At 66.0% G+C, this 113,063-nt stretch carries 106 protein-coding genes and 1 tRNA gene; 34 read left to right on the forward strand and 73 right to left on the reverse strand.

Going from position 1 to position 113,063, the window contains the following annotated elements; all coding sequences use genetic code 11:
* Positions 1–194: 194 nt before the first annotated feature.
* The 5 genes from C5689_RS07025 to gmd form a co-directional block, all read right to left on the reverse strand.
* Entirely contained in the window at positions 195–1,043 is an 849-nt protein-coding gene (locus C5689_RS07025) for an outer membrane protein (RefSeq protein WP_108916565.1), read from the reverse strand.
* 131 nt (positions 1,044–1,174) lie between these two features.
* Complete coding sequence (locus tag C5689_RS07030) at positions 1,175–1,723, reverse strand: hypothetical protein (RefSeq protein WP_108916566.1); 549 nt, start codon at positions 1,721–1,723, stop codon at positions 1,175–1,177.
* A gap of 175 nt (positions 1,724–1,898) precedes the next feature.
* Positions 1,899–3,311, reverse strand: coding sequence for a glycosyltransferase family 4 protein (locus tag C5689_RS07035; RefSeq protein ID WP_167398692.1), 1,413 nt, complete (start codon positions 3,309–3,311; stop codon positions 1,899–1,901).
* Positions 3,308–4,303 (reverse strand): NAD-dependent epimerase/dehydratase family protein, encoded by a 996-nt coding sequence (locus C5689_RS07040; protein ID WP_108916568.1) that lies wholly within the window; start codon positions 4,301–4,303, stop codon positions 3,308–3,310. The genes C5689_RS07035 and C5689_RS07040 overlap by 4 nt, the downstream gene beginning before the upstream one ends.
* A complete protein-coding gene (gene gmd / locus C5689_RS07045; RefSeq protein ID WP_108916569.1) occupies positions 4,300–5,289 on the reverse strand; it encodes a GDP-mannose 4,6-dehydratase in 990 nt (329 codons plus the stop codon). The genes C5689_RS07040 and gmd overlap by 4 nt, the downstream gene beginning before the upstream one ends.
* Before the next feature lie 251 nt (positions 5,290–5,540).
* On the opposite strand from gmd, the gene C5689_RS07050 reads away from it, so the two are divergent.
* Both C5689_RS07050 and C5689_RS07055 read left to right on the forward strand, forming a co-directional pair.
* Positions 5,541–6,833 (forward strand): glutamate-5-semialdehyde dehydrogenase, encoded by a 1,293-nt coding sequence (locus C5689_RS07050; protein WP_108916570.1) that lies wholly within the window; start codon positions 5,541–5,543, stop codon positions 6,831–6,833.
* A gap of 217 nt (positions 6,834–7,050) precedes the next feature.
* Entirely contained in the window at positions 7,051–7,686 is a 636-nt protein-coding gene (locus tag C5689_RS07055; RefSeq protein ID WP_108916571.1) for a nicotinate-nucleotide adenylyltransferase, read from the forward strand.
* Here the strand turns inward: C5689_RS07055 and C5689_RS07060 are convergent.
* Together C5689_RS07060 and rimO are read right to left on the reverse strand one after the other, a co-directional pair.
* The gene (locus C5689_RS07060; RefSeq protein ID WP_108916572.1) at positions 7,639–7,902 is read right to left on the reverse strand and encodes a hypothetical protein; all 264 of its coding nucleotides are present in this window, start codon (positions 7,900–7,902) and stop codon (positions 7,639–7,641) included. The two genes, C5689_RS07055 and C5689_RS07060, sit on opposite strands and share 48 nt — an antisense overlap.
* Before the next feature lie 101 nt (positions 7,903–8,003).
* A complete protein-coding gene (gene rimO / locus C5689_RS07065; protein ID WP_108916679.1) occupies positions 8,004–9,362 on the reverse strand; it encodes a 30S ribosomal protein S12 methylthiotransferase RimO in 1,359 nt (452 codons plus the stop codon).
* A 232-nt stretch (positions 9,363–9,594) separates the two neighbouring features.
* Between rimO and C5689_RS07070 the strand changes: the two genes are divergently transcribed.
* Positions 9,595–10,572 carry a beta-ketoacyl-ACP synthase III gene (locus C5689_RS07070; protein WP_108916573.1) on the forward strand — a complete coding sequence of 326 codons (978 nt, stop codon included), beginning with the start codon at positions 9,595–9,597 and terminating at the stop codon, positions 10,570–10,572.
* 7 nt (positions 10,573–10,579) lie between these two features.
* On the opposite strand, the gene C5689_RS07075 is transcribed toward C5689_RS07070, so the two are convergent.
* From C5689_RS07075 to C5689_RS07135, 13 genes are all read right to left on the reverse strand, one after another.
* Positions 10,580–11,236, reverse strand: coding sequence for a methyltransferase family protein (locus C5689_RS07075; protein ID WP_108916574.1), 657 nt, complete (start codon positions 11,234–11,236; stop codon positions 10,580–10,582).
* The gene (locus C5689_RS07080; RefSeq protein WP_108916575.1) at positions 11,233–13,008 is read right to left on the reverse strand and encodes an FAD-dependent oxidoreductase; all 1,776 of its coding nucleotides are present in this window, start codon (positions 13,006–13,008) and stop codon (positions 11,233–11,235) included. Before C5689_RS07080 ends, C5689_RS07075 begins: the two co-directional genes overlap by 4 nt.
* Before the next feature lie 32 nt (positions 13,009–13,040).
* Complete coding sequence (locus C5689_RS07085; RefSeq protein ID WP_146188352.1) at positions 13,041–13,328, reverse strand: hypothetical protein; 288 nt, start codon at positions 13,326–13,328, stop codon at positions 13,041–13,043.
* A gap of 2 nt (positions 13,329–13,330) precedes the next feature.
* Positions 13,331–15,754 (reverse strand): phenylalanine--tRNA ligase subunit beta, encoded by a 2,424-nt coding sequence (gene pheT, locus C5689_RS07090; protein WP_108916577.1) that lies wholly within the window; start codon positions 15,752–15,754, stop codon positions 13,331–13,333.
* Entirely contained in the window at positions 15,751–16,374 is a 624-nt protein-coding gene (locus tag C5689_RS07095) for a 3'-5' exonuclease family protein (protein ID WP_108916578.1), read from the reverse strand. The genes pheT and C5689_RS07095 overlap by 4 nt, the downstream gene beginning before the upstream one ends.
* Positions 16,371–16,694, reverse strand: a complete 324-nt coding sequence (locus tag C5689_RS07100) for a hypothetical protein (RefSeq protein ID WP_108916579.1) — start codon at positions 16,692–16,694, stop codon at positions 16,371–16,373. The genes C5689_RS07095 and C5689_RS07100 overlap by 4 nt, the downstream gene beginning before the upstream one ends.
* Positions 16,695–16,715: 21 nt before the next feature.
* Positions 16,716–17,798, reverse strand: a complete 1,083-nt coding sequence (gene pheS, locus C5689_RS07105; RefSeq protein ID WP_108916580.1) for a phenylalanine--tRNA ligase subunit alpha — start codon at positions 17,796–17,798, stop codon at positions 16,716–16,718.
* Between the two features lie 162 nt (positions 17,799–17,960).
* Complete coding sequence (locus tag C5689_RS07110) at positions 17,961–19,094, reverse strand: alpha-amylase (protein WP_108916581.1); 1,134 nt, start codon at positions 19,092–19,094, stop codon at positions 17,961–17,963.
* A gap of 326 nt (positions 19,095–19,420) precedes the next feature.
* Positions 19,421–20,608, reverse strand: a complete 1,188-nt coding sequence (locus C5689_RS07115; protein WP_167398694.1) for an acetate/propionate family kinase — start codon at positions 20,606–20,608, stop codon at positions 19,421–19,423.
* Positions 20,605–21,561, reverse strand: coding sequence for a bifunctional enoyl-CoA hydratase/phosphate acetyltransferase (locus tag C5689_RS07120; RefSeq protein WP_108916583.1), 957 nt, complete (start codon positions 21,559–21,561; stop codon positions 20,605–20,607). The genes C5689_RS07115 and C5689_RS07120 overlap by 4 nt, the downstream gene beginning before the upstream one ends.
* Before the next feature lie 42 nt (positions 21,562–21,603).
* Positions 21,604–22,050 (reverse strand): ArsC/Spx/MgsR family protein, encoded by a 447-nt coding sequence (locus C5689_RS07125; protein ID WP_108916584.1) that lies wholly within the window; start codon positions 22,048–22,050, stop codon positions 21,604–21,606.
* A gap of 214 nt (positions 22,051–22,264) precedes the next feature.
* A complete protein-coding gene (locus C5689_RS07130; protein WP_108916585.1) occupies positions 22,265–23,041 on the reverse strand; it encodes a M48 family metallopeptidase in 777 nt (258 codons plus the stop codon).
* A gap of 112 nt (positions 23,042–23,153) precedes the next feature.
* Complete coding sequence (locus C5689_RS07135; RefSeq protein ID WP_108916586.1) at positions 23,154–23,792, reverse strand: SCO family protein; 639 nt, start codon at positions 23,790–23,792, stop codon at positions 23,154–23,156.
* 341 nt (positions 23,793–24,133) lie between these two features.
* Between C5689_RS07135 and C5689_RS07140 the strand changes: the two genes are divergently transcribed.
* Positions 24,134–25,693, forward strand: a complete 1,560-nt coding sequence (locus tag C5689_RS07140; protein ID WP_174800237.1) for a helicase HerA-like domain-containing protein — start codon at positions 24,134–24,136, stop codon at positions 25,691–25,693.
* A 12-nt stretch (positions 25,694–25,705) separates the two neighbouring features.
* Here the strand turns inward: C5689_RS07140 and C5689_RS07145 are convergent, their stop codons facing one another.
* The 3 genes from C5689_RS07145 to C5689_RS07155 are packed head-to-tail and all read right to left on the reverse strand — an operon-like array spanning position 25,706 to position 27,266.
* A complete protein-coding gene (locus C5689_RS07145) occupies positions 25,706–26,203 on the reverse strand; it encodes a hypothetical protein (protein WP_142861442.1) in 498 nt (165 codons plus the stop codon).
* A gap of 22 nt (positions 26,204–26,225) precedes the next feature.
* Entirely contained in the window at positions 26,226–26,684 is a 459-nt protein-coding gene (locus C5689_RS07150; protein WP_108916588.1) for a hypothetical protein, read from the reverse strand.
* 9 nt (positions 26,685–26,693) lie between these two features.
* Positions 26,694–27,266 carry an HNH endonuclease gene (locus C5689_RS07155; RefSeq protein WP_174800236.1) on the reverse strand — a complete coding sequence of 191 codons (573 nt, stop codon included), beginning with the start codon at positions 27,264–27,266 and terminating at the stop codon, positions 26,694–26,696.
* A gap of 327 nt (positions 27,267–27,593) precedes the next feature.
* Between C5689_RS07155 and C5689_RS07160 the strand changes: the two genes are divergently transcribed.
* Positions 27,594–29,093 (forward strand): exopolysaccharide biosynthesis polyprenyl glycosylphosphotransferase, encoded by a 1,500-nt coding sequence (locus C5689_RS07160; RefSeq protein WP_108916589.1) that lies wholly within the window; start codon positions 27,594–27,596, stop codon positions 29,091–29,093.
* A gap of 135 nt (positions 29,094–29,228) precedes the next feature.
* Here the strand turns inward: C5689_RS07160 and C5689_RS07165 are convergent, their stop codons facing one another.
* From C5689_RS07165 to C5689_RS07185, 5 genes are all read right to left on the reverse strand, one after another.
* Positions 29,229–29,513 carry a hypothetical protein gene (locus C5689_RS07165; RefSeq protein ID WP_108916590.1) on the reverse strand — a complete coding sequence of 95 codons (285 nt, stop codon included), beginning with the start codon at positions 29,511–29,513 and terminating at the stop codon, positions 29,229–29,231.
* A 64-nt stretch (positions 29,514–29,577) separates the two neighbouring features.
* Positions 29,578–33,351 (reverse strand): AAA family ATPase, encoded by a 3,774-nt coding sequence (locus tag C5689_RS07170; RefSeq protein ID WP_244594616.1) that lies wholly within the window; start codon positions 33,349–33,351, stop codon positions 29,578–29,580.
* The gene (locus C5689_RS07175) at positions 33,351–34,574 is read right to left on the reverse strand and encodes a metallophosphoesterase family protein (RefSeq protein WP_108916592.1); all 1,224 of its coding nucleotides are present in this window, start codon (positions 34,572–34,574) and stop codon (positions 33,351–33,353) included. The genes C5689_RS07170 and C5689_RS07175 overlap by 1 nt, the downstream gene beginning before the upstream one ends.
* Before the next feature lie 63 nt (positions 34,575–34,637).
* The gene (locus tag C5689_RS07180) at positions 34,638–35,084 is read right to left on the reverse strand and encodes a cupin domain-containing protein (RefSeq protein WP_108916593.1); all 447 of its coding nucleotides are present in this window, start codon (positions 35,082–35,084) and stop codon (positions 34,638–34,640) included.
* Positions 35,085–35,094: 10 nt separating this feature from the next.
* Entirely contained in the window at positions 35,095–36,810 is a 1,716-nt protein-coding gene (locus C5689_RS07185) for an OFA family MFS transporter (protein ID WP_108916682.1), read from the reverse strand.
* Between the two features lie 39 nt (positions 36,811–36,849).
* Between C5689_RS07185 and C5689_RS18170 the strand changes: the two genes are divergently transcribed.
* Together C5689_RS18170 and C5689_RS07190 are read left to right on the forward strand one after the other, a co-directional pair.
* A complete protein-coding gene (locus C5689_RS18170; RefSeq protein WP_146188353.1) occupies positions 36,850–37,119 on the forward strand; it encodes a hypothetical protein in 270 nt (89 codons plus the stop codon).
* 69 nt (positions 37,120–37,188) lie between these two features.
* Positions 37,189–38,187 carry an LLM class flavin-dependent oxidoreductase gene (locus C5689_RS07190; RefSeq protein ID WP_108916594.1) on the forward strand — a complete coding sequence of 333 codons (999 nt, stop codon included), beginning with the start codon at positions 37,189–37,191 and terminating at the stop codon, positions 38,185–38,187.
* Positions 38,188–38,214: 27 nt separating this feature from the next.
* On the opposite strand, the gene C5689_RS18175 is transcribed toward C5689_RS07190, so the two are convergent.
* Positions 38,215–38,859 (reverse strand): hypothetical protein, encoded by a 645-nt coding sequence (locus C5689_RS18175; protein ID WP_146188354.1) that lies wholly within the window; start codon positions 38,857–38,859, stop codon positions 38,215–38,217.
* A 199-nt stretch (positions 38,860–39,058) separates the two neighbouring features.
* Between C5689_RS18175 and lexA the strand changes: the two genes are divergently transcribed.
* Both lexA and C5689_RS07200 read left to right on the forward strand, forming a co-directional pair.
* Positions 39,059–39,763, forward strand: coding sequence for a transcriptional repressor LexA (gene lexA / locus C5689_RS07195; RefSeq protein WP_024878951.1), 705 nt, complete (start codon positions 39,059–39,061; stop codon positions 39,761–39,763).
* A 198-nt stretch (positions 39,764–39,961) separates the two neighbouring features.
* Positions 39,962–41,869, forward strand: a complete 1,908-nt coding sequence (locus tag C5689_RS07200) for an AsmA family protein (protein ID WP_108916683.1) — start codon at positions 39,962–39,964, stop codon at positions 41,867–41,869.
* 9 nt (positions 41,870–41,878) lie between these two features.
* Here C5689_RS07200 and C5689_RS07205 read toward each other — a convergent pair whose 3' ends face one another.
* Genes C5689_RS07205 through xth form a run of 8 tightly spaced genes read right to left on the reverse strand, consistent with a single transcriptional unit; the run spans position 41,879 to position 47,529 of the window.
* The gene (locus tag C5689_RS07205; RefSeq protein ID WP_108916595.1) at positions 41,879–42,406 is read right to left on the reverse strand and encodes a GNAT family N-acetyltransferase; all 528 of its coding nucleotides are present in this window, start codon (positions 42,404–42,406) and stop codon (positions 41,879–41,881) included.
* Positions 42,399–42,689: a type II toxin-antitoxin system TacA family antitoxin gene (locus C5689_RS07210; RefSeq protein ID WP_108916596.1), complete on the reverse strand. Its 291-nt coding sequence runs from the start codon at positions 42,687–42,689 to the stop codon at positions 42,399–42,401. The genes C5689_RS07205 and C5689_RS07210 overlap by 8 nt, the downstream gene beginning before the upstream one ends.
* Positions 42,690–42,737: 48 nt before the next feature.
* Entirely contained in the window at positions 42,738–43,532 is a 795-nt protein-coding gene (locus C5689_RS07215) for an ABC transporter permease subunit (RefSeq protein ID WP_108916597.1), read from the reverse strand.
* Positions 43,529–44,446, reverse strand: a complete 918-nt coding sequence (locus C5689_RS07220) for an ABC transporter permease subunit (protein WP_108916598.1) — start codon at positions 44,444–44,446, stop codon at positions 43,529–43,531. The genes C5689_RS07215 and C5689_RS07220 overlap by 4 nt, the downstream gene beginning before the upstream one ends.
* A complete protein-coding gene (locus C5689_RS07225; protein ID WP_108916599.1) occupies positions 44,443–45,501 on the reverse strand; it encodes an ABC transporter ATP-binding protein in 1,059 nt (352 codons plus the stop codon). Before C5689_RS07225 ends, C5689_RS07220 begins: the two co-directional genes overlap by 4 nt.
* A gap of 54 nt (positions 45,502–45,555) precedes the next feature.
* A complete protein-coding gene (locus C5689_RS07230) occupies positions 45,556–46,266 on the reverse strand; it encodes a class I SAM-dependent methyltransferase (RefSeq protein ID WP_108916600.1) in 711 nt (236 codons plus the stop codon).
* On the reverse strand, positions 46,248–46,715 hold the full coding sequence (locus C5689_RS07235) for a DNA polymerase III subunit chi (RefSeq protein WP_108916684.1): 468 nt from the start codon (positions 46,713–46,715) through the stop codon (positions 46,248–46,250). Before C5689_RS07235 ends, C5689_RS07230 begins: the two co-directional genes overlap by 19 nt.
* A gap of 37 nt (positions 46,716–46,752) precedes the next feature.
* On the reverse strand, positions 46,753–47,529 hold the full coding sequence (gene xth, locus C5689_RS07240; RefSeq protein WP_108916601.1) for an exodeoxyribonuclease III: 777 nt from the start codon (positions 47,527–47,529) through the stop codon (positions 46,753–46,755).
* A gap of 122 nt (positions 47,530–47,651) precedes the next feature.
* On the opposite strand from xth, the gene C5689_RS07245 reads away from it, so the two are divergent.
* Positions 47,652–48,269, forward strand: coding sequence for an HAD family hydrolase (locus C5689_RS07245; protein WP_108916602.1), 618 nt, complete (start codon positions 47,652–47,654; stop codon positions 48,267–48,269).
* Between the two features lie 9 nt (positions 48,270–48,278).
* Here C5689_RS07245 and pyrF read toward each other — a convergent pair whose 3' ends face one another.
* The 4 genes from pyrF to dnaK form a co-directional block, all read right to left on the reverse strand.
* Positions 48,279–48,995, reverse strand: coding sequence for an orotidine-5'-phosphate decarboxylase (gene pyrF, locus C5689_RS07250; protein ID WP_108916603.1), 717 nt, complete (start codon positions 48,993–48,995; stop codon positions 48,279–48,281).
* Between the two features lies 1 nt (position 48,996).
* Entirely contained in the window at positions 48,997–49,602 is a 606-nt protein-coding gene (locus C5689_RS07255) for a class I SAM-dependent methyltransferase (RefSeq protein WP_108916604.1), read from the reverse strand.
* A gap of 76 nt (positions 49,603–49,678) precedes the next feature.
* Complete coding sequence (gene dnaJ, locus C5689_RS07260; RefSeq protein WP_108916605.1) at positions 49,679–50,800, reverse strand: molecular chaperone DnaJ; 1,122 nt, start codon at positions 50,798–50,800, stop codon at positions 49,679–49,681.
* 404 nt (positions 50,801–51,204) lie between these two features.
* Positions 51,205–53,106, reverse strand: a complete 1,902-nt coding sequence (dnaK, locus tag C5689_RS07265) for a molecular chaperone DnaK (RefSeq protein ID WP_108916606.1) — start codon at positions 53,104–53,106, stop codon at positions 51,205–51,207.
* Between the two features lie 372 nt (positions 53,107–53,478).
* Between dnaK and C5689_RS07275 the strand changes: the two genes are divergently transcribed.
* The 3 genes from C5689_RS07275 to C5689_RS07285 all read left to right on the forward strand — a co-directional run bounded on the left by C5689_RS07275 (position 53,479) and on the right by C5689_RS07285 (position 58,450).
* Positions 53,479–54,069: a phosphatase PAP2 family protein gene (locus tag C5689_RS07275; RefSeq protein WP_108916608.1), complete on the forward strand. Its 591-nt coding sequence runs from the start codon at positions 53,479–53,481 to the stop codon at positions 54,067–54,069.
* Positions 54,070–54,226: 157 nt separating this feature from the next.
* Positions 54,227–55,318, forward strand: a complete 1,092-nt coding sequence (locus C5689_RS07280; RefSeq protein WP_108916609.1) for an efflux RND transporter periplasmic adaptor subunit — start codon at positions 54,227–54,229, stop codon at positions 55,316–55,318.
* 12 nt (positions 55,319–55,330) lie between these two features.
* Positions 55,331–58,450, forward strand: coding sequence for an efflux RND transporter permease subunit (locus C5689_RS07285; RefSeq protein ID WP_108916610.1), 3,120 nt, complete (start codon positions 55,331–55,333; stop codon positions 58,448–58,450).
* Between the two features lie 121 nt (positions 58,451–58,571).
* Here C5689_RS07285 and C5689_RS07290 read toward each other — a convergent pair whose 3' ends face one another.
* From C5689_RS07290 to C5689_RS18180, 6 genes are all read right to left on the reverse strand, one after another.
* The gene (locus C5689_RS07290; RefSeq protein WP_108916611.1) at positions 58,572–60,401 is read right to left on the reverse strand and encodes a tetratricopeptide repeat protein; all 1,830 of its coding nucleotides are present in this window, start codon (positions 60,399–60,401) and stop codon (positions 58,572–58,574) included.
* A 161-nt stretch (positions 60,402–60,562) separates the two neighbouring features.
* Positions 60,563–61,762 carry an ADP-forming succinate--CoA ligase subunit beta gene (gene sucC / locus C5689_RS07295; RefSeq protein ID WP_108916612.1) on the reverse strand — a complete coding sequence of 400 codons (1,200 nt, stop codon included), beginning with the start codon at positions 61,760–61,762 and terminating at the stop codon, positions 60,563–60,565.
* A 78-nt stretch (positions 61,763–61,840) separates the two neighbouring features.
* A complete protein-coding gene (mdh, locus tag C5689_RS07300; RefSeq protein WP_108916613.1) occupies positions 61,841–62,803 on the reverse strand; it encodes a malate dehydrogenase in 963 nt (320 codons plus the stop codon).
* 145 nt (positions 62,804–62,948) lie between these two features.
* Complete coding sequence (locus C5689_RS07305) at positions 62,949–63,386, reverse strand: EVE domain-containing protein (protein WP_108916614.1); 438 nt, start codon at positions 63,384–63,386, stop codon at positions 62,949–62,951.
* Complete coding sequence (locus C5689_RS07310) at positions 63,386–63,673, reverse strand: YciI family protein (RefSeq protein WP_108916615.1); 288 nt, start codon at positions 63,671–63,673, stop codon at positions 63,386–63,388. Before C5689_RS07310 ends, C5689_RS07305 begins: the two co-directional genes overlap by 1 nt.
* Before the next feature lie 168 nt (positions 63,674–63,841).
* Complete coding sequence (locus C5689_RS18180) at positions 63,842–64,282, reverse strand: hypothetical protein (protein ID WP_142861413.1); 441 nt, start codon at positions 64,280–64,282, stop codon at positions 63,842–63,844.
* Positions 64,283–64,639: 357 nt separating this feature from the next.
* Here C5689_RS18180 and C5689_RS07315 point away from each other — a divergent pair, with 357 nt between their 5' ends.
* Entirely contained in the window at positions 64,640–65,698 is a 1,059-nt protein-coding gene (locus C5689_RS07315) for a 30S ribosomal protein S2 (protein ID WP_108916616.1), read from the forward strand.
* A gap of 189 nt (positions 65,699–65,887) precedes the next feature.
* Positions 65,888–66,811 (forward strand): translation elongation factor Ts, encoded by a 924-nt coding sequence (tsf, locus tag C5689_RS07320; RefSeq protein ID WP_108916617.1) that lies wholly within the window; start codon positions 65,888–65,890, stop codon positions 66,809–66,811.
* Between the two features lie 178 nt (positions 66,812–66,989).
* Here tsf and C5689_RS07325 read toward each other — a convergent pair whose 3' ends face one another.
* On the reverse strand, positions 66,990–67,616 hold the full coding sequence (locus C5689_RS07325; protein WP_108916618.1) for an outer membrane protein: 627 nt from the start codon (positions 67,614–67,616) through the stop codon (positions 66,990–66,992).
* Positions 67,617–67,950: 334 nt separating this feature from the next.
* On the opposite strand from C5689_RS07325, the gene C5689_RS07330 reads away from it, so the two are divergent.
* Positions 67,951–68,541, forward strand: a complete 591-nt coding sequence (locus C5689_RS07330) for a TetR/AcrR family transcriptional regulator (protein ID WP_244594617.1) — start codon at positions 67,951–67,953, stop codon at positions 68,539–68,541.
* Here the strand turns inward: C5689_RS07330 and C5689_RS07335 are convergent.
* From C5689_RS07335 to C5689_RS07350, 4 genes are all read right to left on the reverse strand, one after another.
* Entirely contained in the window at positions 68,517–70,451 is a 1,935-nt protein-coding gene (locus tag C5689_RS07335) for a methyl-accepting chemotaxis protein (RefSeq protein ID WP_108916620.1), read from the reverse strand. The two genes, C5689_RS07330 and C5689_RS07335, sit on opposite strands and share 25 nt — an antisense overlap.
* A 98-nt stretch (positions 70,452–70,549) precedes the next feature.
* Positions 70,550–72,043, reverse strand: coding sequence for a class I SAM-dependent methyltransferase (locus C5689_RS07340; protein WP_146188356.1), 1,494 nt, complete (start codon positions 72,041–72,043; stop codon positions 70,550–70,552).
* 37 nt (positions 72,044–72,080) lie between these two features.
* Positions 72,081–72,761 (reverse strand): class I SAM-dependent methyltransferase, encoded by a 681-nt coding sequence (locus tag C5689_RS07345; protein ID WP_108916622.1) that lies wholly within the window; start codon positions 72,759–72,761, stop codon positions 72,081–72,083.
* Positions 72,762–72,927: 166 nt separating this feature from the next.
* On the reverse strand, positions 72,928–75,105 hold the full coding sequence (locus C5689_RS07350; RefSeq protein ID WP_244594618.1) for a glycosyltransferase family 2 protein: 2,178 nt from the start codon (positions 75,103–75,105) through the stop codon (positions 72,928–72,930).
* A gap of 259 nt (positions 75,106–75,364) precedes the next feature.
* Between C5689_RS07350 and C5689_RS07355 the strand changes: the two genes are divergently transcribed.
* Both C5689_RS07355 and C5689_RS07360 read left to right on the forward strand, forming a co-directional pair.
* Positions 75,365–76,018: an ABC transporter ATP-binding protein gene (locus C5689_RS07355; protein WP_108916624.1), complete on the forward strand. Its 654-nt coding sequence runs from the start codon at positions 75,365–75,367 to the stop codon at positions 76,016–76,018.
* Between the two features lie 7 nt (positions 76,019–76,025).
* Complete coding sequence (locus tag C5689_RS07360; protein ID WP_108916625.1) at positions 76,026–77,300, forward strand: KpsE/RkpR family capsule polysaccharide export protein; 1,275 nt, start codon at positions 76,026–76,028, stop codon at positions 77,298–77,300.
* A 40-nt stretch (positions 77,301–77,340) separates the two neighbouring features.
* Here the strand turns inward: C5689_RS07360 and rfbA are convergent, their stop codons facing one another.
* Genes rfbA through rfbB form a run of 4 tightly spaced genes read right to left on the reverse strand, consistent with a single transcriptional unit; the run spans position 77,341 to position 80,753 of the window.
* Positions 77,341–78,210, reverse strand: a complete 870-nt coding sequence (gene rfbA / locus C5689_RS07365; RefSeq protein WP_108916626.1) for a glucose-1-phosphate thymidylyltransferase RfbA — start codon at positions 78,208–78,210, stop codon at positions 77,341–77,343.
* A gap of 2 nt (positions 78,211–78,212) precedes the next feature.
* Entirely contained in the window at positions 78,213–79,109 is an 897-nt protein-coding gene (gene rfbD / locus C5689_RS07370; RefSeq protein WP_108916627.1) for a dTDP-4-dehydrorhamnose reductase, read from the reverse strand.
* An 8-nt stretch (positions 79,110–79,117) separates the two neighbouring features.
* Positions 79,118–79,675, reverse strand: a complete 558-nt coding sequence (gene rfbC, locus C5689_RS07375) for a dTDP-4-dehydrorhamnose 3,5-epimerase (RefSeq protein ID WP_108916628.1) — start codon at positions 79,673–79,675, stop codon at positions 79,118–79,120.
* Between the two features lie 28 nt (positions 79,676–79,703).
* On the reverse strand, positions 79,704–80,753 hold the full coding sequence (gene rfbB / locus C5689_RS07380; protein ID WP_108916685.1) for a dTDP-glucose 4,6-dehydratase: 1,050 nt from the start codon (positions 80,751–80,753) through the stop codon (positions 79,704–79,706).
* A gap of 410 nt (positions 80,754–81,163) precedes the next feature.
* Between rfbB and C5689_RS07385 the strand changes: the two genes are divergently transcribed.
* Both C5689_RS07385 and C5689_RS07390 read left to right on the forward strand, forming a co-directional pair.
* Entirely contained in the window at positions 81,164–82,390 is a 1,227-nt protein-coding gene (locus tag C5689_RS07385) for a TCR/Tet family MFS transporter (protein ID WP_108916629.1), read from the forward strand.
* A 93-nt stretch (positions 82,391–82,483) separates the two neighbouring features.
* Positions 82,484–83,722 carry a M48 family metallopeptidase gene (locus tag C5689_RS07390; protein ID WP_108916686.1) on the forward strand — a complete coding sequence of 413 codons (1,239 nt, stop codon included), beginning with the start codon at positions 82,484–82,486 and terminating at the stop codon, positions 83,720–83,722.
* A gap of 3 nt (positions 83,723–83,725) precedes the next feature.
* Here the strand turns inward: C5689_RS07390 and phhA are convergent, their stop codons facing one another.
* A complete protein-coding gene (phhA, locus tag C5689_RS07395) occupies positions 83,726–84,592 on the reverse strand; it encodes a phenylalanine 4-monooxygenase (RefSeq protein WP_108916630.1) in 867 nt (288 codons plus the stop codon).
* A gap of 70 nt (positions 84,593–84,662) precedes the next feature.
* Positions 84,663–86,030, reverse strand: a complete 1,368-nt coding sequence (locus C5689_RS07400) for a tryptophanase (protein ID WP_108916631.1) — start codon at positions 86,028–86,030, stop codon at positions 84,663–84,665.
* Between the two features lie 104 nt (positions 86,031–86,134).
* On the opposite strand from C5689_RS07400, the gene C5689_RS07405 reads away from it, so the two are divergent.
* Both C5689_RS07405 and C5689_RS07410 read left to right on the forward strand, forming a co-directional pair.
* On the forward strand, positions 86,135–86,866 hold the full coding sequence (locus C5689_RS07405) for a cytochrome c biogenesis CcdA family protein (protein WP_108916632.1): 732 nt from the start codon (positions 86,135–86,137) through the stop codon (positions 86,864–86,866).
* A 5-nt stretch (positions 86,867–86,871) separates the two neighbouring features.
* Positions 86,872–87,597, forward strand: coding sequence for a class I SAM-dependent methyltransferase (locus C5689_RS07410; RefSeq protein ID WP_108916633.1), 726 nt, complete (start codon positions 86,872–86,874; stop codon positions 87,595–87,597).
* Positions 87,598–87,863: 266 nt separating this feature from the next.
* Here the strand turns inward: C5689_RS07410 and C5689_RS07415 are convergent.
* The 6 genes from C5689_RS07415 to C5689_RS07440 form a co-directional block, all read right to left on the reverse strand.
* Positions 87,864–87,939: transfer RNA gene (locus C5689_RS07415), tRNA-Lys, on the reverse strand.
* 120 nt (positions 87,940–88,059) lie between these two features.
* A complete protein-coding gene (gene obgE / locus C5689_RS07420; RefSeq protein WP_108916634.1) occupies positions 88,060–89,127 on the reverse strand; it encodes a GTPase ObgE in 1,068 nt (355 codons plus the stop codon).
* A gap of 13 nt (positions 89,128–89,140) precedes the next feature.
* On the reverse strand, positions 89,141–89,743 hold the full coding sequence (locus tag C5689_RS07425; RefSeq protein WP_108916635.1) for a GNAT family N-acetyltransferase: 603 nt from the start codon (positions 89,741–89,743) through the stop codon (positions 89,141–89,143).
* A gap of 198 nt (positions 89,744–89,941) precedes the next feature.
* Positions 89,942–90,211, reverse strand: a complete 270-nt coding sequence (gene rpmA / locus C5689_RS07430) for a 50S ribosomal protein L27 (RefSeq protein WP_108916636.1) — start codon at positions 90,209–90,211, stop codon at positions 89,942–89,944.
* 145 nt (positions 90,212–90,356) lie between these two features.
* Entirely contained in the window at positions 90,357–90,674 is a 318-nt protein-coding gene (gene rplU, locus C5689_RS07435) for a 50S ribosomal protein L21 (RefSeq protein ID WP_108916637.1), read from the reverse strand.
* Positions 90,675–90,819: 145 nt separating this feature from the next.
* Positions 90,820–91,209 carry an ArsR/SmtB family transcription factor gene (locus C5689_RS07440; protein ID WP_108916638.1) on the reverse strand — a complete coding sequence of 130 codons (390 nt, stop codon included), beginning with the start codon at positions 91,207–91,209 and terminating at the stop codon, positions 90,820–90,822.
* 81 nt (positions 91,210–91,290) lie between these two features.
* Between C5689_RS07440 and C5689_RS07445 the strand changes: the two genes are divergently transcribed.
* Positions 91,291–92,040, forward strand: coding sequence for a glucose 1-dehydrogenase (locus C5689_RS07445; RefSeq protein WP_108916639.1), 750 nt, complete (start codon positions 91,291–91,293; stop codon positions 92,038–92,040).
* 58 nt (positions 92,041–92,098) lie between these two features.
* Here the strand turns inward: C5689_RS07445 and C5689_RS07450 are convergent, their stop codons facing one another.
* The 4 genes from C5689_RS07450 to rfbF all read right to left on the reverse strand — a co-directional run bounded on the left by C5689_RS07450 (position 92,099) and on the right by rfbF (position 96,647).
* Positions 92,099–92,596 carry an RNA polymerase sigma factor gene (locus tag C5689_RS07450; RefSeq protein ID WP_108916640.1) on the reverse strand — a complete coding sequence of 166 codons (498 nt, stop codon included), beginning with the start codon at positions 92,594–92,596 and terminating at the stop codon, positions 92,099–92,101.
* Positions 92,597–93,391: 795 nt separating this feature from the next.
* Positions 93,392–94,768, reverse strand: a complete 1,377-nt coding sequence (gene rfbH / locus C5689_RS07465; protein ID WP_108916643.1) for a lipopolysaccharide biosynthesis protein RfbH — start codon at positions 94,766–94,768, stop codon at positions 93,392–93,394.
* The gene (gene rfbG / locus C5689_RS07470; protein ID WP_425293395.1) at positions 94,765–95,892 is read right to left on the reverse strand and encodes a CDP-glucose 4,6-dehydratase; all 1,128 of its coding nucleotides are present in this window, start codon (positions 95,890–95,892) and stop codon (positions 94,765–94,767) included. The genes rfbH and rfbG overlap by 4 nt, the downstream gene beginning before the upstream one ends.
* Positions 95,874–96,647: a glucose-1-phosphate cytidylyltransferase gene (gene rfbF / locus C5689_RS07475; RefSeq protein ID WP_108916644.1), complete on the reverse strand. Its 774-nt coding sequence runs from the start codon at positions 96,645–96,647 to the stop codon at positions 95,874–95,876. Before rfbF ends, rfbG begins: the two co-directional genes overlap by 19 nt.
* Before the next feature lie 236 nt (positions 96,648–96,883).
* Between rfbF and C5689_RS07480 the strand changes: the two genes are divergently transcribed.
* Together C5689_RS07480 and C5689_RS07485 are read left to right on the forward strand one after the other, a co-directional pair.
* Positions 96,884–99,412, forward strand: a complete 2,529-nt coding sequence (locus tag C5689_RS07480) for an FtsK/SpoIIIE family DNA translocase (protein WP_108916645.1) — start codon at positions 96,884–96,886, stop codon at positions 99,410–99,412.
* Between the two features lie 385 nt (positions 99,413–99,797).
* Positions 99,798–100,688: a LolA family protein gene (locus tag C5689_RS07485; RefSeq protein WP_108916646.1), complete on the forward strand. Its 891-nt coding sequence runs from the start codon at positions 99,798–99,800 to the stop codon at positions 100,686–100,688.
* Positions 100,689–100,722: 34 nt separating this feature from the next.
* On the opposite strand, the gene C5689_RS07490 is transcribed toward C5689_RS07485, so the two are convergent.
* Positions 100,723–101,778: an NAD(P)-dependent alcohol dehydrogenase gene (locus C5689_RS07490; protein WP_108916647.1), complete on the reverse strand. Its 1,056-nt coding sequence runs from the start codon at positions 101,776–101,778 to the stop codon at positions 100,723–100,725.
* A 92-nt stretch (positions 101,779–101,870) separates the two neighbouring features.
* On the opposite strand from C5689_RS07490, the gene C5689_RS07495 reads away from it, so the two are divergent.
* Positions 101,871–102,095 (forward strand): HigA family addiction module antitoxin, encoded by a 225-nt coding sequence (locus C5689_RS07495; RefSeq protein WP_244594619.1) that lies wholly within the window; start codon positions 101,871–101,873, stop codon positions 102,093–102,095.
* A gap of 16 nt (positions 102,096–102,111) precedes the next feature.
* Here C5689_RS07495 and dgcA read toward each other — a convergent pair whose 3' ends face one another.
* Complete coding sequence (dgcA, locus tag C5689_RS07500; protein ID WP_108916649.1) at positions 102,112–103,095, reverse strand: N-acetyl-D-Glu racemase DgcA; 984 nt, start codon at positions 103,093–103,095, stop codon at positions 102,112–102,114.
* A 136-nt stretch (positions 103,096–103,231) separates the two neighbouring features.
* Between dgcA and C5689_RS07505 the strand changes: the two genes are divergently transcribed.
* From C5689_RS07505 to C5689_RS07535, 7 genes are all read left to right on the forward strand, one after another.
* Entirely contained in the window at positions 103,232–104,377 is a 1,146-nt protein-coding gene (locus C5689_RS07505; protein WP_108916650.1) for an MlaE family ABC transporter permease, read from the forward strand.
* A gap of 4 nt (positions 104,378–104,381) precedes the next feature.
* Positions 104,382–105,221 carry an ABC transporter ATP-binding protein gene (locus tag C5689_RS07510; protein WP_108916651.1) on the forward strand — a complete coding sequence of 280 codons (840 nt, stop codon included), beginning with the start codon at positions 104,382–104,384 and terminating at the stop codon, positions 105,219–105,221.
* A 5-nt stretch (positions 105,222–105,226) separates the two neighbouring features.
* On the forward strand, positions 105,227–106,111 hold the full coding sequence (locus C5689_RS07515; protein ID WP_108916652.1) for an MlaD family protein: 885 nt from the start codon (positions 105,227–105,229) through the stop codon (positions 106,109–106,111).
* 271 nt (positions 106,112–106,382) lie between these two features.
* Positions 106,383–106,967, forward strand: coding sequence for an ABC-type transport auxiliary lipoprotein family protein (locus C5689_RS07520; RefSeq protein ID WP_108916688.1), 585 nt, complete (start codon positions 106,383–106,385; stop codon positions 106,965–106,967).
* A gap of 188 nt (positions 106,968–107,155) precedes the next feature.
* Entirely contained in the window at positions 107,156–107,545 is a 390-nt protein-coding gene (locus C5689_RS07525; RefSeq protein WP_207783319.1) for a 2Fe-2S iron-sulfur cluster-binding protein, read from the forward strand.
* A 279-nt stretch (positions 107,546–107,824) separates the two neighbouring features.
* A complete protein-coding gene (locus C5689_RS07530) occupies positions 107,825–108,859 on the forward strand; it encodes an NAD(P)/FAD-dependent oxidoreductase (RefSeq protein WP_108916690.1) in 1,035 nt (344 codons plus the stop codon).
* Between the two features lie 45 nt (positions 108,860–108,904).
* Positions 108,905–109,576 carry an O-methyltransferase gene (locus tag C5689_RS07535; protein ID WP_108916653.1) on the forward strand — a complete coding sequence of 224 codons (672 nt, stop codon included), beginning with the start codon at positions 108,905–108,907 and terminating at the stop codon, positions 109,574–109,576.
* Here the strand turns inward: C5689_RS07535 and C5689_RS07540 are convergent.
* The 3 genes from C5689_RS07540 to C5689_RS07550 all read right to left on the reverse strand — a co-directional run bounded on the left by C5689_RS07540 (position 109,519) and on the right by C5689_RS07550 (position 112,128).
* A complete protein-coding gene (locus tag C5689_RS07540) occupies positions 109,519–110,973 on the reverse strand; it encodes a Hint domain-containing protein (protein WP_108916654.1) in 1,455 nt (484 codons plus the stop codon). The two genes, C5689_RS07535 and C5689_RS07540, sit on opposite strands and share 58 nt — an antisense overlap.
* A gap of 214 nt (positions 110,974–111,187) precedes the next feature.
* A complete protein-coding gene (locus C5689_RS07545; protein ID WP_244594620.1) occupies positions 111,188–111,496 on the reverse strand; it encodes a hypothetical protein in 309 nt (102 codons plus the stop codon).
* A gap of 236 nt (positions 111,497–111,732) precedes the next feature.
* Positions 111,733–112,128 carry a DUF2946 family protein gene (locus C5689_RS07550; RefSeq protein ID WP_108916691.1) on the reverse strand — a complete coding sequence of 132 codons (396 nt, stop codon included), beginning with the start codon at positions 112,126–112,128 and terminating at the stop codon, positions 111,733–111,735.
* A gap of 202 nt (positions 112,129–112,330) precedes the next feature.
* Here C5689_RS07550 and C5689_RS07555 point away from each other — a divergent pair, with 202 nt between their 5' ends.
* Positions 112,331–112,972 (forward strand): S24 family peptidase, encoded by a 642-nt coding sequence (locus C5689_RS07555; protein ID WP_108916656.1) that lies wholly within the window; start codon positions 112,331–112,333, stop codon positions 112,970–112,972.
* Positions 112,973–113,063: the final 91 nt, after the last annotated feature.

Genomic DNA, 113,063 nt, shown 5'->3' on the forward strand with positions numbered 1-113,063 from the left:
TTCGTGCTGCCTCCCCGGGGCATGGATTTTCGGAGCCTGCGCTACGCGCAACACGTCTTCGCGTCAAGTCGGGCGCGAGCTGGGGCGGGGCGGTCGCGTTCCGGGGCGCGGCGGCGGGGGCGCTTCTCGCGAGGGGACAGGGCCGCCGACTCGCGGGCCGGCTGCGGTTCCAGGCGCGGCGGCGAAGGCGAAACTCAGTCGATCAGATAGCGGAAACCGAGCCGCACCTGCTGAATGTCGAGCTTGCGCGAATGGCTGACGCCGAGCGCGTCCTTGCCGGAGATCGTGCCCAGATTGAGATAGCGATAGCCGATGTCGACCGACCAATGGTCGGTGATGTCATAGGCGAAGCCGCCCATGAAGGCATAGGCGAATTTCAGATAGGTGTTGGAGTAGCTGCGGTCCCAATTGGCCATATAGGTGCCGAGCGTGAAGGGGTCGGTCCAGGTCGTTCCGGCATAGGGAACGAGATTGCCCATGTACCATTGCACCTGGGCCTTCTGGAACAGCACGTCGACGCCAGCGCCGGCGCCGATATAGGGCGTGAGTCCGCCCCATGTGCCGAGATCGACATAGACATTCCCGAGGAAGACCGAGGCGGTTCCGCGGCTCTGCGAATAAGGGAAGCAGTCGGTGTAGACGCCGACGGAGTTGGTGTAGGGTCCGCCGGCCGGCGTGCCCACCGCGCCGGTCTGGCAGGGCGTCGAGACATAGGACGCCCCGGACCGGCTGTAGAGCGGCTGATAATCGGCGGTGAGATCGGTGCGCAGCCAGCTATTGTAGCGATAGCCGAAGCCGACGCCGGCCGACCAGTTGTTGACGAAATTATTCGCAGTCACGGCGCCGTCGATGTTCAGAACCGGCGAGCGAACCGCGGCGATGTCGCCGCGAAGATACCAGCCGGTCCCGAGCTCGACGGGCTCGTATTCCTGCTCGGGCGGCGCAAAGAAAGGCATGTCCGCCGCGATGGCCGGGCCAAAGGTCGAAAGGCCCAGGACCGCATAAAAAAGCCTCGCCCCGGCGCAGGAACCGGAAAATCTCATTGGTTCATCCTCGCTTCGCGCCGGACGGCCTCGAGCGGGCCGCGACGCGGGTGATGACCAATGCGTAAGTGATTATGCTTAATGCTTGCTTAATGGGCCCCGCCGCGGCTCGGCGGCGGGGCGCAGGGCCGTCAGAGCAGGTTGAAGACGCGGACCAGCAGCGGCGACAGGATCAGCAGCATGAAGCCGATGTAGATCGCCCCTAGCGCGAAGGCAGGGATGAAGCGCATTCCGGCGTGACGGTATATCCACAGGAACACGGTGAACTTCCACAGCACCAGCGGAAACAGCACGAAGCCGACGAGCTTCATGGCGGGCATCGGCGGCGGAAATATCTGCGCGACCATCAATGACAGAACCATCGAGACGAAGCCGATGACCGCGCCCGTGGAGGCGAGGGAGATCAGCGTCTGCTGCAAGCGCTCGCGGGTTCCCGTCAGGACCAGCGCTCCGAAGGTCAGCGCGGCCAGCAGAGCGGCGCTCGCCACGCCGTAGGAGATGGAGGGAAGAATGTCGGCGCTCACCAATTGGCCGCCCGCCTCGGTGAGAAAATAGGCGGCGAGGCTGATCCACAGCGCCTGCCGGCTATCGGGCATAGAGGCCGGGCCGGCCTCGAGCTTGATGAGGTCGAGGAGCGCCTTGGGCGTCGGCGGCAGGCTTATGGACGACGAGAACGACATATGACGGCCTATGGGGTTCGAGCCTTTTGTCGCGGAAGTCGCGACTTGCGCTCCCGCTGCGAACAAAAGCGGCGAAGCCTGCGGTTCGAGTGAGCCGCAGGCGCCGCCGCCGCAATTCGTTCTCTATCATGCTTTCGGGCGTGGCGGAACAATGGCCCCAAATCCGCTTCGCCGCTCACGGCAGCTCGGCGTTCCAATCCTCGGTCGCGATGACCTGCGCGACGCGATGCGCGGCCTCGGCCCAGGAGACGCGGCTGACGGCGGACGGATCGGCCTCGGCGCGCCCGTCCAGAAACGCGCCGATGCGTTCGGCGAGCGCGGCCGGGTCGTTGACGTGGAAATAGAGGGCGCCGGCGCCGCCGACCTCGCGGAACACGGGAATGTCGCTGCAGATCACCGGGCGGCCGCGGCGCGCCGCCTCGGCGATCGGCAGGCCGAACCCTTCCGCATAGGAGGGGACGAGCGCCGCCGCGCTGCTGTCGTAGAGAAAGGCGAGCTCGGCGTCGCCGATATCGTCGAACCAGAAGAGCCGCCGCCCGAATTCTCCATGGCCGCGGATTTCGGTGCTGAGCGCCTCCTCGAACCAGCCCCGCCGCCCGACGAAAACGAGCCGAATGTCGCGGCCCTCGCGCCAGAGCGCCTCGAAAGCCGCCAGCGCGACGCGATGCCCCTTGCGCGGCTCCACAGTGCCGACGCAAAGAAACATGGCGCCGCCCGCTGCGGCGGCGGCGATCTGCGGCCGCGGCGCGGCCGGCGCGCCATCGGCGATGTCCGAGCCGCAATGGAACCAGCCGATCGAAAGATTTGGGCGATGCGGCAGGCCCGTTTCTTTCACGAAATCCGCGAGCTCTTCGGCGACCGTGCGCGAAATGGCGAGAAAGGCGTCGCTCTCGACGAGCGCGCGGCGCAGCCAGGCCGCATAGCGCGGCGGCGTCACCTCATGGCAGGCGTGCGGATAGAGCACGGGGATGAGATCGAAAATGCAGGTGACGATCGCGCCGCCGCCGTCGCGAATAGTCGCGAAGACCGGCTGAAACTCCTCGAAGGCGTTCCAGCTGTCCGAGAGCATGAAGAAGCGATCGCCGGGCTCTATCTCTATTTCTCGATCCGCTCCCGCCGTCCCTCCGACGAGCGCGGCGACGAAGGCCTCGCAGGTGAAGAGCCGTCCGCCCTCGCAGCGCACGGCGATCACCGGAATGGGAAGCTCGCTGTCGCGATAGAGCGCCTGCGTGATCTTCTTGACGACGCGCTGAATGCCGGTGCCGGCGTCGCGCCGCGCTGTGGCCGTCACATCGACGAGCAGGCGTTTCGGCTTGCGCGTCTCTCGCGTCGCGGGCGGCTCGACGAGGCCGGCCTCGATCGCCGGAGCGGCGCGCTCGCGCGAGACGCGCCGCAGCAGCGGCGTGACGGCGTCGACCAACGCCGCCTCCAAGCGGCGAAGCGGGCGGAAGATCAGCCATGCGGCCGAATAGACGTTTTTTTCGCGCTCATGGACGAGATGGAGAAGCTCGGCCCTCAGAAAGTCGAGCTGATATTCGAGCAGGCGATTGCGCTCCTCGAGACGTCGCTCGCGCTCGCTTTTCGTCATTTCGCCGCTTCTGCGGCCGCGCGCCAATAGTCGAGCAGATCGACGAGCGTCTCGTCGGTCGTGCGGGTCGGGCTCCAGCCGGTCGCCGCGCGCAGCTTGGCGGCGACGCAATGGGCGACCGGAATGTCGGCCGGCCGCAGTCTTTCGGGATCGACCACGATCTCGAAATCGCGCCGCGCGAGCCTGCGCATCGCCTCGACCAGAGAGGCGAGCGGGCGCGTCGTCCCCGAGGCGATGTCGAATATGTCGCGTGCGGGAAGATCGGGCGCGATGGCGATGAGCCGCAGATAGGCGTCGACGACGTCGCGCACGTCGAGGAAATCGCGCTGCACCGAGAGATCGCCGACGCAAAGGCGTGGCTCGGCGCGTCCGCTCTCGATCTCGACGATCTGCGCCGCGAAGGAGGAGACGGCGAAGCGCTTGTCCTGCCCGGGGCCGATATGGCTGAACGGCCGCGCCACGACGAGCCGCGCCGTCTGCGGGAGAACATCCGCGAGCATGGTCTCCGCCGCCAGCTTGGAGCGGGCGTAGGCGTTGAGCGGACGCGGGATCATCGCCTCATGCGCCGCGTCTTCTCCGAGGCTCGCGCCATAGACGTCGGCTGTGGAGGCGAAAATCACGACGGCCTCGGCCGCATGTCGCGCGAGCGCCGAGCCGAGATTGAGGGAGCCGACAAAATTGACGCGCCAGGTCTCCTCCGCCGCGACGAAGGATTTCGCCGCCGAGGCTTGGGCCGCGAGATGGACGACGAGATCGGGCCGGGCCTCGCGCATCGTCGCTTCGACATCCGCGGGATCGAGCAGATCGAAAGCGATCGGGCTCCAGTCGGCGGCGGGCGCGGGCTCGCCCGGCCGCGCGAGCGACATGCGATGCGCGGCGGGATAGGCGCGCGCCAGCCCCTCGAGCATATAGCGTCCGACGAAGCCGGAGCCGCCGGTCACCAATATGCGTTCGAATCGGGCCGCGGAGGGGAAGGCCGCTGCGGCGCTCATCGCGTCCCCGATTCCCGCGTCAGTCGCTCGAGATCGGCGTCGACCATTTCGCGGATGAGCTGATCGAGCGACGTCTCGGGCGCCCAGCCCAGCGCCGCGCGCGCCTTGCTCGAGTCGCCGAGCAGAATGTCGACCTCCGCCGGGCGGTAGAATTTCGGGTCGATCACGATATGCGCCTCCATGTCGAGGCCGGCATGGGCGAAAGCGATGCGGCACATGTCGCGCACAGTGGTGGTGACGCCCGTCGCCACCACATAATCGTCCGGCGTCTCCTGCTGCAGCATCAGCCACATGGCCCGCACATAATCGCGCGCATGGCCCCAGTCGCGCTTGGCGTCTATATTGCCGAGGCGCAGCTCTTTGGCGAGGCCGAGCTTTATGCGCGCCACGCCGTCGGTCACCTTGCGGGTGACGAATTCTATGCCGCGCAGCGGGCTCTCGTGATTGAAGAGAATGCCCGAGGAGGCGTGCAGGCCGAAGCTCTCGCGGTAATTGACCGTGATCCAATGGCCGTAGAGCTTGGCGACGGCGTAAGGCGAGCGCGGATAGAAGGGCGTCTTCTCGCTCTGCATGGGCTCCTGAATGAGGCCGTACATTTCGGAGGAGGAGGCCTGATAGAAGCGCGCGCCGGGGGCGCCGATGCGCATCGCCTCGAGCATGTTGGCGACGGCGACGGCGGTGATATTGGCGGTGAGAATGGGCTGCCGCCAGGAGGAGGCGACGAAGGATTGCGCGGCGAGATTGTAGATTTCGTCGGGCTTCACTTCCTGCACGATGCGCAGCAGGCTGGAGAGATCGCCGAGGTCGCCGTCGAGCAGCTGCACGTCATTTGCGACGCCGAGCCAGCGCAGCCGATGATCCTCGACGCCGCGATGCGAGGAGCGGCGGATCACGCCATAGACTTCATAGCCTTTGCCGAGCAGAAGCTGTGCGAGATAGGCTCCGTCCTGTCCGGTAATGCCCGTCAACAGCGCGCGTTTGGTCATCCGAAGAACCTCGTTTCGGTGTGCTCCGCGCATTCGCAGGGTCCGTTTCGCCTGCGCTCGGATACCCAGTCGGGCGTCGCCGACGAGTCGTTCGTCTCGGCCTCTCGGCGCCGAGGCCCGCGAGCCGTGGCGTATTACAAAAGGCTCCGCCCGAAGGCAAGTCCGCTCGGAATCGCCTGCTCGAAACCGCCGGCTTTCAGCGGCGGGGCGATTCGTGCTAGCGGATCGCGAGCAGTCGAAAGGCGAAGAAAATGGCGCAGACGGAAGCAATCGTGACGAGCGAGCGGGCGATCGGCGAGCTGATGTCCACGCTCGGCGCCGGCGCACGGCGGGCGGCGCGGTCGGTCGCGCTGGCGTCGGCCGAGACCAAAAACGCCGCTCTGCGCGCTGCTGCGGCGGAGCTGCGCCGGCGCATGGGCGAGTTGCTCGCCGCCAATGCGCTGGATGTCGCGGAGGCGAAAGCGCGCGGAACCGCCGCCGCTTTTCTCGATCGGCTGACGCTCGATCCCGTGCGCGTCGAGGCGATGGCGCGCGGCCTCGAGGAGATCGCCGAGCTCGCCGATCCGGTCGGCCGTCTACTGGCCTCCTTCGAGCGGCCCAACGGCCTTCTCATCGAGCGGGTGGCGACGCCGCTCGGCGTTATCGGGGTCATTTACGAGAGCCGGCCCAATGTCACCGCCGACGCCGGCGGCCTCTGCCTCAAGGCCGGCAACGCCGCAATATTGCGCGGCGGCTCGGAGAGCCTGCGCTCCTCGCGCGCGATCCACGCCTGTCTCGTCGCCGGCCTCGTCGCCGCCGGCCTGCCGGAGGCGGCGATCTCGCTGGTCCCCGTCGCCGATCGCGCCGCTGTCGGCGCCATGCTGGCGGGACTGGACGGAAACATCGACGTCATCGTGCCGCGCGGCGGCAAGAGCCTCGTCGCGCGCGTCCAGCATGAGGCGCGCGTGCCGGTTTTCGCCCATCTCGAGGGCATTGTTCATGTCTTCATCCATGCGCAAGCCGATCTCGACATGGCGAAACGAATCTTGCTCAACGCCAAAATGCGTCGCACCGGAATTTGCGGCGCCGCCGAGACGCTGCTGGTCGATCGCGCCTGCGCGGCCACGCATCTCGAGCCGCTGGTGAAGATGCTGCTCGACGCCGGCTGCGAGGTGCGCGGCGACGACGCGACGCAGGATGTCGATGCGCGCGTTCTGCCGGCGAGCGAAGAGGATTGGCGCGCCGAATATCTCGACGCCATTATCGCCGTCCGCGTCGTCGATGGGCTGGAGGCGGCGATCGCGCATATAGAGACTTACGGCTCGCATCACACAGATTGCATCATCACGCAGAATGAGGATGTGGCGCGGCGCTTCATGGCGGAGGTGGATTCGGCGATCGTGCTGCACAACGCCTCGACGCAATTCGCCGATGGCGGCGAGTTCGGCTTCGGCGCCGAGATCGGCATAGCGACGGGCCGCATGCATGCGCGCGGCCCGGTGGGGGTGGAGCAGCTCACCTCGTTCAAATATCGCGTCCACGGCGCGGGGCAGGTCAGAGGATGAGCGCGCGGAATCGTCGTGCGCGCTCCCTTCTCCCGCTTATGGGAGAAGGTGGCCCGACGCAGTCGGGTCGGATGAGGGTCGCCGAGGTTTTCCGCATGCGAGCCGAGTTGGTCCCAAAGAATGCTGTGGCCGCGAGGACCCTCATCCGACCTCGCTTCGCGAGGCCACCTTCTCCCACAAGTGGGAGAAGGAAGCGCGAACTTTCGAAGATCGCGCGATGATCCGCCTGCCGCCACACGCGCCGGGGATGCGCATCGGCCTCTTCGGCGGCTCTTTCGATCCGCCGCATGAAGGCCACGCCCATGTCTCGCAGGTGGCGTTGCAGAGGCTGGCGCTCGATCGCCTCTGGTGGCTGGTGACGCCCGGCAATCCGCTGAAGGAGACCGCCGGCCTGCCGTCTCTGGCGCAGCGCATCGCCGCGGCGCAGAAAATCGCCCGCGATCCGCGCATAGTCGTCACGGGGCTCGAGGCGGAGATCGGCGCGCGCTATACGGCGGACACGCTGCGTTTTCTGCATCGGCGTTGTCCGGGCGCGCGCTTCGTCTGGATCATGGGCGCGGATAATCTGCTGCAATTCCATCGCTGGCGCGATTGGCAGGAGATCGCGCACACGACGCCGATCGCCATCGTCGATCGGCCCGGAGCGACATTTCGCGCCGCGTCGGCCAAAGCGGCGCAACGCTTTGCGTCCGCGCGCCTGCCGGAGAGCGCGGCGGCGCTGCTCGCCGACATGCCGCCGCCTGCTTTCGTCTATCTCCATGCGCCGCGCGTCGCGCAGTCTTCGACAGCGCTGCGCAGCGCACGATTATTTGCCGGCGCTGCGGCGCTGCCACCAGAGCAGGGCGGCCCCTAGGCCGATCATCGGCACGACGACCAGCACATAGGTCCAGATCGTGCCTTCGTCATAAGGGTGATTGTCGTAATAGCCGAACTCGACCGCCTGCCGATACGGGTTGCGGAAGAAGAAGGTGACGAACACCCACAATGCGAGAATGACCGCCGTGAAGAACATCAGCTGGCGGCTGGCCAGCAGACGCGGAATGCGGTCCTTCGGGGGTTCTTCGGACATAGGCGGCGCTCCTCGGTTATTATTGTTCGGCATTCGTCGTGCGCGCACCTTCTCCCACGAGTGGGAGAAGGAACGCAGCGGCGAGACCACGCCCTCTTATATCACACCGCCGCGCCATAGAGATCATAGGCGTCGGCGCGGTCGATCTTCACCGTCACAATGTCGCCGGCGCGCAGCGGGCGGCGCGAGGAGATGTGCACCGTTCCGTCGATCTGCGGGGCGTCCGTCTTGCTGCGTCCACGCGCGAGGCCGGTCGCGCCGCCGCCCGGCTCGTCCACCAGAACTTGCAGGCGCTTGCCGATCTTGCGCTTCAGCAGGCGGGCGCTCACCTTCTGCTGGCGCTCCATGAAGCGCTTCCAGCGCTGGTCCTTCACCTCGGGCGGGATGGCGTCGAGCGGCAGATCATTGGCCGGGGCGCCGGCCACGGGCTCGTAGCGGAAGGCGCCGGCGCGGTCGATCTCCGCCTCCTCCAGCCAATCGAGCAGATAGGCGAAATCCTCCTCCGTCTCGCCGGGGAAGCCGACGATGAAAGTGGAGCGCAGCGCGAGATCGGGGCAGATGCGCCGCCACGCCTTTATCCGCTCCAGCGTCTTCTCCTCATTGGCGGGACGCTTCATCGCCTTCAGCACGGAAGGGGCGGCGTGCTGAAAAGGAATGTCGAGATAGGGCAGGATATTGCCCTGCGCCATCAGCTCGACGACCTCGTCCACATGCGGATAGGGATAGACATAATGTAGCCGCACCCAGGCCCCGAGCGAGCCCAGCTCGCGTGTGAGATCGAGGAAACGCGCGCGCACGCTGCGGTCGCCCCATTGGCTTTCGGAGTAGCGCAGATCGCGGCCATAGGCGCTGGTGTCCTGCGAGATGACGAGCAGCTCTTTGACGCCGGCCTTCACCAGCCGCTCGGCCTCGCGCAGCACCTCGCCGGCCGGTCGCGAGGCCAGCGAGCCGCGCAAATGCGGAATGATGCAGAAGGAGCAGCTATTGTCGCAGCCTTCCGAGATTTTGAGATAGGCGTAATGGCGCGGCGTGAGCTTGACGCCCTGCTCGGGCACGAGATCGAGAAACGGGTCATGGCTCGGCGCGGCGGCGGCGTGGACGGCCTCGACCACGCTCTCATAGGCTTGCGGGCCGGTGATCGCCAACACGTCGGGGAATCGCTCGGTGATCGCCTGCGGCTCGGCGCCCATGCAGCCGGTGACGACGACCTTGCCATTCTCCTTCAGCGCGGCGCCGATCGCCTCCAGCGACTCGGCCTTGGCGCTGTCCAGAAAGCCGCAGGTGTTCACCACTACGACATCGGCCCCCGCATGGGTGCGCGAAAGCTCATAGCCTTCGGCGCGCAGGCGCGTGAGAATGCGCTCGCTGTCGACGAGCGCCTTGGGGCAGCCGAGCGAGACGAAGGAGACGCGCGGCGCCTCTTTGGTGGGCGCGGGCGGGTCGGAGGGGACGTTCTGCATGGCCGCAGGCTTGCCATGGCGCGCGCGCCATGGCAATCGCGCGCGGATCGAAACGAGAACTCGGCGCAGCTCGCCAAAACGCGAGCCGAGCCGGCGCGAGCCCGGCCAAACTCGAGCTCGGCTTGGGGATTAACGAGTTTTAAGGTTCGCGCCTCGCCAATCCCTGCTAGGCATGAGGTTCATGCGGCGGCGTCCCCGCCGCCCCCGGTCAAAAGAAAGAGGCTGCACGCCGTTGCTCAGAACCGTCATACTCGGAACCGGATCCTACGCCCCCGCGAAGGTTCTGACCAACGCCGACCTCGAGAAAATGGTCGCGACCAATGGGGCCTGGATCGTCAGCCGCACCGGGATCGAGGAGCGCCGCATCGCCGCGCCGGGCGAATCCACCTCCGATATGGCCGCCGCAGCAGCGAAAAACGCGCTGGAGCTGGCCGGCGTCGATCCGCGCGAGCTGGATCTCATCATCGTCGCCACTGTGACCGGCGACGCTCAGACGCCCGCCTGCGCCGCCTTTCTGCAGGCCAAGATCGGGGCGGAGAACGCTTTCGCCTTCGACGTCTCGGCCGCCTGCGCCGGCTCGCTCTATGCGCTCTCCATCGCCGATCAGTTCATCAAGACCGGCAAGGTCCGCCGCGCGCTGGTCGTCGGGGCGGAGACGCTGAGTCGCGTCGTCGATTGGACCAATCGCGAGACCTGCGTGCTGTTCGGCGACGCCGCCGGCGCCATGGTGCTGGGTCCGGGCGAGGAGGAGGGCCGCGGCCTGCTCTCCACCAGCCTGCGCACCGATGGGACATTGACCACCATTCTCGGCATTCCGCGCGCCTATGATCCGCGCCAGGACGGGCCGACGCCCGGCGAGGCGCATAAGATCAAAATGCGCGGCCGCGAGGTCTATAAGGTCGCGCTGCGCCTATTGCCGGAGATCGTCACCGAGGCGCTGGCCATGGCCGGCCTCGAGGCGAAGGATGTCGATCATGTCATCGCGCATCAGGCCAACGCCCGCATCATCGAGGCGTCGCTGGCGCAGCTCGGCGTGCCGCTCGAGAAATGCTGGATGAATATTTCCCGCTTCGGCAACACGTCGAGCGCTTCCATGCCGATCACGCTGGACGAGGCCAATCGCGCCGGCCGGCTGAAGAAAGGCGATGTGATCGCCATGATGGCGATCGGCGCCGGAATGACCTGGGGCGGCGCGGTGCTGCGCTGGTGATGCGCTTTCAGTAGAGTCCGGGGATGAGCCGCGCCGTGCGCGCCCGATAGGCGTCATAGGCGGCGCCGAAATGCGAGGCGAGCAGCGCTTCCTCGGATTTCATGCGCGCGACGAGCGGCGGAATCGTCGCCGCGGCGAGCGCGAGGCCGATGAGCGAGCGAAAGGCCAGAGCCCAGCCGACGAGGCCGACGAGAAGGCCGAGATAGCTCGGATTGCGGATGCGGGCGTAGAGCCCCGTGGTGACGAGCTCATGACCCGGCTGAATGGCGACGAGGCCGCTGAAGCGTCGTCCGAGCACGAAGACCGGCCACAGCCGCAACACGCCGCCGATGGCGGCGAGAATGACGCCGATCCAGCGCAGCGTCTCGCCGCCGATCGTCAGAATATCGCGGCGATCCGTATAGGCGGGCAGAAAAGCGTCGAGTAGGCCGATGACGGCGAAGGCGGCGATGACCCAGCGATTGCCGCGATCCTCGCGCACGCCGGCGCCGAGATGGCCTTGCGAAAAAGCGGCGGCGACGGCGAGCGCCAGAGTGACGAGCGCCAGCGCCGCGAGCGGCGGCTTTTCGAGAAAGGCCGATACGCCGCCCGCGCCCAGCGCCGTGAGCCCGAGATAGGCGAGAGTGAAGACAATGGCGAGCGCGCCTGTCGCGAGCCTCTTCATCGGCAATCCTCCAGCGCCTTCATCGCGGCGCGGCGGCCCGAGCCGATCGCGCTCTCGATAGAGGGCGTGCCTTCGACATGCTGGCCCGCGATAACGATCGACCCCAGAGGCGCGCAGGCGATGCGCCGAGGCGCCTGCGCGCGGTCGAGGTTTCCGCTCGCGCCTCGCGTCGCGCCGAAGAGGAAGCCGGGCGGCGGTCGCAACATGCTATGGCCCCAGCGATAGAGGAAGAGCGCGCGCACATCGCGATCGAAATCGAAATCCGCGCCGCGCATCAGCCGCGACAGATCGCTGCGGAGCGAGCCTTCGTAATCGGAAAAGGGCGTGTGCATCAGCTTCATGCGCGCTTCGGCGAGCCCGTCGAGCGGCGCGTCGCAGCCGCCATAGAAGGTGAGCGTCGTTGGTCGCTCGGGATCGGCGCGCTTGTCGCTCATCCAATCGGCGACGATGTAATTGACGAAATGCCGGCCGCCCCACCAGCTCTGACTGTACCCGAGCCCGAGCTGCGCCAAGGGCGCCGCGCGGCGCAGCACGACATTGGCGGTGACGAGCGGCGCCGCATGGAATTGCGTCCAGGCCGCTTTGCGCGCGGCGTCGGAAACATGCGCGACGAGATGGCGTGTGCTCTGCGCCGGAGCGGCGAGGATGATCCGCTCGCCGAAGATGCGATGAAAGCGGTCATTTTGGAAATAGACGACGTTCGCGCCCCGCGTCATCGTCTCGATCCGTAGCGCCGTGGCGTTGGTTTCGAAATGCGGCGGAGTCTCGCTCTGCGTCAGTCGGCGCAGTGTGCGGCGCGCGATTTCCGACGTTCCGCCCGGATAGGTGAAGACCGAGCCGCGGGTCAGCTCGCTCGACAAGAATGTGATGGCGCTGTGAGCGTTCACCTGCGCTGCTGTTCCGCCGAAAGCGGTCAGCGTATAGGCGGTGAAAAAGCGCGAGACGATCGCGTCGCAGCCGAGCGTCGTCTCGAGATGCTGTGCGAGGCTGACGCTCGAGAGATCGTCGAGCGCCGGGTCGCTCTCATCGGCCGGATCGGCGAGGCCTTTTTCGCCGAGCGCGCGGATCGCCGCGAAAGCGCGGGCGAAGTCTTCGCGAAGGCGCGCGTCATAGGGAAGATGCGCGGCGCCGCGCTCGAATGTGTCTATGTTCCAGCCGCGCGCGCCGGCGCCGAGGCCGGGCGCGAATTCGTCGAAGTAGAAGCTGCTCTCCGGGCCGGGGACGCTCTGCGCCAGCCAATCGACGTCGATCGCGCGATAGAATTGCGCGAGCCAATCAGCGGAAGGCGCGGCTCCATAGGCGCCGGCGGTGGAGGCCGGGCCGGGGAGGGGCGGGGCGTCGTCGCGACCCGCATTGCCGCCGAGGACGGGCGCCGCCTCGAGGATCAGCAGGCGCGCCCGCGGGCGCTCGCGCAGCAGATGATGCGCGGCGGAAAGGCCAGAAATGCCGCCGCCGATGACGATGACGTCGAAGCTTCCGTTCGCATCGAGAATGGGAAAAGTTCCGGCGCTCTCGTCGCAGCCCGGCGCGAGAGAGACGGAGCCTTTCTCGAACGTCAGTCGGCCGTCGCGCAGCCAGTGGGAGACGACGAAAACCGAGGGAAGATTGCCGCCGCGCAGAACGCGCGGATCGAGGCCGATCGGCCCGTCGCAGGTCCCGCCCGCGAATGCGCGCGCGGGAACGCTGCGCGAAACGGCGCCGCCCGCGGCGATCAGCAGGCCATTGAGAAAATCGCGTCGCGCTATGCCGTCGGGGAAGGGCGCTCGAGCCATTGGTCTCGCTCCTCCCTCGCCGGCGGCGGTCGTCAGCGGCCGCCGGGCGAAAACATCATGCGCAAGCGCCCGCGGTGGCCTCGCTCGGCGAAAGCGCCGGGGCGCTTGACGCTATGTGGGACCTGCTCCTCCGGCGCGAAGGAGAGCGCGGAAGGGGCGCTCCGCACGCGGGCGGCCGGGCCGAAGGAGGCGAGACAGCGATTATAGGCGTCCGCCGCCTGAATCTGCTCGCAATCGCCGATATTGCGCGGCGCGGCGGCCGCGGCGAGGCAAAAACCGGCGAAGCAGGCAATGAAGACGAGCCGAATCATGCGAAGCATCGTCATCCTCTGAGTTGGGCGCCCGTTTTCTTGCCCGCCTCTGTGACAATTTTGTGGGCGAGCGCCTCGATCTCCACATCGGTGAGCGTTTTGTCGCGGGGCTGCAGCCGCACGGCGACGCCGACCGATTTCTTGCCCTCCGGCACGCCTTGTCCTTCGTAAATGTCGAAAACGCTGACATCGGTGATGAGCGCGCGATCGGCGCCCTGCACGGCGCGAATGAGATCGCCGGCCGGCTGGTCGCGATCCAGCAGAAAGGCGAAATCGCGCGAGACCGGCTGGAGATCGGAGAGCTCCAATTTCGCCTTGGCTTTGGTGGGCTTGGCCTTGGGCGCCGGAAGCGCGTCGAGAATAATCTCGAAAGCGGCGATCGGCCCCTCGACGTCGAGCGCCTGCAACACGCGCGGATGCAATTCGCCGAAATGGCCGATGACCGCCTTGGGGCCGAATTGCAGCGTTGCCGAGCGGCCGGGATGGAGCCAGGAAGGCCCGCCGGCGACGATCTGCAAGCCGCCCGTGGCGACGCCGAGCGTCTGCAGCAGCGCGAGGGCGTCGGCCTTCACATCGAAGACGCCGACCGCGCGCTCCTTGCCCGACCAATGGCGGCCAGCGCCGGCCGGCAGAGCGAAGCCGCGGCGCAGGCCCGTGGCGGCGATCTTCTGACCCTTCTCATCCTCGCCGAGGAAGATTTGCCCGACCTCGAAAAGCGCGACATCGGGAAAACCGCGCGCGGCGTTGCGGCCGGCGGCCGTCACGAGGCCGGGCAGCAGGCTCGGCCGCATGTCGGAGAGTTCCGCAGCGATCGGATTGGCGAGGGCGAGGCGATTGTCGTCGCCGCCGCCGAAAGCCTGCGCCTGCTCCTTGGAGACGAAGGACCAGGTGACGGCCTCGACCAGCCCGCGCGCCGCTAGCGCACGCCGCGCCGCGCGCATGCGCTTCTGCAGCAGAGTGAGAACCGGCTCGGTTACGCCGGCGTTGCGCGGCAGAGGCGCTGCGGCGATGGTGTCGAAGCCGGCGATGCGGGCGATCTCCTCGACGAGATCGGCCTTGCCTTCAATGTCCGGGCGCCAGCTGGGGACGTCCACCAGCGCGTCCTCGCCCGCCGCTTCGACAGTGAAGCCGAGGCGCGTGAGTATGGCGGTCGACTCGTCTTTCGAGACGTCGAGGCCGGTGAGGCGCTTCGTCTCGCTCCAGGGGAAGCGCAGCTGGCGCGTCGCCGTTTCCGCCGAGCCGCAAATGGCGACGTCCGAAGCCTCGCCGCCGCAGAATTCCAGCACCAGTTTCGTCGCCAGCTCGAGGCCGGGCAGCGCAAAGGCCGGATCGACGCCGCGCTCGAAACGATAGCGGGCGTCGGTGGAGACGCCCAGCTTGCGGCCCGTATGGGCGATATTGGCCGGATCCCACAGCGCGGTTTCGATCAGCACATCCGTCGTGTCGTCGGAGCAGCCGGAATGCTCGCCGCCCATGACGCCGGCGAGAGATTCGGGGCCTTTGTCATCGGCGATGACGACCATGTCGGCGTCGAGCTTATAGGTCTTGCCGTCGAGCGCGAGCAGCTCCTCGCCGGCGCGGGCGCGACGCACCACGAGATCGCCGGCCACTTTCTTCGCATCGAAGACATGCAGCGGTCGCGCGCGGTCGAAGGTCAGATAATTGGTGATATCGACGAGCGAATTGATCGGGCGCAGGCCGATGGCGCGCAGGCGATCCTGCAGCCAGGCCGGGCTCGGGCCATTCTTCACGCCGCGCACCAGACGCAGAGCGAAGAGCGGCGCGAGATGCTTGTCGTCTTCGGTGAAATCGAGCGTGACGCGCTGCGGCATGGCGAAGCCGCCTTTGATCGTCTCGACAGCCGGCGTCTTCAGCGTTCCGAGCCCCGCGGCGGCGAGATCGCGCGCAATGCCGTAAATGCCGGCGGCGTCGGAGCGGTTGGGCGTCAGATTGATCTCGATGACCGGATCGTCGAGCCCGGCCCATTGCGCGTAGACCGCGCCGATGGGCGCGTCCTCTGGCAGCTCGATGATGCCGTCGTGATCGTTGGAGAGCTCCAGCTCGGCGGCCGAGCACAGCATTCCGAGCGATTCGACCCCGCGAATGACGCCCTTGCCGAGCGTGATCTTCTTGGCCGGAATATAGGTTCCCGGCGCGGAAAAGACGGTCTTCAATCCCGTGCGGGCGTTGGGCGCGCCGCAGACGACCTGCACCGGCGCGCCTTCGCCCGTATCGACCATGCAGACGCGCAGGCGATCGGCGTTGGGATGGGGCTTGGCGTCGATCACATGCGCGATGCGGAAATCCTTCAGCTGCGCGGCGGGATCGTGCAAATGCTCGACCTCGAGGCCGATGCGCGTCAGAGTTTCGACGACCTCCTCGAGCGAGGCGCTCGTCTCGAGATGGTCTTTCAGCCAGGAGAGTGTGAGTTTCATGCGAGGACGTTCCGGAAGTCTTCGTGCTTTTTGGGCTGCGCGGCGCTGATGCGCAAGGCGCGATGGAGGACGTTGGCGTAACCGAGCGCGTCATCGATCGCCCGATGCGTATGCTCATGACCGCCGAGCCAGTCGCCGGGGAAGGAGAGGTTATGCGTCTGCGCATAGCTCCAGCCGAAGAGGCCGATGAGCAGGCTTCCGATATCGACGCCCGGGCCATGGAACAGCCGCCGCCCTTCCCAAGGCGCGGAGAACAAGCGCGCGCCGGCGAAGCTGCGCAGATATTCGTCCATCCATACGCCGTCGAGCATCAGCGGACGCGAGGCGAAGACGCGGACGCCGCCAAAGCTCTCGACCCAATCGGCGAAGGCGGTCATCGCTTCTTCCGGTGCGCGCGGATCGCGCGTCGACGCTGCATAGGCGAGCGGCTGCGTCGCCCACCAGGCGGAGGTCTGCGGATCGGGCGAAGCGCCGATGAGCTGATCGGCGCAAAGCTTCGCCAGCGTGTGAAACACGGCGTAATAGGCTGTCGCGACGGCTCGCCGCAGCGACGCTTGCTTCGGACGACCGGCCTCGCGTCCGGCGAGCTCATCGGCAAGGCCCAGGAGATCGTCGATCACGAATGACTCCGCTCAGCGCGCGGCGGACTTTCGCGCGAAACTTCGTCCTCGGGCAGTTCTTCTCCGAGCCGCCTCATGCGAAAGTAAGGAAACCTTTCTTCTCCTTCGGCGAGGAGCGCGCGGCCGAGCGCGGCATGTGCGTCGAAAAAGGTCGTCGGCTCGAGCGGCGGAGCGCCGGCGCCGAGAACCGCGTCCACATAAACCGCGGGCTCGTCGCTGTGATCGAATCCAGAGCGCACTTCGGCCCGCTGATAGCCGAACTTGCCGAGTTCCCTCCGCAATACGCGATCTACGACGATCTGAATGTCCGCGTTGTTCATTGCGTCACCCCGAGAAAGGCTTCACCCGCTCAAGCCCCCCGCTAGCGTCGGGAAATCCAGCGGCCTGAATCCATAATGCGTCAGCCAGCGCGCATCGGCCTCGAAGAAGGCGCGGAGATCCGACATGCCGTATTTCAGCATGGCGAGACGATCTATGCCGACGCCGAAGGCGAAGCCCTGATATTTGTCCGGATCGAGCCCGCAATTGCGCAGCACATTGGGATGCACCATGCCGCAGCCCAAAATCTCCATCCAATCCTCGCCCTCGCCGAAGCGAATGTCGCCGTCCTTGCGGCGGCATTGCACATCCACTTCCGCGGAAGGCTCAGTGAAGGGGAAGAAGGAGGGGCGAAAGCGCATCTTCACCGACTTCACCTCGAAGAATGCCTTCAGAAACTCCTCCAGCACCCATTTCAAATGGCCCATATGGGTCGTCTCGTCGATGACGAGCCCCTCGACCTGATGGAACATGGGCGTATGCGTCTGATCGCTGTCGCAGCGATAGGTGCGGCCGGGGCAGATCACGCGGATCGGCGGCGCCTTGCTCAGCATGGTGCGCACCTGCACTGGGCTCGTATGCGTGCGCAGCAGCTTGCGCTTGCCGTCGGCGCCCGGCGGGAAGAAGAAAGTGTCGTGCATCTCCCGCGCCGGATGCCCCTCGGGGAAATTCAGCTTGGTGAAGTTGTAATCGTCGCTTTCAATGTCCGGCCCTTCGGCGACGGAGAAGCCCATATCGGCGAAGATCGCCGTCAGCTCGTCCATCACTTGCGAGATCGGATGAATGCGGCCGAGCTCCTGGCCGCTCTCCTGCACCGGCAGCGTCACATCGACAGTCTCGGCGGAAAGGCGCTTCTCCAGCGCCTCGGCCTGCAGGACGTCGCGACGCGCGGCGACCGCCTCTTGCGCCTTGTCCTTCAGCGCGTTGATCTTGGCGCCTTCGGTCTTGCGGTCCTCGGGCGACATTTTGCCGAGCGTCGCCAGCAGCGCCGAAATGCTTCCCTTCTTGCCCAGCGCGCCGACGCGCACGGCCTCGAGCGCGGCCTCGTCGGCCGCCGCCGCGATCGCCGCCAGAGTCTCGGTCTCCAGTTCCGCTATATCCGTCATCGTCCCGCCACGGCTTTTGATTTTCTGGGGCGGGTTGTGCCACGCTCGGCAGGCGATGTCGAGAACGCGGGCGGGGCGCCGTCCCCCGCCGCTCTATCCCTCAGAGTCGAGTTCGCATGTTCTTTTTACGAAAACCGCTTCGCACTTTTCGGGAGCGTGCCCCTAGATTTTCCAGCGCAGCGCCATGCCGGCTTGCCAATTTTTGGAGAGCTGCGGCCCCTCGAGGCTCTGATACACGGGAATGCCCGCCTCCAGCGCGATGGTGAGCGCTTCCTGGCCGATGAGGCCGCCGCCGATCGTCGCGCCGCCCCACAGCTCCACGCGCTGGCCGCCGTAGAAATTGGGATTGGCCGCCTGCGCCTTGCCGCGGATCATCGGATCGAGCCCGCGAATCTCGCCCTGCGTCGTGGCGTTGACGCGGAAGGTGGTGGTGAGGCCCTTTATCCAGCTATAGCCGGCCCAGCCGTTGAACTCGTGCAGATCGCCATAGAGATAGCCCTCGGGATTGGCGGCCAGCGGAAAGCGGCCGCGATAGGACAGACCCCAGGACCATTTGTCGATATGGCCGGCGTAGACGATTCCGGGCATGACGTCGAAAGTGCCGGCGCCGGGCTGCAAGGCGTAGAAGGCGCGGCTCGTCGCATAGCTTCCGTCTGGCAGCAGCAGACGGAATGTGTTGTGGGTGCTTCCGGTCGGGAAGCTCATGCCCAGATTGAGCTGAATGCGATGTATCGGGTCCTGATAGACGCGATAGATCGTCGAGGCGGTGAAATCGGTGAGGCCGTCGGTTCCCGTATGGCTGAGCCCGAGTCGGTTGAGACTCGTCGGCCCTTGGAATGTCAGCATGTCGAGATTGCGCTCGATCATGCCGCCGGTGACGACGACGGACCAGTCCTTGGTGATTCCATAGGCGAGCGCCAGCGTCTGCGAGGCGACGGAGACATTCTGCGGCACGAGCCTGAGCTTCGATGTCGGATGGCCGAACCAGGGCGTCGTCGCGACCACCTCTTCCGACGAGAGCCGCCGCGTTCCTTTCAACGTATGCGAGAGATTGGCGAATTGCGGGATGATGGAGACGACGAGCTTGCCGGCGGGCGGCATATCGGCGCCGAAGACGCCGAGCGGCGCCGGCGGCAGGGGCGCAGGGGCGGCGACATCGGGCGCAGGCGCGGCGACGAGCTTGGCTGGCGCGTCCGCGCCTGCCGCCTCTCCGACGCAGACGCCGAGCAGAGCGGCGGCGATGGCCAAAGTCTTCGCGCTCACGAGGATCGGGCGCGGCGGAGCGCTTCGTTTCATTCTCATCATTTTGTGTCTGCCCCTCGTCGGCGCCGCGCTCCGTCGGGGCGCGACGGACAAAAAAAGCCGCCGTCCGACGATCGCGCTTTGGGCGCGACACGATCGGAACAGCGGCGTTGCTGATTTTGGCCCCTCTTTGGGCCACGCCGAAAGCTCGGCTCTCGGCGTCCGACTAGACGCAATCTCCGCGCCATCTCAGCGCGGCCGGCCTTGTTTCGACAAATCAGGCGCTTGTGAAAAAGCGGCGCGCGGGCGGCGCGAAAATTAGCACGCAAAATATGCGACGGGCGCCGAATTGCTGTGCGATTTTCGGCGCTTCGTCGCTCTCAATGGACGCCGAGCAGCGCCTGCGCGGCCTCGGCGATCACCGCTTCCTCATTGGTCGGAAGCACGAGGGTTTCGACGCGGCTCGACGGCGCGCTGATGACTTGCGCATTGGCCGCATTCGCCGCATCGTCCAGCGCGAGGCCGAGAAAGCCGAGATAGGCGCAGATTCGCGCGCGCATGGACGGCGAATTCTCGCCGACTCCGGCCGTGAAGACGAGGCGATCCAGCCCGTTCAGCGCGCTCGCCAGCGAGCCGATCTCGCGCGCCGCGCGATAGGCGAAGAGCGCCATGGCCTCCTCCGCCGCCGGCGAGGCGCTCGCCTCGAGCGCGCGCAGATCGTCGCTGATTTCGGAGACGCCGAGCAGGCCCGATCGCTCATAGAGCAGAGCATGAACCTCTTTCGGCGAATAGCCCTCCTGCATCACGAGATGCAGCAGCAGTCCGGGGTCGATCGCGCCGCTGCGCGTGCCCATCATCAGCCCGTCGAGCGCCGTGAAGCCCATTGTGGTGGCGACGCTCTCGAGATCGCGCATGGCGCAGAGGCTCGCGCCATGGCCGAGATGCGCGACGATCGTGCGGCCCGGCGCGCGCTCGAGGCGGCGCAGCTCTTGCGCGATGAACTGATAGGAGAGGCCGTGAAAGCCGTAGCGCAGCACGCCGCGCTCGGCGAATTCGCGCGGCAGCGGAAACAGCTGCGCGAGACGCGGCTGCGTGCGGTGAAAGGCCGTGTCGAAACAGGCGATCTGCGGCAGCCTGGGCGCGCTGTCGAGCAGGCTGCGGATCGGCGCGAGATTATGCGGCTGATGGCTCGGCGCGAGCGGCGAGAGCGCCTCCAGCCGCCGCAAAATGTCCGGCGTCACCAGGACGGGGCGGTCGAATTCCGCACCGCCATGGACGACCCTATGCCCCACGGCCGCGAGGGGAAGCTCCGCCAGCCGCTCGCCGATCGCCGCGATGAGCCAGCGCGCCGCGCCCTCATGGTCTGTGTCCGGCGAGGGGCCTTCTCCCGCCATCAGCGCCGTCGCCGCCTCGCCTTTCGCCGAAAAATGGGCGGGCCGGTCCTTTTCCTTTATGGCGGTGACGCCGCCGCGGCACAGAGGCGCGCGCGTCGCTGCGTCATAGAGCGCGAATTTGAGGCTCGAGGAGCCGGCGTTGAGCGCCAATAGAACCGCAGAAGCGCCGCTCACACACCCTCCACCACGCGATGGGTGAAGAGCTGCGCCAGCGCGCAGGAGACGATGCGGGCGCGCACGCCATCGGCGCGGCTCGTCAGCACGATCGGCGCGCGGGCGCCGAGCACGAGGCCGGCGTCCTCGGCGTCGGCGAGATAGACGAGCTGCTTGGCGAGTATGTTGCCGGCCTCGAGATCGGGAACGAGGAGAATGTCGGCATAGCCGGCGACGTTGGAGACAATGCCTTTCGCCTTCGCGGCCTCCGGCGAGATGGCGTTGTCGAAGGCGAGCGGACCATCGACGTCGGCGCCCGTGATCTGGCCGCGATCGGCCATTTTGCAGAGCGCCGCCGCCTCTATCGTTGACGGGATTTTGGCGTCGACCGTCTCCACGGCGGAGAGAACGGCGAGCTTGGGCCGCTCTATGCCGAGCGCATGGGCGAGGTCTATGGCGTTTTGCGCAATGTCGCGCTTCTCGGCGAGCGTGGGGGCGATGTTGATCGCCGCGTCGGTGACGAGCAGCGGCTTGCAGTAATTGGGCACGTCGAGCACGAAGACATGGCTGACGCGCCGCTCCGTGCGCAGGCCGGTCCCCTCCCGCACCACGGCTCCCATCAGCTCGTCGGTATGCAGCGAGCCTTTCATCAGCGCCTCGAGCTCGCCGCGACGCACCAGCTCGACGCCATTGTCGGCGGCGGCGTGGCTATGCGGCGCATCGACGATCTCGACGCCCTCGAGCGAGAGGTTCGCGGCGGCGGCCGCCGCCGCGAGCTTGGCGCGTGGCCCGACAAGAACGGGCGTGATGAGCCCTCGGTCGCGCGCGGCGAGGGCGCCCTCTATCGAAACGGCGTCGCAGGGATGCACCACGCCGATGCGAATGGGCCGCATCGCCCGGCAGCGCTCGAGCAAGCTCTCGAAATACATGCCGCAAGGCGCGGCAGAGGCCAGAGCATCGCGCCGGAACAGCATCACGACCTCCTTGTGCGCCCGCTCGCTCCCGCCGCCGCCGAGTCAATCGGCGGTGGGCGTCGCTTTGGTCTCGCTCTCGGCGCGTCGCGCCGCCGCTTCCGACCGCACGCAGGCGTCGCTCACCCGCTTCTCGGTCGGCTGCAGGCCGATCCAGGCGCCGATCCGCTCGGGATCGAAACCGGCCTCGCAGCGGCCGCCGACCTTCATGAGAGGTCTGCGGATCAATATCGGGTCGATGATCATCATGACCAGCGCCGCCTGCGGCGTGATCCTGTCGATGTCGATCTCGCCGGATTTGACCTTGGGCGCGGCGAGATTGAACCATTCGCGCACCGGCGTCTCGCCGAAATAGGGCCGCAGGCTGGAGACGCTCCAGGGTTCCGCGAGCAGATTTCGCACCTGCAGCGCATGGCCGGAGGCGAGCAGCAGCGCCTTTTGGCGCGCATTCCCGGAGCAGCCGGGTTTCTCGTAGAAGATCACATCGGCCATACGCCACCTCGATGAGCGACTACCGAAGAAGAAAGCTCGTCTCTTTTATAGCGCATTTTTGTGCGTCGCGGAATGGCGTGATTCGGCGGCGCCGAATTTTTAACCGTTCAGAAACCAAGCGGCCGTGACGGGCCGATGACGGCCGCCGTTCCGGGCCTTTCCGGCGCAGATGAAATCGTGTCTCGACGAGGGAGAGCGGAGGGACGGCGCGGCGCTATTCGCTCGCGCCGAATTTGTGCAGATGCGCGCCATGCGTGGAGAGCCAGCCCTCGGCGCGATCCGTCTCCGCGCAGAGGCGCCGCGTCAGCGCCCAGAAGCGATCCGAATGATCGAGATATTCGAGATGGGCGACCTCATGCGCGGCGAGATAGTCGAGCACGAAAGCGGGCGCCATGATCAGCCGCCAGGAGAAGTTCAGCGAGCCCGTCGCCGAGCAGGAGCCCCAGCGGCTCACCGTGTCGCGCAGGCCGACGCTGCGCGCGGGCAGGCCGAGCGCGCGCGTATGGCGCTCGACCGCGTCTTCCAGATCGCGGCGCGCTTCGCGTTTCAGAAAATCGGTGACGCGGCGATGAATATGCTCCTGCGCTCCGGCGACGCAGAGCTCGGATCCCGCTATGTCGCTCGACGCTTCCGCGAAACGCGTCTGGATCCATACGGTTCCGCGCGCGCCGGGGCGATGCGCGATCGAATGGTCGACGCCGCGCAGAGGCACGATCGCGCCGTCGCGGAAGGGAATCGTCTCCGGCAGCCGACGAAGCCGCGCGGAAATCCAGGCGGCGTGACGTTCGGTGAATTCGCGCGCCTCGCGCAAAGAGGCGCGCGCTGGCATTGTGAGCACCGCGTCACGCGCGGCGAAGCGAACGCGCAGCGTGAAACGCCGCGCGCTGCCCAGGCGCCGCAGCGAGACGGTGAGCGTCTCGCCGGCGTGAGTGACTGTTATGGCGGTGGAGCCCGCGGTTTTGGCGAATCCGTCGCGTCGCAAACGAAGCATGGCGCGATGCTAACGCAAAGCCATGCCGAGTCGCGACAGGGAAGTGTCCGACTTACGCAAAAAAATGTCGACTGTGTCGTCTCTGCGTCGTCGCGTCTGCGCGGCGCGCGCGTCACAAATAGCGTTCGAGATCGCGCGCGGCGTCGGCGGGCTTGCGTCCGACATTGAAGGAACTGACGAAGCGGCCGTTCTTGTCCATCAGATAGACGACGGTCGTGTGATCGACCGCATAGTCCTCGCCGCTCTCGGCCGCCTTCTTGGCGTAGATGCGATATTCCTTCAGCATCGGATCGAGCTGCGCGCGCTCGCCGGAGACGCCGACGATGCGCGGATCGAAATTGGAGAGATAGTCCTTGAGCACGGGGGGCGTGTCGCGCTCGGGATCGACGGTCACGAATAATGCGCCGACATTGGCCTTCGGCCCCAGCGCGCGCAGGATCTCGGAAATCTCGAACAGAGTCGTGTGGCAGATGTCCGGGCAATGGGTGTAGCCGAAGAAGACCAGGAAGGGCCGGCCGAGAAAATCCTTCTCGGTGACCGTCTGGCCATTATGGGCGACGAGCTGGAACGGTCCGCCGATGGCGGCGGCGGGCGGCGGCGGCGGCTTCATGCTGGTGAATACCACCAATGCGGCGAAGGCCGCGAGAAAGACTCCGCCGATCGCGAAGAGAGGCAGTTTGGGAATATTGCCGCCGTCGGCGCGGCCCTTTCGACTCCGGGCGGAACTCTTGGAGGCGTAACTTTTGGACATGCGTTTGCTTCCCGAAAATTTGGCGTCGTTTCTCGTTTATCGCCGTGACCCGACGGCCCGCGGCCTTGTCGCGATCGCCTGTCGTGAGACCTCTTCGCGCTCGGCGGGTTTTGCGAGACGTGCGCCCTTCGGCGCGGCGCTCCTGCGTGCGATATGGTTCGACGCTCCTCTCTCGCCGCAGAACTTAGCCTGCGGAAGGGCGTTCGCCAAGCGTCGCCGGGGAGCGAAGCCAACGCCGCGGCGCCGCGTTGCAGCACGCCGCAGGAAAACGCCCGCTCGGGCGACGGCTCGATATATAATGCCGGCTCGGCGATTCTCCCAATGAGCGCAGGCGCGAGAACATGAGCGACGACCCGAACGCCAGCCCCGGAAAAATTCTCGTCGGCGCGAATGCCGATGGCGTTTACAATTACCTCACTCTTTCCGTCGGCAATCGCCACGGCCTCATCGCCGGCGCGACCGGGGGCGGCAAGACGGTGACGCTGCAGAAATTGGCCGAGGGCTTCTCCAATGCGGGATGCCCGGTGTTTCTCGCCGATGTGAAAGGCGATCTCGCCGGCCTGTCGCAGACGGGCGAGATGCGCCAGGCTTTCGTCGATCGCTCGCTCGAGATCGGCCTCGCCTATGCGGTGGACCGCTTTCCCGTCGTCTTCTGGGACGTGTTCGGCGAGCAGGGGCACCCGGTGCGCGCCACCATTTCCGAAATGGGGCCGCTGCTGCTCGCGCGCCTGCTCGAGCTCAACGATGTTCAAGAGGGCGTTCTCAATGTGACGTTCCGCGTCGCCGACGAGCAGGGCCTCTTGCTGCTGGACCTCAAGGATCTGCGCGCCGCTCTGAGTTATGTCGCCGACAATGCGGGCCGTTTGAAGACCAAATACGGCAATGTCGCGCCGGCGACCGTGGGCGCCATCCAGCGCCAGCTGCTGGTGCTGGAAGCGCAAGGCGCGGAGAAGTTCTTCGGCGAGCCGGCGCTCGACATCGCCGATTTCCTGCGCGTCGATCGCGACGGCCGCGGCGTCATCAATATATTGGCGGCCGACAAGCTCATGCGCTCGCCGCGGCTCTACGCCACTTTCCTGCTGTGGCTCTTGTCGGAGCTGTTCGAGCAGCTGCCCGAGGTCGGCGATCTCGACAAGCCGAAGCTCGTCTTCTTTTTCGACGAGGCGCATCTCCTCTTCGACGATGCGCCCAAGGCGCTGCTGACGGCGATCGAGCAAGTGGTGCGGCTCATCCGATCCAAGGGCGTCGGCGTCTATTTCGTCACGCAAAACCCGCTCGACGTGCCGGACAGTGTGCTCGGCCAGCTCGGCAATCGCGTGCTGCACGCGCTGCGCGCCTTCACGCCACGCGACCAGAAGGCGGTGCGCGCGGCGGCGGAAACATTCCGGCAAAATCCGGCTTTCGACACGGCGGAGGCGATCATGCAGCTCTCCGTCGGCGAGGGGCTCGTCTCCATGCTCGACGCCAAGGGCAAGCCGGAGATCGTCGATCGCGTGCTCGTCGCGCCGCCGGCCGCGCGCGTCGGGCCGATCACCCCCGAGGAGCGCGCCAATGTGCTGGCGGCGAGTCCACTGCGCGGCAAATACGACACGCCCATCGATCGCGAATCGGCCTTCGAAGTGTTGCAGAAGCGCGCCGAGGGCCATTTGAGCTCGGCCGGCGCCGGCCCGGCGCGGCCCGGCGAGCAGACGACGCAGGCGAACGCCGGCGGCGGCGTTCTCGGCAAAATCGGCGGCATGGTCGGCGGCGTCGTCGGCGGATTGTTCAAGCGCGAGAATCCCAAGCGCATGTCGACGGGCGAGCTCGCCATGCGCTCGGCGGTGCAATCGGCGGCGCGCTCCATCGGCACGCAGATCGCGAAGGAAGTGCTGCGCGGCGTGCTCGGCGGCATATCGCGCTGATCGCGGCTCTCTCTATTTCTTCGAGCAGGCATCAACGAAGGCCGCGGCGTCGTCCTTGCCGGCCGTGGTCCCATATTGCCGCGTCGTCTTGCCGAGACGATAGCGCAGCTGGCCGCTGCGACCGAAGGAGCGCATGAATTCGGAGCCGGCGTCGACGGTGAAGAGCATGGTCCAGCCATACATATTATTGCTCTCGATCTTGAATTCTAGGTTGTCGAGATCGGGAAGCATTCGGAACTCGGGGGCGCCGTCTCTTTTGATGAGGTCGCCGATCTCGCCGAGATCACCTTTGTCGAGGATGATGGTCGTCTCGACTTCGCCCGAGTGAGCGCGGCATTTGAACGAGAAGCGCCCGACCATATCGGTGCCTTCGGTCGAGGCGCGCACCAGTTGCGCAATCTCTGCATCGCCGTCGAAGCGCCAGCGGTCGTTCTCGACCGTCTGCGCCCGCGCTGCGGCGACCAAAACGGCGAATGCGGGCGGCAAAAACATAATCGGAGGCAATTTCATCGAAAATCCCGCGTCGCTATCGTCAGCCGCGCGCTTCCCGCCCGCGCATGGCGATCAGCCAATAGATCGTGCCGGTCAACGCGCCTGTGAGGAAGAACAGCAGCGCGAAGCGTCCCTCGGCCGCGCTCGCCTCTGCGACGCGAGAGCCCCCGCGCGCGGCGCGGAGAATTGTCGGCGCGGCAGCGGCGAGCAGCGCCGTCGCGCCCGCATACCATGTATAGGCGCGCGCGCCGGCGACCTCGCCGACGAGCGCGACAATGGCGAGCGGCGCCACGCAGCCGGCGATCCCCATCGCCCACAGCACATAGCCGAAGGCTGCGGCGACGTCGTCCGGCTCGGCCCAGAACAGCGCCGCAATGGCCAGGGACGAGCCGGCCTCGCGCGTCGTGGGATCGCTCAGCGCGGCGATGGGCAGGAAGATCATGCCGGCCCCGGCCGCCAGGACGAAGGCGAAAGAGATGACGAGAAGGCGGCGCAGCATAAGGGGATATCAGGGCTCCAGCACCGAATCCCAATAGAGATAGTCGAGCCAGCTGTCATGGAGATAATTGGGCGGGAACAGCCGCCCATTGCGATGCAGATCGGCGACGCTCGGCTGAAACGGCGGCTGCGCCGGAACCATATGCGCCTCATGCGGCAGCCGGTCGGCCTTGCGCAGATTGCAGGCCGAGCAGGCGGCGACGACATTCTCCCAAGTGGTGGCGCCGCCCTTGGAGCGGGGGATCACGTGATCGAAGGTGAGGTCGTCCCGCTGTCCGCAATATTGGCAGGTGAAGCGGTCGCGAAGAAAGACGTTGAAGCGGGTGAAGGCGGGATGGCGGGCGGGCTTCACATAGGCTTTGAGAGAAACGACCGAGGGCAATCTGATTTCGAAACTCGGACTTTTGACCGTCTTGTCATATTCCGAGACGATATTGACCCGGTCGAGGAAGACCGCCTTTATCGCGTCTTGCCATCCCCATAGGGACAGAGGGTAGTAGCTCAGCGGCCGATAGTCGGCGTTGAGAACCAGCGCAGGGCAGGCCTGCGGCGAAACATTGGACTGGCGAAAGTGAACGGTCACCTCGGCCCTCTTTCCGCGAATCGATCGGACGCCCTCCAGCCCCCGAGCCGCGGCCATAGTCTATAGGCAGGATGACGCCATTGTGAAGGCTTCTCTCGGCGCCGCGGCGCCGCAGACGCGCGGACCCGCCGCCGCTATTGGTTAATACTATATAAATCAACAGCTTGATGGAATGGCGAGGCTCGGCCGCCGCCCTCTTCTCCCGATTTTGCCGCGATTTCGCCGCCCTGCGGGCAGGCCGTTTGCAGCCAAACTCCCGAAAGCCGGCCAAAACGGGGGAATTGCTCCATTACGGCACGGCGGCAGTATCGGGTTGGAGACGAGGCCGTGTCGAGTATCGCCGATCTTCCCTTTTCGTCGCTCCGCAAAGGCGACGCTCGCGCCAAAGCAGGAGCCGACAGCGCCGCATTGCGCAGCGGCTGGTCGCGCGCCATGCCGAGCCCCAATGCGGCGCTGATGCGCGCCTCCTTCTCGGTGATCGCTGCGCTGGTCGATATGGCGGTCATTCTCGCCACGGCCATCGCCTGCGAGACGCTGTATCACTATTTCGCCTATGGCTATGACGGCTCGACGCTGCCCAATCTGCGGCTGTGCATGTTCGCGGCGATCCTCTTCGTGCTCTCGAATGTGATGCGGCACGAATATGCGATCAAGAATTATCTGACGCTGGAGGGCCATGGCTGGCGCGGCGCGGTTCTGTGGAGCGTCGCCTTCGTCTGCGCCTTGACCTTCGGCTTTCTGGCCAAGGCGACCGAAGAATCCTCGCGCGGCGCCTTCGTGCTCTTCTATGCGACGGGCTTTCTCTCCGTCTATGCGGCGCGCGCGGCGCTGGTCGGCGTGGTTCGGCGCAGCGCCGAGCGCGGCGGCGCCTCGGCGCGCCGCGTGTTTCTCGTCGGCTTCGAGAGCGATATCGACGAATTCACGCGCCGCTATCAGCCCTGGGAGAGCGGCATGAATATCGTCGCCGCCGTGGCGCTGCGCGATCGCGCCGACGCCATGCAGGACGATCTCGCTCTGGCGCAGGCTTCGGCGCGAATGCTGCTGCCCGACGATGTGTTCATCCTCGCGCCCTGGAGCCGCACCGACGTCATCGACGATTGCGTCGCCGCTTTTCTGCGCGTTCCCGCCTCCATTCATCTCGGGCCGGAGCGCGTGCTCGACCGTTTCGCCGATGCGCATATCAACAAGATCGGCTCGATCGCCAGCCTCAATCTGAGCGGCCGCCGGCACGAATCGCTCGAGATCATCGCCAAGCGTCTCTTCGATATCGTCTTGGCGGCGGCGGGCCTCATCGCGCTGTCGCCGCTGCTGCTCGCCGTCGCGGCGGCGATCAAGCTCGACAGCAAAGGCCCGGCGCTGTTTTTCCAGCGTCGCCACGGCTTCAACCGCGAGCCCTTCCGCATCGCCAAATTCCGTTCCATGACGACGATGGAGGACGGCCGCGAGATCACTCAGGCGACGGCCGGCGACAAGCGCGTGACGCGCGTCGGCCGCTTTATCCGCCGCTACAATATCGACGAGCTGCCGCAGCTCATCAATGTGCTGCGCGGCGAGATGTCGCTGGTCGGCCCGCGCCCGCATGCGCTGGCGCATGACCAGATTTTCGAGCGCAAGATCGCCCTCTATGCGCGCCGCCACAATGTGAAGCCCGGCATCACCGGCTGGGCGCAGGTGAACGGTCTGCGCGGCGAGATCGACTCGCCGGAGAAGATCCGCCTGCGCGTCGAGCATGATCTCTATTACATCGACCATTGGTCGCTGCCGCTCGACGTGTGGATCATCTTCATGACGATCTTCTCGCGCAAGGCGTATCGCAACGCGCTGTGAGGCCAATTTTCCAAGTGATTGCTTCGCTCGAAGAAGCGATGATCCTCGCGGCCGTCATTGCGAGCGAAGCGAAGCAATCCAGAGGCGTGAGGCGGCAGAAAAAACGTATGACCGGCCGTCCCGGCGCGCGCCAATTCAATCGATCGCTTGCTCTCCGAGGGTCAAGGCGGCGAGAATGCCGAGGAAGACGACAGGAAACGCCAGCAAAAAGCCGAGCGGAAGCGAATCGACGTGAGCAATTTTGCCGAGGCGAATCGAGCAAGCGGCGAACACCGAGTAGACAATCACGAAGGGTATCAGGATTTGCGGGTAGGTCGATTCGTTCGGCAGTCCGATGAAACGAAACAGTGGCGCGATCAGTGCCGCCGTCCAGATCAGGATCGGGAAGGCAAACACTGTTCCGACAGAGAAGCCGAGCAAGAGTCCGATAAAGAACCGCCTATAATATTCCTTTTTTCGAACGCGCTTCGAAGGCGCTGCGTCGTCATGTCGGCTGCAGCGCAGAGATCCATCCTCCTTGCGCCTCTATGCGCACCGCGCTGCGGCCGCCGCCGCGCTTCTCTACCCTGATTTGCACAGGAATGCGTTGGCGCAGCGACTCGACATGGCTGATGACGCCGACCTTGCGGCCCTGCCCATGCAGCCGTTCCAACGCATCCATGGCGACGTCGAGGGTTCCTTGATCCAACGTGCCGAAGCCTTCGTCGATGAACAGAGTGTCGACGAAGGAGCCGCGCCCCTCGAGGCTGCAGAGGCCGAGCGCCAGCGCGAGCGAGGCCAAAAAGCGCTCGCCGCCGGAGAGCGAGCGCGTGGAGCGGCGCTCGTCGCAAAGATCGCGATCGACGATCTGCAGACCGAGATCGGCCGTGTCGCTGGCCGAGCGCTCCAGCCGATAACGCGTCGTCAGCGTCGCCAGATTGCGATTGGCGAGGACGACGAGATGCTCCAGCGTCACGCTCTGCGCGAAGCGGCGGAACTTGTCGCCATTCGCCGAGCCGATGGCCGCGTCGACCTCCGCCCAGCTCTTATGCGTCGCCTCCGCTGCGGCGATCTCGCCGGCCAGCGTCTGCGCGCGACCATGCGCGAGATCATCGGCGGCGAGCCGCTCGCCGATCTCGCCGAGCCGCCGCGCCAGCGCTTCCAATTTGGCTTCCGCCTCGGCGCGGCGCGTGTCCGCAATTGCGACATCCTGCTCCGGGCGTCCGGCGGCGAGCGCATCGGCGAGATCGCGCGCGCGCGCTTCTTTTTCCGTACGTGCGGCGGCGAGCGCTGCGTCCGCCGCCTCCAACCGCGCGCGCAATTGCGCGCGCTCCTGCGGCGAGACGGCGAGCAGGGTGAGCGCCGCCGCTTCGTCGATTTGCGCAATGGCCAGAGCTTCGGCGAAATTCCGCGCTTCCGTCTCGCCCCGCGCGCGCGCCTCCGCGAGCGCCTCGCCGGCATGGGCGAGATCGCGCTCGGCGCCCGTGCGGCGCGCCTCGGTCTCGGCGCTGTCGCGCGTGGCGGATTCGAGCGCCTGCCGCGCGAGGAGACGCGCGTCATTGCAGCGTGTGCGATGGATCGCCGTCGGCTCGCCGCCGAGCAATTCGCCGCGTTGCGACCGACGCTCGGCGAGGACGCCGGCGCGTTCTTCGCGCTGACTCTTCGCCGCAGCCGCCGCCTCGGCGCGGGCGCGCGCCTCTATGCGCAGGACGGCGAGATTTTGCGTCAGCTCCTCGAGGCTGCGCGCCATGAGGGCGGCGCTCTCCTGCGCTTCGCGAAAATCCTCGCCGCGCTGCTTCAGTCGCCGCATGGCGCCCGCGGCGTCGCGATCGAGATCGGCGAGCGAGAGATCGCAGAGCGGCAGAAAAGGCGCGAGCGCGTGATCGACGGCGCTCAGACTCTCCGTCGCGGCGGCGCGGGTCTCGCCTATGCGCGCGGTCTCTTCACGCGCGGCGGCGATGCGCGCGACGATGTCGTCGCGCCTCTGCCGGCGCTCGTCGATCGCGGCGGCGAGACGATCATGCGCGAGACGTAGCGCATCCATATCGGCGCGCAGCGCCCGCGCGCTCTTCAGCCGCTCGTCGAGCGCATTGCTCTCGCGCTCGAGGCCCTCCGCGAGGCGTGCGAGCGCGGCGCTATCCGCGATCGAGGCCGGCGTCGGCGCCTCCTCGGGCCAGCGCGCGCGCGCTTCATCGTAATCTCTCGCGGCCTCGTCGCTTTCGGTAAGAGCCTCTTCGCGTCGACGCGTGGCGTCGGCGGCGCGCTCCTGCGCCGCCGAGAGGCGGCCGCTCGCGGCGGCGATCGCGCGCTCGGCTTCCACCATCTCGCGGCGCAGCGCATCGCGGCGCGCGCGCAGTTCGGCGATCAGCGCGTCGGCGGCCTCGTTCTCATGCGCATGGGGATGCGCGCGCGCGCCGCAGACGGGGCAGGGGGCGCCATCGACGAGGCTCGCGCGCAGCGCCAGCGCCTGCTTGGAGACGGCGGCGTCGGCGATCTCGCCGAGGCGCTCCGCCTCGCCGCGCTTCGCCTCGCAGAGCTCGCGCGCGGCGCTCGCATCGTGCAGCGCGCGGGTCTCGTTTTCCTGCACGACATTCGCGGCCTCGAGATCGAGCATGGCGCGGCGCCATAGGTCTCGCGCCTTCGCATGGCGGCGCATCTGCGTCTCTATCTGCGCGGCGAGACGCGCGAGCGCATCCACCGCGCGGCGACGCTCGCTCGCCTCGTCTTCCTTCAGCTGCGCGAGCGCGGCGCTGCGCGTCTCGATTTGTTCGGTCAGTGCGGCGCGCTCGGTTTTCGCCGCGCGATCGGCGCCATCGAGCGTCTCCAGCTCGCGCGTCGCGGCGTCGATTTCCGCGCCGATCTTTTTCGCGCGCGCCGTGTCGCGGGCGAGCGACTTCGTCGCCTCGCCTCGGCGGCCGAGCCACTCGGCGATCTCATTCCAGCGCGTGAGCAGTGGCTCTGCTGCGCCGAGACGCTCTAGCGCGGCGCGCAGCGTCTCGGCGCGCGTTTCCGTCGTCGCGACTTGGGTGGCCAGCGCGGTCTCTTCGTCGGCTCTCTGTTGCGCGAAGCGCGCGGCCTCATGCGCGATTTTTTCGGCTCGCGTCGCCTCTCGCTCCGCCGCGAGGACTTCTGCGTCGAGATGTTCGGCCGCCGACCATAGCGGGCCGAAGCGTTCGAATTCGGTTTCCGCCGCCTCCGAACGCGCGCGCTCTTGCGCCTCTCTTTCGCGCGCCTCTTCGAGCGCGGCCTGCGCTTTCGCCGCGGCGTCGCGCGCGGCGATCTCGCTCGCCGTCGCACGCGCGAGATTTTGCGTCGCGGTCTCGCGCAGAGCGAGAGGCGCGCGCAGCGGCTCGGCGAGATCGAGCGTCTTCGCCCGCTCGCGCGCTTCCGCCGAGGATTCCCGCGCGGCGAGCGCCGACTGCTCGCAGATTTCCGCCTCGGCGAGACGCGTCTCCATTTGCGTGATCGCCGCATGGCGCTGCAGCATCGCGGCGGCTTCGTCGCGTTCCCGTGCGGCTTCGGCGCGGGCGGCGGCGGAGGTTTCGCGCTCGCTCTCGAGCTCCGCGCGCGTCTCGGCCGGCAGCAGGCCGATCTCGTCGCGGCGCCGGCGCAGACGATCCAGCGCCTCCAGCGCGGCTTTCGTTCGCAGATAGACGCGCTTGGAAATTTCCGCATAGACGGAGGCGCCGGTGATCTTCTCGAGCAGATCGGCGCGCTCCTTCGAATCGGCGCGCAGGAAAGCGTCGAAATCGCCTTGCGCCAGCAGCACGGTGCGGCGGAACTGCTCGAAGGTGAGATCGGTGAGCTCTATGACTTTCGCGCGCACGGGCTCGACGCCCGAGGCCACCGCCGCGACGACGGCGCCTTCCGCATCCAGCCGATGCAGCGCGCGGCTGCGCTGCTGCAGATTGCCGGTCGCTCGCCCGCGAGCGCGCGCGATGTCGCAGCGGGCGCGATAGCGCTCGCCGTCGCGGCCGAGAAAATCCACCTCCGCGAAGCCGCGTCCGGCGCCGCGGCGCAGAATGGAGCGCGGATCGGCGGCGCTCACAGTCTGGCCGCTGGGGTCGGGAACGCTCTCATTGACGCCCTGCGCGGCGACGCGCGGAAAAGCGTCATAGAGCGCGAGGCAGAGCGCATCGAGAATCGTCGATTTACCGGCGCCGGTCTCGCCGGTGATGGCGAAGAGGCCGGCGCCGCGCAGAGGCTCCTTCTCGAAATCGATCTCGAAACGCTCGGCGAGGCTCGCGAGATTTTCGCCCCGGATCGCGAGAATGCGCACTATTCCTCCATCGCGGCGGAATGGAACAGAGTGAGATGCTCCGCCGTCGGCTCGGCTCTGTGGGTGAGGGCGAACGCCTCGCAGAACAGTTCGACCGGCTGGCGTTCCGAAAGGCGCAGAGCGGCGGGCGCCGGCGCCTCCGTCTCGGCGCGCTGCGGGCGCTCCACGGTCAGCGAGGCGAGGCGGATCGGAAATTTCTCCGCAATTGCGTCGATCTCGGCGTCCAAGCCGACGATCGGCCCTTCGGCGGCGATGGTCAGATGAACGAAAGGCTTCTCATCCGCCGGCGTCGCCGGATCGAGGGCGAGCGCCGCGAAAGCAGATTCGACATCTTGCCTGCGCATTCCGCCGCGCGGCGGAATGCGCAGGCAGGCCGTCGGACGCGGCAGCGGGACATGCTCGACCATCGTCGCCGCCTCTCGAATCGTGACGATCGATACGCCGTGACGATAGTCGATCTCGGTCTTGGACAGCGGAAACAGCGAGCCGGAATAACGGATGCTCTCGCGCCCGATCGCCTGTGGCCGATGCAGATGGCCGAGCGCGACATAGGCGACATCGGGCGGAAACACGTCCGGCGGAACGGCGTGCTCGCCGCCGACGAGAATGCGGCGCTCGGCGCCTTCCGATTCGAGGCCGCCGGCGACATGCAAATGGCCGGTGACGACGAGCGGCGACGCGCCGATGCGCGCCCGCGCCGCGGCGATCAACTCGCCATAGAGCGCGCACACGGAGCGCACCACCGGCGAGCCCTCGCTCTCGCCTTCCAGAACCGGCAGATCGGCGGCGCGCGGATAGGGGACGGCGAGAAGATGCGCTTCGATCGCGCCGCCGGCGCCGCGCAGCGGCACGAGATGCACGTCGGCGTCGATCTCGCCATCCTTGCGCGCGATCGCGCCGACGCCGGCGACATTGACGAGATCGAACAGGGCGCGCGGCGCTTCTATGCGGCCGGCGGGATCGTGATTGCCGGCGAGCAGGACGATGGTCGCCGCGGGCAGGGCGGCGCGCAACTCCTTCAGCGTGTCGTAGAGGAGCTTCTGCGCCTCGGCGGAAGGGTTGAGGCTGTCGAATATGTCGCCGGCGACGATCACCGCATCGACGCGGCGCTCGGCGGCGATAGCGACCAGCGCGCGCAGGACCTTGCGATGCTCCGCCTCGCGCGGCCAGCCTTGCAGCTGCGCGCCGAGATGCCAATCGGCCGTGTGGAGGAGGGTGAGCAGCGTCTTGTCCTTCGCGTCTTCGTGGCTCGATCTACCATGAAGACGCGGAAGACAAGAAGGCGGTCAGCGCTGCGGAGCGGGCTTTGGCCACAGGCTGGCGCCGGAAGGGCCGACGCCGGTCTCGAGCAGCAGGACCTCGCCGTCCTTGGCCCAGCCGAAATGAACCGTCTCCGCCGGCACGACGATGGAATCGCCCGGGCCGAGGACGCGTAGCGATTTCTCGTCGAATTCACCGCCGACGCCGGCGTGGAAGCGCCCGGAGATCACCGTCACCAGGCGCGCGTCGGGATGCGTATGCGGCAACGATTTCGCGCCGGCCGCATATTTCACCGAGAGCGCATAGAGCGCGCCCGGCTGCGTCGCCGTTCCGCTCACCGGCGCGGCGACGACGCCCGAAAAGATCGGCACGGGCGCATATTTCAATTCGCTCTGCAGCACGGCCGGCGGTGGGCCGTCGGCCAGCGCCGCGCCGGCGCAGAGCGCCAGCGAGGCGACGAGGAGAATGCGCATGAGGCCTCCGTCAGTGAAAGAGGACGAAGGTCTTCTGCAGCGTGATCGACACGCCCCAGGCGAGCGGTATGCCGACGGCGGCCCAGGCGGCGAAGAGCAGAATGCGCGAATTGCCGTTCTGCGCAGCGGCGGCGCGGCGCGCATCGGCCGCGGCGGCCTCCGCAGCCTGTCCTTCCTCGACATAATCCTCGAAATCGGCGTGCGGCTCTTTTTCCTCCGCGACGACGGCGGCGACGCTGGTCTTCTTCTCCGCCGCGACCTCCTCATCGGTCATGAACAGCTTCTCGGCGACCGGCCGCACGGCGAGATCGCAGACGAGGCCGAGAACCAGCAGGCCGGCGAGAATATACATGGTCTGATTATAGACCGCGTCGCGCGCGACGCCGTGGTCGAGCTGATAGTCGCGCAGATAATTGACCAGCACCGGACCGAGCACGCCCGCCGTCGACCAGGCGGTGAGCAGGCGGCCGTGAATCGCGCCCACATAATGCGTGCCGAAAATATCGGCGAGATAGGCCGGAATGGTCGCGAAGCCGCCGCCATACATGGACAGGATCACGCAGAAGAACAGCACGAAGAGCACGATATTGCCCTGCTGCGCGGCCCATGGCGCGATCGAATAGAGAATAATGCCGAGGATGAAGAAGATCGCATAGGTCGTCTTGCGGCCGAGCTTGTCGGACCATGTCGCCCAGGCGAGGCGGCCGCCGATGTTGCAGAGGCTGAGCAGGCCGGTGAAGCCGGCGGCGATGGCGGCGATCTTCGCCTTTTGCGCCGCGTCGAGCTCGGAAAAGCCGATGTCGAGGCCGATGAGCTTGCCGCCGAACACTTCCTGCAGCATGGGAGAGGCCATGCCGAGCACGCCGATGCCGGCGCTGACATTGAGCATCAGCACCGCCCACAGCAGCCAGAATTGCGGAGTCTTCCAGGCGACGTTCAGATGGACGTGGCGGCTCGTCACCATCTTGTTGGCGGCCGTCGTGGACGGCGCCCAGCCCTCCGGTTTCCAGCCCTCGCGCGGTACGCGATAGCCGAGCGAGCCGCCCACCATGAAGACGAAATAGATCGCCGCCATCGTGACGAAGGTCTGCCACACGCCGACCGAGCCGGGCGTCGCGTAAAAGGACATCAGCCTGTCGGCGAGCGGCGCGCCGATCATCGCGCCGCCGCCGAAGCCCATGATCGCCATGCCGGTCGCCATGCCGCGCCGGTCCGGGAACCATTTGATGAGCGTCGAGACCGGCGAAATATAGCCGAGCCCGAGGCCGATGCCGCCGATGACGCCCGAGCCGAGCCACAGCATCCAGATTTGATGCAGATAGACGCCGGCAGCCGAGATCAGCAGGCCGCCGCACCAGCACACCGACGCGGCGAGGCCCGCCTTGCGCGGGCCGGCGGTCTCCAGCCAATGGCCGAACACCGCCGCCGAGGAGCCGAGAAAGACGAAGAACAAAGTGAATGTCCAGCCGAGCATGCTGATCTTCCAATCGCAGCTCGTGGCGAAGACGCTGGCGAAAAACCCCATATCCGCGGGGCAGGCCTTTGGCTCGGCGCCGCCGACGACGCGCGACAGCGGTAGCCAGAACACGCTGAATCCATAGGCCATGCCGATGCACAAATGCACGGCGAGAGCCGCCGGCGGCACCAGCCAGCGATTGAAGCCGGGCGCTGCGATGGAGCGCTCCCGGCTGAAAAATTGCCGGGACGGCATTGCGGCTACCGACATCAAATCCTCCAAAAGTCGAGCCGCGCTTCGCGTGGCGTCGTGAGCGTTCCCCCGAACGCCGCTTCCGCAGCGTCCGCTATTCCTAGAGACAATGCCGAGGGCTGCGACTTTTTCAACTCTTTCTATCGGAAAATCGCCACAGCGCCGATCGTCGATCAATGTGCTTTTCTCGTCGCTTTATTTGATTTCTCTATTATGACGCCCATCCGCCGGATTGGACGAGAGCTTTCTATCGGCCGACCGAAATTCGCGCGTGACGCCAATGTTTTTGCGCTTGCGGGCGGGCTTTTGCGTCCATATTCTGTATGACAATATGTAACTGCCGTATATAGCCAAGGCGCGCATGGGAGCGGCGGCGCGCATCTCGAGGCCCTCGCCATGCGGTTCGGCGTCTTCTCTACTTACGAAAACCCGCAGCAGGATTTCGCGCGCTGCTTCGAGACGCAGACGCGGCTGGTGCGCCATGCCGAGGCGCTCGGCTTCGAGGAGGCCTGGGTCGCCGAGCATCATTTCGAGCCGGACGCCGCCTGTCCCTCAATTCTCACGCTTCTCTCCTATCTCGCCGGCGTGACGAGCACGATTCGGCTCGGCTCGGCGGCGGTGCTGCTCGCTTTCCGCAATCCGATTCAGGTGGCGGAGGATGTCGCCACCATCGACCTTCTCTCCAAGGGCAGGTTCGATTTCGGCGTGGCGCGCGGCGGACCGTTCGAATTGCAGAATCGCCATTTCGGCGCCGGCAAGGATTCGACGCGGGAGATGACTCTGGAGGCGCTCGGCCTCGTCAATCGCCTGCTCTATGAGGACAAGGTGACTTTCACCGGCGCGCATTACGAGGCCAATGGCCTCAGCCTCACGCCGCGCCCGCTGCAAAAGCCCATTCCCACCTATCTCGCCACCACCACGCCGGGAGCGATTCGCTACGCCGCGCGCAATGGCCATGGCGTGATGGCCGGCCCGCCTTTCCCCATAGAGCAGATAAAGGAGACCTTGCGCATCTATCGCGAGGCCGCAGGCGCGGAGGGCGATCCGCGCTTCACCATGGCGCGCTTCTATTACGCCGCGCCGCGCCGCGAGCAGGCGCTGGCCGAGGCCATTCCCTTCCTCTCCCGCTTCGCCGAGCGGATGCGCGGCAATTTCGCCCGCCAGGACGGCGCGGCGCCGGCCTCGCTGACCGAGGAGGGGTTGCTGCAACGCTCGCTGATCGGCGATTTCGACGAAGTGGCGGAGAAAATCGCCGCCTATCGCGAGGAGACGGGCGCGCGGGCGATATTGCTGAAGCCGATCTCGCGCGATGCGGAGAAGAATTTGCGCTCGCTCGAGGATTTCGCGCGGCATGTGCGGCCGATGCTGGGCGTGGAGGCGGCGGCGGCGCAGTGAGGGGGGCGACCGAGTGCGAACGTATCTTCAATCGCCCAGAAACATTGAATTATATCTTCTGCTATCTGCAACTCGTACATCAACCTCAATTGTAAGGTGTACAAAAGACCTCGGCGAATCAGGACGATTCAATAATCGCTCGGTTTCTACCGAAATTCCGGTTAATAACGAGTCGTCTTCCAGTAGACAAAATATCGGTCCGGAGATTGCGCTGTCATTAATTACCTGCTCTGGGGTTGGTTTCGAAAGCGCATCTAATAATGTCTTTAAACGGTTATCAATGTCACCTCCCGAGTAGATATTTCCTGGGGCGCCCTGGCGCAAAAATTTGATTTTTAGGCTGCACGTTAATGCGAATGACTTCCTTACAAGTGGAACAAATGTGCTTCCACCAACGCAGAACGGTTCTAACAAATCTACCTCATCTGGATGCCCATTGCTAACAGCTTTCCAATTGTCTTCGTAGTCGTGGTGTCCCTCGATGATTAGCAGGCTTGGCATGGCTTTGTTAAAATAGCGATGCCTATCGACCCGCAGCAGCGCAGGGTGAACCTGCCAGAGCTGTTGGAGTTGCGGGTGGAAATGATTACGAATTTCCCATTTTTTCTGCTTCTTGTGAGAGCCGTTACCTGCAGACGGGAGTTCGCCATCGAATGTAAGAACGAATTTCACTTGCTGCCATCCTAAAATTCAATTGCGGGAATCGGCTTCTGTGACCGGCAACCTAACTTTAGCCTGCTACTGATTCAAGCCGCTTGCGGAACGCACCAAGAACGCCTATCCTCCCGTTCATGATTTGTTTATGAACCCGCGCCATCATGCGATGGTTCGGACGTGGCGCGCCGCGGGCGGGCGGCGCCGGGGGGCTTCCATGCTGACCAAGAAACAGAGCGATCTGCTGCGCTTCATCCATGAGCGCCTGAAGGAGACCGGCGTGCCGCCCTCCTTCGACGAGATGAAGGACGCGCTCGATCTGCGCTCCAAATCCGGCATTCACAGACTCATTCTCGCGCTCGAGGAGCGCGGCTTCATTCGCCGTCTGCCCAATCGCGCCCGTGCGCTCGAGGTGCTGCGCCTGCCCGAATCGGCGACGCCCCGCGTCGCCGCGCGCGGCGGCAAATTCTCGCCCTCGGTCATAGAGGGCGCGCTCGGCCGCGTGCGGCCCGTCCCGGCCGGCGAGCCGGAGTCCGATCAACAGGTGGCGATTCCGGTCATGGGCCGCATCGCCGCCGGCACGCCCATCTCCGCGCTGCAGAATCGCAGCCACACCATCAGCCTGCCGCCGGATATGCTCGGCGGCGGCGAGCATTTCGCGCTCGAGGTGCGTGGCGATTCGATGATCGAGGCCGGCATTCTCGACGGCGACGTCGTCGTGGTGCGCAAGCAGGACAGCGCCGACACCGGCGATATCGTCGTCGCCCTCATCGACGACGAGGAGGCGACTTTGAAACGCCTGCGCAAGCGCGGCGCGTCAATAGCGCTAGAGGCCGCCAATCCGGCCTATGAGACGCGCATTTTCGGGCCGGATCGCGTCCGCATCCAGGGCCGTCTGGTCAGCCTTCTGCGCAAATACTGAGAGCCTCGCGCCGCCACGATCTCGCCGCCCTTTGCCGCCATGGTCCGGCCTCGCGCGCTATTGGCGCGCGGGCCTGTCGGCGCGGCCGCCCTTTCGAAAGAAGCGCGCTCCGTCGCGCGCGGCCGTGCGGCCCGGCCCGCCTCTTTCTGCCCCGCCTCTTTCTGCATGGACGATGGAATGTCGCACTCGACCGGCCCAATGCGCGAAATCGAAGGATCGAAACCCTCGAGCCTCGGTCGCCGCCTGCCTTTCGCGCGTCTTTCCCGGCGCTGGCTGATCGTGATGGGCGCCGTCGTGGCGGTGGCGCTCGGCGCGGCCCTCGCGCCCTGGACCTTCTCCACCAGCGCTCTGCTCGAGGAGATTTCCGGCCAGCTCAATTCCTCCTCTGGTCTCTTCATCGCCGCCAAGGGGCGCTCGACCTTCTCGGTGCTCCCCCGTCCGCACATCACCATAGACAGCATCGCCTTCGCGGACCCGACCGCGGCGCTCACCATCGAGGCGGAGCGATTGCACGGCAATGTGCTGCTGCTGCCGCTGCTCGCCGGCCGTCTCGAGATCGCCGACATAGAGCTCGTTCGCCCCGCCATCGAGATCGATCTCGACCGCAAGCCGATGAGCGCGGCAGGCGCCGCCGTGCGCGCGGCGGCGGCGCGCCCCTCGACTGCCGCGGCGGAAAAGGCCGATCGCGCCCGGCTCGGCGGCGTCGCCATCGTTTCCGGCGCGGCCCATGTCAAATATGCCGGCGGCGAAGAGACACTGCGCGACATAGAGGCCAGTCTCGACTGGCGCACGGTCGGCTCGCCCGCGACGCTCGACCTCGCCTTCTCCTGGCGCGGCGAGCGACCGCGCGGCACGCTGTGGGTGCTCAAGCCCGGCGCCCTTCTGCGTGGCGAGCAGACGGCGGTCACCGTGCGGCTCGATTCCGACAGCTTGCGGGCGGAGGCGGAGGGCTTCGGCCAGCTCGGCCCCAAGCCCCGCTATATGGGGCGGCTCACCGCCTCCTCGCCCTCGCTGCGCCATGCGCTCGCCCTCGCCAATGTGAGCGCGCCGCTGCCCGGGCCTTTCGAGAATGTCCAGCTTTCCGCCAAAGCCAGCGTCGGCCTGCGCGATTTCCAGCTCACCGATCTGAAGCTCTCGGCCGACGACAATGAGTTCGAGGGCTCCTTCGGTCTGCGCCACGAGGGCGACAAGCCGATCGTCCATGCGACGCTCGCCAGCAATTACGTGTCGCTGAAGCCGATGGTCGCCGATCTGCCGTCGCTCTCCGGCGCCGACGGCCAGTGGAGCCGCGACGCTTTCGTTTTGCCGGATATTCAGAACGCCGATGTCGATCTGCGCCTTTCGGCGACGCGCGCCCGCGTTCTGCGGCTCAATCTCGAGGACGCCGCTCTGTCGCTGCTGCTGCGCGGCGGCCGGCTCGAGCTCGCTCTCGCCGAGGCGGCGGCTTATAAGGGAACCGTGAAGGGCCGCGCCATTTTCGCCGCCAATGCGGCGGGCGCGCTGGAATTCCACGCCAATGCGCAGCTGACCGGCGTCGACGCTGGCGCGCTCGCCTGGGACGCCGCCGCGCGGCCCGATCTCGGCGGCGCGCTGGACGCCAATTTCACGCTCGACGCCACTGGCGACAGCGTCGCGCAGCTCATGCGCGATCTCGACGGCCGCGCCACCCTCACGCTGAGTGAGGGCGAGGTCGACGGCATAGACCTGGAGCGCGCGCTCCGCCGCATCGACAAACGGCCCTTGTCGAGCGCGATGGACATTCGCTCCGGTCACTCGCTGGTGGATCGCGCCAGCGCGACCATCAAAATCGTCAAGGGAACCGCGAATATAGAGGATGGCCAAGCGCATGGGCCGGGCTTCGCGCTGGCCTTCGCCGGCCAGGCGCGCATCCCGGAGCGCAGCCTCGCGATGAAGGCGCAGGCCAATGAGGCCGACGCCGCCGGCAAGCCGCGCGAGAAGGGCGTGCAGATCGGCTTCGATCTCTCCGGCGCTTGGGACGATCCCGTCTTCGCGCCGGACGCCGCCGCGCTGATCAAGCGCTCCGGCGCCGCCGCGCCGCTGCTGCCGCGCGTCGAGCCGGAGCCGGGCGCGGCGAAGGAGCGGTGAGGTTTTTCCCTAGCCTCCTTCTTTTCCGAGCACCCTTTCGAGCTTCACGAGATCGAGCGCCAGCGTCGGCGTTTCCATCGGAAGGCGCATGAAGCCATGATGGCGGTAGAAGGCCTCCGCCGTCGGCGAGATCGCATGCACGACGAGGAGGCGGGCGGCCACTTCGCGCGCGGCGCGCAGCGAGCGTGAAACCGCGTCGTGAAGCAGCGCTCGGCCTATGCCGCGTCCCTGCCAGCGCGCGTCGATGGCGAGGCGCCCGAGGATCACCGAAGGAATATGTCGCGGCATGTTTCGCCGCATGGAGCCGAGCGCTTCCCGGTCGAGAATCTGGCCCATGCTCAGCGCGTAGAAGCCGACGACCTGTTGCGAGCCAGTGGCGCAGAGCACATAGGTTTTGCTCGCGCCAGCCTCCATATTGGCGAGGGCGCGCCTCAGCAGCCATTCGTCCAGAACCGTTTCGCCGCAGCGAAAATCCGCGAGCTCGTGGCTTTCGTTCAGTGGCGCGGGCGGCTCGAGAGGCGGCGGCGTTTCAGCCATTCCGCCAGGGGGCTCTGCTCGCGGCGAGCCGCTTCATGCCCGCCTCTTCCTCGGCGGAAGCCGGCGTATCCATCCAATCGAGAATTTGTCGAAAGGCCCGACGGTCCGCCATGATCGTCGTCTGATCGAGCAGGACATTCTTGGCTGCGCTCAAGGCGGAGGCGAGCATGAATTGCGAGCGATTGGTTCCCGTCAATTCGGCCGCCTGGTCGATGAGCGAGCGGTCCTGCTCGCGGGCGCGCAGGTGAATATTGACTTCGGCGAGCGGCGGAGAGGGTTTCATGCGCTCGAAGATGGCGTCGTGTGTTTACAATGTCAACATCCGCGCGCCTCACCCCGCCCCGCCGCCCTTGGCGCGCCCGCGTGTGAGCAGCGCCGAAAGGCCGAGCGCGACGGCGACCAAGCCGAGCAGCAGCGTCGAAATGGCGTTGACCTCCGGCGAGACGCCGAGCCGCACTTGCGAGTAGATGCGCATCGGCAAGGTGGTGGCGCCGGGGCCGGTGGTGAAGCTGGCGATCACGAGATCGTCGAGCGAGATGATGAAGGCGAGGAGATAGGCGCTGACGACGGAGGGCGCGATCAGCGGCAGAGTGACGAGCGCGAAGGCGCGGACCGGCGTCGCGCCGAGATCCATCGCGGCCTCCTCCAGCGTGCGGTCGCAGCCTTTCAGCGCGGCGTGGATCATCACAGTGGCGAAGCACATTGTGAAAGAGGCGTGCGCCAGCACCAGGGTGAGAAAGCCCCGCTCGACGCCGAAAGCGACGAAGACCAGCAGCAGGCCGAGCCCGAGCACCACTTCCGGCATCACCAGCGGCGCATAGATGGAGCCCGCGAAGAGCGTGCGCGAGCGGAAGCCGCCAAAACGCGCCAGCGCCAGCGCGGCCAGCAATCCGTTGATCGTCGCGATCAGCGCCGAGAGCGCGGCGGCGGCGAGGCTGATCTCGGCTGCGCGCAGCATCTGCTCGTCATGGAGCAGGGCGGCGTACCATTTGGTGGAGAAGCCGCCCCACACAGTCACCAGCCGCGAGGCGTTGAAGCTCATCGTCGCCAATATGACGATCGGCCCATAGAGAAAGCCGAAGCCGAGAAGGAGCGCGGCGAGGCGCAGAAGACGCGCGCCGCTCATCGCTCGCCCTCGCGCAATTGCGCGCGCTCATAGAGAAGAATGGGAATGAGCAGCAGCGCCAGCAGCGCCACCGCCGCGGCGGAGGCCGCCGGCCAATCGCGATTGGCGAAGAAGTCGTTCCAGAGCGTGCGGCCGATCATCAGAGTGTCGGAGCCGCCGAGCAGATCGGGAATGACGAATTCGCCGACCGAGGGAATGAAGACGAGCAGCGCGCCGGCGATGATGCCGCGGCGCGACAGCGGCAGAGTGACATGCAGAAAGACTTGGAACGGCGTCGCGCCGAGATCGGCGGCGGCCTCGCGTAGCGAAGCGTCTTGCCCCTCGATCGCCGCATAGAGCGGCAGCAGCATGAAGGGCAGATAGGAATAGACGATGCCGACGACCACCGCGCCGCTGGTCGCGAACATGGGCAGCGGCGCGTCGATGAGGCCGAGCGCCATCAATGCATGATTGATGATCCCTTCGTCCTTCAGCAGCGTGATCCAGGCATAGACGCGGATCAGAAAGCTCGTCCAGAAGGGCGCGACGGCGAAGCCGATGAGCACGGGGCGCAAGCGGCGCGGCGCGCGCGCTATGGCGAGCGCGAAAGGATAGGCGATGAGAAGGCAGACCAGCGTCGCGACGCCGGCGATGCTCAGCGAGGAGAGATAGGAGTCGAGATAGAGCGAATCCTCGGCGAGGCCGCGATAGGCGTCGAGGCCGAGCTGCGAGAGCTTCTCGAAAAAGCCGGCGAGGCCGGCGCCGTCGAAGACAGGCTCATAGGGCGGGCGCGCCTGCGCCGGACGCGACAGCGAGATTTTGACGATCAGCGCGAAGGGCGCGAGGAAGAATAGCGCGATCCAGGCATAGGGCGCGGCGATGACCAGCATCTCGCCGCGCGTGAGCCTGCGTCTTTTGCCGCCCTCCTGCATCATTCGCTCGCGAAAATGCGCCCGGCCTCGGGCGCGATGGAGATGCGCGCCGCATCGCCGACGCAAAAAGGCGCGCCGCTGTTCGCGCCGCGCGAGACGCGCAAGGTCCCCCCGCCGGAAAGGCGCAGGCGGAAATGCGTCGTCTCGCCGCGAAAGGCGACGTCTTCCACCACGCCGTCCAAGCCTGCGTTTTCTTGCGTCGCCGGCGCGATGGCGATCCGCTCTGGCCGCACGGCGAGCACGGCTTTCGCGCCTTGCGAGAGACCGCCGCCTTCCACCGGCAGACGGCCGAAGGGGCCGACGAAGGCGCCGTTCTCGATGTGGCCCTCGAGGAAATTCATCTGGCCGATGAAGCCGGCGACGAAGCGCGTCGCGGGGCGCTCATAGACCTCTGTCGGCGCGCCGATCTGCTCTATGCGGCCGGCGCGCATCACGGCGATGCGATCGGCCATCACCAGCGCCTCGTCTTGATCGTGCGTGACGACGACGAAGCTCGTCTTCAGCCGGCGTTGGATTTCCTTGATCTGAAATTGCGTCTCCTCGCGCAATTGGCGATCGAGCGCGCCCAAGGGCTCGTCGAGCAGCAGCAGTCGCGGGCCGGGCGCGAGGGCTCTCGCGAGCGCCACGCGTTGGCGCTGGCCGCCGGAGAGAAGGTCGGGCCGGCGCGTCTCGACGCCCTCGAGCCGCACGATCTGCAGCAACTCGGCGACGCGGGCGGCGATCTCCGCTCTGCCCTTGCCCTGCCGGCGCAGGCCGAAGGCGATGTTCTCGAACACCGAGAGATGCGGAAACAGCGCGTAGGATTGGAACATGAGATTGACCGGCCGCCGATGCGGCGGCGCGCCGCTCATATCGGCGCCGCCGATCTCGATGCGGCCGGCGTCCAAGGTCTCGAAGCCGGCGACGAGGCGCATCAGCGTGGTCTTGCCGCAGCCAGAGGGGCCGAGCAGCGCGAAAAACTCGCCGGCGCCCACCTCGAGCGAAACGTCCTCGAGCGCCGCGATCGCGCCGAAGCGCTTGGACGCGCCTTTGATCGAGAGTAGCGGCGCGTCGGTCATTTCGCTCCTGTTCTCGGATCGAAGGCGCGAGCCGAAAAGGCTCGCGGATCGCCGTCAGCCGTCCCGGCGGAAGGCCGCGCGCCAATGGCGGACCATGGCGTTCGTCGCGGAAATATCCTCGAGCGTCTCGCAACGCAAGCCGCCCACGGAGAGCGCTTCCATGCGGCTCGGCGGCAGCGGCCAGGGCGGGCCGCCGATCTCCTGGCCCTCGTCGCGGGCGCGGGCGATGACGAGCAGCAGCCCGCCCGGCGCGACCAGGCCGGCGAGCGCCTGCGCCGCTGCATCCAGAAGCGTGTCGGGCAGGGCTTGCAGCGTGTAGCATTCATGGACGAGATCGAAGCCGCCGCGCCATTCCTCCGGCGCGGCGAAGAGATCGGCGGCGCGATATTCGACGGCGCTCTGCGGAAAGCGGCGCTTCGCCCAGGCGACGGCGTCCCCGACGAGGTCGAAGGCGGTCACATTCGCGCCGGCGGCGGCGAGCGCCTCGGCGTTGTCGCCGAGCCCGCAGCCGACATCGAGCGCGCGCAGACCGTCGAGGCGTCGGGTCGCGAGCCAGTCGGCGAGCAGCGGATGCGGCGCGAGATGCGCCCATGGCACGCCGGCGGCGTCGCCCTCGGCGAGGCGATAGACGGCCTCGAACCAATCCTTGCGCTGCGGATCGGCCTCGACGCCGCCGGGCCTCTTATGTGGGTCGATCTCGTCGAGACGGGCGCGCGCAGCGGCGCGGCGCGCGAAAAACTCTTCGGTCACGCCTGCTTCTCCCATTTGCCTTCCTCGCTCTGGCGCCAGTAGGAGAGCGTGTGGCCTTCCGTCTTCAGCTGCCGCCATTGCGCGCGCGCGGCCTGCACCGCCGCTTCGTCATTGCCGTCGAACATGAGTATGGCGCGCTCTTCCGGCGCGCTCGCAGGGTCGGCGAGCACGGGAGACAGCTCCGCATTTTCCACGAAGAAGCGGACATGGGCGTGATTGGGATTGTCCCGGCCGATGGTGAGGAAGATCGGCTGCGTCTCGGGATCGTCGTCCTTGGCCGAGCCATGCGGCAGAAAACTATCCCCCGCATAGGACCAGAGCAGATCGTCGAGCGCTTCCAGCCGCCGCGCGCTGGTCGCCTGCACCACGACGCGCCAGTCGCGCGCCAGCGACAGCTCGAGCAGCTTGGGCAAAGCGCTTTCCAGCGGGAGGCGCTGGAGATGATAGAACCAGACATCGGTCATGGCGTGAGCTTCCATGCTTCGCGCGTGATCATGGGCGTCACGCCAGCTCGCATCTGATCGGCACATGGTCGGAGGGCTTGGCGCCGGCGCGCAGCTCCTTGTCGATTGTCACGCTCTGCAAGCGGTCGGCGGCCTGCGGCGAGAGCAGAAGATGGTCGATGCGAATGCCATTGTTCTTCTGCCAGGCGCCGGCCTGATAATCCCAGAATGTGTAGAGGCCGGTGGCGTCGGTGGAGGCGCGGAGCGCCTCCGTATAGCCGAGGTTCAGCAACTCCTGGAATTTGGCGCGGGTCTGCGGCAGGAACAGCGCGTCGCCGGCCCAGGCTTTGGGGTCATGGACGTCGCCGGGCGTGGGGATAACATTATAGTCGCCGGCCAGAACCACCGGCTCCTCGAGCGCCAGAAGGCTCGCCGCATGGGCGATGAGGCAATCCATGAAGGCGAGCTTATAGGTGTATTTCTCTGTGTCCGGCGGATTGCCATTGGGCAGATAGATGCTGGCGACGCGCAGGGCGCCATGATCGGTGGAGACGACGGCCTCTATGTAGCGGGCCTGCGGATCATGCTCGAATTTCGGCAGGCCGCGCACCACTTCTATCGGCGTCTTGGAGAGAATGGCGACGCCATTGAAGGTCTTCTGCCCATGCGTCTCGACATTATAGCCGAGATCCTCGATCTCGGCGCGCGGGAAGGCCTTGTCCTCGCATTTGATCTCTTGCAGGCACAGCACGTCCGGCGCGACCTCGCGCAGATAGGCGGTGAGCGGCTCCAGCCGCTGGCGGACGGAATTGACGTTCCAAGTGGCGATGCGCAAGGCGGGCTCCCGGTCATGGACCGGCCCTCGTCATAGCGCGCGCGCCGCCGGAATGAAACGTTCCGCTCCAATTGTCGTCACAGGCCGAGGCTATATGCTCGCCTCGAGCCCGGAGCGCCCGAATGTTCGTGAAATCCCACGTCACCACCGTCGTCTTCGATGTCGGCAATGTGCTGGTCGATTGGAATCCCCGCTATCTCTATCGCAAGCTCTTCGACGATTCGCAGGCGATGGAGCGCTTTCTCGGCGAGGTCTGCACCTCGGATTGGAATCTGGAATTGGATCGCGGCCGCCCCTTCGCCGAGGCGGTGGCCGAGCGCGTCGCGCTCTATCCCGATCTCGCCGATCTCATTCGCGCCTATGACACGCGCTGGGACGAGATGATCGCCGGGCCGATCGCGGGGACAGTGGCGCTGCTGGAGCGGCTCGCCGCGCGAGAGACGCCACTCTATGCGCTCACCAATTTCTCCGATGAGAAATATGTGGAGACAGTCCCGCGCTTTGATTTTTTCCAGCGCTTCGCGGGCGTCGTCGTCTCCGGCCGAGTAGGGCTGCTGAAGCCAGATCCCGCCATTTATCGGCTGCTGCTCGAGAGCTATGGGCTCGATCCGGCGGCCTGCATTTTCATCGATGATTCGGCGGCCAATGTGGAAGGCGCCCGCGCTGTGGGAATGCACGCGACTCGCTTCGAGAGCCCGGAGCAAGTCGAGCGCGAATTGCGGGAGCTGGCGCTGCTGTGAAGGGCGCGCTCAGCCGCCGATAGCGGCGGAGATTTCCGCGACGATCGCGTCTGCGGCGGCGCGCGGGTCGGGCGCCTGCGTCACCGGTCGGCCGACGACGAGATGATCCGCCCCGGCGGCGATGGCCGCGCCCGGCGTCATCACGCGCTTCTGATCGCCGAGCGCGGCGCCCGCGGGGCGCACGCCCGGCGTCACCAGCGCCATTTCCGGCCCGACCAGCGCGCGAATCGGCGCCACTTCCTGCGGCGACAGAATCAGCCCGTCGATTCCTGCATCCTTCGCCTGAATCGCGCGGCGCGACACCAGCTCGGCGACGCCGATGGAATAGCCGGCCTCGGCGAGATCGGCATCGTCATAGGAGGTCATCACCGTGACGGCGAGCAGCCGCAGGCCGCCATCGCCCGCGCCCTGGCGGGCGGCGCGCATCGTCTGCGGAAAGCCGTGAATGGTGAGGAAATCTGCGCCGAGCCGGGCGATCCGCCGCGTCGCGCGCTCCACCGTCTGGCCGATGTCGTGCAGCTTCAGATCGACGAAGACCTTCTTGCCGACGGCCTTCAGCTCCTCGACCAGCGGCAGGCCGCCGCCATAGGCGAGCTCCATGCCGATCTTGTAGAAGGAGACCGAATCGCCGAGTTGCGCGACGAGCGCGCGCGCCGCTTCCACACCGTCGACGTCCAGCGCGACGATGAGGCGATCTCGCGCCGGAATCGTCGCGCCCCTCGTCATGTCAGTCGGCCCGGCGGCTGTAGCGCCACACGCGCGCCGGCGGAATATTCGCCCAGACCTGCGAGCCGACGGCCGTGAAGGCGGAGCCGTTCGGATGGCGTTTCAGCGGCATGGGCGAGAACAGGCCATAGGTGAACTGAATGATGATGCCGCCCGGCGCCATCATCTCGAAGCCCTGGTCGAGCAGGCGCAGCCGGTCCGATTCTGGCTGGTTGAGCAGCGGCAGGCTCGAGACGATGGTGGAGATCGGCCCGGACAGCTTGCCGGCGAGCGTCTGCTTCAGCGAATAGGCGTCGCCCTGCACCACTTCGACGCCCGGAAAGCGCTGGCGCAGGAGATCGCAGAACGCCGTCTCATATTCGACCAGCAGCAGGCGCGAGGCGGGAACGCCATGCTCCAGCAGCGCCTGCGTGACGGGGCCGGTGCCCGGTCCGAGCTCGACGATCGGCCCCTCGCGGGAGAGATCGACATAGCTCGCCATGGCGCGGGCGAGCATAGGCCCCGAGGGCGAGACAGCCCCGACGCCGCGTGGATTTTCCATCCAAGACCGCAGAAAGCGCGCATTATCGGCGAGAGCGGATTTCAGTGGCTCGATATTCAGTGACACGCTGAGACAGCCCCTAGAACGTTCCAGACGCGCGCGACCATGTATGAGGTCGCACGCCCGGTCAATGGCGTCCGCCTCATTTGCCGAACAGCTCTTTCATCTTGGCGAAGAAGCCGGTGGCCTCCGGATGCGTCTGGTGGGACGATTCCTCCTCGAATTCGGTGAGCAGCTCGCGTTGACGCTTGGTCAGATTTTGCGGCGTCTCGACGCTGATCTGCACATAGAGATCGCCCGATTCGCGCCCGCGCAGCAGCGGCATGCCCTTGGCTTTCACTTTGATCTGCTTGCCTGTCTGGGCGCCTTCGGGAATTTTGATCTCGGTCTCGCCGCCGTCGATCGTATGCACGGTGATCTTGCCGCCGAGCGCCGCGCGCACCATGGAGATCGGCACGCGGCAATAGAGATCGGCTCCGTCGCGCTGGAAGAACGTATGCGGCTTCACCGACAGGAAAATATAGAGGTCGCCGGAGGGGCCGCCGCGCAGCCCGGCCTCGCCCTCGCCGGCGAGGCGGATGCGCGTGCCGTCCTCGACGCCGGGCGGCACATTGACGGAGAGTGTGCGCTCTATGGTGGCGCGGCCGGTTCCCGAGCAGGCGGAGCAAGGATTGTCGATCACCTCGCCGTGGCCCTGGCAGGTGGGGCAGGTGCGCTCTATGGCGAAGAAGCCCTGCTGCGCCCGCACGCGGCCATGGCCGGCGCAGGTCGGGCAGGTCTTGGGCTTGGAGCCCTTTTTGGCGCCGGTCCCGTCGCAAGCCTCGCAGGAGACGGAGGTCGGCAGCTTCAAAGTCGCGGCCTTGCCGTGGAAGGCCTCCTCCAGCGTGATCTCCATATTGTAGCGCAGGTCCGAGCCGCGCTCGCGAGCGGAGCCGCGGCCGCCGCCGCGCCGCCCCATCACCTCGCCGAAGAGATCGTCGAAAATATCGGCCATGGAGGCGGCGAAGCCGTCGCCGCCGCCGAAGCCGCCGCCGCCCTGCTCGAAAGCCGCATGGCCGAAACGGTCATAGGCGGCGCGCTTCTGCGTGTCGGAGAGGCATTGATAGGCCTCGTTGACCTCCTTGAAGCGCGCCTCGGCCTCGGAGTCGCCGGGGTTGCGGTCGGGATGATATTGCATCGCGGCCTTGCGAAAGGCGATCTTGAGCTCGACGTCGGTCGAGGTCTTGGAAACGCCGAGAATCTCGTAGAAGTCGCGTTTGGACATGGGGTCGGTCGATAGGAGTTGAGGAAGGCGTCCTGCAGGCGGGAGGCGCCGAGGATCGCAGCCGATATAGGAACTCGGAAAATTTGTTACCACGGTTTGACGGACGCGCCAAAGTCGTGTTTCCGGACCCGCTGGGGTCTTTCGCGCCTCGGCGAAATTGCGCCTCCAACCTGTTCGTCAGCATCTGACTGTCAGCGCGAAAAGCGTGGCAGGCCGTGAGGCGACGTCGCCAAGCTCGCTCCCGCCTGTCTTTTTCCCGCTCGTAGGTGGCCGGGTCGGGCGCCGCGAATTTTGTGCGTCGCGAATGTTGGCGGAGGAATGCGCCCCTCGCTGACGCGAAGGCGCCGCCGTCTCCCGAGGAGCGGGAGACGGCGGCGCCTTTTCTTCCGGCGAGCCGGTTTACTTCACTTCTTCTTCTCGTCGCCGCCGACTTCCTTGAAGTCCGCGTCGATCACATCGTCCTGCCCATGGGTCTCGCCCGCCGGGGCGGCACCTTCGGACTGCTGGGCCTTGTACATCGCCTCGCCGAGCTTCATAGAGGCCTGGGTCAGCTCATTGGTCTTGGCCTTGATCGCCTCGGCGTCCTCGCCCTCGAGCGCGGTCTTCAGCGCTGCAATGGCGGCCTCGATCGCGCTCTTGTCGGCGGCGGACACCTTGTCGCCGAACTCGGCCAGCGATTTCTCGGCCGAATGCACGGCCGCCTCGCCATGGTTCTTGGTGTCGACGAGCTCGCGACGCGCCTTGTCCTCGGTGGCGTGCGCCTCGGCGTCCTTGACCATTTTGTCGATGTCGGCGTCCGACAGGCCGCCCGAGGCCTGGATGCGGATCTGCTGCTCCTTATTGGTGGCCTTGTCCTTCGCCGTCACATTGACGATGCCATTGGCGTCGATGTCGAAGGTCACCTCGATCTGCGGCATTCCGCGCGGCGCCGGCGGAATGCCGACGAGGTCGAACTGGCCGAGCAGCTTATTGTCCTGCGCCATCTCGCGCTCGCCCTGGAAGACGCGAATGGTGACGGCGGTCTGATTGTCCTCGGCCGTGGAGAACACCTGGCTCTTCTTGGTCGGGATGGTCGTGTTGCGGTCGATGAGGCGCGTGAACACGCCGCCCAGCGTCTCGATGCCGAGCGACAGAGGCGTCACGTCGAGCAGCAGAACGTCCTTCACATCGCCCTGCAGAACGCCGGCCTGCACCGCGGCGCCGATGGCGACGACCTCGTCCGGATTGACGCCCTTGTGCGGCTCCTTGCCGAAGAACTGCTTCACCACCTCCTGCACTTTCGGCATACGGGTCATGCCGCCGACGAGCACGACCTCGCCGATCTCGGCCGCCGAGAGGCCGGCGTCCTTCAGCGCCTTGCGGCAGGGCTCGATGGTGCGCTGAATGAGATCGTCGACCAGCGCCTCGAATTTGGCGCGCGTCAGCTTCAGGGTCAGATGCTTCGGGCCGGAGGAGTCGGCGGTGATATAGGGCAGGTTGATCTCGGTCTGCGTCGCCGAGGAGAGCTCGATTTTCGCCTTTTCGGAAGCTTCCTTCAGGCGCTGCAGGGCGAGCTTGTCCTTGGTCAGGTCGATGCCCTGCTCCTTTTTGAACTCGCCCGCGAGATATTCGACGAGGCGGCTGTCGAAGTCCTCGCCGCCCAGGAAGGTGTCGCCATTGGTGGACTTCACCTCGAACACGCCGTCGCCGATCTCGAGGATGGAGACGTCGAAAGTGCCGCCGCCGAGGTCATAGACCGCGATCGTGCCGGAGCCCTTCTTGTCGAGGCCATAGGCGAGCGCCGCCGCCGTCGGCTCGTTGATGATGCGCAGCACCTCGAGGCCGGCGATCTTGCCGGCGTCCTTGGTGGCCTGGCGCTGAGCGTCGTTGAAGTAAGCGGGAACGGTGATGACCGCCTGAGTGACGGTCTGGCCGAGATAGGCCTCGGCCGTCTCCTTCATCTTCTGCAGGATGAAAGCGGAAATCTGCGAGGGCGAATATTGCTTGCCGTCCGACTGCACCCAGGCGTCGCCATTGGGGGCCTTGACGATCTTATAGGGGACGAGGCCGATGTCCTTCTTGGTCATCGGGTCCTCGAAGGAGCGGCCGATGAGGCGCTTGATCGCGAAGAAGGTGCGCTCGGGATTGGTCACCGCCTGACGCTTGGCGGGCTGGCCGACGAGACGCTCTCCGTCCTCTGTGAAAGCGACGATGGACGGCGTGGTGCGCGCGCCTTCCGCGTTCTCGATGACCTTGGGGCTCGACCCTTCCATGACGGCCACGCAGGAATTGGTCGTGCCGAGGTCGATGCCGATGATTTTAGCCATATCGCCGTTCCTTTCGTTCATTCGAAATCGGGTCCCGAAGCGGCCCGTATGTCGCCGATCCCTCGGCGGCTCGCATTTTCAGCCCGCCGCGCATCGGCTGTTCACCGTCCCTTCAGATTGTAATCGGCCTGCATCGGCGCAAGTGCCCTCTGAATAGAGAGTGCGCTCTGCATATAGAGTGCGGCGGGCATATAGAATGAAGCCTCCGGCGCCGGCAAGCTCCGTCGCAGCCGCGGCTTCTCTCGCATTGCGAGCGGCTTTATCGCTCCCGTCCGCTTTCGCTTATTCTGCGGCGAGTGATTCGCGAAGCGAAGGTCGGCCGCGGCCGAGCTCGCGTCCATTTTCGAACTTTGGTTGCGAACGGACCGAGGCGTGCTTCTCCAATCGATCGAACCCATCGTCCCGATCGTCGTCGTCTTCGGAGACGCCGGTTTCGTCCTGCCGGCGAGCGTCGGCCTCGCCGCGGCGCTATGGGCCACCGGCGATCGCCGCGCAGCCGTCGCGTTCCTCGCCGCCATCATGGTCTGCGGCGTCGTGGCGACCTTCGCCAAAATCCTCTCCATGGCCTTTGGCCCGCCGGCGCTTCACAGCCCGAGCGGCCACGCCGCGCTGGCGGCGGCCTTCTTCCTGCCGCTCTCCGCAATTTTCATGCGCGTTCGCGAAAAATGGGCCGGAATTTTCGCCGCTCTCCTCTGCGTGGCCGTGGCGGCGCTCGTCGCCATCGGCCGGGTGGCGCAGGGCGTGCATACGGAACCGGAGGCTTTCGCCGGGTTTTTCATAGGCTTGGCGTCTTTCGGCTTGTTCTTCGGCCTCGTCCCCGCGCGGATCTCGATCGGCGCTCCGGCTCTGATCGTCTTCTTTGCCGCGGCCGTCGCCATCCACGCTCATATGGGGCTCACGATAGAGGTGGAGGGGCCGCTCGAGCGCATAGCGACACGGCTCGCCCATATGCTGCCGCTCTAACGTCGCCTCGCTTCGACAGCGGCTCCGGCTGTTTCGCTTGCGCTTTCGAGCGGGGCCGCCAAGGGGCGCGGGTGACGCCCGGCAATATTTGATTTCCGACACGAAGCGTGCGATTCGACGCGTAAGGACAGGCGTTTTTTGGCGGAGACTCGCCGCAATGAAGAATAGTCGATCGTTGTTGCGGTCTGCGTCGGCGTTATGCGTTCTCCTCTTCCTGTCGGCTTGCGACAATTCCGGCGGCCGCAAGGCCGAGGGGCCGGCGCGGGTCGTGCTGGTCGCGCCGGTTCATTACGCGCCGCGCGCGCCGACGCGCCAATTCGTCGCCGCCATCCGTCCCCGCGTCGAGACCGACCAATCCTTTCGCGTCGCCGGCAAGGTGGTGCGCCGCCTCGTCGAGAATGGGCAGGCCGTAAAGGCCGGCGATCTTCTGGCCGTGCTGGACGAGGCCGATCTGCGATTGCAGAAGGAGCAGGCCGAGGCGGAGCTCTCCGCCGCGCGCATGGCGCTGGAGCAGGCCGCCGCCGACGAGCGCCGGGCGCAGACCTTGCGCAAGGACGGCTGGACCGCGCAGGCGGCGCTCGATCGCCAGAAAGCCCAGGCCGAGGAGGCGCGCGGCCGCCAGCAGCGCGCGCTGCGGGCCGTCGAGCTCGCCAAGAATGCGCTGGATTACGCCTCGCTGCGCGCCGATTCGGACGGCGTGGTGACGGCGACCTTCATCGAGCCGGGGCAGGTGGTCGCGGCGGGGCAGGCGGCGGTGCGCGTCGCCCGCGCCGGCGCGCTCGAGGCCGTCGTCGCTCTGCCGGAGGCCTTCGCCTCCGTCGCCGGAGCGGGGGAGGCGAGCCTCTTTCTCTGGTCCGATCCGGCCAAGATCTATCGCGCCAGCCTGCGCGAGCTCGGCGCCTCCGCCGACGCCGCCACCCGCACTTTCTCCGCGCGCTATTCGATCGTCGGCGCCGATGAGAAGGTCGGGCTCGGCATGAGCGCGACGCTGACGCTCGCCGGCAAGGATCAGGGCGTCGCCGCGGCGCTCCCGCTCGCCGCTCTGTTCGATCAGGGCTCCGGCCCCAGCGTCTGGAAGGTGGAGGAGGGCGGCAAGCTCGCGCTCGTCCCCGTCTCCGTGCTTCGCTACGAGGCCAAGACGGCGCTGATCTCCTCCGGCGTCGCCGAGGGGGATCGGATCGTGGTGCTCGGCGCCCATAAGCTCGACCCGGGCCAGCGCGTGCGTCCGGTCGACGCCGAGACTCTGTGAGGCGCTGGGCGAATGGGCTTCAATCTCTCGCTCTGGGCGGTCAAGCGTCAGACGCTCACTCTGGCGCTGATTCTGGCCGTGGCCATCGCCGGGGTCTTCTCCTATTTCCGCCTCGGCCGCGCCGAGGACCCGTCCTTCACCATCAAGGTCGCCAATCTCACCGCGATTTGGCCGGGCGTCACCGCGCTCGAGATGCGCGATCAGGTCGCCGACCTCCTGGAGAAGAAGCTGCAGGAGCTTCCCTATCTCGAGAAGATCGAGACCTATGTGAAGCCGAGCTTCCTCGCCATGCAGGTGACCTTCAAGGACACGACGCCGCCCGCGCAGGTGCCGAGCCTCTTCTATCAATTGCGCAAGAAGCTCCACGACATTCAGCCGGAGCTGCCGCAGGGCGTGATCGGCCCCGACGTCAATGACGAGTTCGGCGACGTCGACGCCGTGCTCTACGCGGTTCATGGTGAGGGCGCCGATTATCGCCAGCTCGATCGTGTGGTGGAGATGTTCCGCCAGCGCCTGCTGGAGACGCCGGACATTGTGAAGGTGAATGTCTATGGCGAGCAGGACCGCAAGATCTTCGTCGAGTTCAGCCAGGCCAAGCTCGCCAATCTCGGCGTCACGCCGCAATCGCTGTTCGAATCGCTGGCCAAGCAGAATGCGGTGAACGCCGCCGGCGTGTTCGAGACGCCGGCCAATCGCGTCGCCTTGCGCGTCACCGGCGCGCTGAAGGGCGCGGACGCCATCGCCGCGACGCCGGTGGAGGCTGGCGGCCATGTGTTTCGCCTCGGCGACGTCGCCGATGTCGTTCCCGGCTATGAGGATCCGCCCAATTTCATCGCGCGCTACAAGGGCGAGCCGACCATCGTCGTCGGCGCGGTGATGGCGCGCGGCGGCAATGTTCTCACTTTGGGCGAGAATCTCGAGGCCACAATGGCCGAGATTCTCGCCGAGACGCCGGTCGGCATAGAAATCACGCAGATCGCCGATCAGCCGACCGTCGTCTCCCATGCGGTCGGCGAGTTCACGCGCTCCTTCATCGAGGCGCTGGTCATCGTGCTGTTCGTGAGCTTCGTCTCGCTCGGCTTTCGCACCGGGGTCATCGTCGCCCTCTCGGCGCCGCTGGTGCTCGCCGTCGTCTTCGTGTTCATGAACGCCTTCGGCGTCGATCTTCAGCGCATCTCGCTCGGCGCGCTCATCATCGCGCTCGGCCTGCTCGTCGATGACGCGATCATCGCCGTCGAGATGATGACGGTGAAGATGGAGCAGGGCGAAGATCGCATCAGCGCCGCGACCTTCGCCTGGACGTCCACGGCCTTTCCCATGCTCACCGGCACTCTGGTGACGGTGGCGGGCTTCATGCCGGTCGGCTTCGCCGCCTCATCGACCGGCGAATATACGGGCTCGCTGTTCTTCGTGCTGGCCGTGGCGCTCGTCGCCTCCTGGTTCGTCGCCGTGCTGTTCACGCCCTATCTCGGCGTGAAGCTGTTGCCGGATTTCTCGAGCCACGCGCATCACGATCCAGAGGCGATCTATTCGACTCCCTTCTATCTCGGCCTGCGCCGGCTCATCACCTGGGCGGTCGACAATCGCCTGCTCGTCGTTTGCGCCACGGGCGGGATTTTTATCGCGGCGGTCCTCGGCTTCGGCCAAGTGCAGAAGCAGTTCTTCCCCATTTCCGAGCGGCCGGAGCTGTTCTTTCAGCTGCGTATGCCGGAGGGCTCGTCCATATTCGCGACGGCCGCGGCGGTGGACGAGGCCGAGAAGCTGCTGAAAGGCGACGAGGACGCCGTCCATTACACGAGCTATATCGGCCGTGGTCCGCCGCGCTTCTGGCTCGGCCTCAGCCCGGCGCTGCCCAATGAGGCCTATGCGGAGATCGTCATCGTCGCCAAGGATATCGAGGCGCGCGAGCGGTTGAAGGCCCGTCTGTCGAAGGCGCTGGAGGATGGCGCCGTCTCGCAGGCGCGCGCCCGCGTCGATCGCTTCAACTTCGGCCCGCCGGTCGGCTTTCCGGTGCAGTTTCGCGTCATCGGCCGCGATCCGGCGGAGGTGCGCGCCATCGCCTATCGCGTGCGCGATGTGATGCGCGAGGACAAGGCCGTCGTCGAGCCGCATCTGCAATGGAACGAGCAGACGCCGGCGGTGCGGCTCGTCATCGATCAGGACCGCGCGCGCGTCATGGGCCTCACGCCGCAAGAGGTGGCGAATCGGCTGCAGATGATGGTCTCCGGCGTGACGATCACCAGCCTGCGCGACGGCATAGACCGCGTCGATGTGGTCGCCCGCGCCACGCCCGGCGAGCGCGGCGATCTCGGGCGGCTCGACGATATTGTGATATTGACGCGCGCCGGCGCGCCCGTGCCCGTCTCACAGATCGCCAAGATCGTCTATGAGCATGAGGAGCCGATCATCTGGCGGCGCAATCGCAACATGCTCGTCACCGTGCGCGCCGATGTGAAGGACGGCGTGCAGGCGCCGGACGTCACCAATCGCATATGGCCGCGCCTCGCCGAGATTCGCGAGCATCTGCCGCCTGGCTATCGGCTCGAGATCGGCGGCGCGATCGAGGAATCCGCCAAGGCCAATTCCTCCATCGCCGCCGTGGCGCCGGTCATGATTTTCGTGATGCTGGTGATCGTGATGTTCCAGCTGCAGGATTTCACGCGGCTGGGTCTCGTGATGATGAGCGCGCCGCTCGGCCTCATCGGCTCCTCGCTGGCGCTCAATCTCGCCGGGGCGCCCTTCGGCTTCGTCGCTCTGCTCGGCCTCATCGCGCTCTCCGGCATGGACATGCGCAACTCGATCATCCTGGTCGATCAGGTGCGTCAGGATCTCGAGAAGGGCGCTAATTATCGCGAGGCCATCATCGGCGCCACGGTGCGTCGCGCCCGGCCGGTGGCGCTCACCGCGATGGCCGCCATTCTCGGCATGATTCCGCTGACGCGCTCGCTGTTCTGGGGGCCGATGGCGCTCACCATAATGGGCGGCCTCTTCGTCGCGACCTTTCTGACGGTGCTGTTCCTGCCGGCGCTCTATGCGATGTGGTTCCGCCGCAAGCTGGGCGACGTGCTGGTCGAGACGCCGCCCGTGTCGTCGCAGGGCTTCGGCGCGCTCGCGGAGAGGGCGGCCGAATGAGCGGGCGGGCGCAGCCCCCGCGCCCAATTCGCTGTGAAGAGAGAGGGGTAGCGGTTTCCTTCTTCTCCCCGTTCGCGGGGGAGAAGAAGGCGATGGCGCGGCGAAGCGACGGAGGCTTCGATCAGCCGCCGTTCTTCTTCTTGGTCTGATCGCTGGCGATGGGCGACGGGTCGGAGAGGCCCTTGTCTATCTTCTCGAGGATCTTCGGCAGATCATCGGGATCGGGGCTCATGTCGCGCGCGTGATTCCATTGGAAGCGCGCCTCGAGCTTGCGATTGACGCGCCAATAGGCGTCGCCGAGATGGTCGTTGATGACCGGATCGGAGGGCTTGAGATCGACCGCCTTCTCGAGCTCGCGCACCGCCTCGTCATAGCGGCCGAGCCGGTAATAGGCCCAGCCGAGACTGTCGACGACATAGCCGTCGCGGGCGCGCAGATCGACGGCGCGGCGCAGCATTTTGAACGCCTCGTCGAGATTGACGCCCTGGTCCACCCAGGAATAGCCGAGATAGTTCAGCACCAGGGGCTGGTCGGGATAGAGCTCCAGCGCCTTTTTGAGATCGGACTCGGCGGTCGGCCAGTTCTTGCGGCGCTCATTGGCGATGCCGCGATAATAATAGAGCAACCACTGGCTCTTGTCGGTCTGCGGCTGCAGGTCCAACACTTTGGTGTAGGTCGTGACCGAATCGGCGAACAGCTTGCGCGAGCGCTGAATATTGCCGAGCGCGGTCAGCGCTTCCTGATCCTTCGGATTTTCGGCGATGACGGATTGGAGATGGTCGGTCGCCTCTTTGGTCTTGCCGAGCGTCTCCAGCAGCAGCGCCGCCTGCACATCGGCGTTGACGCGCAGAGGGCTGTCCTTGGGCACGCTGTCGTAGAGATCGATAGCGATCTCTTCCTGCTTCATGCGCTCGTAAATATCGGCGAGGGTGATCGTCGCCAGCGCATTATTCGGCGCGAGGAAGAGCGAGAGGCGCAGATAGATCAGCGAGGCGAGCTCGTCGCCCTGGCGTCCGCCGATCGCGCCGAGGCCATAGAGCACCTCCGCCGCGCCGGCGTCGGCGTCGCGCACGAAGGGGATGAGCGGCTTGCCCGTGTCTATGTCGGCGATCGCCGCGGTGACGATCGGATGGCGCGGGGCGAGATCGTCGAAGGAACGATAGACGCGGCGCGCCTCCTCGCGGCTGCCGCGGGAGACGAGGAAACGCCCATAGGCGTCGACGAGGCGCAAAGTATTGCGCTCGGACCCATAGGCGGATTTGAAGCGCTTGGTCGCTTCGGCCTTGTCGCCATTCTTGGCGGCGTCGGCGATCAGCGCCGCATGATAGTCGCGGAAGACGGCGAAAGCGTCTTCCTTGAGCTTGTCGGCTGTGGCCAGCGCCTGCTTGGTCTCACCGGCGCCGGCATAGGCCCAGGCGGTGAGCAGGGTGGAGGTCACGTCATGCTTGCGATCGAGCCCGCCCTTGGCGAGCACGGCGCGGGCCTTGGCGAATTTCTTGGTCTTTATCGCTTCGACGCCCAGCGTCAGATTGGCGAGGCCATTGTTCTTGTCGAAGGTCGCGACGCGGGCGGCGAGGGCGAAGGCCTCCTGCATATTGCCATTGGCGAGAGCGGCGACGAAGGCGCGTTCGGTCAGCTCGCGGTTGCGCGGATCGCTGCGCAGCGCCTCGCGAAAAAACGTCGAGGCGGCGAGCGTGTCGCGCTCCGCGCCGGCGACGATGGCGGCGAGATAATTGCCGGACGCGCTCTCGCCGACCTCGAAGGGCGTGGCGACGGAGAGGCTCGATTCGCGGGCGTGAGCCGAGCCCTCGCCGACGAAAAAGCTCGTGCCGGCGAAATCATCGACCCAGAGCGAAAGCGCGCAGAAGGCCGCGGCGGCATAGGCCGCGCGGGTCGAGAAAGAGCGAACGCGGCGCCGCCTCGGCGCATCGGACGAGAAAATTCTGTTCACGTGCTGTTTCCCGCATTCGGCCGCAGCGGCGCGGCGCCGGCGCGCCCCGAAAGAGGCCGCCGAGCGCCACCATCATGTGGGAAGATGGCTGTTTTGAGCCGCCCCCGCAAGTGCGAAATATCCCAACGGGGGCGGGCCGCTTTTGCCGCGAAAGCGTCGCGTCAGCTCCGTCCGCGCACGGCGGCGACGATCTTCTGCGCCGCGTCGTCGAGGTCGTCGGCGGGAATCACATCGAGGCCCGAGCTCGAGATAATCTCTTTGCCGAGATCGACATTGGTGCCCTCGAGCCGCACCACCAGCGGCACGGCGAGGCCGACGTCCCTCACCGCGGCGATGACGCCCTCGGCGATGACGTCGCAGCGCATGATGCCGCCGAAGATGTTGACGAGAATGCCCTTCACCTTGGGATCGGCGGTGATGATCTTGAAGGCGGCCGTCACCTTCTCCTTGGTGGCGCCGCCGCCGACGTCGAGGAAGTTGGCGGGGTTCTCGCCATAGAGCTTGATGATGTCCATCGTCGCCATCGCGAGGCCGGCGCCGTTCACCATGCAGCCGATGGTGCCGTCGAGCGCGATATAGGCGAGCTCATATTTGGAGGCCTCGATCTCCTTCTCGTCCTCCTCGGTCTTGTCGCGCAGCGCGACCACGTCGGGATGACGATAGAGCGCGTTGTCGTCGAAGGAGATCTTCGCGTCGAGGCAGCGCAGGCGGCCGTCCTTGGTGACGATCAGCGGATTGATCTCGAGCAGCTCCATATCCTTGGCGACAAAGGCCGAGAACAGGCGCTCGGTGAGCGAGACCGCGTCCTTCACCAGCGGGCCGGTGAGGCCGAGCGCATCGGCGACGCGGCGGCCGTGATGCGGCAGAACGCCGGTCGCCGGATCGACGGAGAAGGTCACGATCTTCTCGGGCGTCGCATGGGCGACGGCCTCGATATCCGTGCCGCCCTCGGTGGAGACGACGAAGGAGACGCGCGAGGTGGCGCGATCGATCAGCAGTGAGAGGTAGAATTCTTTGTCGATATCGGCGCCGTCCTCGATATAGAGGCGGTTGACCTGCTTGCCGGCCTCGCCGGTCTGCACCGTGACCAGCGTCGAGCCCAGCATCTCTTTGGCGAAGGTCTCGACCTCGTCGAGCGAGCGGGCGAGGCGCACGCCGCCCTTCTCGCCGGCCGAAGCCTCCTTGAACTTGCCCTTGCCGCGGCCGCCGGCGTGTATTTGCGCCTTCACCACATAGACAGGGCCGGGCAGGCCGCTCGCGGCCTGGCGCGCCTCGTCGGCGGCGAGCGCCGGAGCGCCTTCGGCGACCGGGGCGCCGAACTCACGCAGGATGGCCTTGGCCTGATATTCGTGGATGTTCATTTCTCACCGATCCTGATTGCGACCTTACGTCGCGACAACGCGCCCCTCGCCGGGGCGGAAACGGAGCTCTGCGAGCGCTCAGGCGAAAGCGGGGTCGAGCGCCTTGCTGGCGCCGATCAGCGTCTTCACCGAGGCGACGGATTTGTCGAACATCTGCCGCTCGGCGGCGTCGAGCGAAATTTCGACGACGCGCTCTACGCCATTGGCCCCGATGACCACCGGCACGCCGACATAGAGATCGCTCACCCCATATTGGCCGTCGAGATAGGCGGCGCAGGGCAGCACGCGGCGCTTGTCCTTCAGATAGCTCTCCGCCATGGCGATGGCCGCGGAGGCCGGCGCGTAATAGGCGGAGCCGGTCTTCAGCAGGCCGACGATCTCGCCGCCGCCCTTGCGCGTGCGGTCGACGATGGCGTCGATCTTCGCCTGAGTCGTCCAGCCCATGGCGACGAGATCGGGCAGCGGAATTCCGGCCACGGTCGAATAGCGCACGGAGGGAACCATATCGTCGCCATGGCCGCCGAGCACGAAGGCGCTCACATCCTCCACCGAGACGTTCAACTCCTCGGCCAAAAAGAATCGGAAGCGCGCCGAATCGAGCACGCCCGCCATGCCGACGACCTTGTTGGTCGGCATGCCGCTCGCCTTCTGCAGCGCCCAGACCATGACGTCGAGCGGATTGGTGATGCAGATGACGAAAGCGTCCGGCGCATAGGCCTTGATGCCGGCGCCGACCTTGGAGACGACGCCGAGATTGATGGTGAGCAGATCGTCGCGGCTCATGCCCGGCTGGCGTGGCACGCCCGCCGTCACGATGACGACATCGGCGCCGGCGATGGCGGAATAATCGCTCGCGCCCTCGATGCGCGCGTCGAATCCCTCGATGGGCGAGGATTGCGAGAGATCGAGCGCCTTGCCCTGAGGCACGCCGCTCGCGATGTCGAAGAGCACGACGTCGCCGAGCTCTTTGAGGCCGATGAGATGAGCGAGCGTGCCGCCGATATGGCCGGCGCCGATCAGGGCGATTTTCTTGCGCGCCATCTTTTCTCCTGTGGGCGTGCCTGGAAATGTACTGCTACCGCGCTTTTTCGTGTCTGAAAAGTCGCGATTCGCCTCGAATGTGGCTTCGCACGAAAATTGAGCAAGAACGTGAGCCTGCGCTGCGCGGCTGTGAAAATAGGCTGTCCTAGAGCGCGTCTACGCCGGCGGGCGAGAGGCCGCCGAGCGCGAGGATGAGCTCCCACTCCGCTTCGGAGACGGGTTGCACCGAAAGACGAGAATTATTGACCAGCACCATTTCGGAAAGGCGCGGGTCGGCCTTGATCTGCGCCAGCGTCACCGGCCTCGCGAGCGGCGCCACGGCCTTTATGTCCACCATGCCGAATTTGCCGCTCTCATCCGTATGGTCGGGATAATAAGTCTTGATGACCTCCACCACGCCGACGACGGCCTTGTCCTCGTTGGAATGGTAGAAGAAGCCGCGCTCGCCGATCTGCATCGCCATCAGCTGCTTCTTGGCGAGATGGTTGCGCACGCCGTTCCAGAAGGTGCCCTTCGCGCCGGCTTCGACCTGCTGGTCCCAGGACCAGGTCTTGGGCTCGCTCTTGAACAGCCAATGCGCCATCAGAGCTCCGCTCCCACCACGCGCTTCCATGGCTTGACCTCGACGCTCGCGAACAGCCCCGCCTTCGCGTAAGGATCCTCGGCGAGCAGAGCCTGCGCCGCGGCGACATCCGCCGCCTCGACGATCAGCAGTGAGCCGACGGGCTTCTCGGCCGAATCGAGAAACGGCCCGCCGAGCTTCACCTGCGCCGCATTGGCGGCGAGAAAGGCGAGATGCGCCTCGCGGGTGGCGAGCCGAAGCTCGACATGGTTCGGCTTGTCCAGGCAGAGGGCGGCGTAGAGCGGCAAAGCGGCCTCGTGAAAAGGGGAAAGCGACGGCGGGGCGGTGATTAGCAGATCATGGGAGCGTGGTCGATAGATTCCAAGCGCGCGACTCGTTCTCCGGCGAGCCGGGAGCGAGAGTTGTCGGGCGTAGCGAGGCAATGTGCGGATTGGAAAATTCAGCAGAATCTGCTGCTACTCGCTAATTCGAGCTGTTACAATGGAGATAAGTCGATCAACTACGTCGCTGGCAATAATGGAAATGTCAGGAATAGAGGCTCGTCGGTTGTCAGGATACCTCGCATAATGACTAGAGTGAAGCTCCGCTAAGATATCGATGCCTTCTGCAACGTGTTGATCGGCGGGAAGGCCATGCTGAAGGGCGATGGCATACCATCCTTTCAAGTCATGATTTGGCGCTCTCGCATTCGGCATTCCGTTGGCAACGGCGTGATCGCAAAATGCTTTTAGTACGAGTTCGGTTGCATGAAGCAAGAGCGCATACGTTGGCCAATTTACGTCATTGTTCCTGTATGCAGGCAGTCCTAATGCGGCTTCGCGAAACATTCGCGCCAAATGCATATACTGTTGTGGTTTTGAGCCGGCTGCCGGCGGGGAGAAAATCGGTGGCTTCATGAGTTGATGCGCCTGAATTCAAGAAATTCGTGCCTTTAAAATTACCGCTCTTCCGAAGCTTTCGAAAGATCTGAGTTTGGCTGGAATCACAGGCCCGCAATGGCTGGAACCTTTCACGCCTCTGACCCTCTGGAGTTTGCCCTCACGCTTCGGGACGCGCCCTGCAGGCGCTTGCAGCATGAGGGCGAGGGCGCCGGCCGTTTCGTGAAGTTCGCTTGCCCCTGCCGCCGTTCTCGCCTATAAGCCGCGCCATCCCACAGGCGAAAGTCTTACGGTTCCTGCTACAAGGCGCCGTTCCGGTGGCCGGTTCTCCGGCTTCTCCATGCTTTCGCCGAGGCTAGAACCGGAGAAAATACAATGGCGATTCCTGATTTCACGATGCGCGGCCTGCTCGAGTCGGGCGCTCATTTCGGCCACCAGTCGCATCGCTGGAACCCGAAGATGGCTCCCTATATCTTCGGCGCCCGCAACAATATCCACATCATCGATCTCGCCCAGACGGTGCCGCTGCTGCATCAGGCGCTGAAGGTCGTGTCCGACACCGTCGCCAAGGGCGGCCGCGTGCTCTTCGTCGGCACCAAGCGCCAGGCCCAGGATCAGATCGCCGACGCCGCCAAGCGCAGCGCGCAATATTTCATCAATTCCCGTTGGCTGGGCGGCACGCTCACCAATTGGAAGACCATCTCCGGCTCCATTCAGCGCCTGCGCAAGCTCGACGAGCAGCTCGGCGCCGGCGCGGCGGGCGTCACCAAGAAAGAGCGTCTGCTGCTCACCCGCGAGCGCGACAAGCTCGAGAAGGCGCTGGGCGGCATCAAGGACATGGGCGGCACGCCCGATCTGATCTTCGTGATCGACACCAATAAGGAGCAGCTGGCGATCAAGGAGGCCAACCGCCTCAAGATCCCGGTGGTGGCGATCCTCGACACCAATTGCGATCCGGACGGCATCACCTTCCCGATCCCCGGCAACGACGACGCCGGCCGCGCCATCGCGCTCTATTGCGATCTCGTCGCCCGCGCGGCGATCGACGGCATCTCGCGCAGCCAGGGCCTGTCGGGCGTCGACATCGGCGCGATGGAGCAGCCGACGGCGGAGCCGGCGCTCGGCCGCGTCCATACGGATCTTCGCTCGGCCGACGAGGTCGTCGCCGATGCGGCCTCCGCCGAGGTCGAGATCGCGCTCGAGCCCTTCGAGCTGCTGGCCGCGCCGCGCGGCGCTCCGGACGATCTCGCCAAGCTGCATGGCGTCGGCCCGCAGCTGGTCAAGAAGCTCAACGATGGCGGCATCTTCCATTATTGGCAGATCGCGGCCATGGCGCCGGCCGATGTCGAGAAGCTCGATCAGGATCTCAAGCTCAATGGGCGCATCGCCCGCGACGGCTGGGTCGATCAGGCGCGCTCGCTGGCCTCGGCCTGATTTCGCGCCAGAGCGCTTTCCGATCGAACGGAATCGTTCGATCGATCAGAATTCGCTCCCAAATAGAGAAATGAGAGCGTCATCCGATCCGATTGGATCGGATGACGCTCTAGCGTCACATTCCCGACAGATTATCGCGCCGGCTCCGATAGGGGCCGGCGTCAGCTCTAGCTAGAGGTGTCTAACCCCATGGCCCAGATCACCGCCGCTCTCGTCAAGGAACTGCGCGAGAGCACGGGCGCCGGCATGATGGATTGCAAGGCCGCCCTCAATGAGACCAATGGCGATATCGAGGCGGCCGTCGACTGGCTGCGCAAGAAGGGCCTCTCCAAGGCCGCCAAAAAGTCCGGCCGCGTGGCCGCCGAGGGTCTCGTCGCCGCGATCGTCGAGGACGGCGTCGGCGTCGTCGTCGAGGTCAATTCCGAGACCGATTTCGTCGCCCGCAACGACGACTTCCAGAAGCTCGTCGGCAATATTGCGAAAGTCGCGCTGGAGACCGGCGCCGCCAATGCCGAGGATCTCGCCGGCAAGGCCTATCCGGGCGGCGGCACGGTCGCCGACGCGATCACCAGCGGCATCGCCACCATCGGCGAGAATCTGACGCTGCGCCGCGTTGCGCCGCTGAAGGTGGAGGGCGCCGTCAATCGCTACGTCCATACGCAGATCGTCGACGGTCTCGGTAAGATCGCGGTGATCGTGGCGCTCGAGTCCAAGGGCGACAAGGAAGTCCTGTCGACCCTCGCGCGTCAGATCGCCATGCATGTCGCCTCGGCCAATCCGCTGGCGCTCGACGCTTCCGGCCTCGATCCGGCGACGGTGGAGCGCGAGAAGGCGCTGCTCGCCGAGAAGAACGCCGGCAAGCCGGCCAATGTGCTGGAGAAGATCATCGATTCGGGCCTCAAGACCTATTACAAGGAAGTCTTGCTGCTCGATCAGGTCTCCAACCATCCCGATCACGCCGGCAAGACCATCACCCAGACGCTCAAGGAGCATGAGGGCAAGGCCGGCGCGCCGATCACGCTCAAGGGCTTCGTCCGCTATGCGCTCGGCGAGGGCATAGAGAAAGAGACCAGCGATTTCGCCGCGGAAGTGGCGGCGGCCGCCAAGGGCTGATCGCTTTTCGAGAATTCCCCGGCCGCCGCGGCGGCCGGGAGCCGGTCTCCGGCGCAATTGATCTTCCAAAGAAAAAGGCGAAGCGGACCAATGGTCGCTTCGCCTTTTTTGTTTTTTGCGCCTGCCGTCCGCCGTCCGCATGGCCCCTGAGAGAGAGAGAGGCCATGCGGCGTTCCGGCTAGAACAGGTTGAAGTGATAGTTGATGCCGGCGCGAACCGTGTGGAACTTGGCGCGCTGCGGGCCGAAGGCGAAGCCGTCATTATTGGTGAGGTCGGTGTAGAGATACTCGACCTTGGCCGACCAATTCGGCAGGAAGGCGTATTCGAGACCGCCGCCGGCGGTCCAGCCCGTGCGGGTGTCGCTGCCGAAGGGCGTGTTCAGCTCGCCATAGGCGAAACCGCCCGTGCCATAGACGAAGAGCTTCGACTCGAGCAGAGCGAAGCCGGCGCGGCCGCGCACCGTGCCGAACCAGGGCAGGCTGGCGTTGCCGAAGCCATTGTTGGAGCGCAGGCTCGTGCCCTGGAAATCGGTCTCGAGGCCGACGACGAAGAGCGGCGAGATCTGGTAGTTATAGCCGATCTGGCCACCGCCCACGACGCCGCTGACGTCGCCGCCGAAGCTGTTGTCCGCCTTGAAGCCGCCGCCCACATTGAGGCCGACATAGGCGCCCGTCCAGGAGAAGACCGGCGGCGGCGGCGCGAACACGGGCGCATCCTTGCGATAGGGCAGATCCGCCGCCTGAGCGGCGCCGGCCGTGAGCACGGCGGCGACCGCGAGAGCGGAAAGGCTGTTCTTGATATGCATGAGACCCTCCGAGGAACATGAAAGTAGCACTTTAGTCGCCGCCCTCGACTAGAGCGAAACTATGGGGCCGAAAATCATCGAATCGGCCTGATTTGTCAACCATTGTTGATATCGCCGGTGAACCGGTCGCCGAGCGACGCCGGAGGTCGAGCTCGCGGGTCGCCTCCGCCGGGTTCACCATACGGATAGCGAACGTGACCTTGGCTAGGAAAGGTTCACATTCCCCTAATGGGCGAATGTGCAAAAATTTCGGCGCCGGAATCCTTTTTGCCGCTGAATGCCGATTGACGCCGCGCAGCGCGCGAACAATTCTGCTTCCGGGGAAAGGACTCTGGTGCGGCCGAAGAAATGCGAGAAACGTTCGGGGGAAGCGACGCGGCGACGCATTCTCGCCGCCGCGGTGAGGCGTTTCGCGCGCGCCTCCTATGAGGAGGTGAAGCTGCGCGATATTGCCGCGGATGTCGGCGTCGACGTGGCGCTGGTGCACCGGTCCTTCGGCTCCAAGGAGCAGCTCTTCGCCGCCGCCGTCCTCGACGCCTGTCCGGCGGACCTCTTATCGGCGGAGCGCGGCCGCTTGAGCGCGGTCTTCGCGAATTTCGCGCTCGATCCGCAGCAGGGAGACGGGCTGCAGATTTTCGTCCGCTCGCTGACGAGCCCGCAGGCGCGCAATCTCGTTCGCGCCTGCTGCAATCGCGATTTCATCGGGCCGCTGGCCGCCAAGCTCGAAGGGCCCGGGGCGCAGCAGCGGGCGGCGCTGTTCGTCTCCTGCCTCATCGGTTTCTCGCTCTTGCGCGAGGTGCTGCGGGTCGAGCCGCTGCTCGACGATGAGGACAGCGGTCCGATGATGCAGCGGCTGCTCGCCGCCTGTCTCGACGAGGTCGGGCCGTTTTCGGCGGACGATCAGAATTCCTCCCAATCGTCCTGAGCCGCCTTCGGCTTGCGGGCGGCGCCGCCGCGTCCGGCCGAGACCGTTTTCAGCGCCGCTCGCGGCGCAGGAGCGGGCCTGTCGCCGAGCGCAAAGCTCGCCACCGAGCGCGTCAGCGCTTCCGTCTCCCTGCGCAGGCCATGGCTCGCGGCGGTGGTCTCTTCGACCATTGCGGCGTTCTTCTGCGTGTTCTGATCCATCAGATTGACCGCGGTGTTGATCTCGGCGAGGCCGGTCGCCTGCTCGCGCGCGCCGGCGGCGATGTCGGCGACGACCTTGTCGATCTCCGCCACCTGGGCGACGATGGTGTCGAGCGCCTTGCCGGTCGCGCCGACGAGTTCGACGCCTTGATCGACCTCGATCGTCGAAGTGGAGATGAGGCCTTTGATTTCCTTGGCGGCCTCGGCGGAGCGCTGCGCCAGCGCCCGCACCTCCGACGCCACCACTGCGAAGCCCTTGCCGGCCTCGCCGGCGCGCGCCGCCTCGACGCCGGCATTGAGCGCCAGCAGATTGGTCTGGAAGGCGATCTCGTCGATGACGCCGATGATCTGGCCGATCTGCTGCGAGGAGCGCTCGATTCTGCCCATGGCGTCGACGGCGCGGCGGACGATCGCGCCGCTCTTCTCGGCTTCCGACTTGGTGGCGCCGACGATGTTGCTCGCGTGACCGGCGCCTTCCGCGCTCTTCTTCACCGTGGTGGTGATCTCCTCGAGCGCCGCGGCGGTCTGCTCGAGGCCGGCGGCCTGCTGCTCCGTGCGGCGCGCGAGATCGTCCGCGGCCATGGCGATCTGGCTCGAGCCCGATTCGATGGCGTCCGCTCCGCCGGCCACGAGGCGGAGCGCGGCTTCCAGCTGGTCCATCGCCGCGTTGAAATCGCTCTGCAGCCGGCGATAGGCGTCCGGCATCTCATTGGCGAGACGATAGGCGAGGTTTTTCGACGCGAGCTTCTCGAGGCCGTCGCCGATCGCGCGCAGAGCCGCCTCGCGCTCTCTTTCCACCGCCGCTTGCTCGGCCTTGCGTCGCGCCTCGGACTCGTCGCTGCGGCGCCGCTCCTCGGCGGCGCGGGTCTCCGCGGCGCCCAGCTCCTGGGCGTTGCGCTTGAAAGTGTCGAGCGCGCGGGCCATGGCCCCGACCTCGTCGCCGCGCTCGACGCCCTCCACCGCGACGCCGAGATCGCCCTTGGCGATATCGCCCATCTGCTCGGCGAGGCGCGCGATCGGAGCGCCGATCTCGCGGCCGGAAATATAGAGAGACGCCGCGACGCCGAGCAATATGGCGATCACGCCGACGGCGATCATCGTCCAGATCGTCTGCTCGGACTCGCGGCGCAGCGCTTCGCCGACCCGCTTGTCTTCTGCCTCCGCCGCCACATAGATCGCCCGCATCTCATTGGCGATGGCGCGGATTTCTTCATCGACGCCGCGCAGCAGCGCCATGCCTCTGGCGAGCTGTTCCAAATCCTGCGGCTTCATCCGCGCGCCGAGCTCGAGAGCCGGCAACTCCTGGGCGATCGCGATCACGGGCTTGGCCTGCTCGAAGACTTTGGCGAAGCGGTCGCGATATGCTTTGATCGTCGCCGCATGGGCGGGATCGAGTTGCATCGCCTCGCCGAGCGTCTGGTCGACGCGTGGGCCGATGGAGGCGGCCTCCTGCTGAGCGGTCTTGGAAATCGCCGAATCTGTGTCATAGGCGATCATCTGATGGATCGAGAGGCCGAACTCGGTGATGGCGCGATTGGATCGCAGCAGCTTCACCACGGCGGCGTAGGAATGTTCGGTCAGCTCCTGATAACGCAGGCCGAGATCGTTCATGCGATAGACGCCCAGCGCCGTCGCTCCGAAAAAGAGGATGCAGGTCAGGACGAGCGGGAGGAGGCTCTTGGCGCCGAGCTTCATATCGTCGAAACGCATAGAAAAAACGTCCTTGTGAGCGGGGATCGATTGCGCGCCGGGGCGACGGTTCGGGCGGAGGGTCGCGCCATCCGCCGTGACAAAGTCTAGCCTAAGCATCAAAAGGTTTCTGAAATCTCTATGCTTTCTGCTTTCACGCGGGCCTGTGCGCGGCGCTCCGGCGCGCGCCACAGCTCTTCCGCATAGCCGCGCCTTATCCAGCTGCGGAAGCGGTAGCCGCGCGTGAAGCCGTAATCGGGCAACAGCGCTCCGACCACCGACTGCCGGCCGGAGGAGCCGACCTGGCGATGGGCCTCCTGATTGACGCTGAGCAGCAATGGCGCCCAGCGGCCGATGCGCGCGAAATAGCCGCGGCAGACGGCGTCGCCCATTTCGGGAAAGGAGTCGCAATTGACGATGATGTCGCTGTCGACGACGGCGTCGTCGTCGATCTCCGGCGCCAGGACGAGATCGACGCCGGCGCCGCGCGAGGGCTCCGACGGATCGCGGAATTGCACGGGAATCTCGGGCGCGGCGCGGCGCAGCGCGAAGAATTGCACGGCGGCCACGGTCGGCAGATCGACGATCGTGTAATGGCGCGCGCCGGCGAGCAGCGCGTAGCGCGCCGCCTTGCCGAAGCCGCCGCCGATCTCGCAAATCTTCGGCCGCGCGACGCCGCTCGCCTCCATCGCGCGCAGCGCCAGATAGAGCGCCTGAATATCGCGGCCGTGCAGAACGCTCTCGCCGATCTCGAGGCCATAGAGCCCGTCGAAGACCGCCGGCGGCGCGATGGAGAAGCCGAGCGCCGCCTCGATCTCGGCGACCAGCCGTTGCGATGTGGCGACCAGCGTCTCGCCCTCATAATCCTGCTCGGCGCATTCCACCCGCGCGACGCCCAAATATTGCGCGAGCGAGGCCAGCATGTCGTGAAAGGGCGCGACGGCGGCGCGGCGGCCCTGTGGCGAGGCGGCGAGAAAATCCCGATAGGCCTCCTCGCCCTGCTCGATCCCGGTGGCGGCCGCGGATTTCTGCACGCCGACGAGGCATTGCGCGAGCGCTCGCGGATCGCCGCCGTCCAAAAGGCCGAGCAGCGGCCGATGACGCCGCGAGACGATATCGGTCCACATGGCGCCGCCGCCGCCCAATCGCTGCGTGCCGCGGCCATGGACATGCAGCCTCCAGGCGCTCTGCAATTCCGCGGCGATTTCGCTATCGCGCGCATCGGCCTGGCGCAGCGACAGCGTCGGCTCGAGCCGCGGCAGGCCGCGCCGCGTGGAGTTGATCAGCTCCTCGGCGAAGCTCGGCCGGCTCGCGCCTTCGAGCAGCCAGAAATCCTCTCCGCGCACGCGCGCGGCGAGCGTCTCATCGGGAAAATCCCCGTCCGGCAAATCGAAATGAAAGCCGTAGCGGCCGTCGCCGAATCCGGCCCGCGCCAGATCGTCGCGCGGCCGCTCGGCGCGGGCGCGCCCGATGACCGCGCCGGCGGAGCATATCTCGACCTCGAAGCGATCGCTCGGCCGCAGGCGGTCGTAGACCCAGCCGGAAACGCGGCCGCCGCTCCTCTGATCGATATAGCCGAAGAGCTCCCGCCGTCGCCTGCGCGTGAAGAACATTCGCCATGCTCCTATGGCGCGCGCAGGCGCCGCGTCGTCATTTGCGCGCAAAAATCGAAAGCGCGGCGGCGGGGCCGCTCTCCGCCTCGCGAATCTTCGAAAATCCGGCGTCGCGCAATGTCTCGATCAGATCGTCGCGGCGTGGGAGAGCGTCGCCCGCGGCGGGCGCGCCGTCCGCCGCGATCGGCGTATGGATGAACAGCGCGTCGGCGCGGCGCGTGAGAAGCGCCGTCGCCGCGAGCGGATCGGCGAAGCGGCGCAATGCGTCGCAGGCGACGACGAGATCGTAGCGCTTGTCCGTCTCGCGCAGGAACGCCTCCATATCGCCGAGCCAAAAGCGCGTTCGCTGGAGGCGCATCACTTCCTTGGCGACGAGGCAGCGGATGAAGCCGGCGCGGCTCGGCTCGATCGCCTCGACATGCGCGCCGGCGGATTCGAGAAGAAAGCTATGGCCCGCTTCGCCGGGCGCGAGCTCGAGCACAGAGCGGCCCGCGAGCGAGCCGAAACAATCGATCGCCCAGCAAATGCGCGAATCGTCGAAGGCTTCGATCTCGCCGGCGCTGACGCCGCATTCGGGCGGAAAGGCGCAGCTCCATCCGCCGATCGCGTCGACGGCGTTCTGCAGGCGCGGAAGGCGAGCCACATAGGAGTCGAAAACCTCCGCCGACGTTAGCGACGCCTGGCGTTTCAGCAGCCTGTCTCGCAGCGTCCTCAGCATCGATCCGATCGTCCCTCCCCAATGATTCAGACGCGCTTTTCATCGCGTCGAAAACAAATCCGAGCTCTCATTTTTCGAGCGCGTTGCGCTCGGGCGGCGCAGCGCCCCGCCGTGACGCGGCGCGACGGATTACGCCGTCGCGCCGCGTTTGGCAATTGCGCGGCGCTCACACGCGGAAATGCCTTCCCTGTGGAAGGCTGCTCAGCAATTGCAGGCGAGGCGCCGCATTGTCGCGGCTGTACCAAGGGTTGAATGCGGGATCCACATAGGCCGCCAGATCATATTTTTTGCGCAGCGCATCCTGTTCGCGGCGGAAGCGCGCGATATTGGCGTCGGTCTCGTCGCTGCCACGGCTCGCCGATTCATGATGATAGAGCGTTGCGAAAGGCGACCATATGACGCGAAAGCCGGCGCGGCCGGCGCGCATACAATAATCCGTGTCGTTATAGGCGATCGCGAAATTCTCTTCGTCGAGCTCGCCGATCGCGTCGCGACATGCGCGCGTGACCAACATGCAGGCGCCTGTCACCGCCGCCATGGATTGGCGCAGGCCGAGCCGGCCCATGGGGCCGGGAAAATCGCCGGGCATTCCGCAGAACCAATGTCCCGCCACCGAGCCGAGACCCATGACGACGCCCGCATGTTGCACTGTTCCATTGGGATAGAGCAGCCGCGCGCCGACGATTCCTGTCGATGGATAGGCGAGGCAGGAGACCATCTCCTTCAGCCAGCCGGCGTCGATGACTTGAATGTCGTTGTTGAGCAGCAATAGGCAGTCGCCGCGCGCCGCTCTCAATCCGCGATTGACCTGCCGCGCGAAATTGAACTTCTCCTCGACGATATCGACGGAAAAGAAGGAATGAGCGGCTCTCGTCCGCTCATAGAGATCGAGAACGTTCTTGTCCTTCGTGCCATTGTCGACGACGATGATCTCCATGTTCGGATAGTCGGTCCGGCGCGTCAGATCGTCGAGCAGGCGCGAGACGAGCGCGAAGGAATCGCGGCTCGGCACGATGATGGAGACGAGCGGCCAGGCGTCCTCTTTCGGCGCGAATCGCACGCGATGAAGATCGGCGTTGCGCGCCGGCTCGATGTGCGCCGGCGCGCCGTCGACGGAATAATGCTCCGAAAGAGCGCGGCGTGCGCCCGCCGTGGCGCGATCGAGAAAGCTCACGGAATAGCTCTTCCCGTCGCGGCGCCACAAATAGGCCGGATAGGGAAGATGGACGATCTCCTCCGTCGCGAGGCCGCGCGTGTAGCGCAGCAGCAGATCGTAATCCTGCGAGCCGTCGAAACCCTGCCGCAGGCCGCCGAGCGAAAGCAGCCGCTCGCGGCGATAGAGCGAGAGATGATTGACGTAATTGACGCCGGAGAGCAGCACCGGGTCGAAGGCCGGCTTGAGCGAATAATGCTTGGGCTGCAGCTGCGCGTCGGCCACGATCTCGTCGGTGAAGACGAATTGCGTCTGCGGCGCGCGCTCGATCGTCTCCAGCAGCGCGTCGACGGCGAAGGGCGCGAGCGCGTCGTCGTGATCGATGAAGCCGACCCAATCGCCGCGCGCTGCGGCGAGCCCGCGATTGGTGGCGGCGGCGATGCCGCCATTCCGCTCGGCGCGCAAAATCGTCACATCGGGCGTCGCCTCATGGCGCGCGAGCCAGTCGATCGTCTCGCGCGAGGTCGAGCCGTCGTCGGAGAGGATCAGCTCATAGGCCCCGGCTCTTTGAATTCGAAAGGAGTCGAGCAATTGATCGAGATAGAGCGCGGGCGCGTCATAGACCGGCGTGACGAAGGAGACGGCGGGGCGCTCGCCGGGCCAGGCCGGAGCGCCGGCGAAGCGATGATTCGCCATGGCGATCACCTGCTCGAAATGCGGCGTCGCGCCGCGCACCTTTGCGACGCGCGCGCCGACGCCGGAAAGCTCCGCCGCGCCCGGCCGCGCGATGATCTCGCAGAGCGGCGCCGCGCGCTCGCCCCTCGCCGCAGCGCGCAGGCGTTTGCCGACGAAGGCGCGCACCGATTTCTCGTCATAGGCGATATAGGTGCGAAAGCGAAACTTCGAAGGGTATGAGGAAGGGTCGAAGCGCACATGGTGCACGCGGCCGAAGCTCCGCAGCGACACGACATAAATGCCGTCGCGCGTGTGCTTGAGCTCGATCTCCTCATCCGGGACGAAGCCCTTGCCGAAATCGATATAGATGCGCGGGTCGAGCGTCTGATCGGCGTCGGCGACCTCGAGAATGATATAGGCCGCGCGAAAAAATCGTGGGGCGAAGACGAAGAGCGGGTCGGGATCGATGGCCTGCCAGCTCTCCCAGCCGAGCCGTCGCAGGCCGGATCGACGCAAAGAAGGAATTCTCGGCAACAAGGCTCTGCTTTCCGCGGATGCGAGTCGGCTCGGGGCTTCGAGCCCGCGTCCTATAGTGGAGCCGCGCCGCCTTGACCATAGGTCCGGCGGGCGAGGCCGAAGGGACGCGCTGCGGAGCGAGGGCAAAAGTGGCGGAAAATAGGCCGATCCGCGTGCGTGGACGCGGCCGGCGCGCTGCGCTATAAGAGCCGTGGTTCGCGTCGTCGGCGGTTCTGGACGAAACCGGCTCGAAGAGAAGATGATCCAACTTTCAGACGTCTTCAAATTCTATAAGACCGAGCGCCACTCGAAGATCATCCTGGACCATGTGTCGATGGTTTTCGACTCGAGCTATTCGTATGGCCTGCTCGGCGTCAACGGCGCCGGCAAATCGACGACGCTCAAGATCATCGCCGGCACCGAATTGCCGAATTCCGGCAAGGTGCGCCGCACCGTGCGCGTCTCCTGGCCGCTCGGCTTCAGCGGCGGCTTCCATTCGGCGATGACGGGCCGCGAGAATGTGCATTTCGTCGCGCGCATCTATGGCGCCGATCCGCGCAAAGCGGCGATGTTCGTGGAGGAGTTCTCCGAGCTCGGCGATTATTTCGACGCGCCGGTCAAGACCTATTCGTCGGGCATGGGCGCGCGTCTGGCATTCGGCATGTCGATGGCGATCGAGTTCGAGGTCTATCTCATCGACGAGATCACCGGCGTCGGGGATATGAGCTTTCAGAAGCGATGCCAGGAGGCTTTCGATCAGCGGCGCAAGAACGCCAGCGTGATCCTGGTCTCGCATTCCATGCAGACGATCGCCGATTATTGCGATCGCGGCGGCGTGCTGGTCGAGGGGCGGCTCTTCATGTTCGACACGGTCGGCAAGGCGATCGAAATGTACAACCGCGTGAACAGATAGGGCGAGGATGGACGAGCCTCAAAAGTCTCCCGAACTTCGCACCGTCAATGCGCTGGAGCGCGCCGAGGCCGTCCAGCGCTTCTTGTCGGAGGCGGCGCGGCGGGCGCGCTTTTCGGCGCGCGCGCGCGGCGCCTATCAGAAATCCAGCTTCGCGGAGCGCCGCGGCGCCAGAGCGATGCGCATCGCCTTCCTGATTCTCGCCATCGTCATTGTGGCGATCCCCAATGTCGCGGGGGCGCTCTACTATGGGGTGCTCGCCTCCGACCAATATGTCGCCGAGGCGAAATTCACCGTGAGCAGCGCGGCCATTCCCAAGCTCGACGGCCTCGGCTCCGTGACCGGCCTGCCGCAGATGATGATTTTTCAGGATACGATGATCATCGCCGATTATATTCAGAGCCGGGCGATGGTGGAGCAGCTCGAGCGGCAGGTCGATCTGCGCGAGCGCTACGGAGCCGAGCGGATCGATTGGTGGGCGCGCTTCGACAAGTCGAAATCGATCGAGAAATTCACCGATTACTGGAAGAAGATGACCGCCGCGACGATCGGCTTTCCATCGGGAATCGTCACGCTGACGATTCGCGCCTTCTCGCCGGCCGACGCCAAGGCCATCGGCGACAGGGTGATCGCCGATTGCGAGGCTCTGGTCAACGAGCTCAATGAGCGGATGCGGCAGGACACGGTCCGGGCGTCGGAGCAGGATCTCGCGCGCGCCGCCAAGCGGCTCGAGGTCGCGCGCGTGAATTTGGAGCGCGCGCGCAATGCGGAAGGGCTGATCGACGTCCGCCAGACGAGCAAATCGCAGAGCGAGCTGATCTCGTCGATCGAGCACGATCTGCTGAAATATCAGCAGGAATATCTCACGCAGTCGCGTTACGTCGACGAGAGCGCGCCGCAGATGCGGGTGATGAAGCGACGCATCGAGGCGCTCGAGAAGCAGATCGTCGAGCGCAAAGCGGAGATCACCAAGCGCGAGGCGCAGGGGATCGACGCGCTCGCGCGCAAAACGCTCTCCGGCAAGATGACGACATTCGCCAATCTCGATCTCGAACATAAGATCGCCGAGTCGAGCTATGAGATCGCCACCGCCTCGCTCGATGGCGCCCGTCTGCTCAGCGAGCGCAAGCTGCTCTATCTGCATCAGATCGAGGCTCCGGCGCTGCCGGAGGAGGCCCGCTATCCGCGGCGCTGGCTCTATTTCGGCGTGCTGTTCGCGATTTCGCTGGCGCTCTATGGAATCATCGTCGGCCTCATCGCCTTCGTGCGCAATCACATGGCCTGAGCGGTCATTTGGCCTGAAGAGTCACTCGGCCTGAGCGGTCTCAACGTTCTCGCGCCACTTGCGTCAGATAGGCGCCATATTGGCTCTTGACCAATTTCTGCGCGGCGGCGCGCAGCGTGTCGGCGTCGATCCAGCCTTGGCGGAAGGCGATCTCCTCGAGGCAGGCGATGCGCTGCCCCTGCCGCAGCTCTATCGCGCGCACATATTCCGCCGCCTCCAGCAGCGAGGCCGGCGTGCCCGTGTCGAGCCAGGCGAAGCCGCGCCCCAATCGCTCGACCGTCAATTCGCCGTGCTGGAGATAGATGTTGTTGAGATCGGTGATCTCCAATTCGCCGCGCGACGAAGGTCGCAGCTCCGCCGCGAAATGCGGCGCGCGCTCGTCATAGAAATAGAGGCCCGTGACCGCCCAATTGGATTTGGGCGCCTTCGGCTTCTCCTCGAGCGACAGCGCGCGGCCATCGGCGTCGAAATCGACGACGCCGTAACGCTCGGGATCGGCGACGTGATAGGCGAAGACGGTGGCGCCGCGGCGCGACGCCTTCGCCTTGGTCAGCGATTCGGTGAGGCCATGGCCGTAGAAAATATTGTCGCCGAGCACGAGCACCGAGCTTCGCCCTTCGACGAAGCTCGCGCCGATGACATAGGCCTGCGCCAGCCCATCCGGGCGCGGCTGCACGGCGTAGGTGAAAGAGACGCCCCATTGCGCGCCGGAGCCGAGCAGGCGCCGAAAGGCCGCTTCATCTTCCGGCGTCGTGATCACGAGAATTTCGCGCACGCCGGCGAGCATCAGCGCGCTCAGCGGATAATAGATCATCGGCTTGTCATAGACCGGCAGCAATTGCTTGGAGACGGCGAGCGTCGCGGGATGAAGTCGCGTTCCGCTGCCGCCGGCGAGAATGATTCCACGCATTTTCAGGCTCCTCGGTCTGTGGGGCCGGCGAGCAGCCTGTCGACGCAGGCTGCGAGCGATCGGCGCCAGTCTGGCAGAGCGACGCAATAGACATGTGAAAGCTCGGCGTTGTCGAGGCGCGAATTGGCCGGGCGCCGCGCCGGCGTCGGAAAATCGGCCGTCGCGATGCGACGCACGCGCACGGCTCGACGGCCATGTTCTGTCGCGCGCGCGAAGATCGCCTCTGCGACATCGGCCCAGCAGGCTTCGCCGGCGCCGGTCATGTGAAACACGCCGCGCAGCTGCGGCGCGCCGTCCTGCCGCAGGCGGGCCGCGACGGCGAGCGCGGCGTCGGCGAGGTCGAGCGCGCTCGTCGGATTGCCGAGCTGATCGGCGACGACGCCGACCTCCTCGCGCGTCTCGCCGAGGCGCAACATAGTGCGCACGAAATTCACGCCGAAGGGGCTGTAGACCCAGGCCGTACGGAGAATGACCGAGTTCGGACAGAGCGCGGCGACGCGCCTTTCGCCTTCGAGCTTGGAGCGGCCATAGGCGCCGAGCGGCGCGGTTGCGTCGTCCTCGCGATAGGGACGCGGCGCGGAGCCGTCGAACACATAATCGGTGGAAAAATGGATGAGCGGAACGCCGAGCTCGGCCGCCGCCTCGGCGACATGGCCGGCGCCCTCGCCATTGACGCGAAACGCGAGCTCTTCTTCCTGCTCGGCCTTGTCGACGGCGGTATAGGCGGCGGCGTTGACGATCACATCGCCGCGCGCGTCGAACAACGCCGCGCGCAGGCCGTCGCGGTTCAATAGATCGAGAAGCGGCCGGCCGAGCGCGACAATTTCCGCCGCATCCGTCGCGCGCTCACGCAGAGCGGTGACGAGCTGGCCCTGCGTTCCGGTGACGATGATGCGCATGGGCGCGCTCACGCGAATGTTTCGGCGAGATCGCGCAGGCGCGGCCAGCGGCGATCCTTCTCCGAAAGAATGGCGCGCTCGGGAGCGATCGGCCAGGCGATGTCGAGATCGGGATCGTCGAAGGCGAGTCCGCGATCATGCGGCGCCGAATGGAAATTCGTCACCTTGTAGAGGACCTCCGTATCGGGTTCGAGCGTGCAGAAGCCATGCGCAAAGCCTTTCGGCACGATGAGCTGGCGCCAGTCTTCGGCGGAAAGCTCGACGGCGACATGGCGTCCGTAGCTCGGCGAAGAGCGGCGAATATCGACCGCCACATCCAAAATTCGGCCGCGCGCCACTCGCACCAGCTTGTCCTGCGCGAAAGGCTCTGTCTGGAAATGCAGCCCGCGAATGACGCCGATGTCGCGTGAGAGCGAATGATTGTCCTGGACGAAGCAGAAGGACGGCAGGCCGTGTTCCTCCCATCGCCTTTGATTATAGGTCTCGGAGAAAAAGCCGCGGGCGTCGCCGAACCGATCCGGCGTGACGATCTTGACGCCTTCGAGCGCCGTGTCTTCGACCTTCATACTGTCCTCTTAGGGGCGGCGCCGGGCGTCATAGGGTGGAGCCGAGACGCTCGCCGCGATATTTGCCGGAGCGGATCGCCGACCACCACTTCTCATTGTCGAGATACCAGCGCACGGTTTTGCGCAGCCCGCTGGCGAAGCTCTCCTTGGCGCGCCAGCCGAGCTCGCGCTCGATCTTGGAGCAATCGATCGCATAGCGCAGATCATGGCCCGGCCGATCCTGCACGAAGGCGATCAACTCGCGGTGGGAGCGCACGCGGGGCCTGAGCTCATCGAGACTATCGCAGATCGCCTGCACCACCTCTATATTGCGCATCTCGGAGCGGCCGCCGACATTATAGGTCTGGCCGACGGCGCCGGCGCGCACGACGGTGAGCAGCGCCTCGGCGTGATCCTCGACATAGAGCCAGTCGCGCACATTCTCGCCGCGCCCATAGACGGGCAGGGGCTTCTCCTCCAGCGCATTGAGAATGACGAGCGGAATGAGCTTCTCCGGGAAATGATAGGGGCCGTAATTATTGGAGCAATTGGTGATTATGGTCGGCAGGCCATAGGTCTCGCGCCAGGCGCGGGCGAGATGGTCGGAGCCCGCCTTGGAGGCCGAATAGGGCGAGTTGGGCGAATAGGGCGTGTCCTCGCGAAACAATCCTTCGGCCCCGAGCGCGCCGAACACTTCATCGGTCGAGACATGCAGGAAGCGAAAATTCGCGGCCTTCGCCGCATCGAGGCGGCGCCAATAGTCGAGCGCGGCGGACAGCAGAGTGAATGTGCCGACGACATTGGTCTCGATGAAGGCGGCCGGCCCGTCGATGGAGCGATCGACATGGCTCTCGGCGGCGAGATGCATCACCGCATCGGGCTGGAAGGCGTCGAAGGCGGCGGCGACGGCGGCGCGGTCGCATATATCGGCGCGACGGAAGGAATAGCGCGGATCGCCGGCGATCGGCGCGAGCGAATCGAGATTGCCGGCGTAAGTGAGCTTGTCGAAGACGAGCAGCTCATGCGGCGTCGTCTCGATGATGCGGCGCGAGAGCGCAGAGCCGATGAAGCCGGCCCCGCCGGTGACGAGGATGCGCATCCTATCGCCCGATCCGTTCATGGCCGGCGGCGTTCGTCGCCAGGGAGAGAAAGCGAGAGGGAGGGAGAGAGCGAGAGGGAAGAGGCATTTGCGAAAAGCACCCTGTTCCTGGTCTCGAGGATTTGTCGCCCGGCCGTCGATGCTGCAAGGTCTTTCTTTTCAATCCGCGCCTATTGAAAGATCGCGACGCCGCTGTCAACTCCGGCTCGTCGCGGCGTTCCGGGAAGAGTCGGCGAATTATGTCTTTTATGCGGCTTTTCTCGTTCGGACGGCGCCCTTTCCCGGACGCCCGGTGGTTGTGGCCGTCGAGTTTGGAGTTGTTCCAGACTCCTTGCGCCGGACGGCGGTTTCGCGCTATCCCGCGATAAATCGGGCCGCGACGCATCGCCGGCCGTACAGAAGAGTAATCGATGTTTCAGCGTCCCGGCAAGGCGGCCTTCGCCTTCATTCTCGTCACCGTCGCGCTCGACATGCTGGCGCTCGGCGTGATGATTCCGGTGCTTCCCAAGCTCATCGTGGAGTTCGAGGGCGGCGATCTCAAAAGCGCCGCCGTGGCGACGGGGGTGTTCGGTTTCGCCTGGGCCTTGATGCAATTCCTGTTTCAGCCCGTGCTCGGCGCGCTGTCCGATCGTTTCGGCCGTCGGCCGGTGGTGCTCTTGTCCAACCTCGGCATGGGACTCGATTACGTGTTCATGGCGCTGGCGCCATCCTTGTCCTTCCTCTTCGTCGGCCGGCTGATATCGGGCGTGACGGCGGCGAGCGTCTCGACGGCGACGGCCTATATCGCGGACATCACCGAGCCGGAGAAGCGCGCCGGCCGATTCGGCATGATCGGCGCGGCTTTCGGCGTCGGCTTCATCCTCGGCCCGGCGCTCGGCGGCGTGCTCGGCAATCATGATTTGCGCTATCCCTTCTGGGCGGCGGCGGCGCTGAGCCTGCTCAATGCGGCCTATGGCTATTTCATCCTGCCGGAATCGCTTGCGCCGGAGAAGCGCGCCGGCGCCGTCCTTTGGCGCAGCGCCAATGTGCTGGGCTCGCTCGATTTTCTGCGTCGCGACCGCTCGCTGGCTCTGCTCGCCGTCGCGATTTTCCTCTCCTATCTCGCGCATGAATCGCTGCCGAGCCTCTTCGTGCTCTACACCGAATATCGCTACCATTGGGACGCCGAGACGACCGGCTGGGCGCTGGCCATCGTCGGCGTGTCGCAGACGGTGGTGTCCGGCGGGCTGGTGCGGCCGGCCGTCAAGCGCTTCGGCGAGCGCGCGACGCTGGTCGTCGCTCTGGCGGCGGGCGCGCTCGGCTTCGCGGCCTACGCCTTCGCGCCCACGGGCGGGATCTTCATGGCGGCGCCGCCGCTCATCGCCCTCTGGGCCATGGCCAATCCGGCCTTTCAGGGCCTCGCCACGCGCTTCGCCTCGGCCTCGGAGCAAGGGCGGCTGCAAGGCGCGCTGTCGAGCCTGCGCGGCGTCTCCGGCATGGTCGGGCCGTTGTTCTTCACGCAGATTCTCTCCCTTTCGATCGGCGCCGGCGGCTTTCCGGGGGCGGGCTATTTCGTCGCGGCGCTGCTGCTCGCGGCGAGCCTTTTCGTGGCGCGCAGCGCCGTGAGCGCCGCCGTGGCCGATCCCGCTTCCGTCTGAATCGAGATGGCGGTTCGACGTCGCAATCCGCCGCGCGGCCGCTTATATTGACGGCGCGCGCGGACCTCTCGGCCGGCGCGTCGGGAGATGTGCATGAGCTTCGTCGCAGCGGTCGTCTATTTCGCCCTTCTCGCTTCGGCGGGCCTCGGCGTCTATCTGAAAGCGCGCCAGAGCCGCGCCGCCAGCGCCGATCGCGAGACGCCGCCCACTGAATTCGCCGCCGCCGTCACCATGGAGGAGCATCGCCGCGCCGCCGATTACACGGTCGCGCGGATGCGGCTCTCCGTCGGCGAGACTTTGATCGACGCGGCGATCTCCGTCGCCTGGCTCGCCCTTATGCTCGGCCCGCTCTATGCGCTGCTCGCGCAATTCATCGCGCCGGGGCTGACGCTCAGCGTCGCCGTCGTCGTTACGGTGGCGATCGTCGATCATCTGCTGCGCCTGCCATTGTCGCTGGTCGAGACATTCGGCCTCGAGGCGCGCTTCGGCTTCAATCGCACGAAGCCTTCCATGTTCCTCCTCGACGAGGCGAAGGGCGCGGCGCTGTGGCTGCTGTTCTTCATTCCCTTGCTCTATGGGCTGTTCTTCGCGGCGCGTTTCTCGCCCGATTATTGGTGGCTGGCCGGCTTCGTCGCTGCGATGGCGCTGCTGCTGGCCATGACGGTGATCTACCCTTCCGTCATCGCGCCAATGTTCAACCAGTTCACGCCGCTCGAGGATGCGGCGCTGAAGGCGCGCATGGAGGAGCTGCTGGCGCGCTGCGGATTTCAGTCGGGCGGGCTCTTTGTGATGGACGCCTCGACGCGCTCCACTCATGGCAACGCCTATTTTTCCGGCTTCGGCAAGGCGAAGCGCATCGTCTTCTTCGACACACTGCTGCGCAAGCACAGCGCGGACGAGATACTCGCCATTCTCGCTCATGAGCTCGGCCATTATAAATTCGGCCATGTGCGGCAGCGGATTTTCCAGGCGGCGGGCTTTCTCTTCATCGGCTTCGCGGCGCTGCATCTCGCCTTCGAGCGCGGGCTCGGCGGCGTCTTCGGGCTGCCGAATGATCCGGGGATCATTCTCGTCATCGCGCTGACGGCCGCCGCGCCCATTCTGCATCTTCTGTCGCCGCTCACCAATTTCCTGTCGCGCCGGGCGGAGTTCGAGGCCGACGGCTTCGCCAAATCCATTTATGGCAAGGAGCCGATGGTGAGCGCGATCACCAAGCTCTCGCGCGACAATCTCGCGACGCTGACGCCGGACCGGCTCTATGCGCTGTTCTATTACTCGCATCCGCCGGCGCCGATCCGCATCGCCGCGCTGCAGGAGGCGAGGGGCGCCTGACCGTTAGGCGGCGTGCGCCTCGCCGCGAAAATAATGGAAATCGCCGCGCGTGATCAGCGCATCGCCGGGCGCGATCTCATGCGGCGCGAGATCGGCCTCTGACCGCAGACTGTCGTAGATGGGGCCGAAATCGCGATAGCAGGCCTCGAGCAGGCGCTCGAATCCATCGACGACGAAATAGCACTGCTGAAAATCATCGATGATGTAATTGGTGCGCATCACCCGCTCGAGATCGAAGCCGATGCGATTGGGCGAGAAATCCTCGAGCGAGAAGACCGTCTCCGCCGGCGAGGAGAGGATGCCGGCGCCGAAGATGCGCAGCCCCGCAGGCGTCGCCAGCAGCCCGAACTCCACCGTATACCAATAGAGCCGCGCCAGATTGGCGAGCTGGCCGCGCGCCAGCGCCCGCCGTCCGCCCTCGCCATAGGCCTGCAGAAAGCGCGCATAGACGGGATTCGCCAGCAGCGGCACATGGCCGAAGATGTCATGGAAGACGTCCGGCTCCTCGAGATAATCGAGCTCCTCCTCCGGGCGAATGAAGGCGCCGGCGGGAAAGCGTCGATTGGCGAGATGCTCGAAAAAGACGTCGTCGGGAACGAGGCCGGCGACCGGAACGACCCGCCAGCCGGTGAGCGCGGAAAGGCGCGCGCTCAGCACGTCGAAATCGGGAACGCCAGCGGGCGCGAGCGCGAGCGCGTCCATGGCGGCGAGATATTCGTCGCAGGCGCGGCCGGGCAGAAGCGTGGCCTGGCGGGTGTAGAGCCGGCTCCAGCGATCATGCTCGGCTGCGCTATAGGAGGGCCAATTCTGCTCGATCGTCCAATCGTCGCGGCGGGGCGCGTCGGCGTAGCGGTTCTTGCCCTTCTCCATAGCGGCCCTCCTTCAGCGAAAGCCGGGTTCCCGAAATAGATAGGCGCGCGCCGGCCGCCCGCAAAGCCGCTCACCCCGGCGCGAAATGCGCGGTGAAATGGCGCAGGAAGGGCGCCTGCCGTACGATGCGGAAGGGCGGGATCGCGGCGCGCTCGCGGAATACGTTCTCGATCGCCTCGATCACGTAATCGAAATGGCTCTGCGTGTAGACGCGGCGCGGAAAGGCGAGGCGCACCAATTCGCGCGGCGCCGGCGTCTCCGTTCCGTCTTCCGCGCAGCGGCCGAACATCACACTGCCCAATTCGACGCCGCGCACGCCGCCCTCGAGGTAGAGCGCAGTGGTGAGGCCGACGCCCGGAAAATCCTTCGCCGAAAGATGCGGGCAAAAGCCCGCGGCGTCGATGAACACCGCATGTCCGCCGGCCGGCCGCACGATCGGAACGCCGCGCGTGATGAGGCGGGAAGCGAGATATTCCACCGTCGCATGACGATAGCGCTGGTATTCCTCCTCCAGCGCCTCCTCGAGCCCGACGGCGATCGCCTCGAGATCGCGGCCCGCGAGTCCGCCGTAAGTAGGAAATCCCTCCGTCAATATCAGCAGATTACGAAAATCCTCCGCCCAGCGATCGTCATTGCAGGCGAAGAATCCGCCGATATTGGCGAGCCCGTCCTTCTTGGCGCTCATCGTCGCGCCGTCGCAGAGCGAGAACATTTCGCGCGCTATGTCGATGAGCGAATGATCGGCGTAACCTTCTTCCCATAGCTTGATGAAATAGGCGTTCTCGGCGAAGCGGCAGGCGTCGAGCACGAGCGGTATTCCTTGCTTTGCGAGCAAGGCCTTTGCGGCGCGAATATTGCCGAGCGAGACGGGCTGTCCGCCGCCGGTGTTGTTGGTCGCGGTGATCATGCAGAAGGGAATTGTCTTCCTCTCGCGCGCGATGACGCGCTCCAGCGCCGTGAGGTCTATGTCGCCTTTGAAACGCGTCTCCGCATGAATATCGCCGGCTTTCGGGCTCGGCAGGTCGAGCGCCGTCGCGCCGACATATTCGATATTGGCGCGCGTCGTGTCGAAATGGCTGTTGTTGGGGACGATATCGCCGCGCTTCAGCCGCGTCGCGGCGAGAATGCGCTCCGCCGCGCGGCCTTGATGCGTAGGAAAAATATGCTTGAAACCCGTGATGTTGCGAATGGTCTTCTCGAAGCGGCGCCAAGACCTGCTTCCCGCATAGCTCTCGTCGCCCATCATCAGCGCGGCCCATTGCCGATCCGACATGGCGCCTGTGCCGCTGTCGGTCAGAAGATCGATGGTTATGTCTTCCGCATCGAGCAGAAAAACATTGTAATGCGCGGCCTTCAATCGCTCCTCGCGGTTTTCCCGCGTAGTGATCGGCAGCGCTTCGGTCATTTTGATGCGGAAGGGCTCGATGATGGTGCGCATGTTTCCGCCTCCTTCATCGTGCGAAGATAGGGCGCGGCGAGGACGCCGCTTTGCGTAACCTCGCCGGCTGTGGCAAAAGCGTCGGTGCGACAAGAGGAGACCTCATGGCGGCCGACGTCACTTATCCAGCCGCTGCTGCGGCGGGCGTGCTCTCTTTTCTCAGCCCTTGCGTGCTGCCATTGGTGCCGCCCTATCTCACCTTCATCGCGGGCGCGAGCCTCGAGGAGCTGACCCACGCCGGCAAATCGCGCGCGCGGCGCGACGTGCTCATCGCCTCGCTTCTGTTCGTCGCCGGCTTCTCGACGGTCTTCGTCGCGCTGGGCGCGACGGCGAGCGTGTTCGGCAAGGTGCTGCGCGCCAATCTGGAAATTTTGTCGATCGCCGCCGGCGTCGCCATCATCCTCATGGGCCTGCACTTCCTCGGCGTGTTCAAGATCGGCCTGCTCTATCGCGAGAAGCGCCTCGAGGTCGGCCGTCCGGTCGGGCGCCTCGGCGCCTATGTCATGGGCCTCGCCTTCGCCTTCGGCTGGACGCCCTGCATCGGGCCGATTCTCGCGGCCATTCTCGCCGTCGCCGGCTCGCAGGAGACGGTCGGCAAAGGCGCCGCTCTGCTCGGCGTCTATTCCGCCGGCCTCGGCCTTCCCTTCCTCGCCGCCGCGGCGGCGATGGGGCCTTTCATGGGCTTCATGCAGAAGTTCAAGAAGCATTTCGGCAAGGTGGAGAAGGTCGTCGGCGCGCTGCTGGTGCTCACGGGACTCGCCTTCCTCACCGGCGGGATGCAGAGCTTCTCCTTCTGGCTGCTGCAGACCTTTCCGGGTCTCGCGAATTTCGGGTGATCGCTATGTCTCAGCGCATCGATGAAAATCTCTTCACCGGACCGATCGGCGCCGAATATCGGATGCTCGAGCTCATCTGCCCCAATGCGGCGCTGCTCGCCCGCCGTGTGGCGGAGCGCGTCGCGCATTGGCGCGAGGGTGAAGCGCTCGAGGTATTGGAGATCGGCTGCGGCACGGGCGTGAGCACGCTTCCCTTGCTCGCGGGACGCGACGATCTCCATGTCACCGCAATCGACAGCGCCGCCAAAATGCTGGATCAGGCGCGCTCTCACCTCGCCGATTTCGTCGCCGCCGGCCGCCTGCAATTCGTCGAGGCCGACGCGCTCGCCTATCTTCGCGGCCTGCCCGAGGCGAGCGTCGACGTCGTCTCCTCCAATTACGCCGTGCATAATTTCCTCGACGATTATCGTCGGGAATTTCTCGCCGAGATTTCCCGCGTGCTGAAGCCGGGCGGCATTTTCGTCAATGGCGACCGCTATGCGATGGACGACCGCGCCGCGCATCTCTCCGCGACGCAGGCGGAGGTGCGCAGCTGGTTCCAGAAGTTCGGGACGATCGGCCGCTATGATCTGCTCGAGGATTGGATCGCGCATCTCTTCAGCGACGAATCGCCCGAGCATGTGATGTATCTGGCGCCGGCGCTGGAGCGCATGACGGCGGCAGGCTTCGCCGATGTTCGCGTCGAATATCGCGAAGGCGTGGACACGCTGCTGACCGCGGTCAAGCCGTAACGGGTCCCAGAAAAGAAAAACGCCGGACGTACCTCCGGCCCGGCGTTAGAGCCCGCGACGGCATGTAGCCATCGTTTGCTCTTCGATAGAGCTAGCGCCGCGCCATGACCAGACAATGACAAGAGCGCGGCAATCCTGTGATTGTCGCGCGCGAGTTCTGCCGTGGTCGGCCAGGGTGAAGCGCGGCCGAGGCGGCTGTGCGCTGATAATGCAAAGATCACGCTCTTGCGAGTCTGTCGCCAGGCCGATATCGGCTTTGAGTTTATTGGTGGGCGCACAAGGGCTCGAACCTTGGACCCGCTGATTAAGAGTCAGCTGCTCTACCAACTGAGCTATGCGCCCGTCCGTCGCTTCGGCTGGCGCCGAATGAGCGGAACGAGGTGGCAAATACCCAATGACGTCGCTCATGTCCAGCGCTGAAAAGAAAAAATCGTCACATTTCTGTTTCGATCTCTCTTCGCCTCACGGCCGCCATTCCGGCGCGGGCTCGGCCGCCGTCGCTTCCTCATGCGCGGCTGTCTCCTTGGCGGCCGCCAGGGCGCGTAGAGCCGCCGTCACGCCTTCGCTGGTGGCGGAGGACAGCAGCAGCAGGGTAGGGCGCTCGGCGGCCCCCGCAGGGCCGGCGGAGGCCATTGCGCGTTTGAGGCGCTCTTTCTGCTTCTTCAAATGCTCGGGCTCGGCGGCGTCGATCTTCGACAGTGCGACGATCTCGCGCTTCTCGTCGAGCTCCGCGCCATAGGCGGCGAGCTCGCGGCGGACGATCTTGTAATCCTTGCCGGCGTGCTCGCCGGTTGCGTCGACGAGATGCAGCAGCGCGCGGCAGCGCTCCACATGGCCGAGGAAGCGGTCGCCGAGCCCATGTCCGTCATGCGCGCCCTCTATGAGGCCGGGAATGTCGGCGAGCACGAATTCGCGATCGTCCACCCGCACCACGCCGAGGCCCGGATGCAAAGTGGTGAAAGGATAATCGGCGATCTTGGGCTTGGCGGCGCTGACCGTGGCCAGAAAGGTCGATTTGCCGGCGTTGGGCAGGCCGATCAGCCCGGCGTCGGCAATCAGCTTCAGCCGCAGGATGAGCGTGCGCTCTATCCCTTCCAGGCCGGGATTGGCGCGGCGCGGGGCTCTGTTCGTCGAGGTGGTGAAATGCAGATTGCCGAAGCCGCCATTGCCGCCGCGCGCGATGACGGCGGTCTGTCCGACTTCGGTCAGATCGGCGATCAGCGTCTCGCCGTCCTCCTCGAGAATCTGCGTGCCGGCGGGCACTTTCAGCACCGCGTCGGCGCCCTTGGCGCCATGGCGGTTCTTGCCCATGCCATGGACGCCGGTCTTGGCCTTGAAATGCTGCTGATAGCGGTAGTCGATGAGCGTGTTGAGCCCATCGACGCAGATCGCCACCACATCGCCGCCGCGGCCGCCATCGCCGCCGTCCGGCCCGCCGAACTCGATGAATTTTTCGCGACGGAAGGAGACGCAGCCGGCTCCGCCATCGCCCGAGCGCACGTAGATTTTCGCCTGATCCAGGAATTTCATGACTGTTTCGAGCTCATGTCGCTTGCAGCTTCGGGCGCTTGGCGCCGAAGCTCGTCGGAATGGCGCCGCGGCGCAGGTCGAAAAGCTCCACATCGACCTCGCCGCCGCGCGCCGGCGCCGGGAATTTGCCCTGTCCCGCGCGGGTGAAGCCCAGCTTCTCATGCACCCGCAGCGAGGCGGCGTTGCTCGGCAGCGCGCTGGAGACGATTCGCTCCAGCCCGGTCATGCCGAACACCATATCGATGAAGGCGCCCGCCGCTTCGCTCATCAATCCGCGTCCCCAATAGGGCCGTCCCAGCCAGAAGCCGATCATGCCCGTCCCGCGCGCATTCGCCCCATGCACGCCGATCACGCCGATCGCCTCGTCCGCCTGGCGCTTCTGCGTCAAGGCGAGGGTGAGGCCGGCGCCGCTGGCGTTCTCCGCGCGCGCGGAGAGAATGAAGCTTTCCGCGTGATAGGACTCATATGGGTGCGGAATCCGCGCCGTCCTCAGGGCGACCTCGGGATCGCCGGCCAGACGGCAGATCGAGCCCTGATCGGCGGCGCGCGGCCAGCGCAGCCACAGTCTCGGGGTCTCCAATCTGAAAATATCGTCGCGGGCAATTTCCGGAAACATCCGAGGCTCCATGGCGGCCGAGTGCGAAAAGAGGCCGAAAAATGACGAAGGGGAAGCGGCGTTCCGCTTCCCCTATCGACCCTTTGAGGCCTTTTTCCGGATTTTGCGCCTGGAGCGTCGCCTTTAAATCGCGAAAGCTCGAGGACCAAATCCGCCGGGGATCGAAACGCCGGCGGAAGGTCCTCGTAGAGCCTCCGCCTATTCGGCGGCCGCGGCCGCCGGCTCGACGACCGCTACCGAAGCGCGGCCGCCGCTGGATTTGAACAGGACCACGCCGTCGACGAGCGCGAACAGCGTGTGATCCTTGCCCATGCCGACATTGCGGCCAGGATGCCATTTCGTGCCGCGCTGGCGCACGATGATGTTGCCGCTGATCACGGCCTCGCCGCCGAACTTCTTCACGCCGAGACGGCGACCGTCGGAGTCGCGACCGTTGCGCGACGAGCCGCCCGCTTTCTTGTGAGCCATTGTTTCCGCTCCTCAAAATTTCACGCCGAGCCGGCGCCCGCCGCTCGGGGGGACCGCGCGAGGCGGCCGCTGAATTGCTGCGCGCGCCGAACGCGCGGCGCGCATGGGTTCTTCTATACGCCGCCGGGCGGTTTACGCCAAACTCTCAGGCGCCGGCCTCGATGCCGGTGATGCGCACGATCGTCAGATCCTGGCGATGGCCGCGCTTGCGCTTGGAGTTCTGGCGGCGGCGCTTCTTGAAGGAGAGCGTCTTGGGGCTGCGGGCCTGCTCGGCGATCTCGCCGGTGACGCTCGCGCCGGCGACCAGCGGCGCGCCGATCTTGGCGGAGCCTTCGGCCCCGACGAACAGCACCTCGTCGAAGGTGATCTTGTCGCCCGCGGCGCCCTCGAGGGCCATGACGGTTATCGTGTCTCCGGCGGTGACGCTATATTGCTTCCCGCCGGTCTTGATGACTGCGAACATCTCTTTTTCCTGTGTTCGTTCCGGCTCTGGCGACGATGCGCCGGCCGGCTTTTTGGCAGTTGACCGGTTTTGCTCCGCTCCTCGCGCCGAAGCGTCGACACAAAAAGAAATCGCGGCGAAACCGCCGCGACGAAGCGGGAAAGCCCTAGACGGGCGCGGCGTCTTTGTCAATCGCCGTTCGGGGCGCCGATTCGGCCGCGGCCTCGATCTTCTGCCGCTCATAGGCGGAGATGATCGACTGCACCATGGGGCCGAAGCGCTCGGCGAGCTCTGCGCAGCGAGTCGAATTGATCAGCTCCACGCCGCGGCGCTCGCTGCGGATGAGCCCGGCCTCCCGCAATATGCGGAAATGCTGCGAGAGCGTCGATTTGGCGAGCGGCGCCTGCTCGAGAACATTCAGGAATTGCGAGCAGTTCTGCGCGCATTCCGACGCCGCCAGCCGGGTGAATATCTGCACCCGCACAGGGTCGGCCAGGGCGTAGAGAATCCCCTCGACTGTGATCTCTTCCGGCCGCGGATGGTGGAGCTTTCTCATGCGCCACGCTAGCACGATTGACATTCATTCAGTAGTTCCGTATTACTGAACTAATGAATTTAGTGCGAAAGGAGCGCGAGCATGGGTCGTCTTTCAGGAAAAATCGCGGTCGTCACCGGCGGCAACAGCGGCATAGGCCTCGCCACGGCGGAACTCTTCGCCAAGGAGGGCGCGCAGGTCGTCGTCACCGGCCGGCGGAAGGCGGAGCTCGACGCGGCGGTCGCTCGCATCGGCACGAGCGCCGTCGGCGTGCAGGGGGATGTTTCGTCGCTCGAAGATCTCGATCGGCTCTACGCCGAGGTGAAGGAGCGCTTCGGCCGCATCGACATTCTCTTCGCCAATGCCGGAGTCGTCCGTCTCGCGCCGATCGAAGCGGTGAACGAGGCCTTCTTCGACCACATGTTCGACATCAACGTCAAAGGCCTGCTGTTCACCGTGCAGAAGGCGCTGCCGTTGTTTTCCGAGGGTGGCGCGATCGTGCTCAACTCGTCGATCGCCAATACGGTGGGCACGCCTGGATTCGGCGTCTATTCGGCGACGAAGGCGGCCGTGCGCTCCTTCGCCCGCACTTGGACGGCCGAGCTGAAAGACCGCAAGATTCGCGTCAACGTCGTGAGCCCCGGCCCGATCGAGACGCCGATCTTCGACACAATGGGCCTCTCCGAGCAGCAGCACGATGAATTGGCGGGGCAGTTGGAGACCAGCGTTCCGCTCGGCCGCTTCGGCAAATCGGAGGAGGTGGCGGAGGCCGTTCTGTTCCTGGCCTCCAGCGCGAGCAGCTATGTCGCCGGCGTCGATCTCTATGTCGATGGCGGCATGGTGGCCGTCTGATCGATCATGACAATTCGCCGCCGCGCGATCGGATCACGATCGGCGGCGGCTTTTTCGTTCAAAGACCGAAATCGCGCCTTATCTCGTCGATCGCCCTTGCGAGATGACGCTCCACCGTTCGCACCGATACGCCGACGCGCGCCGAAATCTCGGCGCTGGTCAAATGCTCGAGGCGCTTCAGCAGAAAAATCTCTCGATGCAGCGGCTGCAGGCGCGCGAGCGCGGCGCGCAGCTTCTGATGTTCCATCAGCGTGGCGATGGCGTCGCCGGACGGGGATTGCTCGGGAGGAGGCGCGGCGTGCGCGGTCTCTTCCACAAAGCGCGAACGAATGCGGTCCCGGCGTATGGCGTCGACCGAGAGATTGGCGGCGATGCGGAAGAGATACGCGCGCGGACTTTCGAGATTGGCGATATCGACGCGCTCCAGCGCGTGGAGATAAATGTCCTGCACAATGTCTTCCGACTCTTGCGCGCCGACGCGCCGGCGCGCGAAGCGGCGCAGAGCGGGGGCGTAATCCTGATAGAGCGCGTCCAGCTCTTTCGTCGAGGAGGTCATTTTGCGCCCTCCTTCGTCTCGATGCGAGAAAGCAGGGCGGCGACGCCCGCGCGAGGCTCCGGTTTCGGCATTTGCAACCTCTTTTTCGAGCTCCTCGGAGCTCCCGTCGTTTCTTGAAAAAAGGCGAAGTTCGGCGCTGCGCGCGAAAGATCTCGCGCGCGAAAAAATCTCGGAACGCGCATCGGTGTCCGCTGGACGCGACGCGGACGGCGTCACGTCTCGGCAGGCTGCGGCTCGCGAGGGGAGACGAGAATGTCTTGCGGGAAGATCAGAGCGCGGCGGGCGGACCGCGTGCGACAAAGCCGAGGCCCGTTACGCGCGGGCGTATCCTCGTTTCGCCGGGCCGGCGCGAGGAGGAGAGCATCGAATGCGGGTAGGAAAGGATGTGTGAGGAGGCTGCCTCGAGATATGCGGAGCTATGAGCCGAGCAGCCGAGCGCGCAACATTGGAGCGTTCGGCAATGTCGATCGTGAGGCGAGCCGCCGCCCATCTCGCTCGATTGGCAGAGCGAAGCGACGGAGAGAGTGGGTTCGGCGAAGGCCGAAGCGCCGAGATAGGGCAGGGATTGAAGGATGATGACGCAGAGCAGGAGCGCGAGGCTTCCCGAAATGCGGCGAGTCACGAATGATCGGCCGAACATCCACTGCATGAAAAGAGGATATAACATCGGCGCCACCCGTACGCAATCAATACGTGTGTTATGATATTTACAAACTACAATCGAATTGCGTCGCCGCTGCGACAATTCCGCCGAAGCTGGCGCCGGCTCGATGAAAATGCGCAACGCGACGTGCGTCAGGCGGCGCGCCAGCGTCCGGAATCGGCGAGGAATTCGCCGATCGACTCCGCGACATAGGCGATATGCGCCTCTGTGAGGCCCGGATAGACGCCCACCCAGAAAGTGCGGCGCATGATGACATCGGTGGCGGAAAGCGCGCCGGCGACGCGATGCGGGCGGTGCTTCATATAAGGCTGGCGCAAGAGATTGCCGCCGAACAGCAGCCGCGAGCCGATGCGCCGCTCGGCGAGATGCTGCAGCAGCGCCTCGCGTCCAAAAGGCGCATTCTCACGCAGCGTCAGCGCGAAGCCGAACCAGGACGGATCGCTGCGCGGCGTCGCCTCGGGCAGCAGGAAAATATCCTCATAGGGGCGCAGCGCCTCTTTCAGCAGCGCGAAATTGCGCTTGCGCGCTTCGATGAAGCCCGGCAGCCGATCCATCTGCGCCAGCGCGACGGCGGCCTGCATATCGGTGATCTTCAGATTATAGCCGAGATGCTGATAGACATATTTGTGATCATAGCCGAAGGGCAGATCGCCCGATTGCCACTCATAGCGCTTCTTGCAAGTGTCGTCCTTGCCGGGCGCGCACCAGCAGTCGCGGCCCCAGTCCCGAAAAGATTCGACGCTGCGGCGCAGCACGGAGCGCGAGGTGAACACCGCGCCGCCTTCGCCCATCGTAATGTGATGCGCCGGGTAGAAGCTGAGCGTGCCTATGTCGCCGAATGTGCCGACCTGGCGCCCGTCATAGAGCGAGCCGAGCGCGTCGCAGCAATCCTCGACCAGCCACAGGCCATATTTTTCGGCGATGCGCGTCACCTCGGCGAGATCGAACGGATTGCCGAGCGTATGGGCGATCATTATGGCGCGCGTGCGCGGCGAGATCGCCGCCTCTATGAGATCGGCGCGGATATTATAGGTCGGTATGTCGACATCCACGAACACCGGCGTCATCCCATTCTGCAAAATGGGATTGAGCGTCGTCGGAAAGCCGGCGGCGACGGTGATGACCTCGTCGCCGGGCTGAAGCGCGCGCTCCTTCAGCAGCGGCGAGGTCAGCGCGGTGAGCGCCAGAAGATTGGCCGAGGAGCCGGAATTGGCGGTCAACGCATGTCGGACGCCGATGAACTCCTCCAGAGCCTTTTCGAAAGCCGCATTGAAGCGCCCGGTGGTGAGCCAGAAATCCAGCGCCGAATCGACGAGCGTCTGCATCTCGCTTGCGCCATAGACCTTGCCGGAGACCGGAACGGCGGAGGCGCCGGGACGAAACTCCGGCGTCGCATGGGCGATCTCGGCATAGCGGCCGACGAGCGCCAAAATCTGCTCGCGCAGCGCTTCTTTCTCATCCGCTGTGTCGGCGGCGGCGTGCGAGGCGGCGGCTGCGGGCGGGGTCATATCATTGCTCCGGGCGTGCTCGCGCCGTGCTCGGCGGCGTCCATGCGTCTCTCATAGGCGTCGATCTGGGCGAGCGATGTGGTCGCCACATCCTCGCCGCAACGGCGGCGCGCGTCCCAATCGACGATCGCCTCCAGCGCCTCGAAGATCGACCATTGCGGGCGCCAGCCGAGCCGGCTGCGCGCCTTGGCGGAATCGAGCTTCAGCAAATGCGCCTCATGCGGCTCGTCGCCGCCGCTCTTCATCCAGCCGGCGCCGTCGCCATAGGCGCGGCAGAGCGCATCGGCGATCTCTCCCACTGTGCGCTCGCCGGCTGGATCGGGACCAAAATTCCAGGCTTCCGCGAAGGGTGCGCCATCGTTCCACAGGCGCTCGGCGAGCGTCAGATAGCCGGCGAGCGGCTCCAGCACATGCTGCCAGGGCCGTACCGCGCGCGGAAAGCGTATGGCTGCCGTCTCGCCGCGCTCCAGCGCGCGCAAAATATCGGGCACGAGCCGATCCGCCGCCCAATCGCCGCCGCCGATGACATTTCCGGCGCGGGCCGTGGCCAAAGCGGCGCCGCGTGTGGGGTGATCGGGCGTTGCGAAATAGGAATTGCGGAAGGAGGCGGCGACGAGCTCCGCGCAGCCTTTGCTGGCGCTATAGGGATCGAAGCCGCCCATCGCCTCGTTTTCGCGATAGGCCCAGGGCCATTCGCGATTCTCATAGCATTTGTCGCTGGTGACGATGACGATGGCGCGCGCCGACGGCGCGCCGCGCAGCGCTTCGAGCAGATGCGCCGTGCCGAGGGCGTTGACCTCGAAGGTCTCGATCGGATTGGCGTAGGAGTAGCGCACGAGCGGCTGCGCCGCGAGATGGAAGACGATCTGCGGCTCGAACTCCCGCACGGCGCGCGCGAGCCGCTCGGCGTCGCGAATATCGCCGATGACGCTCTCCATCTTCTGGTCGAGGCGCGCCAGCGCGAAAAGGCTGGGCTCGGTCGGCGGCGCCAGCGCATAGCCCGCGATATTCGCGCCGAGGCGCGTGAGCCATAAGGAGAGCCAGCCGCCCTTGAAGCCGGTGTGTCCGGTGACGAGGACGCGCTTGCCGGCCCAGAGGGAGGCGTTCACGCCCAGACCTTCCAGGGCGCTTCGCCGCCGCTCCACAATTGCTCGAGGAAACGCTTGTCGCGCAGCGTGTCCATGCATTGCCAGAAGCCGTCGTGGCGATAGGCGCGCAGCTGCCCGTCGGCGGCGATGCGGGTCAGCGGCTGCTGCTCGAGCGCGGTCGAATCGCCGTCGATATAATCGAGCGCCTTCTTCCACATCACGAAGAAGCCGCCGTTGATCCAGCCGCCGTCGCCGCGCGGCTTTTCATCGAAAGAGCGAATGTCGTCGCCATCCATGGTGACGGCGCCGAAGCGGCCGGGCGGACGCACGACCGTCATGGTCGCGAGCCGGCCATGGGCGAGGTGATAGTCGATCTCGCCCGCTATATCGATATCGGCGACGCCATCGCCATAGGTGAGGCAGAAGGGCTCGTTGTCCGGCAGATAATCGGCGATGCGCTTCAGGCGCCCGCCGGTCATCGTCTCTATGCCCGTGTCGACCAGCGTGATCCGCCAGGGCTCGGCCATCTTGTTGTGGACGATGGTCTTGTTCTCGGCGAGGTCGAAGGTGACGTCGCTCATATGCAGGAAGTAGTTGGTGAAATAATCCTTGATGAAATAGCCTCTATAGCCGAGGCAGACGATGAACTCGTTGACCCCGTGCTGCGAGTAGATTTTCATTATGTGCCACAGGATCGGCTTGCCGCCGATCTCGATCATGGGCTTGGGGCGATTGTCGGTCTCCTCGCTGAGGCGCGTGCCGAGACCGCCTGCGAATATTACGGCCTTCACGCGCGGTCTCCTCGAGAATGCGAGGGCGCTCCTCGGCGAATCGGGACGCGCCACTCACGCAGTCTAGCCTCGCGCCTTGCGCGAGCCTGTCGCGCGAATGGCGCGCCGCAGCGCGGGAGGCGTCAGGGTTAATCGCCCCTTAACCCCGCCTGCCTACCCTCGGCCGTCACGTCAGCCGATGAGCCCCTGAGGGCGCTTCGCTGTTTTTTCGATCGTCGCGAGTGGGCTCATTCGTCATGATGCGCAGCAACGCATTCCGCCACGTCTCCGAGCCGGTGCGCGAGTTCACGGCGCGGCGAGCGGCGGAGCTCGCCGGCGTGGCGCTGATAGCGGCGTCTTTCGCGGCGGCTCTGGCGCTCGTCTCCTGGTCGGCGCGCGATCCCTCCTTCAATCATGCGACCACCGGGCGGGTGCGCAATCTGCTCGGCCCCGGCGGCGCTGTCGCCGCAGATATATTGATGCAGCTGCTCGGCCTCGCGGCGATCGCGGCGATATTGCCGATCGCCGCGCAGGGCCTGCGGCTCGTCACCCAGCGCGCGCTGCATCGGCCGCTGCTGCGCTTCGGCTTGTGGATCATCGGCGCGCTCGCGGCCGCCGCCGTCGTCTCGCTTCTACCCGTCACCGACCGCTGGCCGTTGCCCACCGGGCTCGGCGGCGTGCTCGGCGACGCTGTGCTGGCGCTGCCGCGCCGCTTTTTCGGCGATTCGGCGGCGGCCATGGCGCTGGTCGCGCTCATCGGCGCCGGAACCGCCATTCTCGCCCTCACCGGCGCCGCCGGCTTCGGCTTCGAGGCGTCCGCCGGCGCGCATTCGGATGACGATCCCATCGAGCGCCGCGGCCATGACGAAGAGGATGACGAGCCCGGCGTCGCCATCGTCTCGCTCGGCGCGCTCATCCATGCGGGGCTGACGATCAAGACGGCGGTCGCGCTTCGCTTCGCCGCTCTGCTCGCGCGCCGCAACAAGCCGGCCGAGGTCGAGGAGCATTCCGGTCCGCCGCTGCTCTCGGCGCGGCGCGAGCCGGTTTTCGACGCTTTCTCTTTCGTCCCGCCGCCGGCGCCCGCGCGCGCCGCCGCTCCGGCCGCCGCGCCGCGCGAAGAAGACTATGACGAGCCGCCGCCGGCCTCCGCCCGCGTGATGGAGCCCGCCGGCCCGCTGAAGCAGGGCAAGCGGGTGATGCGCGAGCGCCAGCCCTCTCTCTTCGAGAGCCGCAACGAATCTCTGCGCTACGAGCTGCCGCCGCTGCTGCTGCTGAGCGAGCCGAAGAAGCAGGCGGCGGCCGCCAAAATCTCGCAGGACGCGCTCGAGCAGAACGCGCGCCTGCTGGAGGGCGTGCTCGAGGATTTCGGCGTCAAGGGCGAGATCATCAATGTGCGTCCCGGCCCGGTGGTGACGCTCTATGAGCTGGAGCCCGCGCCGGGGATCAAATCGTCTCGCGTGATCGGCCTCGCCGACGATATCGCGCGCTCCATGTCGGCGGTCTCGGCGCGCGTCGCCGTGGTCTCCGGCCGCAACGCCATCGGCATAGAGCTGCCCAACCATCGCCGCGAGACGGTTTTCCTGCGTGAGCTTCTCGCCTGCGAGGATTTCGAGAAGACCAAGCATCGCCTGGCCATAGCGCTCGGCAAGACGATCGGCGGCGAGCCGGTCATCGTCGATCTCGCGAGAATGCCGCATCTGCTCGTCGCCGGCACCACCGGCTCCGGCAAATCGGTCGCCATCAACACCATGATTTTGTCGCTGCTCTACCGGATGAAGCCGGAAGAGTGCCGCCTCATCATGGTCGATCCGAAAATGCTCGAGCTCTCGGTCTATGACAACATCCCCCATCTGCTGACGCCCGTCGTCACCGACCCCAAAAAGGCGGTGGTGGCCCTCAAATGGGCGGTGCGCGAGATGGAGGACCGCTACAAGAAAATGTCCAAGCTCGGCGTGCGCAATATCGAGGGCTTCAACCAGCGCGTCGTCGAGGCGCAGGCCAAGGGCGAGGTCATCACCCGCACCGTGCAGACCGGCTTCGATCGCGAGACCGGCGAGGCGATTTTCGAGCGCGAGGAGATGGAGCTGCATCCTCTTCCCTTCATCGTCGTCATCGTCGACGAGATGGCGGATCTGATGCTCGTCGCCGGCAAGGATATCGAAGGCGCGATTCAGCGCCTCGCGCAAATGGCGCGCGCGGCCGGCATTCATCTCATAATGGCGACGCAGCGTCCCTCGGTCGATGTCATCACCGGCACGATCAAGGCCAATTTCCCGACGCGCATCTCCTTCCAGGTGACGTCCAAGATCGACAGCCGCACCATTCTGGGCGAGCAGGGCGCCGAGCAGCTCTTGGGGCAGGGCGACATGCTCTATATGGCCGGCGGCGGCCGCATCTCGCGCGTGCACGGGCCTTTCGTCTCGGACAATGAGGTCGAGAAGATCGTCGCGCACTTGAAGACGCAAGGTCAGCCGCAATATCTCGACGCCATCACCACGGAGGACGAGCCTTCCGAGGAGGCGGCGGAGAGCGCCGCGCCGGGCTCCATGGATGCGGAGGAGGGCGCCGATCTCTACGACCGCGCCGTGGCGATCGTGCTGCGCGACCGCAAATGCTCGACGAGCTACATTCAGCGGCGTTTGTCGATCGGCTACAATAAGGCCGCGTCGCTGGTGGAGCAGATGGAGCGCGAAGGCGTGGTGGGCCAGGCCAATCACGCCGGCAAGCGCGAGATTCTGGTGGGCGGCGGGATCGACCGCGGGGCGTTCGATATTGACGCTGCGTGAGGGGGACTCGCGACGCGTCTAAAAAGGAGGGCGCATCCCCTTCTCCCACTTGTGGGTGGCCCGACCATAGGGCGTCCGCGAGGACGCCCGTCGCAAACAACGGGCTTTGGTCGGGTCGGATGAGGGTCCCGCGGCTTTGGGCGCGGCCTTGCGAAGCGACGTCGGTCGGTCTTGCCAAGCGGCAGGGACCCTCATCCGACCCCGCTTCGCAGGGCCACTTCTCCCGCGCGCGGGAGAAGGGACGAGAGTCGGACGGTCGACCGACGTCAGGGCGACGCAATCGTGCTCCGCGTATATGATCCAACATTAGCCATATCGCCGTCCTAGTGAGGACGGCGGACGGCTCCCGATCAGCCGCGCCGAATCGTCCGGAGCACCAATTCCTGTGAAATCGCCTCTCGCCGCCGCGCTGGTTCTCGCCCTTCTCGCCGCTTCCGGCGCTCAGGCCGTGGAGCCAAAGAAAAAGCCGCATCCGGCGCCAGCCGCCAAGGCTCAGGCGGGAAATCCGGCGGCCAAGGGCAAGCCGGCCGCCGACGCCAAAGCGAAGCCTAAGCCTGCCGATTCCAAAACGGCGCAGGCCAAGCCGGCCGATCCGAAAGCCGCCGCGCCCGCCGCCAAGCCGCCGGCCGCGGCCCCGGCGCCCGCGGTTCCGGACCCCGCCAAAGCGGCTGTGGGAGCCGCCGTCGTGGGCGGAGCGGCGGCCGTCGCGGTCGCGGCCCAGCCGCCGGCGCCGCTCACCCGTGACGAGGCGATCAAGCGCGCCGAGGCCTCGCTCAACTCCTCTCCCGTCATGACGGCCGATTTCGTGCAGATCGGCGGAGACGGCCGCCGGGCCGAGGGCAAGCTCTATGTGCATAAGGTCGGGCGCATGCGCTTCGAATATGCGCAGCCGGCCACGATGGAGGTCGTCTCCGACGGCGTGCAGGTCGCCGTGCGCGACCGCAAGCTCAATACGCAGGACCTTTATTTCATCAATCAGACGCCGCTGAAATTCCTTCTCAACGAGAAGGTCGATCTGCAAAAGGACGTGAAGCTCGTCGATGTCGTGATCGACGACGCCGGCGCCTCCATCTCCATAGAGGACAAGGCGACCTTCGGAGGCACGTCGAAAATCAAGCTCATCTTCGATTCCAAGACCTTCGACTTGAAGCAGTGGCAGGTCTCCGACCCGCAGGGCTATGAGACCTTGGTGTCGCTGTTCAACATCGACCGCAGCAGCGCGCCGGACGCCAATCTGTTCAAAATCGACAAGGGCTCGCTGCTCGATTTTCGTTGAGCAGGCGAGCCCTCGTGTCGATGCGAGCCTGCGCTCACGCGGCTTTCAGCGACGCCATATCGATGACGAAGCGATATTTTACGTCGCTCTTCACCATGCGCGCATAGGCGGTCTCGATCTCCTGCATGGCGATCGTCTCAATATCGGCGACAATGCCCTTCTCGGCGCAGAAATCGAGCATCTCCTGCGTCTCCTTTATGCCGCCGATCAGCGAGCCGGCGATCTGCCGCCGCTTGAAGATCAGCCCGCCCGCCGATGGCGAGGGATGCGGCGTCTCCGGCACGCCCACCAGAGTCAGCACGCCGTCGCGCTTCAGCAGAGTCACATAGGCGTCGAGATCGTGAGAGACGGCGACTGTGTCGAGGATGAAGTCGAGGCTGCCCGCGCGCGCCGCCATGGCTTCCGCATCCTTGGAGACGACGACCTCATCGGCGCCGAGCGCGAGAGCGGCCTCGCGCTTCGACGGCGAGGTGGTGAAGGCGACGACATGCGCGCCGAGCGCATGGGCGAGCTTCACGCCCATATGGCCGAGCCCGCCAATGCCGACGACGCCCACTTTCTTGCCCGGCCCGACGCCCCAATGTTTGAGCGGCGACCATGTGGTGATTCCGGCGCAGAGCAGCGGCGCAACGGCGGCGAGCTGCGCCTCCTCGTGACGAATGGCGAGCACGAAATGCTCGTCGACGACGATCGCCGTCGAATAGCCGCCGTAAGTGTTCTCGCCGGAGCCGTCGAGCGCGCCGTTGTAGGTGGCGACAAAGCCATGCTCGCAATATTGCTCGAGCCCGTCGTCGCAGGAGAGGCAGCGGCGGCAGCTGTCGACCATGCAGCCGACGGCGGCGAGATCGCCGGCTTTGAAGCTCGTCACCTCCGCGCCGACGGCGGTCACGCGGCCGACGATCTCATGGCCCGGCACGCAAGGGTAACGCGTGCCCGGCCATTCGCTGCGCGCCGTGTGCAGATCGGAATGGCAGACGCCGCAAAAGAGAATGTCGATCGCGACATCCTTCGGCCCCGGCGCGCGGCGCTCGATGGAGAAGGGCGCAAACGGCGCGGTGGCGGATCGGACCGCATAGGCCTTGGTGGGCATGGGTGGGCCTCGGGTTTATTCGAAGGGGGATGTGGGGGCTCGCCTCGGGCGGAGGCGGTTTTCAATAGCATGTTTCGGCGATGGGGTCGAAGATGCGGAAGGCCGTTCCCGTCGCCCTCACGCTGAGGAGGCGGCGAAGCCGCCGTCTCGAAGCGCGAGGGCATCACGGGCTCACGCCGGAAATGGCGCTGCGGCTCGAGCAGGCTTTCGGCGGATCGGCCGACGCCTGGATGCGGATGCAGATCGCCTATGATCTCGCGCGAGCGCGGGCGCGGGCGAGCGTTGCCATTGCTAGACTCGCGCCGAAGGTGGCGTAATCTCGCCTGCAGCCGCTCACCCCCACAGCTCCCTCTCCGGCGGATACACCAGCGACCCCTCGTACCGCAGCCCCGGCTCGCGGTCCTTCGCCAGCAGCAGCGGTCCGTCGAGATCGACGAACTCCGCCCCTTGCGCGATGATCAGCGCCGGGGCCATGGCCAGCGAGGTGCCGACCATGCAGCCGGCCATGATCGAGAAGCCGAGCCGTCTTGCCTCGGCGGCGAGCGCCAGCGCCTCGGTGAGGCCGCCGGTCTTGTCCAGCTTTATGTTCACCGCGTCATAGCGCCCGACCAGAGCCGCGAGCCCGATGCGGTCGTGCGCGCTCTCATCGGCGCAGATCGGCACGGGGCGGGGGAGGCGCGTGAGCGCTTCATCGGCGTCCGCCGGCAGCGGCTGCTCGATCAGCTTCACGCCGGCCTTGGCGCAGGCTTCGCTATTGGCTGCGAAATTTTCCTGCGTCCACGCCTCGTTGGCGTCCACGATCAGCGCCGAATCGCTCGCGCCGGCGCGCACCGCCGCAATGCGCTCGGCGTCGCCATCGCCCGCGAGCTTCACCTTCAGCAGGGGCCGATGCGCGGCCTTGGCCGCAGCCTCGCGCATTTCCTCCGGCGTTCCGACCGAGATCGTATAGGCGGTGACGAGCGGCTCCATGCGCAGGAGGCCGGCGAGCCGATAGACGGAAACGCCGGTGCGCTTCGCCTCCAGATCCCAGAGCGCGCAATCGGCGGCGTTGCGGGCCGCGCCCGGCGGCAGCAGGGCGGCGAGCGCGTTGCGATCGGCGCCGGCCTCGAGGAGATCGCGCACGCTCTCCAGCTGATCGACGACGCTCTCCACGCTCTCGCCATAGCGGGCGTAGGGCACGCATTCGCCGCGGCCGATGGCGTCGCCGTCGGCGAGCCGCGCCACGACGACGACGGCCTCGGTCTTGGCGCCGCGCGAGATGACGAATCGCCCGGCGATGGGGAAACGTTCGACGGAAATGGTCAGTTGGACGCCCATAGCGATTTTTCCAGTTGAAACAGAGAGCCTGCGCGCGCCGCGGCCAGGCTCGCGCTCGACTCTGGCTGCGGCGGAAGTTAAGACGCTGCGGGGCGCGGAGAAAGGGAGCCGCCGGCCCATAGGGCCGAAAATAGGCATGGCCACGGATCTCGACCATACGGCCCGCCTCTCGTCGCGACGAGAGGGCGAGACCGCGCGCTTCGCGCTCGGCGGCGAATGGGTGCTCGCCGATTCCGCCGCGCTGGAGAAGGACGCCGCCGGCATGGCCGCCGCCGCCCGCGGCTCCGCTCGCGCCATTGTCGATCTCGCGCAAATCGTCCGGCTCGACACCGCCGGCGCATGGGTCATCGGCCGCGCCATGGACGAGCTCGCGCGCGCCGGCGTCGTCGTCTCCATGGAGGGCGCGCGGCCGGAGCACGCGATTTTATTGCAGGAGGCGAAGTTTCGTCCCTTCGAGGCGCCGTCGCGCTGCCGTCGCTTGCTCGTCATCGATATCCTCGCCGATCTCGGCAGCTCCGTCGTCTCGGCGGCGCGGGACGCCTATAATGGAATCGGCTTCCTCGGCGAGTTCGTCGCCGCCGCGGGCGCGGCTCTCCTGGCGGCGGGACGCTTCCGCCTCACCTCGCTCGTCTATCATATGGAGAGCTTCGGCTTTCGCAGCCTGCCGATCATCGCGCTGATCAATCTTCTGGTCGGCGCGATCGTGGCGCAGCAGGGCATTTTCCAGCTGCGCCGCTTCGGCGCCGGCTCTTATGCCGTCGATCTCATCGGAATTCTCGTGCTGCGCGAGCTCGGCGTGCTGCTCACCTCCATCATGATCGCCGGCCGCTCGGGCTCGGCCATCACCGCCGAGCTCGGCTCGATGAAGATGCGCGAGGAGGTCGACGCGCTGCGCGTCATGGGCCTCTCGCCGATCGAGGTGCTGGTGACGCCGCGCATATTGGCGCTGGTTCTATCGCTGCCGCTGCTCACCTTCGTCGCCGATATGTCGGCGCTGTTCGGCGGGCTTCTCGTCTGCTGGGTCTATGAGGGCATCAGCCCGGCTGGCTATCTCTCGCTGCTGCAGGCGGCGATCGGCCGCAACACATTCTTCGTCGGCCTCATCAAGGCCCCTTTCATGGCGCTCATCATCGGCCTCGTCGCCGCCATGGAGGGAATGGCGACCCGGGGCTCGGCCGAATCGCTCGGTCGGCATGTCACGGCTTCCGTGGTGAAGGCGATCTTCATGGTCATCGTCGTCGACGGCTTCTTCGCCATCTTCTTCGCCGCGATCAAGTATTAGCGCAATGACAGATCTCGCCTCGCAGACGATCGAAAAGCCACAGCCGAGCGCGGCGCGCGAGACGGTCATTCGCGTGCGCGATCTCGTCGTCGCCTTCGGGCAGACGCTGGTGATGCGCGGGCTCGATCTCGACGTCTATCGCGGCGAGGTCCTGGGCTTCGTCGGCGGCTCCGGGCAAGGCAAATCGGTGCTGATGCGCACGATTCTCGGCCTCGTCGAGAAGCGCTCCGGCCTCATAGAGCTGTTCGGGCAGGATCGCGACAGGCTCTCTTCGGCCGAGCGTCGGCGCGTCGAGCGGCGTTGGGGCGTGCTGTTTCAGAATGGCGCGCTGTTTTCCAGTCTCACCGTGCGGCAGAATATTCAAATGCCCATGCGCGAGGCCCGGCATATTTCGGCGCGGCTGATGGACGAGCTGGCGATGCTGAAGCTCGAGCTGGTCGGCCTGCCCGCGAGCGCGGCGGACAAATTTCCGGCCGAATTATCGGGCGGCATGATCAAGCGCGCGGCGCTCGCCCGCGCGCTCGCTCTCGATCCGGAGCTCGTCTTCCTCGACGAGCCGACCTCCGGCCTCGATCCTATCGGCGCGGCGGAATTCGACGAGCTGATCGCGACGCTGCAACACACGCTCGGATTGACCGTCTTCATGGTCACGCATGATCTCGACAGCCTCTATTCCATCTGCGACCGCATCGCCGCCCTCGCCGAGGGCAAGGTGATCGCCACGGGGACGATGGAGGAAATGCTCGCTTGCGAGCATCCCTGGCTGCAGGCCTATTTCCATGGCGTGCGGGGCGCGCGCCTCGCCGGCGCGCGCAAACCGAACGATATGCGAGGACGAGAGTAGAGCCCATGGAAACCCGCGCCAATTTCGCCCTCATCGGCGCTTTCGCCCTCGCCGTGGTGTTCGCGGCCTTCGGCTTCGTCTTCTGGTTCTCCGGGGCGAGCCAGACCGCGCAATACAAGACATTCGAGGTGCATTTCTCCGGCTCGGTCAGCGGGCTGTTGCGCGGCAATGACGTGCGCTTCAACGGCCTGAAAGTCGGCGAGGTGACGCAGCTCGCCATCTCCGATCAGGACCCGAGCCGGGTGGACGTGCTCATCAGCATAGACCGCAAGACGCCGGTCAAAACCAACACGCGCGCGCGCCTCGAGCAGACCGGCTTCACCGGCGTCGGCTATGTCTCGCTCACCGGCGGCACGCCGGGCGCCGAGGAGCTGCGCGCCAAGCAGGGTGACGCCTATCCGATCATAGAAGGCGAGCGCTCCGAGTTTCAGAATATTCTCGAGAATGTGCAGAAGCTGTCGTCGACCGCCACAGACGTTCTCGAGAAAGTGGGCAAATTGCTCGACGATAATTCGCAGACCATTTCGGACACGCTGCGGAACACCGAGAAATTCACCAAGGCGCTGGCCGATAATTCGGGCGGAATCGACTCCTTCATTCGCGACATGTCGCAGATCAGCGCTTCGATGAAGCCGCTGCCGGCGCGCATCGACAAGCTTCTCGCGGCGATCGATCCCAAGAAGCTGAACAGCATCGCGACCGACATCGCCGGCGCCTCGGCCAATCTGCGGAGCTTTTCCGGGGGCGGCTTGAAGCAATATGAGCAGCTCGCCGTCGACGCCCGCAAGACGCTGGAGACGGTGGAGCGCGCCGTGCGCTCGCTGGAGAAGAATCCGCAACAGGTGATCTTCGGCGCGAGCCCGTCTCTGCCCGAATATCGCGGCAAGTGACCGAGCCGCTCGGGTGAGACGCCACGATCCTCGCCCTCATGCCGAGGAGGCTCCGCAGGAGCCGTCTCGAAGCACGAGGGCGAGCCCCAGAAGGCGGCGCGTGACGCTTTCCTCGTCGTTCGAGACGCCGGCTTCGCCGGCTCCTCAGGATGAGGAAAGCTTCGTTCAGCCGTTCTCGAGCGGCTTTGATGGCCAGCGACGTTCGAGTAAGCTTGGAATCACTGTGGAAAGCGCCGCGGCGTCGCGCGCGATCAGCGGGAAGGATCGGTCCATGACGCCGTCGAGAGCGTCGCTCTCCCTCATTCTGCTCGCCGCTCTGGCGCTCGCGGCTTGCGGCGGCGCGCCGCGGCGCGAGAGCTTCGATCTCGGCGGTCCCGGCGAGGCTGGGCGCGCGCTGGCGCGGCCCTTGCGCGGCACGCTCGCAGTCGCCGAGCCGATGGCCGTGCAGCCCATCGACTCCGACCGCATCGTCGTGCGCACCGGGCCGAACGAGGTCGCCAATCTTGCCGAGGCGCAATGGGTGGACCGGCTGCCGCGGCTCGTGCAGGCGCGGCTCATCGCCGGCTTCGACATCGGCCGCCGCGCCGGCTCCGTCGTGCGCGCCGGAATGATCGCGGACCATGTGCTTTCGACCGAGATTCGCCGTTTCGAGATCGATGTGACGACCTCCGAGGCGGTGGTCGAGATCGCCGCCAGAATGCTCGATTCGCGCGGCGCGCCGGTGGGGCAGGGACGCGTCTTCTCGAGCCGCGCGCCGGCGCCCCATTCCACCGGCGCGGCGGCGACGCAGGCGCTGGACGAGGCGCTGACCGCGACCGTCGGCCAGATCGTGCGTTGGACCGCGGCGCAAGTCTGAGCAGGCGCCCGCGACATGACGCCGTCGCAGGCTCGAGGAAAGACTAGCGCGTCCGCCCGGCCGATGATAACTGATCGCGCGATAGGACGAGCGTCGGGCCGAAGCTTCGGGCGAGGGACTTCGGCGGCCCGCCGAATTTTGCGCCAGCGGCAGGCGCGCCGACACGTCAACGGAAGAGACAGAGCACCATGGTGAAGACCAGCCTCTACGACCAAGCGAACCGCTATGGCGCCGAGCCCGGCGGCGGCGCTCCGACCAAGGCGAAGATCACTTTCGTCGATTCGCATGGTCAGGCCCGCACGGTCGAGGGCGAGACGGGCTCCACGGTCATGGAGACGGCGCGCCGCAACGATATCCCCGAGATTCCGGCCGAATGCGGCGGCGCCTGCGCCTGCGCCACCTGCCATGTCTATGTCGACGAGGCTTGGGTCGAGAAGGTCGGCAAGCCCTCGCAGATGGAAGAGGACATGCTGGACTTCGCCTTCGATGTGAAGCCCAATTCGCGCCTCAGCTGCCAGATCACCGTGCGGCCGGAGCTCGACGGCCTCGTGGTGACGACGCCCTCCCAGCAGGGCTGAGGGCTCCGAAGCCGCCGATAATTCGACGGACAAAACGCCGCCCCGCGCGGCGTTTTTTTTCGCGTCCGTTTCGATCTCCCGAAGACATTTGCATGACGGCGCGGATGCTATAGACCATGGCCGTGAAGGGATCGGGTTTCGACCGGGGCTGGCCGCGCCGGCCGGCCCGTTTCGACGGCGGCGGCCATGGTCGATCGAAGCGCGCTCGGCGCATTTCGGTCCGACGCGAGTCGCCCCGCCCTCGCGAAATTTCGTTTCGAACGCGGCGAAGGATGGACAATGAGTGAGACAATCGAGACCGACGCGCTGATCGTCGGGGCCGGCCCGGCCGGTCTGTTCGCGGTTTTCGAATTGGGCCTTCTCGATATTCGGGCTCATGTCATCGATATTCTGCCGCGCGCCGGCGGCCAATGCTCCGAGCTCTATCCGGAAAAGCCGATCTACGACATTCCCGGCCATCCGCTCGTCACCGGACAGGGCCTCACCGACAATCTGCTGGAGCAGATCAAGCCCTTCAATCCGACCTTCCATTTCAATGAGATGGTCGAGACGCTGACGCCCACTGGCACGCCCGAGCAGCCCTCTTTCGAGGTGACGACCGACGCGGGAACGAAGTTCAAGGCGAAGGTGGTCTTCGTCGCGGCGGGCGGCGGCTCCTTCCAGCCGAAAAAGCCGCCGATCGCCGGCATAGAGGCTTATGAGAACAAATCCGTCTTCTATGCGGTGCGCCGCATGGAGGATTTCCGCGACCGTGACGTCGTCATCGTCGGCGGCGGCGATTCGGCGCTGGACTGGACGCTCAATCTGCAGCCCATCGCCAAGAGCCTGACGCTCGTCCATCGCCGCGATCAGTTCCGCGCCGCGCCGCATTCGGTCAATGCGCTGCAGGAGCTGATCGCCGCCAAGAAGGTGGATTTCCGTCTCGGCCAGGTCACGGCGATCGAGGGGGCCGACGGCGAGCTCTCCTCGGTGACGATCCGCGGCAATGACAATGTCGACACGGTGGTGTCGGCGCATCGCATGATGCCCTTCTTCGGCCTGACGATGAAGCTCGGCCCGGTGGCGGATTGGGGGCTCAACCTCAACGAGAATCTCGTTCCCGTGGACACGGAGAAATTCGAGACCAATCACCCGGGCATTTTCGCCATCGGCGACATCAACACCTATCCGGGCAAGCTGAAGCTCATTCTCTGCGGCTTCCACGAGGGGGCGCTGGCCGCGCAGAAGGCGCATCGCTACATCTTCCCGGATAAGAAGCTGCTGTTCCAATACACGACGTCCTCGACCAATCTGCAGAAGAAGCTCGGCGTCTGATCGCCGAGTCTCTCGCACTGGTCGGCGCGCGAGAGGAGTGGGCCCATGTCATCGGAAGCTTCGAGCGCCTGGGGCGAGGTCGACGCCTATATCGCCGATCGGCTGATCGGCGCCGACGCCGATCTCGACTCTGCCCTCGCCGCCAACGCGGCGGCCGGCCTGCCGGCGATCGACGTCTCGCCGCCGCAGGGCAAGCTGCTGCATCTGCTGGCGCGCTCCATTGGGGCGAAGCGGATTCTCGAGGTGGGCGCGCTCGGCGGCTATAGCACCATATGGCTGGCGCGCGCTCTGCCCGAGGGCGGCCGGCTGGTCACGTTGGAGCTCGAGCAGAAGCACGCGGATGTCGCCGCCGTCAATCTGGCCCGCGCCGGTCTCGCGAGCCGTGTCGAGATTCGCGTCGGCGCGGCGCTGGACACTCTGCCGAAGCTCGCGGCGGAGTCGGCCGGCCCCTTCGACTTCGCCTTCATCGACGCCGACAAGCCCAATAACGCCAATTATTTCGCCTGGGCGCTGAAGCTCGCGCGGCCGGGGAGCCTCATCATTGTCGATAATGTGGTGCGGGAGGGCTCGGTGCTCGCGGGGATGGACGCCGACGCCGCCGGCGCGCGCGCTTTATTCGAGGCGATCGCCGCCGAGCCTCGGGTGACGGCGACCGCCATTCAGACGGTCGGCTCCAAAGGCTGGGACGGCTTCGCCATCGCGATCGTGAACGGCTGACGCGCGAGCGTCTCTCGGCTCGCCGGGGCGATCCATCGCGCCACGGGCGGACCGCACAGCTCCACGCGGAGGAAGGCGCCGTCGGGCCAATCCCTCAGATATTCGGCTGGCAGGATCGTCTGCGCCGACGTCCAGCGCCGGGCTCCCTCCTCGAGCGCATGAAAGCCGCAGTGATCGAGCCGCGGATCGGAGAGATCGATCTGTCGATCCGCGCCGAAGCCGTCGCAGAGCGTCAGGCTGGAGACGCAGACGCCGAGCTCGCGGGGGTCGCTCTGGCCCACGTCCACCGGCCGCGCGATGGAGGAGGCGAGGCGAGCCTCCCGCGCTCCCGCCGGAATCTGGAAGCGGCAGGCCGAGCCGCGCACGATCGGCTCGATCCGCACGCCGTCGACGAGGAGATGCAGGTCGAGCGCCGGCGTCTCGTCCAGCGTCCAGCCGAGCGCTTCCGCCCGCGCGCGGAGCTGCGCCCGCAGCGCCTCGACGAGGGGGCCGCTGGCGTGGAACGGGCGGCAGAAGCCGGCATGGGTGCGTGCGACGGCCTCCGCGCCGAACGACACGACGTCGCTCTCGACGAAGAAAGCGCGGTTGCCCGTGTCGATATAGCTTTCGGCCGGCTGGTTCTCCGCGAGGAGAATGTCGTGCCCCTCGAGCTCCACATGCCAGTAGGAGACGCGGTCCATCTCGGGCTGGGTGATCGTCGCGCCATTGACGAGAGCGCCGGCCGGGACGAGCGCGTCGCCCAGAATATCGAAGCAGAGCGCGTGGTCGGGGGAGACGAGGAGGTCTCGCGCCGGCCGGTCGGGGCCGAGGGCGTAGGCGGAAATGCGCACGGGGCGAATCTTGGCGGAAGCGTTCCGGCAGTCGATCTCGCGATGGCCGAGCCAGCGGATGGGCCTGGTCGCGCCGGATGCGGTGACGACGAGATCGCCGACGGCGAGCGCCTCGACAGGGATATTGCCGCGCGTCGTGAGGATATGCGTGCCGGAGCAAAAGCAGGCGACCGCCGAAGCGGCCGGCAAGTCATTGTTCGGAGCGTAATAATTGCTGGAGGTCGCTCCGGTGTCGAAACTGCGGCCATTGGCCGACTGGTAGATGATGCGGCCGAGGGCGGTGGGGTTCTGGCCCGTGAAATACATGACGAAATTATAGTCGGAACCAAGGTTCGTCATGCCGACATTGTAGGTGCCGTCTTCATTGTCGCTGAAAGTGCCGATGTTCCCCCCGCTGCCGCCGACAGCGCTCAGAGCGTCCACGCCGTCGATCGTCAGCGACGACGCCAATACCTTATTGTTTGTGAAGTCGATCGTGAATTGACCGGAAACGGTGTCGGTATTGCCGGCGTTGGAGCCGGTCCCCGGAACCGCCAGATTGGCGAAGGAGAGCGTATATGTCGTCATGTCCACAATCCGCGGCGAAATAAAATTATTATTTCAACGCTAAATTGCGGGGTTGCGGCTGTCAACGCTCGCTCTATGGCTCTCCGGGCGCTACGTCTCCGCGATCGGAAATTGGAAATCGTCCTCGAAAAAAGCGAGAGCGCTATCCGATTCGATCAGATAGCGCTCTGAGAGCCCGGGCGGCTCGCGGCCGCCCGGCGTCGCAAAAGGGCTGTCAGGCGTCGGCGAGCGCCCGGACGCGGGCTGCGGCGCCTTTCTGGACCGGCTCGCCGGCGGCGTCGAAGAAGGAGGCGTCGATCTGCCGACCCCTCTCGTCATAGCGCCAGGCGATTTTGGCGACGCCGAGGCCCTTGCGCAGGGTCGGCTTGCCGTCGGCGTTGAAATAGGCCTCTTCGACCTTGTTGCCGCGCTCGTCATAGTGACGGGCGACGCGCGCCGCGCCAATGCTCTTGCGCTTCACCGGACGGCCGTCGGCGCCGAAATAGGTCTCCAGCACCTCGACGCGCCGGCGCGTCGGCATCATCGACTGATCGCGAGCGGGCGCAGCCGCGCTTCGCGTGGAACGCCGCCCTTCTCGGGGGGGAATATCATAATCCATTGTCTCGACTCGGCCTCTCGGGCGATTTTCGAATCGATCCCCGAGCGCGCTGCGGCTTGCGGAATCGATTTGCGAATTCGCTTTGTCTTCTGGGAGATGCGCCTTTCCTCCGCCGGGACGGAGCGGAAAAGCGCGCCAGCGGCGCAGCCTTCGGGCTGCGGTCAGACGACGAGGACGGGCGGAGCGCGCGCTCCGACGGGAAGTTGCGCGAGACGTTTATGGCCGCCAGATTCATGCAGCGGCTGGAGAACGCTCGCCTTCGGCGAAGGCGGCGCATCGAGTTCGGCGAATCCGCCGAGGACTCCGCCATCGAGCCCCGTGCAATGCTGGACGCAGCAGGCGTCCATGCCATGGGCGGGGGCGCGCGGCCCTTGAGAGCCGTCGTCGACAGAGGCCGATCTGGCGGTGACGCAGATCGTGCTGCCGAGGACGGTCTGTCCAGCGCGCGCGCCGACGACGATCCCCGCGGCGAGACCCTGCAGGACGAGCAGATAGGCGACGAGCATCGTCGCCGCCGTCTGTCCATACTGCCAGGATTTTTCATTCTGCTGGGTCACGATCGGTCGAAGATAGGCGGCCCGGCCGACATGGTCAATGGAGCCTCCTGGGCCGATTTTCGGAATTTGCTGAAAATACGCCGTTTTCGGTCCAAAAAAAGACCAATGGCGGGGCGCGCCCGCAATTCGGGCGGCGGGCAAATCTCGAATTGCGAAGCGGAGGCGACTGTTCTATTCCTAGCGCTAGGAATGAGGTCCGCCAATGGCTGAGATCCTGACGCATTCGCAAATCTGGGCGGCGCTGGACGCGCTCGGCGAGCGCTATGGGCTCACCGCGTCCGGCCTCGCCCGCAAGGCCGGGCTGGATCCGACCACGTTCAACCGTTCCAAGCGGCAGACCGCCGATGGGCGGCTGCGCTGGCCCTCGACCGAATCGATCGCCAAGGTTCTGCAGGCGACGGGGGCGAGCCTCGATGATTTCATGACCCTGGTCATGGCCAAGGGGCAGCGGCCGCCGCGCGGCGGACGTCCGCTCATCGGCCTCGCCCAGGCCGGGGTCGGCGGCTTTTTCGACGACGCCGGCTTCGCTACCGGCACGGGCTGGGACGAGATCGACGTCTTCGCCGACGCCGACGAGCACTCTTACGCGCTCGAGATTTCCGGCGACTCCATGGCCCCGCTCTATCGCGACGGCGACATCGTGATCGTCTCGCCGGCCGCCCCGGTGCGGCGCGGCGACCGGGTGGTCGTGAAAACCACCGCCGGCGAGGTTCTCGCCAAGGAGCTGAAGCGCCAGACGGCGCGCACGGTGGAGTTGAAATCCTTCAATCCCGCTTATCCCGACCGCGTGCTGCCTAAGGAGGAGGTGAGCTGGATCGCCCGCATCCTCTGGGCGAGCCAGTAGCGAATTTGCGCACGCCTGGAGTCATTCACGCGTTTCCAACCGAACCGGTGTCCCACTTCGGCTGGAAACGCCAGCGTGACTCCTCGAAAGG

Source organism: Methylosinus sporium (assembly GCF_003113265.1).
In the GTDB taxonomy this organism is placed as follows: Bacteria; Pseudomonadota; Alphaproteobacteria; order Rhizobiales; family Beijerinckiaceae; genus Methylosinus; species Methylosinus sporium.

Coding starts and splice junctions, on each gene's coding strand:
- C5689_RS07025 (WP_108916565.1), bottom strand. CDS start 1,043: ATGAGATTTTCCGGTTCCTGCGCCGGGGCGAGGCTTTTTTATGCGGTC.
- C5689_RS07030 (WP_108916566.1), bottom strand. CDS start 1,723: ATGTCGTTCTCGTCGTCCATAAGCCTGCCGCCGACGCCCAAGGCGCTC.
- C5689_RS07035 (WP_167398692.1), bottom strand. CDS start 3,311: ATGACGAAAAGCGAGCGCGAGCGACGTCTCGAGGAGCGCAATCGCCTG.
- C5689_RS07040 (WP_108916568.1), bottom strand. CDS start 4,303: ATGAGCGCCGCAGCGGCCTTCCCCTCCGCGGCCCGATTCGAACGCATA.
- gmd (WP_108916569.1), bottom strand. CDS start 5,289: ATGACCAAACGCGCGCTGTTGACGGGCATTACCGGACAGGACGGAGCC.
- C5689_RS07050 (WP_108916570.1), top strand. CDS start 5,541: ATGGCGCAGACGGAAGCAATCGTGACGAGCGAGCGGGCGATCGGCGAG.
- C5689_RS07055 (WP_108916571.1), top strand. CDS start 7,051: ATGATCCGCCTGCCGCCACACGCGCCGGGGATGCGCATCGGCCTCTTC.
- C5689_RS07060 (WP_108916572.1), bottom strand. CDS start 7,902: ATGTCCGAAGAACCCCCGAAGGACCGCATTCCGCGTCTGCTGGCCAGC.
- rimO (WP_108916679.1), bottom strand. CDS start 9,362: ATGCAGAACGTCCCCTCCGACCCGCCCGCGCCCACCAAAGAGGCGCCG.
- C5689_RS07075 (WP_108916574.1), bottom strand. CDS start 11,236: ATGAAGAGGCTCGCGACAGGCGCGCTCGCCATTGTCTTCACTCTCGCC.
- C5689_RS07080 (WP_108916575.1), bottom strand. CDS start 13,008: ATGGCTCGAGCGCCCTTCCCCGACGGCATAGCGCGACGCGATTTTCTC.
- C5689_RS07085 (WP_146188352.1), bottom strand. CDS start 13,328: ATGCTTCGCATGATTCGGCTCGTCTTCATTGCCTGCTTCGCCGGTTTT.
- pheT (WP_108916577.1), bottom strand. CDS start 15,754: ATGAAACTCACACTCTCCTGGCTGAAAGACCATCTCGAGACGAGCGCC.
- C5689_RS07100 (WP_108916579.1), bottom strand. CDS start 16,694: ATGAACAACGCGGACATTCAGATCGTCGTAGATCGCGTATTGCGGAGG.
- pheS (WP_108916580.1), bottom strand. CDS start 17,798: ATGACGGATATAGCGGAACTGGAGACCGAGACTCTGGCGGCGATCGCG.
- C5689_RS07110 (WP_108916581.1), bottom strand. CDS start 19,094: ATGAAACGAAGCGCTCCGCCGCGCCCGATCCTCGTGAGCGCGAAGACT.
- C5689_RS07120 (WP_108916583.1), bottom strand. CDS start 21,561: ATGCTGTTCCGGCGCGATGCTCTGGCCTCTGCCGCGCCTTGCGGCATG.
- C5689_RS07125 (WP_108916584.1), bottom strand. CDS start 22,050: ATGGCCGATGTGATCTTCTACGAGAAACCCGGCTGCTCCGGGAATGCG.
- C5689_RS07130 (WP_108916585.1), bottom strand. CDS start 23,041: ATGCTTCGTTTGCGACGCGACGGATTCGCCAAAACCGCGGGCTCCACC.
- C5689_RS07135 (WP_108916586.1), bottom strand. CDS start 23,792: ATGTCCAAAAGTTACGCCTCCAAGAGTTCCGCCCGGAGTCGAAAGGGC.
- C5689_RS07140 (WP_174800237.1), top strand. CDS start 24,134: ATGAGCGACGACCCGAACGCCAGCCCCGGAAAAATTCTCGTCGGCGCG.
- C5689_RS07145 (WP_142861442.1), bottom strand. CDS start 26,203: ATGAAATTGCCTCCGATTATGTTTTTGCCGCCCGCATTCGCCGTTTTG.
- C5689_RS07150 (WP_108916588.1), bottom strand. CDS start 26,684: ATGCTGCGCCGCCTTCTCGTCATCTCTTTCGCCTTCGTCCTGGCGGCC.
- C5689_RS07180 (WP_108916593.1), bottom strand. CDS start 35,084: ATGCGCATTCTCCTCGTCGCCTCGCTGGCGCTCTGCGCCGGCGCGGCG.
- C5689_RS07185 (WP_108916682.1), bottom strand. CDS start 36,810: ATGTCGGTAGCCGCAATGCCGTCCCGGCAATTTTTCAGCCGGGAGCGC.
- C5689_RS07190 (WP_108916594.1), top strand. CDS start 37,189: ATGCGGTTCGGCGTCTTCTCTACTTACGAAAACCCGCAGCAGGATTTC.
- lexA (WP_024878951.1), top strand. CDS start 39,059: ATGCTGACCAAGAAACAGAGCGATCTGCTGCGCTTCATCCATGAGCGC.
- C5689_RS07200 (WP_108916683.1), top strand. CDS start 39,962: ATGCGCGAAATCGAAGGATCGAAACCCTCGAGCCTCGGTCGCCGCCTG.
- C5689_RS07205 (WP_108916595.1), bottom strand. CDS start 42,406: ATGGCTGAAACGCCGCCGCCTCTCGAGCCGCCCGCGCCACTGAACGAA.
- C5689_RS07210 (WP_108916596.1), bottom strand. CDS start 42,689: ATGAAACCCTCTCCGCCGCTCGCCGAAGTCAATATTCACCTGCGCGCC.
- C5689_RS07215 (WP_108916597.1), bottom strand. CDS start 43,532: ATGAGCGGCGCGCGTCTTCTGCGCCTCGCCGCGCTCCTTCTCGGCTTC.
- C5689_RS07220 (WP_108916598.1), bottom strand. CDS start 44,446: ATGATGCAGGAGGGCGGCAAAAGACGCAGGCTCACGCGCGGCGAGATG.
- C5689_RS07225 (WP_108916599.1), bottom strand. CDS start 45,501: ATGACCGACGCGCCGCTACTCTCGATCAAAGGCGCGTCCAAGCGCTTC.
- C5689_RS07230 (WP_108916600.1), bottom strand. CDS start 46,266: ATGGGAGAAGCAGGCGTGACCGAAGAGTTTTTCGCGCGCCGCGCCGCT.
- C5689_RS07235 (WP_108916684.1), bottom strand. CDS start 46,715: ATGACCGATGTCTGGTTCTATCATCTCCAGCGCCTCCCGCTGGAAAGC.
- C5689_RS07245 (WP_108916602.1), top strand. CDS start 47,652: ATGTTCGTGAAATCCCACGTCACCACCGTCGTCTTCGATGTCGGCAAT.
- pyrF (WP_108916603.1), bottom strand. CDS start 48,995: ATGACGAGGGGCGCGACGATTCCGGCGCGAGATCGCCTCATCGTCGCG.
- dnaJ (WP_108916605.1), bottom strand. CDS start 50,800: ATGTCCAAACGCGACTTCTACGAGATTCTCGGCGTTTCCAAGACCTCG.
- dnaK (WP_108916606.1), bottom strand. CDS start 53,106: ATGGCTAAAATCATCGGCATCGACCTCGGCACGACCAATTCCTGCGTG.
- C5689_RS07280 (WP_108916609.1), top strand. CDS start 54,227: ATGAAGAATAGTCGATCGTTGTTGCGGTCTGCGTCGGCGTTATGCGTT.
- C5689_RS07285 (WP_108916610.1), top strand. CDS start 55,331: ATGGGCTTCAATCTCTCGCTCTGGGCGGTCAAGCGTCAGACGCTCACT.
- sucC (WP_108916612.1), bottom strand. CDS start 61,762: ATGAACATCCACGAATATCAGGCCAAGGCCATCCTGCGTGAGTTCGGC.
- mdh (WP_108916613.1), bottom strand. CDS start 62,803: ATGGCGCGCAAGAAAATCGCCCTGATCGGCGCCGGCCATATCGGCGGC.
- C5689_RS07305 (WP_108916614.1), bottom strand. CDS start 63,386: ATGGCGCATTGGCTGTTCAAGAGCGAGCCCAAGACCTGGTCCTGGGAC.
- C5689_RS18180 (WP_142861413.1), bottom strand. CDS start 64,282: ATGAAGCCACCGATTTTCTCCCCGCCGGCAGCCGGCTCAAAACCACAA.
- C5689_RS07315 (WP_108916616.1), top strand. CDS start 64,640: ATGGCGATTCCTGATTTCACGATGCGCGGCCTGCTCGAGTCGGGCGCT.
- tsf (WP_108916617.1), top strand. CDS start 65,888: ATGGCCCAGATCACCGCCGCTCTCGTCAAGGAACTGCGCGAGAGCACG.
- C5689_RS07325 (WP_108916618.1), bottom strand. CDS start 67,616: ATGCATATCAAGAACAGCCTTTCCGCTCTCGCGGTCGCCGCCGTGCTC.
- C5689_RS07335 (WP_108916620.1), bottom strand. CDS start 70,451: ATGCGTTTCGACGATATGAAGCTCGGCGCCAAGAGCCTCCTCCCGCTC.
- C5689_RS07340 (WP_146188356.1), bottom strand. CDS start 72,043: ATGTTCTTCACGCGCAGGCGACGGCGGGAGCTCTTCGGCTATATCGAT.
- C5689_RS07345 (WP_108916622.1), bottom strand. CDS start 72,761: ATGCTGAGGACGCTGCGAGACAGGCTGCTGAAACGCCAGGCGTCGCTA.
- C5689_RS07355 (WP_108916624.1), top strand. CDS start 75,365: ATGATCCAACTTTCAGACGTCTTCAAATTCTATAAGACCGAGCGCCAC.
- C5689_RS07360 (WP_108916625.1), top strand. CDS start 76,026: ATGGACGAGCCTCAAAAGTCTCCCGAACTTCGCACCGTCAATGCGCTG.
- rfbA (WP_108916626.1), bottom strand. CDS start 78,210: ATGCGTGGAATCATTCTCGCCGGCGGCAGCGGAACGCGACTTCATCCC.
- rfbD (WP_108916627.1), bottom strand. CDS start 79,109: ATGCGCATCATCGTCACCGGAACGCAGGGCCAGCTCGTCACCGCTCTG.
- rfbC (WP_108916628.1), bottom strand. CDS start 79,675: ATGAAGGTCGAAGACACGGCGCTCGAAGGCGTCAAGATCGTCACGCCG.
- rfbB (WP_108916685.1), bottom strand. CDS start 80,753: ATGCGCATCCTCGTCACCGGCGGGGCCGGCTTCATCGGCTCTGCGCTC.
- C5689_RS07385 (WP_108916629.1), top strand. CDS start 81,164: ATGTTTCAGCGTCCCGGCAAGGCGGCCTTCGCCTTCATTCTCGTCACC.
- C5689_RS07390 (WP_108916686.1), top strand. CDS start 82,484: ATGAGCTTCGTCGCAGCGGTCGTCTATTTCGCCCTTCTCGCTTCGGCG.
- phhA (WP_108916630.1), bottom strand. CDS start 84,592: ATGGAGAAGGGCAAGAACCGCTACGCCGACGCGCCCCGCCGCGACGAT.
- C5689_RS07400 (WP_108916631.1), bottom strand. CDS start 86,030: ATGCGCACCATCATCGAGCCCTTCCGCATCAAAATGACCGAAGCGCTG.
- C5689_RS07405 (WP_108916632.1), top strand. CDS start 86,135: ATGGCGGCCGACGTCACTTATCCAGCCGCTGCTGCGGCGGGCGTGCTC.
- C5689_RS07410 (WP_108916633.1), top strand. CDS start 86,872: ATGTCTCAGCGCATCGATGAAAATCTCTTCACCGGACCGATCGGCGCC.
- obgE (WP_108916634.1), bottom strand. CDS start 89,127: ATGAAATTCCTGGATCAGGCGAAAATCTACGTGCGCTCGGGCGATGGC.
- C5689_RS07425 (WP_108916635.1), bottom strand. CDS start 89,743: ATGTTTCCGGAAATTGCCCGCGACGATATTTTCAGATTGGAGACCCCG.
- rpmA (WP_108916636.1), bottom strand. CDS start 90,211: ATGGCTCACAAGAAAGCGGGCGGCTCGTCGCGCAACGGTCGCGACTCC.
- rplU (WP_108916637.1), bottom strand. CDS start 90,674: ATGTTCGCAGTCATCAAGACCGGCGGGAAGCAATATAGCGTCACCGCC.
- C5689_RS07440 (WP_108916638.1), bottom strand. CDS start 91,209: ATGAGAAAGCTCCACCATCCGCGGCCGGAAGAGATCACAGTCGAGGGG.
- C5689_RS07445 (WP_108916639.1), top strand. CDS start 91,291: ATGGGTCGTCTTTCAGGAAAAATCGCGGTCGTCACCGGCGGCAACAGC.
- C5689_RS07450 (WP_108916640.1), bottom strand. CDS start 92,596: ATGACCTCCTCGACGAAAGAGCTGGACGCGCTCTATCAGGATTACGCC.
- rfbH (WP_108916643.1), bottom strand. CDS start 94,768: ATGACCCCGCCCGCAGCCGCCGCCTCGCACGCCGCCGCCGACACAGCG.
- C5689_RS07480 (WP_108916645.1), top strand. CDS start 96,884: ATGATGCGCAGCAACGCATTCCGCCACGTCTCCGAGCCGGTGCGCGAG.
- C5689_RS07490 (WP_108916647.1), bottom strand. CDS start 101,778: ATGCCCACCAAGGCCTATGCGGTCCGATCCGCCACCGCGCCGTTTGCG.
- C5689_RS07495 (WP_244594619.1), top strand. CDS start 101,871: ATGCGGAAGGCCGTTCCCGTCGCCCTCACGCTGAGGAGGCGGCGAAGC.
- dgcA (WP_108916649.1), bottom strand. CDS start 103,095: ATGGGCGTCCAACTGACCATTTCCGTCGAACGTTTCCCCATCGCCGGG.
- C5689_RS07505 (WP_108916650.1), top strand. CDS start 103,232: ATGGCCACGGATCTCGACCATACGGCCCGCCTCTCGTCGCGACGAGAG.
- C5689_RS07510 (WP_108916651.1), top strand. CDS start 104,382: ATGACAGATCTCGCCTCGCAGACGATCGAAAAGCCACAGCCGAGCGCG.
- C5689_RS07515 (WP_108916652.1), top strand. CDS start 105,227: ATGGAAACCCGCGCCAATTTCGCCCTCATCGGCGCTTTCGCCCTCGCC.
- C5689_RS07520 (WP_108916688.1), top strand. CDS start 106,383: ATGACGCCGTCGAGAGCGTCGCTCTCCCTCATTCTGCTCGCCGCTCTG.
- C5689_RS07525 (WP_207783319.1), top strand. CDS start 107,156: ATGGTGAAGACCAGCCTCTACGACCAAGCGAACCGCTATGGCGCCGAG.
- C5689_RS07530 (WP_108916690.1), top strand. CDS start 107,825: ATGAGTGAGACAATCGAGACCGACGCGCTGATCGTCGGGGCCGGCCCG.
- C5689_RS07535 (WP_108916653.1), top strand. CDS start 108,905: ATGTCATCGGAAGCTTCGAGCGCCTGGGGCGAGGTCGACGCCTATATC.
- C5689_RS07540 (WP_108916654.1), bottom strand. CDS start 110,973: ATGACGACATATACGCTCTCCTTCGCCAATCTGGCGGTTCCGGGGACC.
- C5689_RS07545 (WP_244594620.1), bottom strand. CDS start 111,496: ATGATGCCGACGCGCCGGCGCGTCGAGGTGCTGGAGACCTATTTCGGC.
- C5689_RS07555 (WP_108916656.1), top strand. CDS start 112,331: ATGGCTGAGATCCTGACGCATTCGCAAATCTGGGCGGCGCTGGACGCG.